At 38.2% G+C, this 115,343-nt stretch carries 100 protein-coding genes and 2 tRNA genes (2 of these 102 cut by a window edge); 63 read left to right on the forward strand and 39 right to left on the reverse strand.

The window, feature by feature from the left end:
- The 4 genes from DN064_RS10795 to DN064_RS10810 form a co-directional block, all read right to left on the reverse strand.
- Positions 1-871, reverse strand: partial view of a metallophosphoesterase gene (locus tag DN064_RS10795; protein WP_115462670.1) — the 5' portion only. 359 nt of this gene lie to the left of the window's left edge; 871 of the gene's 1,230 nt are visible here — the first part of the coding sequence; the start codon lies at positions 869-871; its stop codon lies beyond the left edge, outside the window.
- Between the two features lie 40 nt (positions 872-911).
- Entirely contained in the window at positions 912-3,383 is a 2,472-nt protein-coding gene (locus tag DN064_RS10800; RefSeq protein WP_115462671.1) for a beta-mannosidase, read from the reverse strand.
- Positions 3,373-4,062 carry a copper homeostasis protein CutC gene (locus tag DN064_RS10805; protein WP_115462672.1) on the reverse strand — a complete coding sequence of 230 codons (690 nt, stop codon included), beginning with the start codon at positions 4,060-4,062 and terminating at the stop codon, positions 3,373-3,375. The genes DN064_RS10800 and DN064_RS10805 overlap by 11 nt, the downstream gene beginning before the upstream one ends.
- A gap of 145 nt (positions 4,063-4,207) precedes the next feature.
- Positions 4,208-6,514: a beta-N-acetylhexosaminidase gene (locus tag DN064_RS10810; protein WP_115462673.1), complete on the reverse strand. Its 2,307-nt coding sequence runs from the start codon at positions 6,512-6,514 to the stop codon at positions 4,208-4,210.
- Between the two features lie 41 nt (positions 6,515-6,555).
- Between DN064_RS10810 and DN064_RS10815 the strand changes: the two genes are divergently transcribed.
- From DN064_RS10815 to DN064_RS10825, 3 genes are read left to right on the forward strand one after another with little or no spacing between them, the layout of a single operon-like run.
- On the forward strand, positions 6,556-9,504 hold the full coding sequence (locus tag DN064_RS10815) for a GH92 family glycosyl hydrolase (RefSeq protein WP_115462674.1): 2,949 nt from the start codon (positions 6,556-6,558) through the stop codon (positions 9,502-9,504).
- Complete coding sequence (locus DN064_RS10820; protein ID WP_115462675.1) at positions 9,505-11,184, forward strand: MFS transporter; 1,680 nt, start codon at positions 9,505-9,507, stop codon at positions 11,182-11,184. It begins immediately after the preceding gene.
- Positions 11,185-11,204: 20 nt separating this feature from the next.
- Positions 11,205-12,218: an isoaspartyl peptidase/L-asparaginase family protein gene (locus DN064_RS10825; RefSeq protein ID WP_115462676.1), complete on the forward strand. Its 1,014-nt coding sequence runs from the start codon at positions 11,205-11,207 to the stop codon at positions 12,216-12,218.
- Here the strand turns inward: DN064_RS10825 and DN064_RS10830 are convergent.
- On the reverse strand, positions 12,215-13,615 hold the full coding sequence (locus tag DN064_RS10830; protein ID WP_115462677.1) for an aldehyde dehydrogenase family protein: 1,401 nt from the start codon (positions 13,613-13,615) through the stop codon (positions 12,215-12,217). The two genes, DN064_RS10825 and DN064_RS10830, sit on opposite strands and share 4 nt — an antisense overlap.
- Positions 13,616-13,901: 286 nt before the next feature.
- Here DN064_RS10830 and DN064_RS10835 point away from each other — a divergent pair, with 286 nt between their 5' ends.
- From DN064_RS10835 to DN064_RS10940, 22 genes are all read left to right on the forward strand, one after another.
- Positions 13,902-14,159 carry a hypothetical protein gene (locus tag DN064_RS10835; protein WP_115462678.1) on the forward strand — a complete coding sequence of 86 codons (258 nt, stop codon included), beginning with the start codon at positions 13,902-13,904 and terminating at the stop codon, positions 14,157-14,159.
- 116 nt (positions 14,160-14,275) lie between these two features.
- Entirely contained in the window at positions 14,276-17,128 is a 2,853-nt protein-coding gene (polA, locus tag DN064_RS10840; RefSeq protein ID WP_115462679.1) for a DNA polymerase I, read from the forward strand.
- A gap of 12 nt (positions 17,129-17,140) precedes the next feature.
- A complete protein-coding gene (locus DN064_RS10845; RefSeq protein ID WP_115462680.1) occupies positions 17,141-17,836 on the forward strand; it encodes a DUF2490 domain-containing protein in 696 nt (231 codons plus the stop codon).
- Between the two features lie 24 nt (positions 17,837-17,860).
- Positions 17,861-18,817 carry an L-threonylcarbamoyladenylate synthase gene (locus DN064_RS10850; RefSeq protein ID WP_115462681.1) on the forward strand — a complete coding sequence of 319 codons (957 nt, stop codon included), beginning with the start codon at positions 17,861-17,863 and terminating at the stop codon, positions 18,815-18,817.
- A 141-nt stretch (positions 18,818-18,958) separates the two neighbouring features.
- Complete coding sequence (locus DN064_RS10855; protein ID WP_157962295.1) at positions 18,959-19,843, forward strand: transporter; 885 nt, start codon at positions 18,959-18,961, stop codon at positions 19,841-19,843.
- 1 nt (position 19,844) lies between these two features.
- Positions 19,845-20,945: a DUF3179 domain-containing protein gene (locus DN064_RS10860; RefSeq protein WP_115462683.1), complete on the forward strand. Its 1,101-nt coding sequence runs from the start codon at positions 19,845-19,847 to the stop codon at positions 20,943-20,945.
- A gap of 67 nt (positions 20,946-21,012) precedes the next feature.
- Complete coding sequence (locus DN064_RS10865) at positions 21,013-22,119, forward strand: T9SS type A sorting domain-containing protein (protein ID WP_115462684.1); 1,107 nt, start codon at positions 21,013-21,015, stop codon at positions 22,117-22,119.
- A 23-nt stretch (positions 22,120-22,142) separates the two neighbouring features.
- On the forward strand, positions 22,143-22,610 hold the full coding sequence (locus tag DN064_RS10870; protein WP_157962296.1) for a hypothetical protein: 468 nt from the start codon (positions 22,143-22,145) through the stop codon (positions 22,608-22,610).
- 21 nt (positions 22,611-22,631) lie between these two features.
- Complete coding sequence (locus DN064_RS10875; RefSeq protein ID WP_115462686.1) at positions 22,632-24,041, forward strand: hypothetical protein; 1,410 nt, start codon at positions 22,632-22,634, stop codon at positions 24,039-24,041.
- A gap of 53 nt (positions 24,042-24,094) precedes the next feature.
- Entirely contained in the window at positions 24,095-24,826 is a 732-nt protein-coding gene (locus DN064_RS10880) for a DUF2092 domain-containing protein (RefSeq protein WP_115462687.1), read from the forward strand.
- A 12-nt stretch (positions 24,827-24,838) separates the two neighbouring features.
- Complete coding sequence (locus tag DN064_RS10885) at positions 24,839-25,897, forward strand: DUF6515 family protein (RefSeq protein ID WP_115462688.1); 1,059 nt, start codon at positions 24,839-24,841, stop codon at positions 25,895-25,897.
- A gap of 189 nt (positions 25,898-26,086) precedes the next feature.
- Complete coding sequence (gene rplM / locus DN064_RS10890; RefSeq protein ID WP_115462689.1) at positions 26,087-26,542, forward strand: 50S ribosomal protein L13; 456 nt, start codon at positions 26,087-26,089, stop codon at positions 26,540-26,542.
- Positions 26,542-26,928 carry a 30S ribosomal protein S9 gene (gene rpsI, locus DN064_RS10895; RefSeq protein WP_115462690.1) on the forward strand — a complete coding sequence of 129 codons (387 nt, stop codon included), beginning with the start codon at positions 26,542-26,544 and terminating at the stop codon, positions 26,926-26,928. The genes rplM and rpsI overlap by 1 nt, the downstream gene beginning before the upstream one ends.
- A 209-nt stretch (positions 26,929-27,137) precedes the next feature.
- Positions 27,138-27,929, forward strand: coding sequence for a 30S ribosomal protein S2 (rpsB, locus tag DN064_RS10900; protein ID WP_115462691.1), 792 nt, complete (start codon positions 27,138-27,140; stop codon positions 27,927-27,929).
- A 39-nt stretch (positions 27,930-27,968) separates the two neighbouring features.
- Positions 27,969-28,799, forward strand: a complete 831-nt coding sequence (gene tsf / locus DN064_RS10905; RefSeq protein WP_115462692.1) for a translation elongation factor Ts — start codon at positions 27,969-27,971, stop codon at positions 28,797-28,799.
- Between the two features lie 143 nt (positions 28,800-28,942).
- Positions 28,943-29,650 carry a UMP kinase gene (gene pyrH / locus DN064_RS10910; RefSeq protein WP_115462812.1) on the forward strand — a complete coding sequence of 236 codons (708 nt, stop codon included), beginning with the start codon at positions 28,943-28,945 and terminating at the stop codon, positions 29,648-29,650.
- A gap of 10 nt (positions 29,651-29,660) precedes the next feature.
- Complete coding sequence (frr, locus tag DN064_RS10915) at positions 29,661-30,215, forward strand: ribosome recycling factor (protein ID WP_115462693.1); 555 nt, start codon at positions 29,661-29,663, stop codon at positions 30,213-30,215.
- A gap of 46 nt (positions 30,216-30,261) precedes the next feature.
- Positions 30,262-31,539 carry a hypothetical protein gene (locus DN064_RS10920; RefSeq protein WP_115462694.1) on the forward strand — a complete coding sequence of 426 codons (1,278 nt, stop codon included), beginning with the start codon at positions 30,262-30,264 and terminating at the stop codon, positions 31,537-31,539.
- 74 nt (positions 31,540-31,613) lie between these two features.
- Positions 31,614-34,028 (forward strand): efflux RND transporter permease subunit, encoded by a 2,415-nt coding sequence (locus DN064_RS10925; protein ID WP_115462695.1) that lies wholly within the window; start codon positions 31,614-31,616, stop codon positions 34,026-34,028.
- A gap of 19 nt (positions 34,029-34,047) precedes the next feature.
- Positions 34,048-35,481 (forward strand): asparagine--tRNA ligase, encoded by a 1,434-nt coding sequence (gene asnS, locus DN064_RS10930; protein ID WP_115462696.1) that lies wholly within the window; start codon positions 34,048-34,050, stop codon positions 35,479-35,481.
- A gap of 91 nt (positions 35,482-35,572) precedes the next feature.
- The gene (gene rpoN / locus DN064_RS10935) at positions 35,573-37,033 is read left to right on the forward strand and encodes an RNA polymerase factor sigma-54 (protein ID WP_115462697.1); all 1,461 of its coding nucleotides are present in this window, start codon (positions 35,573-35,575) and stop codon (positions 37,031-37,033) included.
- A 182-nt stretch (positions 37,034-37,215) separates the two neighbouring features.
- The gene (locus tag DN064_RS10940) at positions 37,216-37,644 is read left to right on the forward strand and encodes a hypothetical protein (RefSeq protein WP_232827474.1); all 429 of its coding nucleotides are present in this window, start codon (positions 37,216-37,218) and stop codon (positions 37,642-37,644) included.
- Here DN064_RS10940 and DN064_RS10945 read toward each other — a convergent pair.
- The 8 genes from DN064_RS10945 to DN064_RS10980 form a co-directional block, all read right to left on the reverse strand.
- On the reverse strand, positions 37,639-38,337 hold the full coding sequence (locus DN064_RS10945) for a porin family protein (RefSeq protein WP_115462699.1): 699 nt from the start codon (positions 38,335-38,337) through the stop codon (positions 37,639-37,641). The two genes, DN064_RS10940 and DN064_RS10945, sit on opposite strands and share 6 nt — an antisense overlap.
- Before the next feature lie 72 nt (positions 38,338-38,409).
- A complete protein-coding gene (locus DN064_RS10950; protein ID WP_115462700.1) occupies positions 38,410-38,874 on the reverse strand; it encodes an ExbD/TolR family protein in 465 nt (154 codons plus the stop codon).
- 9 nt (positions 38,875-38,883) lie between these two features.
- Positions 38,884-39,495 carry an ExbD/TolR family protein gene (locus tag DN064_RS10955; RefSeq protein WP_115462701.1) on the reverse strand — a complete coding sequence of 204 codons (612 nt, stop codon included), beginning with the start codon at positions 39,493-39,495 and terminating at the stop codon, positions 38,884-38,886.
- A gap of 8 nt (positions 39,496-39,503) precedes the next feature.
- Positions 39,504-39,947, reverse strand: a complete 444-nt coding sequence (locus DN064_RS10960; protein WP_115462702.1) for a hypothetical protein — start codon at positions 39,945-39,947, stop codon at positions 39,504-39,506.
- A 21-nt stretch (positions 39,948-39,968) separates the two neighbouring features.
- On the reverse strand, positions 39,969-40,730 hold the full coding sequence (locus DN064_RS10965; protein WP_115462703.1) for a MotA/TolQ/ExbB proton channel family protein: 762 nt from the start codon (positions 40,728-40,730) through the stop codon (positions 39,969-39,971).
- A gap of 74 nt (positions 40,731-40,804) precedes the next feature.
- Positions 40,805-40,892 (reverse strand) — tRNA-Ser (locus tag DN064_RS10970).
- Positions 40,893-40,956: 64 nt separating this feature from the next.
- A complete protein-coding gene (locus tag DN064_RS10975; RefSeq protein ID WP_115462704.1) occupies positions 40,957-41,988 on the reverse strand; it encodes an asparaginase in 1,032 nt (343 codons plus the stop codon).
- A 1-nt stretch (position 41,989) separates the two neighbouring features.
- Complete coding sequence (locus tag DN064_RS10980; protein ID WP_115462705.1) at positions 41,990-42,757, reverse strand: TatD family hydrolase; 768 nt, start codon at positions 42,755-42,757, stop codon at positions 41,990-41,992.
- 49 nt (positions 42,758-42,806) lie between these two features.
- Between DN064_RS10980 and DN064_RS10985 the strand changes: the two genes are divergently transcribed.
- Together DN064_RS10985 and DN064_RS10990 are read left to right on the forward strand one after the other, a co-directional pair.
- Positions 42,807-43,259 carry a retropepsin-like aspartic protease gene (locus DN064_RS10985; RefSeq protein WP_115462706.1) on the forward strand — a complete coding sequence of 151 codons (453 nt, stop codon included), beginning with the start codon at positions 42,807-42,809 and terminating at the stop codon, positions 43,257-43,259.
- Complete coding sequence (locus DN064_RS10990; RefSeq protein WP_115462707.1) at positions 43,256-43,885, forward strand: DNA-binding response regulator; 630 nt, start codon at positions 43,256-43,258, stop codon at positions 43,883-43,885. Before DN064_RS10985 ends, DN064_RS10990 begins: the two co-directional genes overlap by 4 nt.
- A 461-nt stretch (positions 43,886-44,346) precedes the next feature.
- On the opposite strand, the gene odhB is transcribed toward DN064_RS10990, so the two are convergent.
- Together odhB and DN064_RS11000 are read right to left on the reverse strand one after the other, a co-directional pair.
- Positions 44,347-45,564, reverse strand: coding sequence for a 2-oxoglutarate dehydrogenase complex dihydrolipoyllysine-residue succinyltransferase (gene odhB / locus DN064_RS10995; protein ID WP_115462708.1), 1,218 nt, complete (start codon positions 45,562-45,564; stop codon positions 44,347-44,349).
- Between the two features lie 31 nt (positions 45,565-45,595).
- A complete protein-coding gene (locus DN064_RS11000; protein ID WP_115462709.1) occupies positions 45,596-48,358 on the reverse strand; it encodes a 2-oxoglutarate dehydrogenase E1 component in 2,763 nt (920 codons plus the stop codon).
- Between the two features lie 108 nt (positions 48,359-48,466).
- Here DN064_RS11000 and DN064_RS11005 point away from each other — a divergent pair, with 108 nt between their 5' ends.
- A complete protein-coding gene (locus tag DN064_RS11005; protein WP_157962297.1) occupies positions 48,467-49,018 on the forward strand; it encodes an alpha-ketoglutarate decarboxylase in 552 nt (183 codons plus the stop codon).
- On the opposite strand, the gene DN064_RS11010 is transcribed toward DN064_RS11005, so the two are convergent.
- Together DN064_RS11010 and DN064_RS11015 are read right to left on the reverse strand one after the other, a co-directional pair.
- Positions 49,015-49,362: a hypothetical protein gene (locus DN064_RS11010; protein ID WP_115462711.1), complete on the reverse strand. Its 348-nt coding sequence runs from the start codon at positions 49,360-49,362 to the stop codon at positions 49,015-49,017. The two genes, DN064_RS11005 and DN064_RS11010, sit on opposite strands and share 4 nt — an antisense overlap.
- Complete coding sequence (locus DN064_RS11015) at positions 49,362-50,336, reverse strand: polyprenyl synthetase family protein (protein ID WP_115462712.1); 975 nt, start codon at positions 50,334-50,336, stop codon at positions 49,362-49,364. The genes DN064_RS11010 and DN064_RS11015 overlap by 1 nt, the downstream gene beginning before the upstream one ends.
- 119 nt (positions 50,337-50,455) lie before the next feature.
- Here DN064_RS11015 and DN064_RS11020 point away from each other — a divergent pair, with 119 nt between their 5' ends.
- From DN064_RS11020 to DN064_RS11055, 8 genes are all read left to right on the forward strand, one after another.
- Complete coding sequence (locus tag DN064_RS11020) at positions 50,456-51,073, forward strand: TetR/AcrR family transcriptional regulator (RefSeq protein ID WP_115462713.1); 618 nt, start codon at positions 50,456-50,458, stop codon at positions 51,071-51,073.
- Positions 51,066-52,409, forward strand: coding sequence for a TolC family protein (locus tag DN064_RS11025; RefSeq protein WP_115462714.1), 1,344 nt, complete (start codon positions 51,066-51,068; stop codon positions 52,407-52,409). Before DN064_RS11020 ends, DN064_RS11025 begins: the two co-directional genes overlap by 8 nt.
- 22 nt (positions 52,410-52,431) lie before the next feature.
- Positions 52,432-53,610: an efflux RND transporter periplasmic adaptor subunit gene (locus DN064_RS11030; RefSeq protein ID WP_115462715.1), complete on the forward strand. Its 1,179-nt coding sequence runs from the start codon at positions 52,432-52,434 to the stop codon at positions 53,608-53,610.
- Between the two features lie 11 nt (positions 53,611-53,621).
- Entirely contained in the window at positions 53,622-57,149 is a 3,528-nt protein-coding gene (locus tag DN064_RS11035; protein WP_115462716.1) for an efflux RND transporter permease subunit, read from the forward strand.
- A 129-nt stretch (positions 57,150-57,278) separates the two neighbouring features.
- Entirely contained in the window at positions 57,279-59,033 is a 1,755-nt protein-coding gene (gene aspS / locus DN064_RS11040) for an aspartate--tRNA ligase (protein WP_115462717.1), read from the forward strand.
- Positions 59,034-59,076: 43 nt separating this feature from the next.
- Positions 59,077-60,855 carry a chloride channel protein gene (locus tag DN064_RS11045; protein ID WP_115462718.1) on the forward strand — a complete coding sequence of 593 codons (1,779 nt, stop codon included), beginning with the start codon at positions 59,077-59,079 and terminating at the stop codon, positions 60,853-60,855.
- Positions 60,852-61,094, forward strand: coding sequence for a hypothetical protein (locus tag DN064_RS11050; RefSeq protein ID WP_115462719.1), 243 nt, complete (start codon positions 60,852-60,854; stop codon positions 61,092-61,094). Before DN064_RS11045 ends, DN064_RS11050 begins: the two co-directional genes overlap by 4 nt.
- 101 nt (positions 61,095-61,195) lie before the next feature.
- A complete protein-coding gene (locus tag DN064_RS11055; RefSeq protein WP_115462720.1) occupies positions 61,196-61,387 on the forward strand; it encodes a cold-shock protein in 192 nt (63 codons plus the stop codon).
- A gap of 45 nt (positions 61,388-61,432) precedes the next feature.
- Here DN064_RS11055 and DN064_RS11060 read toward each other — a convergent pair whose 3' ends face one another.
- Both DN064_RS11060 and DN064_RS11065 read right to left on the reverse strand, forming a co-directional pair.
- Complete coding sequence (locus DN064_RS11060) at positions 61,433-61,882, reverse strand: nucleoside deaminase (protein ID WP_115462721.1); 450 nt, start codon at positions 61,880-61,882, stop codon at positions 61,433-61,435.
- A gap of 15 nt (positions 61,883-61,897) precedes the next feature.
- Positions 61,898-64,501 (reverse strand): T9SS-dependent M36 family metallopeptidase, encoded by a 2,604-nt coding sequence (locus DN064_RS11065; RefSeq protein WP_115462813.1) that lies wholly within the window; start codon positions 64,499-64,501, stop codon positions 61,898-61,900.
- A 213-nt stretch (positions 64,502-64,714) separates the two neighbouring features.
- Here DN064_RS11065 and DN064_RS11070 point away from each other — a divergent pair, with 213 nt between their 5' ends.
- Positions 64,715-66,499, forward strand: a complete 1,785-nt coding sequence (locus tag DN064_RS11070) for a 1-deoxy-D-xylulose-5-phosphate synthase (protein WP_115462722.1) — start codon at positions 64,715-64,717, stop codon at positions 66,497-66,499.
- On the opposite strand, the gene DN064_RS11075 is transcribed toward DN064_RS11070, so the two are convergent.
- Entirely contained in the window at positions 66,473-66,646 is a 174-nt protein-coding gene (locus tag DN064_RS11075) for a hypothetical protein (protein ID WP_157962298.1), read from the reverse strand. The two genes, DN064_RS11070 and DN064_RS11075, sit on opposite strands and share 27 nt — an antisense overlap.
- 97 nt (positions 66,647-66,743) lie before the next feature.
- Positions 66,744-68,084 (reverse strand): dGTP triphosphohydrolase, encoded by a 1,341-nt coding sequence (gene dgt, locus DN064_RS11080; protein ID WP_115462724.1) that lies wholly within the window; start codon positions 68,082-68,084, stop codon positions 66,744-66,746.
- A gap of 210 nt (positions 68,085-68,294) precedes the next feature.
- On the opposite strand from dgt, the gene DN064_RS11085 reads away from it, so the two are divergent.
- The gene (locus tag DN064_RS11085; RefSeq protein ID WP_115462725.1) at positions 68,295-71,126 is read left to right on the forward strand and encodes a TonB-dependent receptor; all 2,832 of its coding nucleotides are present in this window, start codon (positions 68,295-68,297) and stop codon (positions 71,124-71,126) included.
- 43 nt (positions 71,127-71,169) lie between these two features.
- Positions 71,170-72,360, forward strand: a complete 1,191-nt coding sequence (locus DN064_RS11090) for a multidrug transporter (protein WP_115462814.1) — start codon at positions 71,170-71,172, stop codon at positions 72,358-72,360.
- A 48-nt stretch (positions 72,361-72,408) separates the two neighbouring features.
- On the opposite strand, the gene DN064_RS11095 is transcribed toward DN064_RS11090, so the two are convergent.
- A complete protein-coding gene (locus DN064_RS11095) occupies positions 72,409-72,768 on the reverse strand; it encodes a toxin-antitoxin system YwqK family antitoxin (protein ID WP_115462726.1) in 360 nt (119 codons plus the stop codon).
- Positions 72,769-73,051: 283 nt separating this feature from the next.
- On the opposite strand from DN064_RS11095, the gene DN064_RS11100 reads away from it, so the two are divergent.
- Together DN064_RS11100 and DN064_RS11105 are read left to right on the forward strand one after the other, a co-directional pair.
- Positions 73,052-75,334: an inorganic phosphate transporter gene (locus DN064_RS11100; RefSeq protein WP_115462727.1), complete on the forward strand. Its 2,283-nt coding sequence runs from the start codon at positions 73,052-73,054 to the stop codon at positions 75,332-75,334.
- A 52-nt stretch (positions 75,335-75,386) separates the two neighbouring features.
- Positions 75,387-76,109 (forward strand): DUF6503 family protein, encoded by a 723-nt coding sequence (locus DN064_RS11105; RefSeq protein ID WP_115462728.1) that lies wholly within the window; start codon positions 75,387-75,389, stop codon positions 76,107-76,109.
- A 52-nt stretch (positions 76,110-76,161) separates the two neighbouring features.
- Here the strand turns inward: DN064_RS11105 and DN064_RS11110 are convergent, their stop codons facing one another.
- From DN064_RS11110 to DN064_RS11120, 3 genes are all read right to left on the reverse strand, one after another.
- On the reverse strand, positions 76,162-78,630 hold the full coding sequence (locus tag DN064_RS11110) for a ribonucleoside-diphosphate reductase subunit alpha (RefSeq protein ID WP_115462729.1): 2,469 nt from the start codon (positions 78,628-78,630) through the stop codon (positions 76,162-76,164).
- Between the two features lie 163 nt (positions 78,631-78,793).
- The gene (locus DN064_RS11115; RefSeq protein WP_115462730.1) at positions 78,794-79,774 is read right to left on the reverse strand and encodes a ribonucleotide-diphosphate reductase subunit beta; all 981 of its coding nucleotides are present in this window, start codon (positions 79,772-79,774) and stop codon (positions 78,794-78,796) included.
- A 347-nt stretch (positions 79,775-80,121) separates the two neighbouring features.
- Positions 80,122-80,694 (reverse strand): DUF3109 family protein, encoded by a 573-nt coding sequence (locus DN064_RS11120; RefSeq protein WP_115462731.1) that lies wholly within the window; start codon positions 80,692-80,694, stop codon positions 80,122-80,124.
- A gap of 88 nt (positions 80,695-80,782) precedes the next feature.
- On the opposite strand from DN064_RS11120, the gene DN064_RS11125 reads away from it, so the two are divergent.
- The 3 genes from DN064_RS11125 to DN064_RS11135 are packed head-to-tail and all read left to right on the forward strand — an operon-like array spanning position 80,783 to position 82,194.
- Positions 80,783-81,364 (forward strand): MarC family protein, encoded by a 582-nt coding sequence (locus DN064_RS11125; protein WP_115462732.1) that lies wholly within the window; start codon positions 80,783-80,785, stop codon positions 81,362-81,364.
- Positions 81,365-81,382: 18 nt separating this feature from the next.
- On the forward strand, positions 81,383-81,583 hold the full coding sequence (locus tag DN064_RS11130; RefSeq protein ID WP_115462733.1) for a hypothetical protein: 201 nt from the start codon (positions 81,383-81,385) through the stop codon (positions 81,581-81,583).
- Positions 81,583-82,194 (forward strand): FAD-dependent oxidoreductase, encoded by a 612-nt coding sequence (locus tag DN064_RS11135; protein ID WP_115462734.1) that lies wholly within the window; start codon positions 81,583-81,585, stop codon positions 82,192-82,194. The genes DN064_RS11130 and DN064_RS11135 overlap by 1 nt, the downstream gene beginning before the upstream one ends.
- Here the strand turns inward: DN064_RS11135 and DN064_RS11140 are convergent.
- The 7 genes from DN064_RS11140 to DN064_RS11170 form a co-directional block, all read right to left on the reverse strand.
- Entirely contained in the window at positions 82,184-83,791 is a 1,608-nt protein-coding gene (locus DN064_RS11140) for a S41 family peptidase (RefSeq protein WP_115462735.1), read from the reverse strand. The genes DN064_RS11135 and DN064_RS11140 overlap by 11 nt on opposite strands.
- Positions 83,792-83,796: 5 nt before the next feature.
- Positions 83,797-84,222 carry a deoxycytidylate deaminase gene (locus DN064_RS11145; protein ID WP_115462736.1) on the reverse strand — a complete coding sequence of 142 codons (426 nt, stop codon included), beginning with the start codon at positions 84,220-84,222 and terminating at the stop codon, positions 83,797-83,799.
- An 83-nt stretch (positions 84,223-84,305) separates the two neighbouring features.
- Positions 84,306-84,899 carry a HupE/UreJ family protein gene (locus DN064_RS11150; protein WP_115462737.1) on the reverse strand — a complete coding sequence of 198 codons (594 nt, stop codon included), beginning with the start codon at positions 84,897-84,899 and terminating at the stop codon, positions 84,306-84,308.
- 72 nt (positions 84,900-84,971) lie between these two features.
- Positions 84,972-86,735 (reverse strand): FG-GAP-like repeat-containing protein, encoded by a 1,764-nt coding sequence (locus DN064_RS11155; protein WP_198659441.1) that lies wholly within the window; start codon positions 86,733-86,735, stop codon positions 84,972-84,974.
- A 535-nt stretch (positions 86,736-87,270) separates the two neighbouring features.
- The gene (locus tag DN064_RS11160; protein WP_157962299.1) at positions 87,271-87,513 is read right to left on the reverse strand and encodes a hypothetical protein; all 243 of its coding nucleotides are present in this window, start codon (positions 87,511-87,513) and stop codon (positions 87,271-87,273) included.
- Between the two features lie 3 nt (positions 87,514-87,516).
- On the reverse strand, positions 87,517-87,813 hold the full coding sequence (locus DN064_RS11165; RefSeq protein WP_115462740.1) for a Bor family protein: 297 nt from the start codon (positions 87,811-87,813) through the stop codon (positions 87,517-87,519).
- Positions 87,814-88,028: 215 nt separating this feature from the next.
- Positions 88,029-88,110 (reverse strand) — tRNA-Leu (locus tag DN064_RS11170).
- A 142-nt stretch (positions 88,111-88,252) separates the two neighbouring features.
- Between DN064_RS11170 and DN064_RS11175 the strand changes: the two genes are divergently transcribed.
- The 3 genes from DN064_RS11175 (at position 88,253) to pth (ending at position 90,565) form a co-directional block, all read left to right on the forward strand.
- Positions 88,253-89,194 carry a ribose-phosphate pyrophosphokinase gene (locus tag DN064_RS11175; protein WP_115462741.1) on the forward strand — a complete coding sequence of 314 codons (942 nt, stop codon included), beginning with the start codon at positions 88,253-88,255 and terminating at the stop codon, positions 89,192-89,194.
- A 23-nt stretch (positions 89,195-89,217) separates the two neighbouring features.
- Positions 89,218-89,862: a 50S ribosomal protein L25/general stress protein Ctc gene (locus DN064_RS11180; protein WP_115462742.1), complete on the forward strand. Its 645-nt coding sequence runs from the start codon at positions 89,218-89,220 to the stop codon at positions 89,860-89,862.
- Between the two features lie 79 nt (positions 89,863-89,941).
- Positions 89,942-90,565: an aminoacyl-tRNA hydrolase gene (gene pth, locus DN064_RS11185; protein ID WP_115462815.1), complete on the forward strand. Its 624-nt coding sequence runs from the start codon at positions 89,942-89,944 to the stop codon at positions 90,563-90,565.
- A gap of 48 nt (positions 90,566-90,613) precedes the next feature.
- On the opposite strand, the gene DN064_RS11190 is transcribed toward pth, so the two are convergent.
- Together DN064_RS11190 and DN064_RS14295 are read right to left on the reverse strand one after the other, a co-directional pair.
- Positions 90,614-91,549, reverse strand: a complete 936-nt coding sequence (locus tag DN064_RS11190; protein WP_157962300.1) for a PorP/SprF family type IX secretion system membrane protein — start codon at positions 91,547-91,549, stop codon at positions 90,614-90,616.
- Positions 91,550-91,582: 33 nt separating this feature from the next.
- On the reverse strand, positions 91,583-95,500 hold the full coding sequence (locus DN064_RS14295) for a thrombospondin type 3 repeat-containing protein (RefSeq protein ID WP_115462744.1): 3,918 nt from the start codon (positions 95,498-95,500) through the stop codon (positions 91,583-91,585).
- Between the two features lie 226 nt (positions 95,501-95,726).
- On the opposite strand from DN064_RS14295, the gene DN064_RS11200 reads away from it, so the two are divergent.
- From DN064_RS11200 to DN064_RS11265, 14 genes are all read left to right on the forward strand, one after another.
- The gene (locus DN064_RS11200; RefSeq protein ID WP_115462745.1) at positions 95,727-96,656 is read left to right on the forward strand and encodes a bifunctional riboflavin kinase/FAD synthetase; all 930 of its coding nucleotides are present in this window, start codon (positions 95,727-95,729) and stop codon (positions 96,654-96,656) included.
- Positions 96,653-97,960 (forward strand): HTTM domain-containing protein, encoded by a 1,308-nt coding sequence (locus tag DN064_RS11205; protein ID WP_115462746.1) that lies wholly within the window; start codon positions 96,653-96,655, stop codon positions 97,958-97,960. Before DN064_RS11200 ends, DN064_RS11205 begins: the two co-directional genes overlap by 4 nt.
- Positions 97,961-98,036: 76 nt before the next feature.
- Positions 98,037-99,308, forward strand: a complete 1,272-nt coding sequence (serS, locus tag DN064_RS11210; RefSeq protein WP_115462747.1) for a serine--tRNA ligase — start codon at positions 98,037-98,039, stop codon at positions 99,306-99,308.
- 266 nt (positions 99,309-99,574) lie between these two features.
- Positions 99,575-101,404 (forward strand): tetratricopeptide repeat protein, encoded by a 1,830-nt coding sequence (locus DN064_RS11215; protein ID WP_232827475.1) that lies wholly within the window; start codon positions 99,575-99,577, stop codon positions 101,402-101,404.
- 34 nt (positions 101,405-101,438) lie between these two features.
- Positions 101,439-101,762, forward strand: a complete 324-nt coding sequence (locus DN064_RS11220) for a DUF4286 family protein (protein ID WP_115462748.1) — start codon at positions 101,439-101,441, stop codon at positions 101,760-101,762.
- 8 nt (positions 101,763-101,770) lie between these two features.
- A complete protein-coding gene (gene rsmA, locus DN064_RS11225; RefSeq protein WP_198659442.1) occupies positions 101,771-102,547 on the forward strand; it encodes a 16S rRNA (adenine(1518)-N(6)/adenine(1519)-N(6))-dimethyltransferase RsmA in 777 nt (258 codons plus the stop codon).
- A gap of 65 nt (positions 102,548-102,612) precedes the next feature.
- Complete coding sequence (gene mgtE / locus DN064_RS11230; RefSeq protein ID WP_115462750.1) at positions 102,613-103,986, forward strand: magnesium transporter; 1,374 nt, start codon at positions 102,613-102,615, stop codon at positions 103,984-103,986.
- Complete coding sequence (locus DN064_RS11235; protein ID WP_115462751.1) at positions 103,983-104,348, forward strand: cupin domain-containing protein; 366 nt, start codon at positions 103,983-103,985, stop codon at positions 104,346-104,348. The genes mgtE and DN064_RS11235 overlap by 4 nt, the downstream gene beginning before the upstream one ends.
- Positions 104,345-105,298, forward strand: coding sequence for a 2-hydroxyacid dehydrogenase (locus DN064_RS11240; protein ID WP_115462752.1), 954 nt, complete (start codon positions 104,345-104,347; stop codon positions 105,296-105,298). The genes DN064_RS11235 and DN064_RS11240 overlap by 4 nt, the downstream gene beginning before the upstream one ends.
- A gap of 9 nt (positions 105,299-105,307) precedes the next feature.
- Positions 105,308-105,718, forward strand: coding sequence for a response regulator transcription factor (locus DN064_RS14335; protein WP_115462753.1), 411 nt, complete (start codon positions 105,308-105,310; stop codon positions 105,716-105,718).
- 105 nt (positions 105,719-105,823) lie between these two features.
- Entirely contained in the window at positions 105,824-106,288 is a 465-nt protein-coding gene (locus DN064_RS11250; protein ID WP_115462754.1) for a DUF4199 domain-containing protein, read from the forward strand.
- Between the two features lie 10 nt (positions 106,289-106,298).
- Positions 106,299-106,757 carry a DUF1801 domain-containing protein gene (locus DN064_RS11255; protein WP_115462755.1) on the forward strand — a complete coding sequence of 153 codons (459 nt, stop codon included), beginning with the start codon at positions 106,299-106,301 and terminating at the stop codon, positions 106,755-106,757.
- Between the two features lie 22 nt (positions 106,758-106,779).
- Positions 106,780-107,166 (forward strand): VOC family protein, encoded by a 387-nt coding sequence (locus DN064_RS11260; RefSeq protein WP_115462756.1) that lies wholly within the window; start codon positions 106,780-106,782, stop codon positions 107,164-107,166.
- Positions 107,167-107,212: 46 nt separating this feature from the next.
- The gene (locus tag DN064_RS11265; protein WP_115462757.1) at positions 107,213-107,722 is read left to right on the forward strand and encodes a YtxH domain-containing protein; all 510 of its coding nucleotides are present in this window, start codon (positions 107,213-107,215) and stop codon (positions 107,720-107,722) included.
- A gap of 46 nt (positions 107,723-107,768) precedes the next feature.
- On the opposite strand, the gene DN064_RS11270 is transcribed toward DN064_RS11265, so the two are convergent.
- From DN064_RS11270 to DN064_RS11285, 4 genes are read right to left on the reverse strand one after another with little or no spacing between them, the layout of a single operon-like run.
- Complete coding sequence (locus DN064_RS11270) at positions 107,769-108,782, reverse strand: carboxypeptidase-like regulatory domain-containing protein (RefSeq protein WP_115462758.1); 1,014 nt, start codon at positions 108,780-108,782, stop codon at positions 107,769-107,771.
- Positions 108,772-110,604, reverse strand: a complete 1,833-nt coding sequence (locus tag DN064_RS11275) for a GNAT family N-acyltransferase (protein WP_115462759.1) — start codon at positions 110,602-110,604, stop codon at positions 108,772-108,774. The genes DN064_RS11270 and DN064_RS11275 overlap by 11 nt, the downstream gene beginning before the upstream one ends.
- A gap of 21 nt (positions 110,605-110,625) precedes the next feature.
- A complete protein-coding gene (locus DN064_RS11280; protein WP_115462760.1) occupies positions 110,626-111,876 on the reverse strand; it encodes an aspartate kinase in 1,251 nt (416 codons plus the stop codon).
- Complete coding sequence (locus DN064_RS11285) at positions 111,876-112,349, reverse strand: GNAT family N-acetyltransferase (protein WP_115462761.1); 474 nt, start codon at positions 112,347-112,349, stop codon at positions 111,876-111,878. The genes DN064_RS11280 and DN064_RS11285 overlap by 1 nt, the downstream gene beginning before the upstream one ends.
- Before the next feature lie 113 nt (positions 112,350-112,462).
- Here DN064_RS11285 and fbp point away from each other — a divergent pair, with 113 nt between their 5' ends.
- The gene (gene fbp / locus DN064_RS11290) at positions 112,463-113,470 is read left to right on the forward strand and encodes a class 1 fructose-bisphosphatase (protein ID WP_115462762.1); all 1,008 of its coding nucleotides are present in this window, start codon (positions 112,463-112,465) and stop codon (positions 113,468-113,470) included.
- Positions 113,471-113,496: 26 nt separating this feature from the next.
- Here fbp and DN064_RS11295 read toward each other — a convergent pair whose 3' ends face one another.
- Entirely contained in the window at positions 113,497-113,928 is a 432-nt protein-coding gene (locus DN064_RS11295) for a tellurite resistance TerB family protein (protein WP_115462763.1), read from the reverse strand.
- Between the two features lie 153 nt (positions 113,929-114,081).
- Between DN064_RS11295 and mfd the strand changes: the two genes are divergently transcribed.
- On the forward strand, positions 114,082-115,343 hold the start of the coding sequence (gene mfd / locus DN064_RS11300; RefSeq protein ID WP_394347482.1) for a transcription-repair coupling factor. It continues 2,059 nt past the right edge of the window; only the first 1,262 of its 3,321 coding nucleotides appear in the window; it begins with the start codon at positions 114,082-114,084; the stop codon falls past the right edge of the window.

Here is a 115,343-nt window from a genome sequence, read left to right on the forward strand (position 1 = left end):
CTCCCTTTCCCCAGTTTTCAACACCAATTAAAGCCAATCGTTGATTGTCTTTTTCAATAAAACGACTTTCATTTAGTAATAGATCAAATCCAATATCCTTTTGGATTTGCTTTAAATGTTCCAAATTAGCAGCCTTGGCACTATCTGAATCCCAACTCACATAATCTCCGTAATCATGATTTCCCAAGACTGAAAACACACCATCTTTAGCTGTTAGCTTAGAAAAAACTTCTTTCCAAGGCAACATCTCTTTGGCCTTATTATTGACCATGTCGCCCGTAAATAAAATCACATCAGATCCCTGATCATTAATGAGATCAACAGCGTAGTTTATTTTGTCAGGATTGTCGAAACTTCCAGAATGGATATCACTAATTTGGGTTAGCCGGTACCCGTCAAAGGTCTTGGGTAGATCCTCAAAATGTAAGGTATACTTAAGTACTCTATAGTTGTATTTACCGCGGTACATACCATACAACAGGGATGAGAAAGGAATGGCAGCTAAGCCAAGAGCTAACTGACTTACAAATTTTCGTCGTGAAGGAACATGAAAACTCGTTTTAGAAGACACCAATTTATCATAAACACTGAATGCCCCTCTTATTAGGTCCTCACCAATTAGAATAGGAACAATCACGAGATTCAAGGCCATAAAAGACAGTAAAAACCCGAAGGCATAACTTTTGGCAGGGCTTAGTACGCTTCCGTCAGATGTAGAAGAAAATTGATAAATAAAATTACCGAGGACAAGAAGTGCTACTCCTAAATATACATAATACCAAATGCTTTGTTTGGTAACAGTTTTAACCGCTTGAAAACCGTAAATGGCCAAAAGCGCATATATAAGTATGAAAACTATCCAGCGTGTCACGCAATTCGTTTAAAACAAATGTACATATCTGCTTTTCGACTTATCTTATGAAATTGTTAAAGCTTATAGCCTGAAGTCCTGTAATAGAATCAGTTTTACATTCAAATAAGATAGTTTTAAGCTGATTTGGCAAAATATCAATAAAATTCTCTTTAAAATGCCCTTCCTGATCCGCCGATAGATAGACATCTTTCTGTAACACAGCACTCTCCATTGTAATTTCAAACCCCTCTTTAACCTTTTGTGAGGTTATTGTTATATCAGCCTGTGGTAACTTAAGGTCTTTCGGGGAAGTCAAATAAAACAGTCTGGATTGATTTTTGAAAGTTACCTCCACAACCACAGCATCTCGATCTATATCTTTAGAACTAATGTCTAGTTTCCATTTTAAATCATTGGACAGAGAAGTCATTTTTATGGGTTTGGCATCTTCAAATATGGTGTTTCCATAAAAGTCCAAGATTTTTAATGCTAGAATTCCTGTTTGGGACTCTATTCCATCATTGATTAGCCATATCTCTAACTGATTCAGATCATTAAGTTTTGGACTGATCAACACATTTTCAAAACCCTGTTTGGCTTTATAGTGGAGCGCTTTCCAATGACCTAAAAAGTCAATACTGGACCAGGAAATAGCTGGCCAACAATCGTTGAGTTGCCAAAAGAGGCTCCCCATATTATAAGGTTTGGCTCTGCGATGGGCCTCAATGCCTTTGGTGATGCCATAGGCCTGCACTAATTGAGACATGTAAATATAATCTTGTGGATCATCTAGAACTGGAAAATCATGGGTCATATACTGATCTATCAATTGAAAACCACGACTGTGCTTCTGATGGTTGATAACCGCATCGGTATTCAATTGTAAGGAATCGGAATCATTCATGAGGTTAATAACCTCTTCACTTGGAAAGGATTGAAAACCAAACTCACTCATAAATCGTGGTACGTGTGCTTCAAAATGTTCGAAAGGGTAGCCATCATGCCATACCCACCAGTCATGTGCATCCCCTTCAAATTCATACTGTGGATTTCCCCGACCAAATTTTGGTGAGGATTCCCAATAAGGCACATTGGTGTAACTGCCAACAATTTGTGGTAACAAGCTATCAAATACCTTTATATAGTTGTTCCAAATCTCTAATTTTTCTTCTTCAGGTCTACCATCCTGCCAGCCCCAACGATGCCAGCCTTCAGAATTTTCGTTATTACCACACCACAAGACAATAGAGGCATGATCCCTAAGCCTTGAAACATTGTCAATAGCCTCTTCCTTCACATTGCTTAAAAACTCCTCGTCTCCCGGATACATGGCACAAGCAAACATAAAATCCTGCCATACCATAATTCCTTTTTCATCACAGAGTTCATAGAATAAATCGTCTTCATAAATACCTCCACCCCAAACGCGAAGCATATTCATATTAGCATCAACCACGTCGTTTAATAATTGAACATAATCCAAATCCTTTACATTATTTTGAAAACTGTGTTGGGGTATGTAATTAGCCCCTTTAGCATAAACTGGAACACCATTAATTTTAAAATAAAAGGCAGTACCTAAACTATCTGGATCCGTCACTAGTTCTACCTCCCTAATACCATATTTAGTCGATAGGGTATCCAGAACGGTATTGTCATCTTTAACAACTACTTTGATATCATAGAGATAAGGATCTCCAATATTGTGCGGCCACCAAAGTTGAGGATTTTTAATGTTTAGCTTTAAGTTCCTATTTAACGAAGGAAAAGTATCTCTTAGCGTTTTGACAGGCTCATTATTGAGTAAAACCTCAAATTCTAGATCTGGTTCATGAGTGTTGCTAGTTGAAAAACTAAGATTCAAAACTGCTAAAGAATCTGAAATCTGATGGTTTGATATAGCGAGATCTCTTATGCGCCCTTCATTACTAAATACCAACTCAATGGGACGCCATATACCCACAACATTGAGCTTAGGTCCCCAATCCCATCCATATTGAAATTGTGCTTTTCGCGTAAACACTCGATTACCTTCGGGCAGCTCATAATTGAGTCTGTTCTTTGCAATCGCTTCATTTTTAAAAGGTGATTCAAGCACAACAAGCAACTCGTTATTGGTTTTAAGCAAGGCCTGAGGTTGCAGCTTCCACGATCTAAAAGCATTATTGGAATTTAAAATAAGACTGTCATTTAGGTAAACTGAGGCATAGGTGTCCAAGCCCTTAAAGTTTAATTCAATGTCTTTTTTCTGGAGTAGTTCTTCAGAAAGTGAGAAGTTGGTTCTGTATTCCCAATTGGCTTCTGACACCCATTGGACCTCATCTTCATTGGTCCCTACAAAAGGATCTTTAATCAATTGATGATCCATAAGGTCGGTAAAGACATTACCAGGTACAGTCGCCGTTCGCCATAAGCTATCACCCTGTTGCCTGAATTCCCAGTTATCGTTCAATTCTATAGTGATAGGCAGATCATACTTGGTTTCACAGCCAAGGATCAATAATATGATTAACCAACAACTATAGCGCATTAAGAAGGTCTTTAATTTTTTGTGGATGCGAGATTGATTGTGGGACAGCGAATAAGTCTGAATTTTGATCAACGGGAACTGAGGCTGAGGCATGCACTTCTGTAATCCCAATTGCTTTAAACTTAGCGACATTTTGAGCTGTTATTCCGGAGCCTGCCATGATTCCAATACGTCCATCCGCCTGCTGAACTAATGCCTCTAAAAGCTCAAGTCCGTCCTCCGCCTTTAGTTTTTGACCTGAGGTCAGTATGCGCTTGACGCCCAATTCAATAAGCTGTTCTAAAGCTTGAAATGGATCTATAACCTCATCAAAAGCTCTGTGAAAGGTAAAATCCAAAGACTTAGCCAGGTTCATCAGCTCTTGGATGCGAGAGGTATCAAGGGTCCTGTCTTTGTTCAAAACTCCTGAGACAATGCCCGATGCTCCAACGGCTCTGCACAATCCAATATTGGTTTTCATGACCTCAAATTCTTCCTCAGAATAACAGAAATCACCAGATCGTGGTCTTATAAGCACGTAAACAGGAATCGACAAGGCTTTAATCGTATGCTGCAATTCTCCATAAGAAGGTGTGAGACCACCAACCGATAATTCGGTACACAACTCAATGCGTTGAGCACCGGCAGCCTCCGCGTTTAAAGCCGATTGGTAGGAATTCACACAGATTTCTAAAGTCATTGTTCTTTCGTCATGTTTAAATTGTTACATCGAGTGATTTTGATCTTTCAAAATCGTATCGAGATGTCTTGTTCTCGATACAACCCCATTTTTATGGGGTCACCTGCCCGAATGATAATCAGTCAAGGCGGACCCTAACTGACATCTATTCAATAATTATTTCATCAATAAAAGTCCAGGCTTTTTGACCGGCTCCTTGTTTGCCTTCAGGGATGGTTCCGTAATTAGAGACTTTCAATTGGATATATCTCACCCTATTAGAAGGCGCTTCAAAATTTGGAACCGAACAATAATGATTTAATGCAAACCAACGTTCATTATTCTTATAAGGTTCTAATTCCATAGTTTTTCCTAATTGCACCTCATTTTCATCAAAAAAACTAAGACCAACAGAATTTGGAGCGTATATCCATTGTCCCTCTGAATGAAAAAATCTTGTATCAACGCATTCCACTTCTTGAGCTTCGCCTAAATCAATATTTATCTCAATATCTTCTCCCCAGAATCCTAGCCATTCTTTATCACCGTAGCGATTGTCGGAACCTGAAACGCCATTAATCAAACCTTCTGGCCCACTACCAGAATACGCCTGGTGTGCTGTTTTATTAATGCTAATTTTGGCTCCAACACCTTTGTGAAAATTGATATATTGCTCAAAGACCTTGCCCAGAGGCTTATTACCTTTAAAGATCTGTGCCTTGATTGTAGCGCTGTTTGCAATAGGAATTGGACTTGTATAAACTGTGGACTCTTTATCTGGATCCGATCCATCAAGAGTAAAAATAATGGTCTTTCCTTTTGAAAGCGTTTCCAGTTTATAAGCCGCCCCTTCGTCATCGGAGATCATTTCTCCATTTATCTCATACAAGTGATTGGCATAGTTAATATCCAATGCCTCTAATCGGGCATGAAACTTTTCCACACGCCCCAAAAAATCATTATAATCTTTTCTTTCAGGATTGGTCCAGACCACCTCGCTCATGGCCAATATTCTTGGGAAAGCCATATACTCAACCTGTTGGGTCGTGGGCATGTATTCGGTCCAAATATTACCCTGAGCTCCCCAGACATATTGGGCTTCTTCTGGGGTTAATTCTTCAGGAATAGGATTAAAATTATAGACCTTCTCTAAGGGCAAAAAGCCACCAATAGCTAGAGGTTCTTCCTCGTTTTCAGACTGATAATAATCAAAATAGCAATGCGACGTTGGCGTCATCACCACTTGATGCTGCTGCCTTGCGGCAGCAATGGCAACCGAGGTGCCCCGCCAACTCATAACGGTGGCATTGGGCGCTAGACCGCCTTCTAAGATTTCATCCCAGCCTATAATTTGTCGGCCTTTAGAGTTTAGGAATTTCTCAATTCTCGTGATAAAATAATTTTGTAACTCGTGCTCATCCTTTAAACCCTCATTTTTCATTAGGTCCTGGCACTCCTTACAAGCCTTCCATTGAGCTTTCGGGGCTTCATCACCACCAATGTGTATGTAGGTGCTTGGAAATAAATCCATGACCTCATCCAGAACATTTTCAAGAAATGTAAAGGTGGCTTCTTTAGGACAATAAATATCTTCAAACACCCCCCATTTGGTGGCTACTTCTACTTCTTCCCCTGTGCAGCCCAATTCGGGATAGGCAGCAATTACCGCCTGGGAATGACCAGGCATTTCAATTTCCGGAATTATGGTCACAAATCGTTCCTTAGCATAGGCGACTACTTCTTTTATCTCCTCCTGAGAATAATAACCACCATAGCCCATTCCATCAAACTGGTGGGGTTGATCGCTATAATGTCCAACCAATGTTTCTTTCCGAAAGGCAGCCACCTCCTGAAGTTTGGGATATTGTTTTATTTCAACACGCCAGCCTTGATCTTCAGTCAAGTGCCAATGAAAAGTATTCATCTTTAGCATGGCCAAGGCATCAATATACTTTTTAATAAAGGCCACCGGAAACATATGCCGGCCCACATCGAGATGCATTCCGCGGTACTCAAATTGAGGAGCATCCTCTATACGAAGGCAGGGTAACTCATAGGTCTTTAATTCTTTGCTTCTCGCTTCATAATTTGGCGGCAAAATTTGTCTTAAGGACTGCACCGCATAAAAGGCACCTTGATCTGAACTGGCTTCAATCCTAATGTGATTTGGTCCAATCTCTAATGCATAAGACTCTTCGGCTAAGGCATCATTCTTTACGAAAACCACATCATCACCCAATTCAACTTCTATCCCCGCGACTTGCAAATAAGATAATAAAAATTGACCTGAGGTTTTGAAATCTTCGGTATAGGCAACACCTACTTTTGAAGCTAAGCTAAAATGTCCTTCTTCTAAGGTCACCTGATCAGGTTGGGGGATTATTCCTTGATACTCTAATCGCTCAGCCGGCTGCGAACAATTAACCAAAAATGTGAATAAGAAGAGAATTGATAAGAATGGCTTGCTCGGCATTTTAGTATATTAGAGTCCTTAAAAATAGCAACTCTTTTTAAATGAAATATGCCCTTCTTGTTCTGGGATTAGCACTTTTCCTAAGTTCTTGTGATTCCAGATCGGAAATTCCCCCAGCACAAAAAGACCAAGCACTCATCAATTATGTGAACCCATTTATTGGAACTGGAGGACATGGCCATACCTATCCTGGGGCCAGCATGCCCTTTGGTATGATGCAACTCAGTCCAGATACACGACTCGATGGATGGGATGGTTGTTCTGGATACCACTATTCAGATTCATATATTTATGGGTTTTCACACACCCACCTCAGTGGTACTGGAGTATCGGATTATGGAGATATTTTATTGATGCCAACCAATGAAATCATTTTTAATAATGGCACCAATCCTTCAACAGTCTCAGGACAGGTTGAGAAAGGCTATGGAGCTCATTTCTCGCATAAGAATGAAATTGCAAAACCTGGTTATTATAGTGTGCATTTAGATTCTACTAACATTGATGTGGAACTAACAGTCAGCAAGCGCAGCGGCATACACAGGTACCAATTTCCTGATGCTGAGAACCAAATAGTAATCCTTGATTTAGAACACCGGGATCAATTGTTGGATTTCAAGTTTATACAAAACAATGATTTCAGCATTAGTGGCTTTAGGCATTCAAAAGCCTGGGCCACAGATCAAATGTTATTCTATTACATGGAGTTTTCGCATAAAATCGACGAGTCCCACTTTAACGATCCTAACAAGCCTTCAATAATAGCCTTAAAATTTATAAATCCAAAAAACGAGCCTGTTCTAGTCAAAATAGCGATTTCTGCTGTGGATATTGAAGGGGCAAAACAAAATCTAAAGACGGAAATTGGGGATAAAGGTTTCGAGGAGGTAAAAATAGAGGCACAAAAAGCCTGGGAAAGTCAATTGGAAAAAATAGTGGTTGAAAGCGATAATCAGGACTACAAAACCAATTTCTATACAGCCATGTATCACAACATGTTGGCGCCAAACCTCTATCAAGATGTCGACGGCCGCTACCGTGGTATGGACCTCGAGGTACATCAAACCCAGGATTTTGACTATTACACGGTCTTTTCCTTGTGGGATACTTACAGAGCTACGCACCCTTTGTATACCTTAATTGAGCAGGAGCGAACGAATGACTTTATCAATACATTTTTAGCTAAATACGATGAGGGAGGTATTATGCCTATTTGGGATCTTTCAGCCTGTTATACCGGATGTATGATTGGTTATCATGCGGTTCCAGTAATCGCCGACGCCTACCTAAAGGGCATTAGGGGATACGATTCCGAAAAAGCTTTGGAAGCCATGAAACATTCCGCCATGCAGAACAAACTCGGCTTGGAATCGTATAAGAAAATGGGCTACATCCCCGTAGAATTTGAAAGCGAATCGGTATCCAAAACCCTGGAATATGCCTATGATGATTGGACCATCGCACAAATGGCCAAGGCCATGGGAAAGGATGAGGATTATAAGACCTATTTACAGCGCGCCCAATCCTACAAGAACATCTTTGATCCTAGTTCTAAATTCATGAGAGGACGTTTTAGGAACACTTGGTTTGCGCCTTTTGATCCTTATGAAGTTAACTTTAACTATACAGAGGCTAATGCTTGGCAATACTCTAACTATGTGCCGCAAGACATTTCAGGATTAATAGAATTACATGGCGGTAAGACAGCTTTTGAAGCACATTTGGATGAAGTTTTTTCTGCCAGTAATGAAACCTCAGGCCGCAACCAGGCCGATATCACTGGACTTATTGGGCAGTATGCTCACGGTAATGAACCCAGCCATCATATGGCGTACCTCTACAACTTTATTAATCGGCCGCACAAAACTCAGGAAAAGGTTCATCAGATTCTCACTAAACTATACACCAATTCACCCGATGGTATTTCTGGAAATGAAGACTGTGGACAAATGAGCGCCTGGTACATTTTATCATCTATGGGCTTTTATCCGGTAACACCTGGAAGTAATCATTACATTATTGGCACCCCTTTATGGGAACGTAGCACTTTTAATTTAGAAAACGGAAATCAATTTACTATTGCGACAAATAACTTATCGGATACTAATATTTATGTAGAATATGTAAGACTCAATGGTAAAAATCTTGACAGGTCTTACCTCACCCATGATGAAATTATGGCTGGTGGGGTTCTTGAATTTGACATGACTGATAATCCGGCTGTATGGGGGAGTAGAGCTGGTCAAGAACCCAAAACCGAGATTAATGAACACCTGATTGTTCCCGCACCTTATATAGCATCGGGAGATGTCGCTTTTAAAAATGAAACTGAGGTCAGATTAGAAACAATAGATACTGAATCTAAAATATATTATCGTTTAGGTCATAAAGGTGCATACCGAGAATATAAAGAACCAGTTAAAGTTGTTCAAGCTGTAAATCTATTTGTTTATGGTGAAAGAAATGATGTAAAAAGCTCAATAGTTGAAACTGAATTCTACAAGATTGATCCAAATATTTCTATTAAACTAGATACCGAATATGCCAACCAGTACAATGCAGGAGGTAATGACGCCTTAATCGATGGCATCGTTGGCACCGAAGACTTTAGAACGGGCACCTGGCAAGGCTATTGGAATGAAGACGTAATTGCGACGGTGGATTTGGGTAAAACAACTCCATTATCGAGCATTACAACTTCGTTTTTAAGAGATCAGCGCAGTTGGATTTTTTTACCAACTCAGCTTAGTATTTACACCTCAACTGATGGTCAAAACTTTAAAAAGGTTAAGAACTATAAATTTGAAGCTCCATTTAATACCGAGGAGGTTGAGATAAAAACTATCGAGCTCAATGATCCAGGACCTGCAAGATATGTTAAACTCGTTGCCAAGAAATTAGGAACTCTGCCCGAATGGCATCTTGGTTATGCACATGATGGTCGCAGCTGGATTTTTATAGATGAAATACAAATAACTAAACAACCATAAATGAGTCATCAAAATAACAAATCGGCCTTAGCTACTCTGGTCACGGTCTTTTTCTTTTGGGGTTTTATTGCCGCATCAAACGGAGTCTTTATTCCCTTTTGTAAGACCTATTTCAACATTGATCAATTTCAATCGCAGTTAGTGGATTTTGCTTTTTATGGGGCTTATTACATTGGGGCCTTACTGCTTTTTGTAATATCCGGATCTGCAAAGAAGGACATCCTGAATAACTGGGGCTACAAAAATGGTATTGTCTATGGCTTGCTATTATCTGCCATTGGGGCTTTTGTTATGTATCCCGCCACATCTGGGGCTGAGCAAGGGCAGACCAATGTATTCTACCTGGTATTAATAGCTTATTTCGTAGTGGCCCTTGGCTTCTCGTTACAACAAACCGCTGCTAATCCATTTGCCATAGCTTTAGGAGATCCAAAAACGGGGTCGCATCGGTTAAATCTAGCCGGTGGTATTAACTCCTTTGGAACCACTATTGGACCCATTGTAGTTAGTCTAGTGATCTTTGGTTCTGCAACTTGGAGTACAGATGAACTAGCAGGTATGATTGCTGATAATAAAATCACCTTAGTAACAGTACAAACCCTTTATCTTGGTGTAGGTTTATTGTTTCTAATGGCAGCAGCCTTATTTTATTTTTCAAAGAAACTTCCTGCACTTAAATCTGAAACAGCTTTTGAATCCGCGAATAAAGCGCGAAACTTACTTCTTATTTTAACCATTATTATTGTAGCCTGTTTTAGCTACATCTTTAGCACCTATTCAGGCGAGGAGCTAACAGGTGCCGCCTTAGAGGAAGTTGAAAACACCAGGTTAATCGTCTTATTTGTAGCGCTGCTCTCTGTGATTGTAGCCATCTTAACAACATTCAGGAGTGCAGTCAAAAAACCGGAAGGATGGGGCGCTATGAAATATCCCCAATTAGTTCTGGGTATGCTGGCTATTTTCACCTACGTTGGTGTAGAAGTAACCATAGGATCTAACCTGGGTGAATTATTAAAGCAAGCCGCAGGTGATACTGGATTGAACGCGCTTAAACTACCCATTTTAAATGACTCTCAACTAGGAAGCTACATTTCGCTTTATTGGGGGGGGCTAATGATTGGAAGATGGGTAGGCGCTATAACAGTGTTTAATCCAAGTAAAGGATTGAAGAAAGCCCTACTAATAATCGTTCCTTATGTAGCCTTTGGGGTTATTATTCTGGTGAATTCCTTTAAAACGCCGTTCACATCAAACGAAATATTATTCTTTGCTATTTGTATAGCCGTGCAAATTATTGGTTTCTTTTTGGCTAAGGACAATCCTGTGACAACCTTGAAAATATTTAGTTTTCTAGGTATTATTGGAATGTTAGTTGGTCTTTTTACCCACGGGAATATTGCCTTATTTGCATTTTTATCAGGAGGCTTGTTCTGTTCTATTATGTGGCCTTGTATTTTTACCTTAAGTATCGCCGGTCTGGGCAAATATACCTCACAGGGATCTACTTTTTTAATTATGATGATTCTTGGAGGAGCTATTATTCCACCAGTACAAGGAAAACTTGCCGATGTATTTAGCATTCAGTCCTCGTATTGGATTGCTGTTGCCTGTTTTGGATATCTGCTGTTTTACGCTTACCGCACTAAATTGGTTCTTGATAAACAAGGAGTAGACTACTAACCAAACAAACTCACAAATACATGAAACGAAGAGAATTTATTAAGAATACGACCCTAAGTAGTGCAGGCTTAGCTTTAGGGACTTCACTAGCGTCGTGTAACAATGTACCAGGGGAAGTAGATAAAAACACAAGCACGGCCATCAGTTCTGAAGCGCCAACTATTCCTGTTGTTCTTGCCACCTGGCATGTGGAAGCGGCAACTACTAAGGCAATGGAAATCCTCGAGAATGGCGGTTCTGCTTTGGATGCTGTAGAACAAGGTTGCAAAATTGAAGAGGCTAATGAAAAGGGACAATCTGTAGGTAAAGGTGGATTACCCGATCGGGATGGTCACGTCACTTTAGACGCCTGTATTATGGATCAAAATGGTAATTGTGGTGCTGTTGTGTATTTAAAAGACATTACCCATGCTGTCTCTGTTGCCAGAAAAGTCATGGAAGAAACGCCACATGTGATGCTTGCTGGTGAAGGGGCACGACAATTCGCTATTGAACAGGGCTTCAAACCCGAGGATCTCCTAACAGAAGCCTCAAAGGAAGCCTGGAACAAGTGGAAGGTGGAAGCTAAATACAAGCCAATTATCAATATTGAAAATCATGATACCATTGGAATGTTAACCATAGATAAACAGGGAAATATATCTGGAGCTTGTACTACAAGTGGTTTAGCCTACAAAATGGCAGGACGGGTTGGAGATTCACCAATTATAGGTTCAGGACTATTTGTTGACAACGAGATTGGTGCTGCCGTGGCCACCGGGTTAGGTGAAGAAGTAGTTAAGACAGTTGGTAGTTTTCTTGTTGTTGAACTTATGCGCCAAGGCAAAACCCCGCAACAAGCTTGTGAAGAAGCCATCAGAAGAATTGTTGACAAACCCAACAGTAATTATAATAACTTTCAGGTTGGTTACATAGCCGTTAATAAAAGAGGCGAAACAGGTTGTTACTCTATCCACCAGTATTTTAGTATGACTAAATTCCAGAATGGTAAAAACGAACAAATTCAATCAGATTTCTTTAATAAAGAAGCCTAGAACCATTTGACAGCAAATTTTGTAAGCGCTTCTGTAAATCCAGTATATGGCGGGAATAACATTTCTGTAACACCAAAGGTATGTTGCTTCATGAGGGCACGTTTGTTGCTAAAGGCCTCAAATCCAAAAAATCCGTGTGACTTTCCAACCCCACTATTATTAATCCCACCAAAAGGTAACTCGTGGTTTCCAAACTGAATATTACTATTATTAACCACAGTACCACCAGCTTTGGTATTCTTAATGATGGTTTTAATGTTTGCTTTACTCCTACTGTAAATATACAAGGCCAAAGGCCGCTCTTTTGTATTAATATAGCTAATGGCGTCATCTAAGGACCTGTAAGTTACAATTGGTAAAATAGGGCCGAATATCTCATCCTTTAGCACAGAGGCCTCAGGATCAACATTGTCAATTAAGGTAGGTGCTATAAAACGGCTGGCCGCATCTACTTGACCTCCTGCTATTAGTTTTCCCCCACTACTGACAGCATTTTCTATATGCTGTTCCAGGCGCTTATAATGCTTGTCCGAAACAATTCGGCCATAGGACTCCGAAGACTTTGAATCCTCACCAAAAAAAGTGACCAACCATTTTTTACATGACTTGAGGAACTTATCTTTAATACCTTCCTCTACCAGAATATAATCGGGTGCCACACAGATTTGTCCGCAATTAAGAGATTTGGCCCACATCAATTTTTTAGCAGCAGCGTCCAGATTGGCAGTTGAATCAATTATGGTAGGAGATTTACCTCCAAGTTCTAAAGTAACAGATGCCAGATGTTTGGCAGCCGCGGTCATAACAATTTTACCAATTGCAGGAGATCCTGTAAAAAAGATATGATTAAAGGGTAATTCCAATAATGCCGTAGATGTTTCCACAGCACCTTGAAACAAGCTAACTTCCTCTTCCTTAAAAATAGTTTTTACTATATCCCCCATGACTTCTGAGGATCTTGGAGTCACTTCGGAAGGTTTTATAATTACAGAATTTCCTGCAGTGATAGCCGAGGCCAAAGGGCCAAAGGTTAAATTAAAAGGGAAATTCCAAGGTGAGATGATAAGGCAGACCCCTTTGGGTTCATGAATGTAAGAGGATGAAGCTCCCAACATGGCTAATGGGGTAGCAACCTTTTTAGGTCTCATCCACTTATGCAAGTTGCTTTTAGCATGCTTAATAGTCCCTATAATCTGGAATATTTCAGTAAGCTCAGCTTCTACTTTGGGTTTTCCCAAATCAGTTGCTAATGCTTCTATAATATCTTTTCTATAGGTATGCTCTACTGCTCGGTGAAGTGCATTTAGCATTCTAATTCTCTGATTATAAGATATTTGACCTACTTTTTCTTGATGCTGTTTTTGCTTCTTAAAGCATTCTAAAAACTGTTTATCCATAAAAAATGTATTTAATCTATACCCATTTTACTGGGGATTCAAGCCGTTTTTGTGCATTTCATCGATGTTTTTAGCGATCACAATCCTTTTATCCAATGGATTTTGTATTTCAACTACAAATTTCAATGTTTATAGGGGCTGCGAGCCGTTTTTGTGCATTTCATCGATGTTTTTTGAAATACCCTTCAGATTAACCAAATATCTACGGTATTCATCCAAAAAATGCCATCCAAGGGGGGTTACAGGTGCATCTTTGAAACAGAATTAACAACAAACCCTACTTAAAATGAAAACTCTAATCGCCCTAATCGTCTTCTTAAGTTTCACAACTGTTTCTTTAGCTCAAACAACTATTATTTCATCTCAAGAGACTCAGATTTCAAATGTAGTTAAAGAAAATACAACTGTAGTTAAAAAAGCAACTACAACTAAAATGCAAAGACGCGTTAAGAAATTAAATCATAAGAAAAGTAACGAGATTATAAGTATTAAAGCTTACCGAAAAAGTTTAAACGTTAAAGTAAAAACTGTTAAGCTTTGCTAATTAAATAAACCCTAGAGAATAAACCCGAACTAATACTTCGGGTTTTTTTATGCCTTTATTTTATCCAATCCAAACTAATTTCTTTTGTAGCTTTATAGCTTAAAAATTCTCCTTATATGTCCAATCAAAAACGGCTCTTTTTAGTTGACGCCTATGCCTTAATTTTTCGCGGATATTATGCTTTTATCAAAAACCCTAGGATTAATTCCAAAGGGGAAGATACATCGGCAATCATGGGTTTTATGAATTCACTTTTAGATGTTATTAAAAGAGAGCGACCAGATCATCTGGCAGTTTGTTTTGATAAGGGTGGTAGTGCAGACCGTGTAGAAATGTATACTGAGTATAAAGCGAACCGAGACGAAACCCCGGAAGGTATCAAAACAGCTGTGCCCTATATTCATCAGATTTTACAAGCCATGCATATCCCCATTATTGAAAAGGAAGGATTTGAGGCCGATGACATCATTGGAACATTATCTAGACAAGCCCAGAATGAGGGCTATAAAGTGTTTATGGTAACACCGGACAAGGACTTTGCGCAATTGGTTACGGACCACATATTTATGTACAGACCAGTATTTGGAGGAGGCTATGAGACATGGGGAATTCCTGAAGTTCAAAAGAAGTTTGAAGTGGACACCCCAGAACAGGTAATTGACTTCCTTGGAATGATGGGGGATGCTTCAGATAATATTCCAGGACTTCCAGGAGTAGGCGAAAAGACAGCTAAAAAATTCATTAATCAATTTGGGAGTATGGAAGGGCTTTTGGCCAATACAGACCAATTGAAGGGAAAAATGAAAGAAAAAGTTGAGGCTAATGCAGAACTAGGAAAGCTTTCTAAAGAATTAGCCAGAATCATGTTGGATGTACCTGTACAATTTGATGCTAAGGATTTTGAGTTAGATCACCCCGATATAGAGAAAGTTAAGCAGATATTTCAAGATTTAGAATTTAGAAGGCTTACAGATAATTTTCTAAAAACGTTTGCCACCGAAACAGGAACTACCGAAAGCACTGATAAAAATTCAAGTAAAAACCCAAAGTCAACTGTGGTATCACAGACCTCTAATGCACCGGCTGGTGCAGGTCAATTCTCCTTATTTGGTGATGAAAGCTCCTCGGCTTCTACTCCATCATCGGATTATACCAGAAGTACCATTGAAAATACGTCACACTTTTATCAAAGTATAGATGGGTCGATGGCAACTAGATTGTTTTTAAAAAATCTGATGAACCAAAAATCTGTTTGCTTCGATACAGAGACTACGAGTATTAACCCTTTAGAGGCCGAATTGGTAGGAATCTCATTTTCTTGGGAAACAGGGAAAGGCTTTTATCTCCCCTTTCCTGAGGATCGGGAATTAGTACAGGACTTGATAGAAACATTAAGACCATTTTTTGAAAGTGAAACCATTGAAAAAATTGGACAAAATTTAAAATATGACATTAAAGTATTGGCTAAGTATGATGTCGAGGTAAAAGGGAAACTGTTTGATACCATGCTAGCACATTATCTCATCAATCCGGACATGCGTCATAACATGGATGTGCTTGCTGAGACATACCTCAATTACACCCCTATTTCAATTACATCATTAATTGGAAAGAAAGGGAAGAATCAATTATCCATGAGGCAAGTCCCCTTAGACCAACAAACTGAATACGCGGTTGAGGATGCGGATATCACCCTCCAATTGAAAGAACACTTTGAAAAGGAATTGGGAGCAGCTAACACACAAGCATTATTTGACGATATTGAAATTCCACTGTTAAGAGTATTGGCAGATATGGAACTGGAAGGTATTAATTTAAATAAGGAATTTCTGCAATCACTATCTGAAGTATTAGCCAAGGATATTACAAATTTGGAAAAAGCCATATATGAAGCCGCTGGAGAAGAATTCAATATTGCTTCACCCAAGCAACTTGGATTAATTCTATTTGAAAAACTCAAATTAGTTGATAAGCCCAAAAAAACTAAAACGGGACAATACTCAACAGCAGAAGATGTACTCAGCTATTTAGCTAAAGACCATGAGATTATTAAAAACATCTTGGAATATCGTGGTTTAAGTAAACTAAAAAGCACCTACGTGGATGCGCTTCCCAATCAGGTTGCGCCTAATACAGGTCGTGTTCATACAGATTATATGCAAGCGGTAGCTGCAACAGGACGCCTCAGTAGTAACAATCCTAATCTTCAAAATATCCCAATTAGGACCGAACGCGGACGTCAGGTCCGAAAGGCCTTTATTCCAAGAAATGAGAACTATACTTTGTTAGCGGCTGATTATTCTCAAATTGAACTACGCATAATTGCTGCCTTAAGCGAAGAACCTACAATGATTGAGGCTTTTAAACGCGGTGAAGATATTCATGCCTCAACGGCCGCTAAAGTATTTAATATTCCTATTTCTGAAGTTACACGTGAGCAACGTGGGAATGCTAAAACGGTCAACTTTGGAATCATTTATGGGGTTTCGGCTTTTGGGTTAAGTAATCAAACAGACTTGTCCAGATCTGAGGCTAAGGAACTCATAGATACCTATTATGCCACCTATCCTAAACTCAAACAATACATAAGTGATCAGGTAGATTTTGCTCGTGACCACGGTTATGTACAAACCATTTTAGGAAGAAGGAGATATTTAAAAGACATAAACTCAAGAAATGCTGTTGTTCGTGGGGCCGCAGAGCGCAATGCCGTCAACGCCCCTATTCAGGGAAGCGCTGCTGATATCATTAAGATCGCCATGATTAATATTCATAACAAACTTCAAGACGATCAGTATCAATCTAAAATGTTGTTGCAGGTACACGATGAATTAGTATTTGATGCGTACAAGACTGAGCTTCCTAAGCTTAAAGAAATGATCAAAACTGAGATGGAGAATGCTTATAAATTAGCAGTTCCCTTAGTTGTCGACATGGACATGGGTGATAATTGGTTAGAAGCCCATTAATTTTTTTATCAAATGAAAAAAAAGATACTCAGTTTGATATTGTTGATTGGCTTTGCAATCACTGGAAATAGTCAAAGCAATAATGGCAAACTTGGCGCATGGTACATGTATTTCTGGGATACCCAGATAAACGAATCTCAATTTGGGTTTCAAGGCGATTTGCAATATCGCAATTGGAATATTATTGGTGATCTAGAGCAATTACTATTGAGAGGAGGAGTTACTTACAGGCCTGTAAATACTAATATCAAATTTACAGTAGGTTATGCATTTATACTGACTGGAGAAGAAGGAGCTGACAATTCTGAAACCACCAATGAGCATAGAATATACCAGGAGGCCATATTCCCTTCTAAATTAGGTAAACGGCTTTATTTTAATCATCGGTTTAGATTTGAACAGCGCTTCGTAGAAACTCAGGACTTTAGAACACGAGTGCGTTATAACCTATTCCTCAATATTCCTCTTAACCAAGTGGCGCTCACAAAAAATGCTATATACTTGGCACTCTACAATGAAATATTTGTAAATGGTCAAAAATCAATTGGTAATGACCATACAGTTGAATTATTTGACAGAAACCGACTCTATGTTGGACTTGGTTACGCTATTAAGACTAATTTGCGATTACAATTTGGTTGGATGAATCAAACTACAGATGCAGTTTCCAAAAATCAACTTCAATTTAGCCTTCACCATGTTTTTTAATACTACTTGTTATTGAATTCTTGAATGAGCATAATATCTAAAGATCTTAACAGAGCAAAGCAATTACTCGAATCAAATGAGCTTGTTGCTATTCCTACAGAAACCGTCTACGGTCTTGCTGGCAATATCTATAGCGAAACAGCCATTAAACAAATTTTTAAAACCAAGGAACGTCCTTTATTTAATCCTTTAATTGTCCATATTCCAGATTCAGACTATCTAGAAAACGTAGCCATGGAAATTCCGGAGAAGGCGAGCAAGTTAGCCAAGAAATTTTGGCCTGGGCCTCTGACTTTAGTTTTAAACAAGAAACCAACCGTTCCTGTTTTAATAACAGCAGGAAAAGATACTGTAGCCGTTAGAGTTCCAAACCACCCTGTTACATTAAAACTCCTAAAAACTCTAGATTTTCCACTAGCAGCCCCAAGTGCCAATCCGTTTGGCAATATCAGTCCTACTCGCCCAGAACATGTGGAAAAGTACTTTTCAAAAAAGATTAAGATGGTCTTAGATGGAGGTGCTTGTAAAGAAGGTATTGAGTCCACTATTGTTGGGTTTAATGGAGAAGATCCTATTGTTTATCGCCTAGGAACCTTAAGTATTGAAGAAATTGAAGCAATTATCGGACCCGTCTCCATTCTCAACAAAAAGGAAGTTTTGCCCGACGCACCTGGTATGTTAGAGCGGCATTATGCCCCAAAAACAACAACTATATTATCAGATTCAATTCAAAAAACGCTTAAAACTCTTGAGTATAAAAAGATAGGTCTATTGTCGTTTGGCCCAAAAAAGAATTTCCCTGAAGTATCAACAGAACTATCATTATCTGAATCCAGTAATCTAGAAGAAGCAGCTCAAAAACTATATGATGCCATGCATCAATTAGATGCTATTGATCTTGATGTAATCATAATTGAGAAATTGCCAGAAACTGGAATTGGTCGTTCAATTAATGACCGAATCTTAAGGGCAACAAAATAATTATGTAAGCTTAATCATTTTCAAGCGTCCAAACTCTATGATAATTGTGGTTTGGTCTTCTTAAGAAACTTTTTTGTTGTAATCTCATTTATTTGCGCCGGAATAGCAAATGCTCAGACTTGCTGTTCAGGCGGGATTCCTTTGTCTAATAACATAGGCCTAAATTTTTCTGACGCTGATGCTACCCTCTTTAGTTTGAGTTACGATTATAATTACCTCAATACCTTAAAAAACAAAGGAGAAACTTTAAACGATAATTCCAGACTGCGAACAACAACTTCAATCCTTCTTAATATTGGGCATTCTTTTGGAACGAAGTTCACGGTTGAAGGCCTGTTTACATGGGTAAAACAAACCAGGCGTATTACACAATTTGGAAACCAAAACCTGGACCAAACCTCTGGTATTGGTGATGCTGTGGTTTTAGGTAATTTTGCTCTTATTGCTGACCCTCAACTACCTACCACACTTAGATTAGGATTAGGAGTTAAGGTGCCTCTTGGATCTACTACAGAGACAAACGATCAGGGCATTGTATTAAATGCCGATCTGCAACCTGGCAGCGGGGCCTGGGATTTACTCTATGTTTTAACGGCTATCCAACAATTGAATTTTAGACCTAGTCTTAGTCTATCTTTAAGGGCGGTATTCAGGCATACAGGCACTAATTCTGAATATCTTGGAAATTCAGCTTATAAATTTGGTAACGAATTCCAGGCTTATTTAGGTTTAGTAGATCAATTCCTTATAAAAAGTACCTTAATAAATCCAAGTCTTACGTTCAAATACAGAAATGCTCAAAAAGACAGGATAAACACCAATTCCCTTCCAAATACTGGTGGAAATTGGGTCTTTATAATGCCGAATCTCTCAGTTATTGTGGCCCGAAATTTAAATCTTTATGCTACTGCAGAACTACCGTTATATGCAGTTCCTGATGGTCTTCAATTAACACCAACATATAGAATAACAACTGGCTTCATTTATTCCCTTTTGAGTAAACCAAAAATTGAAAAATTCCAATAGTATGAAATTGATAAAATATGCAATCGTCCTTTCCTTAGTAATAAACTTCAGTTGCAGTGATGATTCCGAAGGTATCGGAGAGCAAGGAAATCAAGAAAATACTGAATCTAACGAAAATCCCAACGGTGGAACAGCGGGGTCATCAGAATGGCTTATTCCCGTTAATGAAGTTAGAGATGGTGGCCCTGGTAAGGACGGAATTCCATCCATTGATGATCCAAAATTCTCTTCCGTCGCATCTTTTGATTCTCAAATTAATGATAATGACCTTGTGGTGGCACTTAAGGTTGGAAATAATGTTAAAATCTATCCACACTTTATTTTAGACTATCATGAAATTGTTAATGATACATTTAGTGCAGATAGACTTACGCTTTCTTATTGCCCTTTAACTGGCACGGCTTTTGCTTGGGAAAGTCAAGTAGGTACTACATTTACATCATTTGGTGTTTCCGGACTTCTTTACAACGCCAATCTTATTCTTTATGATAGAGAAACGGATAGCAACTGGTCACAAATTTTGGAATTATGTGTCAATGGTGAATCAATCGGCCAGGTGCCTATTAAACATGAAGTTATTGAAACCAATTGGGGTACTATCAAGGCCATGTATCCGAATGCTCTTGTTTTAAATGCCGATACCGGTTTCTCAAGACCATATGGTACTTATCCCTATGGAGCTTATTTAGATGTGGATGATTTCTTTTTATTCACCCCTTCGATTATAAACCCTCAACTGCCCAATAAGCAAAGAATTCTGGCCGTAAAAGATGGAAATCGGGCTAAAGTATACAAGTTTTCTAGCTTTGAAGGTGGACGTGTTGTCAAAGATTCTTTTATAAATGACCGTTATCTAATAGTTGGAAATGCCGATGTAATGAATGCGTTCTTGCTCAGTGGTGATCAAAACAATTTGGAGTTTAATTTTGTACATAATGGTTCAGAAGCTTTTTTTGAAGACAATGAGGGTACTGTTTGGAACATCTTTGGAGAAGCTATATCAGGACCACGCAGTGGAACTATATTGCAATCAACAAATTCATTCATGAGTATGTGGTTTGCAGTTGCAGCTTTTTATCCAGACCCCATTATCTTCGAATAAGTAAATCGTTGGTATTCATTTGATTTTGGTCATTTTAATTATATTTTTATAATTAAGAAATAGCCTCATGATCAAGTATATCTGGATAAGCTTATTACTAATTACCATTAGTACTAGCGCACAACAACTACCAGTAGTCAGCACACTTAACAATAGTATAAATGAATCCTCTGGGATTGTATACGTCAATGATATTTTAATAACTCATAACGATTCTGGAGGTGGGAATGAACTTTATCAAGTAGACACAGCAACCGGCAATGTGGAACGAACAATTGTTATTTCCAATGCAACTAATGTTGACTGGGAGGATTTAGCTGCGGACGACACCTTTATTTATATAGCCGACTTTGGCAATAATTCTGGTAGCAGAACAGATCTTAAAATTTATAAAGTCCTGATAAGCGATGTTTTAAATTTCAATTCAGTAACTGCTGAGGTTATTGAGTTTTCCTATAAAGATCAAGTTGATTTCACCCCCACAACAGCAAGCACTGATTATGATGCAGAGGGGCTAATTAGTTTTCAGGATAATCTTTACATATTTACAAAACAATGGACATCTCAAAACACTAGTGTATATGAATTGTCCAAAACACCAGGCAACTATGAATTGGATATAACAGACTCGATTAATATTAATGGGTTAGTTACAAGCGGCACCGTAAGTATTGACGAGTCAACTGTTCTACTAACTGGATACAACATCTCGATTGTTCCATTTGGTTTTTCTCCTTTTATAATTGAACTAACCGGTTTTTCAGGAAGTCAATTTTCAAATGGTACTTCAGTAAAAACAAGTATTTCAACTCCTAACGGTTTATCAAGTCAAATTGAAGCTATTGCCCCATTAGGATTATCTGATTTTTACCTTACGTCTGAAGTTTTTAATTCCGATAACCCTGCTCTATTTAGCTACACCTCAAATTCGTTGGGTATATCTGATTCTAACCTCAATGCCACAGGTTTTTATCCAAATCCAAGTTCAGATATGATTTTTTTCAAAAATGACGTTTCAAGGGTGGAAGTTTACAGCTCCTCTGGTCAACTGATAATAGAGCAAACTCATGGAGACCCTATAATTATCACTAATATAGACAGAGGATTGTATCTTGTTGTCCTGACAAATTCTCAGGACAGATACAGTACCACACAGAAACTTATTGTAAATTGAATTCTATTAAAAATTCCAATCACATGAAAACTCTATTTATTGCCTTAACTTTTATGTTGATGTCTTTTCAAACAAATGCCCAGATGACCATTGAGGACTATCAAATGGAGCAGGAAATCTATAAAATGGAGAAACGAGAAATATTTGAAGAGTTTATAGGTGAGGTTGTTAACAAAGATTTTTGGGCCACTTACAACGAATATGAAGCTAAACGCTTTGACTTAGAAATGAGACGCTTTGAAATCGTTAAAAATTACTCTCAAGACTATTTTAATATGAGTAATGAACAGGCAGCTAGCCATTTGAAATTAGCCGAAAAACTAAACATCGATTTCAATAGACTTATGACCCAATACAGTAATAAGTTTATAAAGTCCCATGGCGGAAAGGTCGCCATGCAGTTTTATCAATTAGAGCTATATTTCTTGGCCGTTTCAAGGACAGAATTAATTGAAAACATACCTACGGTTGCTGAGATGTTGAAGGATTAATGACCTGGTGCGCAAAAACTTATGATAAAACTCTTCTTCAGGATTTGTTGGTTCTTCTTAATTTTTATAGCCTATGGACAGCAGGGAAATTATAAGTACAATCAATACGGTAACCGATCAATACTTTTAACTGGAAATGTCACAGGAAGTGTTACAGATATTGGTCTAACATATTACAATCCCGCCCGACTTTCTTTAATTGAAAACAACGGATTTGCTTTCAATGCCAGGGCCTTTCAGTATAATCAACTCAATATTGATCCTTTAATAACGGATGGTGACCCTGTAAACCGGGGGACATTTACTGGAGTGCCATCGTTGCTTGGAGGTACCTTTAGTCTATTTGATCAAAGATTTGCTTACGTTTTTCTAGCCAAATATCGGGTTAACAGAGATATATCCTCAACCTACTCTCAATTGAACGATAGAATTCTAGATGAATTTCCAGATGCTGAGGCTTACCTTTTAAAAACTAGCGTTGGAAATGACATAAGAGACGATTGGTATGGGCTAAGTTGGGCCAACAAATTAAATGACGATTTAAGTATTGGAATTTCCTTATTTGGCAGCTACTATAAATATCGTGGAATTAGGTCCTATAGCCAGGACTTTCAATTTACAACTGAGCAAGTAAGTTCAGAACAATTTCAATACTCATTTGATCAACGGTCTTATGGCTTCCATGTTAAAATAGGTGCCGATTATAGATTTGAAAAGGTCGACATAGGCATTAATATTAATTTACCTTATCTGGAAGTAGCAAGCAGCGGGAGTTATGGACTTTCTCTTGTTAAAGCAGGAACTCAAGACAATAGTGATCTACTGTTCGATTTTGAATCCGAAAATATTAAGGCTCGTCGTCGCATTCCTTATGGTATTTCAGCAGGTGCTGGTATAAAACTAGGAAGAAGTCGACTTCATCTTAATCTTGATTTTATGTCCAGCTTAAGTGAATATTCAAGATTGGACATTCCACAATTGGAAATCAATGGCCAACCTACAGATGTTATTTTCAATGAGAAAAGGCGGTTTGTAACCAATTTTGGTGTAGGAGGTGAATTGTATATTGAAGAGAATTTTTCAGCCCTATTTGGATTTAGTACAGATTTTGACTCGCTTGGAGGTGAGACTAACTACTTTGATTTGGTAACAACTAATGCTGACGAATTAAGTGCCGGCACTAACTATATCCATTTAAGTGGTGGTGTGGATTGGAAATTTAAATGGGCAAGTCTAATTTTTGGTCTTACCTATACACGTGGCACTAACAGTATTTCAATTTCTGATAATGATTTTATTGAACCGCCTAACACCGGTGTAGCAGATAACTCAAAAATTACTTCATCAAGAATTCAGTTTGTAATTGGTTTCGAAATCCCATTTATAAAAGGAATGTCATCCACCAACAACAATCGAGTAAACATTAATTAATGCTATATAATTCTTAATCAATTTTTTATATCTTTCTCCATCTTAATTAAATCATGATGATAAAACGTAACACCTTCATAATTTGCATATTACTGTCTTCATTTCTACAGGCTCAAAATACGGGCGAGGTTGACTCGATAGCCGTACGTCTACTGGACAAAATGACAGGAGTTATTGGCGATCTTAATTCACTTTCTGTTGATGTAAGAACCGAAAATGACTTTGAAAACGATCTTTTTGAAAACGAGCGCCATTTTGGAACCCATTCGATGAAGTTTAATGGTCCAAGTAAAATGACCATCCATAGTCATGGTGATAAAGGCAATAGAGCAATTTGGTATAATAGTGAATACCTAACGTATTATTCTTTTGATGAAAACAACTATGTTCGTTTTGAAGTACCTGATACTACAATAAAAATGGTTGATTCGGTGAATGCCAAGTTCGGAATAAAATTTCCAGCAATTGACATATTTTATCCTGACTTAACAGATGACATTCTGGACTATTTTGATCATGTGAAATTTTTAGGGCTTAAGACTGTTGAAAATGTGGAGTGCTTTCATGTCATGGCTTTCAATAAAGAAACGAGTTTACAAATTTGGATTACCAATGACGCTATGTATCTTCCTCATAAATATTTGTTTATTGAAAAGGACAATAATCACATGCAACACGAAGGAACTTTTGCTAACTGGTCCTTTAATCCTTACATACCTGATGAGGTATTTGAATTTACGCCACCAAAAAATGCCAAATTAATAAGTATCATGTCTAAATCTTAATTTCACAGCCAGATGTCTTCAAAATATTTACATATAAGTTTAGGTTTTATATTCGCCTTTTTACTTCTCTTAACACCAGAACATCTTGAAGCACAACGTATGCGTCATGGTGGTGGTGGCGGACGTTCAATGTCACACCAGAGTAGAAATGTGAGTCGTCCATCTACAAATAGATCAAGAACAACAAAACCGAAGACTACCAATCGTTCAACTAACAGATCGTCAACCTCAAATAGGTCTTTTAATGGGAGCCGAAATAAATCAACAAATAGATCTAGCAGCACCAACAAAAAGACTTCGAATGTAAAGAATAGAACTTCAAATCGCAGTACTACTAATTCTAAGAATAGAGCTACCAACCGATCTACAGACCGCAGTAAAAACACCAGAAATGTTGATCGAAGCAATAAGGGAAATAACAATCGGGTCGGGAACAAAAACAACATTAATATAGATCGGAGCAAAAATGTTACCATAAACAATCGAAACACCTATGTTAGAGGAGGTACGCGTGCCTACGTACGACCTCCATACCGCTATGGTGGATTTCATTACTATTGCCATAGGCCCTATTTTTGGCATCCCTATACTCCATTTTACTGGGGATCGTGGTATCACCCTTGGGGGTACTTTGTAGCTACTATTGCCACCACAGCCATTATAGTGAGTATTGTAGACAGCGGAGATAATAACAAAGAGAAAGAGGAGGAAGAAGAATACCATTATGACAATGGGACCTATTACTTGAAAACCCCTGAAGGTTTTGTGGCTGTGCAAGCCCCTGTAGGTGCTCAAGTACCTGAAATCCCCAAAGAGGCCGAAAAGGTTGAAATCGATGGCAGCGACAAGACTAATTATTATGTAGCTGGAGCCTTCTATGAGCAAAATGAAGATGGCTACATCGTTATTCCTGCTACTGCAGGAACTATAGTGCCTAACCTTCCTGAAGGTGGAGAAGAAGTAAAAATTGGTGAACAAACCTATGTACAGTTTGGAGAAACGTACTATCAACCAATACAAGTAGATGGTAAAGATATGTATGAAATTGTGGATGTTCGCCCAGCAGAATAAAACGCGATTCTAAATATATCAGGGGCGTCCATGATGGCGCCTCTTTTTTTTTGTTTTAATTGATAGTTAAACTAACTGAATATCAAGGGTAAAAAAGATATCCAAAGAGTTGGCTTATCCAATAGTTTATCATAAATTTGCAAACTCTTTTTCGGAAGAGGAAATGTTTAATAATCAAAACTATTTAGTGTGGACACATTAAGTTACAAAACGGTTTCAGCAAACAAAGCTACTGTTAACAAGGAGTGGGTTGTTGTTGATGCTGATGGACAAAACTTAGGTCGCCTAGCCTCTAAAGTAGCAATCCTACTAAGAGGTAAACACAAAACAAACTTTACTCCGCACGTTGATTGTGGTGATAACGTTATTGTTGTCAATGCAGAAAAAATCAACTTAACTGGTAACAAATGGACAGATAAAAGTTATATCCGTCATACAGGTTATCCAGGTGGACAAAGAAGCTTATCTGCTACAGAGTTGTTTGAAAAAGATCCAACAAGATTAGTAGAGAAGTCTGTGAAAGGCATGTTACCTAAAAACAAACTTGGAGCAGAGTTGTTCCGTAACCTAACTGTTGTTGAAGGTGCTGAGCATGCACATGAAGCTCAAAAACCTAAAGCAATTAATTTAAACGATTTTAATTAATGGAAGTAATTCACAAAATCGGCCGTAGAAAGACGGCTGTTGCCCGTGTATATGTTGCCAAAGGAAAAGGTAACATTACGGTGAACAAAAAAGCCATGGCGGAATATTTTCCTACTGCCCCATTGCAGTATAAGGTTAACCAACCTTTAGTCATGACTAACAATGATGGCAACTTTGATATTACTGTTAACGTATATGGAGGTGGTGTCACCGGCCAGGCAGAAGCCGTGCGTTTAGCTTTATCTCGCGCAATGTGTGAGTTAGATGCTGAAAACAGAGCAATATTAAAGCCAGAAGGTCTATTAACAAGAGATCCAAGAATGGTAGAGCGTAAGAAATTCGGTCAGAAGAAAGCGCGTAAGAAATTCCAGTTCTCTAAACGTTAATATCCAACAACTTATATTCAGAACCTTGTTTCAAGGTTCTGAATGTTCTTTATTTTTTGAATCAAGCTCGGTAAAACGAGCATTTATTAACCAGTGTTTGTTGCTCACGACCAAAGTGTCGGAGTTTAGTTTAGCATCTAAATGGTTAGGGCAGGCGAAAGCTTCCACCTTATCATTGCTAATTCAACAGAACGTAAACTATTACAAAAATGGAAAACGTAGAAGTAAAAGATCTACTAGAAGCAGGTGTACACTTTGGTCACCTCACAAGAAAATGGGATCCAAACATGGCTCCTTACATTTATATGGAGCGCAATGGCATCCATATTATCAACCTTTACAAAACTGCAGCTAAAATTAGTGAAGCCTCTGAAGCGCTTAAAAAGATTGCTGCGTCTGGAAAGAAGATTCTTTTCGTTGCCACTAAAAAACAAGCTAAGGACATTGTTGCTGAGAAAGCTGCAGCCGTTAATCAACCTTACATTACAGAGCGTTGGCCAGGTGGTATGTTGACGAACTTTGTAACGATTAGAAAAGCCGTAAAGAAGATGGCTTCTATCGATCGTATGAAGAAAGATGGAACATTCAACTCACTTTCTAAGAAAGAACGTTTACAGGTGGATCGTCAACGTGCCAAATTAGAAAAGAACCTTGGTTCTATTAGTGATATGACACGTTTACCAGGTGCGATCTTTGTAGTTGATATCAAAAGAGAGCATATTGCTATTAAGGAAGCTCAAAAATTGAACATTCCAATTTTCGCTATGGTTGATACCAATTCAGACCCTCGTCAGGTTGACTTTTTAATTCCGTCTAATGATGACGCCTCTAAATCTATTGATAAAGTTTTAGGGATTGTGACTTCAGCAATTGCAGATGGTTTAGCAGAAAGAAAATCTGAGCGTGCAGAAAAAGATAATCAAGCGGCAAAGGCCGAGGCTGCTCCAGCTCCAAAAGCTGAGCCAGTAGTTGCAGCTGCTGCAGTACAAGAAGAAGAATAAATAACTTAATAGTTTAGCATTTCGCTAGAAAGGAATAAAATGGAAAATACAGTAAAAATTACAGCTGCCGAAGTTAATAAGCTAAGAAAAGCTACAGGCGCTGGAATGATGGATTGTAAAAAAGCCTTAGTTGAGGCTAACGGGGATTTTGATAAGGCTATCGAGATCTTACGTAAAAAAGGACAGAAGGTTGCTGCTAAAAGAGCAGACAGAGAGTCTACTGAAGGAGCTGCTATTTCAAAAGTAAATGGTGCTCGTACTTCTGGAGTTTCTATCGTATTAGGATGTGAAACTGATTTTGTTGGTAAGAACGAAAACTTCGTAAACTTAGCACATGAATTAGCTGAACTTGCTTTAAATTACAGTTCTAAAGAAGAATTTTTAGCAGCGGATTTCAATGGTATGACTGTTGCAGATAAATTAATCGAGCAGACTGGTGTTATTGGTGAAAAACTAGACATCAATGCTTTTGAAAAAATAGAAGCTCCGTTTGTTGGTTCTTATATCCACGCTGGAAACAAGATTGCAACTTTAGTTGGTTTATCTGCTAGTGCTGAGGGTGCTGAAGTAGTTGCTAAGGATGTAGCGATGCAAGTTGCTGCCATGAATCCAATCGCCTTAAATGAGGATGAAGTTAATGCCGCAGTGATTGAAAAAGAAATCGAGATTGCTAAAGACCAATTACGTCAGGAAGGAAAGCCTGAAGCAATGTTGGATAATATTGCCAAAGGTAAATTAAAGCGTTTCTTTAAAGATAACACCTTAGTAAATCAAGCTTTCATCAAGGATAGCAAGGTTAGCGTTAAGGATTATGTAAAGACTATAGGAGATGTAGCTGTTACCAGTTTCAAGCGCGTAGCTCTTGGCTAGATTTTAGCTTATACATACAATTTAAAAGCCTTTTCAGTATTGAAAAGGCTTTTTTCTTAGACTTAATTAGCTTTTAAAGAAGTTAATAATTGTTTAGTTTTGCTAAACTTCGAAAAACTGAATTTAACCGATTATTAGCACTGATGAAATTTAAAAGAATACTCTTAAAACTATCTGGAGAGGCATTAATGGGCAATCGAAATTATGGAATTGACCCTGAAAGATTAGCTGAATACGCCAAGGATATTAAAGATATTGTTGACAAAGGTGTGGAGGTAGCAATTGTCATTGGTGGCGGCAATATATTTAGAGGTGTTGCTGGGGCAAGTGTTGGTATGGATCGAGTTCAAGGAGATCATATGGGCATGTTGGCAACTGTTATAAACGGCCTTGCTCTCCAAGGAGCCTTAGAAGATTCCGGACTTCCAACAAGACTTCAGACGGCTATAAAAATCAATGAAGTTGCTGAACCCTTCATTAGAAGGAGAGCCATACGTCATCTTGAGAAAGGACGCGTCGTTATATTTGGCGGTGGAACAGGAAACCCTTATTTCACAACTGATTCTGCTGCGGTACTAAGAGCTATTGAGATTGAAGCAGATGCTATTTTAAAAGGAACTCGGGTAGATGGAATTTACACAGCTGATCCGGAAAAAGACGAATCAGCAATTAAATTTGACCATATTACCTTTGAAGAAGTCCTTAAAAAAGGGTTAAAAGTGATGGATACTACCGCTTTTACCTTGAGTCAAGAAAACAAATTACCTATTATTGTATTTGATATGAATAAAAAGGGTAACCTTTTGAAGCTCATATCGGGTGAAAAAATAGGAACCACTGTAGATCTATAAGTTTTTAATCATGGAAGAAGAGATTCAATTTATTCTGGATACAGCTAAGGAAGCAATGGACAAAGCTGTTCATCACTTGGAAAAACAACTTGTTAACATTAGAGCTGGAAAGGCAAGCCCTTCTATGTTAGGCAGTGTTATGGTTGAGTATTATGGATCGCAGACCCCATTAAATCAGGTGGCTAATGTCAACACACCTGATGGTAGAACTATTACGGTGCAACCCTGGGAAAAAACAATGCTTCAAGAAATTGAACGTGGGATTATGATCGCCAATCTTGGGTTTAATCCAATGAATAATGGTGAATCCATTATTATTAATGTGCCACCACTTACAGAAGAACGTAGAAAGGAGCTTGCAAAACAAGCTAAAGCCGAGGCCGAGGATGCCAAAATCGGGGTGAGAAATGCCCGGAAAGAAGCAAATCATGATATAAAAAAATCAGATGCTTCTGAAGATGTTCAATCCAATGCTGAGATTGATATACAAGAAATGACAGATAACTACGTTAAGAAGATCGATGCCATTCTAGATACTAAAGAAAATGAGATCATGACTGTTTAATGAGCAGTTATTTCTTTTTGTTCTTTCCTCATTTAATATCATCTTAATGCTAAGAGCCTTTTGTATTGTCTTTATTCTTTTTGTAACAATACAAATTCAGGCCCAAGTCCCCAGCGAAGCTGAAAAAAAAACCATCTTTAATGACTCACTTAAAAAAGTAGAGTTTCTTAGTAATATTGGTGTTGGATATTTCCCAACCAAATATTTTAAAATTGATTTAAGATCTCTTTTTAAACTCAATCAATACGAAGGTGTAAGAACAGGGCTTGGCGGTATTACTACTGACGCATTATCCAAACGATTCCGCTTGAATGGATATTTTGCGTATGGGTTTAAAGACCAGACCTGGAAATACAGTTTTGGAGGCGGTATGAGATTAGGGCAACTGAACTCTAATTCATGGTTGAACTACAGTTATACAAACGATATTACAGAAACGGGGAGTTCTACTTTTTTAACGGACAAACGCTTCTTTTCTTTTTTTGAACCACGACTCATTAATATAAGCTTGTTTCACAAGCATTTAACCCATGCAGTCTCAATAGAACATAAAATCACAAACCATCTTTTATCCGAATTGCGATTTGCTGTAAGTGATGTCACCCCCACATACGACTATATTTTTGTTTTGAACAATCAGGAGTTTCGAAGATTCGATCAAAGTCTTCTGAAATTAAGCCTGCAGTGGTCACCATTTAGTGTTTATGAATATGATGACAAGCGCCTAGTCGAGGTGAAGGATGGCTATCCTAAATTTACGTTACAGGGTACTCAAAGTATTAAAGGGCTCTTTAAAAGTGATTTCAACTTTAGTAAAATAGATTTTAGAACGGTTTATCAAATTTTCCATAGAAACAGGGCCATCTCAAGGTTTACTATTGTAGCAGGATTGGCAGTTGGTGAGACGCCACTCACTAATTTATATCATGCCTATCCTAATAACATCAATAAGACAACTATACTACAACGCTTTACTGTTGCTGGCCTCAATAGTTTTGAAACCATGTATTTCAATGAGTTTTTTAGTGATCGATTTGCCACTTTCCAGTTTAAGCACTTTCTAAAACCTTTTGAAGTAACACAATGGTTTAAGCCACAACTTGTACTTATTACAAGACATGCCATTGGTGACATGAACAATATTGATCGACATCAGAATATAACATTTGACACGCTCGACAAATTTTATTCTGAATCTGGTTTTGAAATTAATAAGCTCATTTTTGGTTTTGGTTTAAGTTTCGCTTATCGCTACGGTAGTTATCACCTCCCTGTCTGGGAGGATAATTTATCTTTTAAATTTACTTTTAATCTTACGTTTTAAACGGGTGATTAAATTGTTAAGATTAACAGTAATCCTCTGCTTTTTCCTACCTTTGCCGCTGATTTTAAGCCCGTATGTTCAAACTATTGACAACCAGATTTTGGGAAACTGTAGCCAGGTTAATTCTTAGGAATAAAGTTCTTATTCTTATATCGATTCTTGTCGCTACTGTTTTATTAGGTATGCAATGGAAGCATATGCGCTTCACCTACACCGAAGCCAATTTGTTACCCGATGACCATGAGGTTAATCTAGAATACAATAACTTCCTTAGCATTTTCGGTGAAGAAGGAAACTTAATAGTTATAGGGGTAAAGGATTCTTCCCTATACACAGTTGAAAAGCTTAATGCCTGGAATAAGCTTTCAGAGTCTTTTAAAGCCTACGACGAAGTTGATGCAGTAATCTCTATTAAAGATCTGCAAAAACTTTCAAAAAACACAGTGGAAGAGCGGTTTGAATTATCACCGTTCATAAAGGACTCTATTGAAAACCAGGCGCAGTTGTCCAAGTTAGAAAAAGAGCTATTTGAGAAGTTCCCTTTTTACGACAACTTTCTTTATAACAAGGAAACCCGAACACTCCGATCTGTTATTTCCTTAAAAAAGGACATTGTTAATACAGCGGCTCGTAAGACTTTCATCATAGATATTCTTCAAAAGAGAATTGAAGAATTTGAAAAAGAATCTGGAATGGATGTTAGGGTTTCTGGTATGCCATACATCAGAACCCTCAACTCACAAAGTATTATTGATGAGATTGGACTATTTATTGGGGCTGCCCTACTTGTCACGTCTCTGATTTTTTTCCTTTTCTTCAGATCATTCAGAGCAACCTTCATTTCACTCATTGTGGTTTGTATTGGTGTCATGTGGACTTTTGGTATTTTAGGTCTTTTAGGTTATGAGATTACAGTTCTAACGGCCTTAATACCCCCTTTAATCATTGTTATAGGAATACCCAATTGTATCTTCCTAATCAATAAATACCAACATGAGGTTAAGTCTCATGGTAATAAGGTTAAATCCTTACAACGTGTTATCACTAAAATTGGTAATGCAACGCTGATGACCAATGTAACAACAGCCTCAGGGTTTGCTACCTTTATACTAACCGAGAGTAAACTACTTAAGGAATTTGGTATTGTTGCCTCCTTGAGTATACTGGCAATCTTTATCCTTTGCTTACTCATTATACCCATTATTTACACATTTCTTCCCTTTCCCAAACAGCGCCATCTGGAGCACCTTAACAAACGATGGATTGGTGGATTTGTAAACTGGATGGAATCGATGGTAAAACATAGACGCATTACAATCTATGTAACTGGACTCATGCTTATCATTTTGAGTATTATTGGTATTTACCAAATCAGGATTTCAGGAAGTTTGATTGAGGATATGCCAAAGCGAACCCAGTTCTTTCAGGATATTCGATTCTTTGAGCAGGAATTTAATGGTATTATGCCTTTGGAGATTATGATTGATACCAAACGAAAAAAAGGTGTAATGAAGTTAAGTACCCTCAAGCGTATGAACGAGCTTGAGGAATTAATTATTGAAATACCTGAATTATCCCAGCCAGTATCAGTGGTTGGATTAGCTAAGTATTCTAAACAAGCCTATTACAATGGCAATCCAAAATACTACCAATTACCAACAAGTCAAGAGAACACATTTATTTTATCATATGCTAAAAATTCTGGCTCAAACCTTGACCTGCTGGAAAGTTTTGTAGACAGTACAGGACAATATGCTAGAATTACCACTTTTATGAAAGATGTTGGTACTGATAGAATGGAACGTATTGAAGAAGACTTACAAAACAAAATAAATCGGATTTTTCCTGAAGAACGATATGGTGTAACCATGACAGGAAAGGCTCTGGTTTTTCAAAAAGGGACCAAATATCTAGTTAGAAACCTAGTCATCTCACTATCACTTGCAATTTTCTTAATATCACTGTTCATGGCTTATATGTTCAGATCGGTTAAAATGATTATTGTCTCGTTAGTACCAAACTTATTACCACTATTAGTTACCGCTGGTCTTATGGGATATGTTGGTGTACCCATAAAACCATCTACAATACTGGTATTTAGCATTGCTTTTGGGATTTCTGTTGATGACACTATTCATTTCCTGGCAAAATATAGACAAGAACTGCAGGCCAACCATTGGAAAATTAGAAGGTCTGTCTATGCCGCTTTAAGAGAAACAGGTGTAAGTATGTTCTATACATCAATAGTCCTTTTCTTTGGGTTTTCTGTATTCACCATAAGCAGTTTTGGGGGAACTGTAGCTTTAGGAGCACTAGTTTCCGTCACTTTACTCTTTGCAATGCTTTCCAATTTACTATTATTGCCCTCGCTATTACTATCATTAGAAAGAAGTATTGCCAATAAGGAGGTTCTTAAAAAACCAGCCATTAATATTATTCCTGATGATGGTGATGTAGAAGCAAGAATGTACCTGAAAAAAAAGAAATAAAACAGATAACACGATATTAATGAAAACCTCATCAATTTCAAATCTATTAAATGTTCAGCCGGCTTTACAGAAAATTACAATTAAGGGTTGGGTTAGAACATTTAGAGCTAACCGGTTTATAGCAGTAAATGATGGATCTACTTTACAGAACATTCAATGTGTGGTAGATTTCGAAAGCTTTGATGAAGCATTGTTAAAACGAATTACTACCGGTGCCGCAGTGGAAATTTCTGGTGAATTGGTTGAAAGTCAGGGCAAGGGTCAGGCAGTAGAAATAAAAGTTGACAGTATTAGAATACATGGGGATTCTGATCCTGAAAGCTACCCTATACAACCTAAAAAACACTCATTTGAATTTTTAAGAGAGCAGGCTCATTTACGAACTAGAACTAACACATTCAGTGCCGTTATGAGATTGCGCTCGGCCTTATCATTTGCAGTACATAAGTACTTCACAGAAAATGGTTTCTATAACATGCACACTCCAATCATTACGGGAAGTGATGCAGAGGGTGCTGGTGAAATGTTTAGAGTTACAACTCTAGATCTAAAAACCCCACCAGTAAGTGACGAAGGGAATGTAGATTACTCACAAGACTTTTTTGCTAAGGAAACTAATTTAACGGTGTCCGGACAATTAGAAGCGGAAACCTACGCCATGTCTCTTGGTAAAGTCTACACCTTTGGACCAACTTTTAGAGCAGAAAATTCCAATACATCAAGGCATCTAGCTGAATTTTGGATGATTGAACCTGAGGTGGCCTTTATGGACTTAGATGGGAATATGGATTTAGCTGAAGATTTCATGAAATCTGTTATCAGTTACGTTATTGAACATAACAAAGAAGATTTGGAGTTTTTAGATCAACGCTTGTTTAACGAGGAGAAACAAAAGCCTCAAAATGAACGCAGTCCAATGCGTTTAATTGAGAAATTACGTTTTGTGACTGACAATAATTTTAAACGTGTTTCCTATACCGAAGCCATAGATATATTGAGAAATTCCAAACCCAACAAAAAGAAGAAATTCAATTATATAATTAATGAGTGGGGGGCAGATTTACAAAGTGAACACGAGCGTTTTTTAGTAGAGAAGCACTTTAAGTGTCCAGTGATTTTGTTCGATTATCCTGCCAATATCAAGGCATTTTATATGCGTCTAAACGAAGACGAAAAAACCGTGCGCGCAATGGATATTCTCTTTCCAGGAATCGGTGAAATTGTGGGTGGTTCACAAAGGGAAGAACGCTTAGAAGTATTAAAAGAAAAAATGGCTGCCTTAGATATTCCCGAAGAAGAATTATGGTGGTATTTAGACCTAAGAAAATTTGGTACAGCCGTTCATTCTGGGTTTGGTTTAGGTTTCGAACGTCTGGTCATGTTCGTAACCGGAATGACTAACATCCGTGACGTAATTCCTTATCCTCGTACTCCCCAAAATGCTGAATTTTAGAATTATCAGTCATTTTAAAGTAGCGCGAATTGTTGCTCTTGTTGAATTGTTTTTGTTTCTTTAAATAACCCCAAGCTGAAGTGTCCGGTTTATGTTAAAACAATATCTCCAATTCAAGCTATCACAGAAGTTGTCTCCGCAACAGATTCAGTTAATGAAACTGATTCAGTTACCGACGCAAGCTTTTGAACAACGACTTAAGCAGGAACTGGAAGAGAATCCAGCATTAGATACTGGAAAAGAGTCTCTAGAAAGTGATGGCATGGATGAATTTGATAATTCAGATGATATTCTCAATGACAATGATCGTATTGAGGCGGACGACATTAATGTTGACGATTATTTAAGTGACGATGAAATACCAGATTACCGCACTCAGGCCAACAATTACAGTGCAGATGATGAAGAAAAAAGTGTTCCTTATGCGTCAGGAATTTCATTTACCGAATATTTAAGAACGCAATTAAGAACCTTTAGGTTGGATGACCAAAAAGAAGCCATTGCCGAATTTTTGGTAGGAAGTGTTGATGATAGTGGTTACATAAGAAGGTCCATTTCAGATATTACAGATGATCTTGCCTTTACTCAAAACATCTACACAACCGAAGATGAAGTTGAAGAAGTCCTCGCGATTGTTCACAAATTAGATCCTGCAGGTGTTGGTGCACGAAACTTGCAAGAATGTTTAAGTATTCAGCTTCACAGAAAAGAGGCTTCAGAAAGTGTTGAATTAGCTCAAAAAATTATAGATGAATCCTTCGATAGCTTTACAAAAAAACACTATCAGAAACTGGTTCAAAAATACGGTATATCGGAGGACGACTTAAGAGATGCGATTGAAGAAATTGAAAAACTCAATCCTAAACCAGGAGGCTCTTACTCCAATAATACACAACTGGTAGAACATGTGGTTCCAGACTTTGCTATACGGATTAATGAAGGAAATCTCGAATTAACCTTAAACGGACGAAATGCCCCCGAACTACATGTGTCTAGAGCCTATAATGATATGCTCAAGGGGTACAAAGAATCCAAGGAAAAAAGCAAATCCCAGAAAGACGCGGTTTTATTCATCAAACAAAAACTTGATGCGGCAAAGTGGTTTATAGAAGCAGTAAAGCAACGCCAGCAAACCCTTTATGTGACCATGAGTGCCATTATGAATCATCAAAAGGCATATTTTCTATCGGGCGACGAAAGGCAACTTAAACCGATGATTCTAAAAGATATTGCTGATGAAATTGGCATGGATGTGTCTACTGTGTCACGTGTAGCTAATAGTAAGTATGTAGATACCCCATATGGTACAAAGCTTATTAAAGATTTCTTTTCCGAATCAATGACCAATGATCAAGGCGAGGAAGTTTCTACCCGAGAAATAAAAACCATCCTTGAAACCGTAGTTGAGGAGGAAGACAAAAAGAAGCCACTAACCGATGATAAGTTAGCCGCGATATTAAAAGAAAAAGGCTATCCAATTGCCAGACGAACCGTAGCTAAATACCGAGAGCAACTGGACATTCCTGTAGCGCGTCTCAGAAAAAAGATATAGTTATGGGCAATTTTGTTTTAAGGGCTATTTCATTTGTGTTTCATCCATTGATTATGCCATTATTGGGTGTTCTTTTTTACATGTCTAAATCGCCAAGATTTATACCAGAAAACATTAGTTATGCAAAGATATTTTCGACGATTATCTTAACTTTTATACTTCCCATTTTACTGTTTTTTTTATTGAAAACAATCAATAAAGTAGATAGTATTTATTTGAGATCCACAAGAGAGCGGATAATTCCTTTGTTCTTAAACTGCGTCATTACAGCTTTAATTCTTTGGCGTGTATTCCCCCCTTCTGAAATACCTGAGTTGTACTATTTTTTTGTAGGTATCCTGTGCTCCTCGCTGGCATGCTTTATCCTAGTAATTTTTAAAGTAAAGGCTAGTATTCATATGATTGCCGCCTCAGGATTTTTCATGTTTGCCATTGCTGTTGGGGTTCATTTTAAAATTAATATTAATGGAACTATAGCTTTAATGATGATCATACTTGGAGCTATAGCCACATCGCGATTGCATTTAAAAGCTCATACAAACTCAGAACTCGTTATTGGCATGTTCACAGGCATGTTTCCTCAGTTAATATTACTGCAATTCTGGCTATAAGATGTAAAAAATCAGTCCAATTTTCATTGCTGTAATGGTTAATGGCTGTCCTTCTAATTGAGCAGATTCATTGAATATAGGATTAAGGGCGTAATAAAAATGAAAATTCCAATCTCCATACCCCACCCCAATTGTAACACCATATTGCAAGTCATTAAAGTCTTTAACATTAGACAAATCTACATTGCCTAATTCGCTTCTAAATTTGGTTGTGTTGTACAGCAAATAACTAAACTTAAACCCTGGGTATACCCGCCAAAACCTGTTTTGTGTAGGAGTAGATGTTCTCCATCTAAATTCTAACGGTACATCCAGCATATACGTCGTAAACTTATTACGGGAAACAGATACGCCCTCTGGAACTAGATTGTAATCATAATCTGAATCAGTTTGTGTAATGGCAATATTTTGGATGTAAGAATTAGAATTTAACCCAACACCAAGGCCTATTGAAAAGTTACGTCTCTTATTAATTGGCATATCCCTTATAAACCCCAAGTGAAACCCAGTAGAGAACCCCGTTTGAGTAACATTAGGATTAAGCCTTACAAGTGCATTGTAGGTCAGGCCCACATAGAACTGATCCTCCCTATAAAGTGAATCAATTACTTTTGGTACTTGTTCTTCAGTTTGCTGCGAAAATAATGCAGAAAGCGGCGCCAAAAGAACTACAAGCAAAAGTATACTTCGCATAGAGTTAAAACTACAAAAAAAGCGCTATGATTTTTACTTTCATAGCGCTTTTAAATTATAAATTAAGATGTGTTATTCCTGCTGAAGTTGATTGGTAATATACATTACCTTCAAGGCATTTGCTTCACGTAGTTCCTGCTTTATATCAGACACTAAACCAGCATTAGTATCCTTATCTACCTTCAGACCTATTACAATTTTATCTTTTAATTCTTCTCGAGTACCAGCAATAAATTCATAAACCGCAGGTTGCACATCCGGCAGGCCTGTAAAGGCATCATTAATTTGGATTCTCGCTTCGGTACCAAACTGTTTATATTGTTCGCTAGGCTTCCCAGCATAGATAAACATCGTTCTATCTTTTTCCAACTTCTCAACTTGATCAGCTGACGGTAACAAATTCTGTATTTTAAGACTATTGTCTCTCATTACAGTTGCAACCATAAAGAAAAATAGAAGCATGAATACAATATCTGGTAGTGATGCCGTAGATATCGCTGGCAAATCGCCCTTCTTTTTATTTTTAAACTTAGACATACTCTACTATTATTTTGTTGGTTCCGCTTCAGATAATTTCATTGGATACATGTCCTTAATTCTTTGAATCTGCTCGTTGAGTTTCTCATCAGGTGAGAATTGATTTTTAGACTTTTCATCCAACATGGATTGGAATGTTCGGTTAAACAATCGTTCGGCCTCTCTATTTCTTAAATAATTGTAGGCTGCAACCAACTCATTCTGAACTTCAATATACTTTCCATATGAAGTCTCACGGTCATGCTTAAGTGAAATAATCGCCTTATCAGGATGGTCAGAAGAAGCGGGATCACGTTCACCTTGACAATAGTCACAACGTTCACCAGCTGCATTTACATCACCTCCGTTATCCAGGAAGGCAATAGCAGCCTCTCGTAGGTCCGTTATTTCCATCTCTTCTTCTTCAACCAAAAGTTGATCACGTCTATTTAATAGAACTATAAAAAGATTCTTTTGCTTAATGATTGGAGGTTCTACCTCAGAATCATCAATGGGTGGCAAACTTCTTAAGATACCCTTATCTTTTTCAATGGTTGTTGTAACCAGGAAGAAAATAAGTAATAAGAAGGCAATGTCAGCCATAGATCCTGCGTTTACCTCGGGTGCTGCTCTTTTTGCCATAGTTCTAGTTATTTACTAATTACTTTCTTAACTCCTGAGAATATCATTGAAATTGCAGCTACCGCTAACAAAATGTAGAAGGCGATAAGACCTGTTCCAACCATGTGTGATTGACCATCAGTTGCAATTCCATCTTGAAGTTTATATTCCATTGGGTCTCCACCTGCAGCCACATATGAAATAATGATTACGGCTGCGAATGCACCAATTCCTATTAAGGTATTTTTTAGAGATTTAGTGTTAGTGAATAAATTCTTTAATACAAAGAAAATTACCAATACTAAAATAACTCCTAAAACTACATAGGCTATATAAGCCATCGGATCAACTAGACCCGCCTCTTCGCCAGACTTGATAGCATCGTCTCCAGCAGAGATAATTCTCACTAGGAAAATGACACCAAGTAAACCAAGAATGGCTACTATGATTTTAGATATTTTTTGTAATGTCATAACGTGCGTTATTTAGTCTTATTATTTCTTGTGTCTTACTAATAGATCCATTAACGTAATGGATGCATCTTCCATATCATTTACGATACTGTCAATCTTAGCGATGATGTAGTTGTAAAAGATTTGAAGAATAATAGCCACAATAAGACCAAATACAGTTGTTAAAAGTGCTACTTTAATACCACCAGCAACAAGAGATGGTTGCATATCACCAGCAGCTTCAATTTTATCAAATGCCTGGATCATACCAATTACTGTACCCATGAAACCAAGCATCGGTGCTAAGGCGATAAATAATGAAATCCATGAAACATTTTTCTCTAATTGACCCATTTGAACTCCACCATAAGCTACAACAGCTTTTTCGGCAGCATCAATATCTTCATCAGCTCTATCAAGGCCTTGATAGAAAATAGATGCAACAGGTCCTTTTGTATTTCTACAAACTTCTTTTGCAGCTTCAATTCCGCCTGAAGCAAGCGCGTCCTCAACATTTTGAGTCAACTTTTTTGTATTTGTAGTAGAAAGGTTTAAAAAGATAATTCTCTCGATAGCAATTGCCAAACCAAGAATTAAACACAATAGTACAATACCCATGAATCCTGGGCCCCCTTCAATAAAACGCTTTTTTAATTCTTGATGAAAACTTACGTCTCCAGCAGCATCATCTTGTACCATTGTTACAGTATCAGCAGTTGCTGAAACGGTAGTTGCTGCATTCGCATTTACAGTTCCGATAGCCATGAAAATTGTCATAACTAGGATAGAAAAAAATCTTTTCATTGTTCTTAATCTTAATTTATTAGTTAAAGTGTTAAAGATAAAAAAAAAGTTGTAACCCAATTAGAAAACATGAGCAGAGAGGAAGGGATTCGAACCCTCGATACGCTTTTGGCGTATACACACTTTCCAGGCGTGCGCCTTCGACCACTCGGCCACCTCTCTGTAGTCTAAAAAATTACAGGGCGGCAAATAACAAAAAAAACTTTAAACACTAAAATTTAGCACGTTAATTTTCCGTGATTTCCCCGCGAATAGGGCTCTCAAAGACTTTTTTGAACTCAGAATCAGAAAGGTCCATTCCTAACATGATCATAAGTTTAGTTACTGCTGCTTCGGTTGTCATGTCACCCCCAGAAATTACCCCTATTTCTTTTAATTTGGAACTGGTTTCATACTCCCCCATTCGAACACTTCCCCCAATACATTGTGTCACATTAATAACCTTCAATCCATTTTTAATGGCACGAGCAAGACTTCTAATAAACCAATCACTAGACGTGGCATTACCTGCACCATAGGTCTCTATTATAAGACCTTTAAACAGCTTACTTGAGAGAACCCCTTGTAAAATGGACTTTGATATACCAGGAAACAACTTTAATACGCCAATGTCTGTTACCAGGTTTCTATGAATCTGCAATGGGCCTTCGTTACTATGTTCCAACAGCATTTTTTCATCAACACGAAGTCGTACCCCTGATTCTGCCAGGTAGGGATAATTGGGTGAATCAAATGCTTCAAAATGCTCAGCATTAATTTTGGTTGTTCGATTGCCTCTGTACAACTTATATTCAAAATATAAACCCACTTCTTGAATCACACTTACACCATTGGCTTGTAATGAAGCCAAGTGAATTGAAGTAATCAGATTTTCCTTGGCATCAGTTCTCAAATCTCCAATCGGTAGCTGTGAACCAGTAAATATTACGGGCTTACAAAGATTTTTAAAAATAAATGACATCGCTGATGCAGAATAGCTCATAGTATCACTTCCATGCAGCACAACAAATCCATCGGTTTCCTCATAATTGAATTGAATAATTTCAGCAATCTCTACCCAATATTTAGGTTCCATATTGGATGAATCTATTGGATGATCAAAAGAAAACGTCTTAATCTCACAATCCAATAATTTCAGTTCAGGAATACGCTCTAGGATGGTATCAAAATCAAATGGTGTTAAGGCCCCGTTTTCGGGATTCTTAACCATTCCAATGGTTCCGCCAGTATATATTAAAAGTATTTTAGGTTTATGCATATTAGACCTTGAAAATTTTAACTGAGTTTGCTGTTGTTATTTTGGCAATTTCGCTAATAGGGATCTTATAAATTGTTTCAAGTTTCTCAAGAATGAATGATAAATAAGAACTTTCATTTCTTTTACCTCTAAATGGAACCGGAGCTAAATAAGGGGCGTCGGTTTCTAAAACAATATGTTCTAAGTCAATTTGATCTAAAAACTTATCAATTTTACCATTTTTAAAGGTCACTACTCCACCTATCCCCAATTTAAACCCTAGATCAATAGCTTTATTAGCATCATCAAGGGTACCAGTAAAACAATGAAAAATACCAAACAAATCCTCACTTCGTTCCGACTCTAAAACTTCAAAAATTTCACTGAAAGCTTCCCTGCAATGAATAACTATTGGAAGCCCATATGATTTTGCTAATTGAATTTGATATCTAAAGGCTTTTTTTTGAATCTCTAGGGTAGTCTTATCCCAATACAAATCTATTCCTATTTCACCTATAGCATGATACGCTGAGATTTTAAGGTTGTTTTCAACATGACTCAATTCAAGCTTATAGTTTTCCTTTACATGAGTTGGATGTAGCCCAGTCATTAAAAATACCTCATCTGGATAGCGCTCTTTAAGATCTAACATAGCCTTGGAATAAGTAGAATCTATGGCCGGCAGAAAAAACCTTGTTACCCCTTTAGATTTTGCTCGTTCAATAACAGCGTCAATATCTTGTTCAAAATCTTCAATATACAGGTGGGTGTGTGTATCTGTAATAGTCATGCTGCAAAAGTAAATTATTATAATAAGTATATTTACAGAAAAGTTGACTATGTCCATGCTTGCTCCCTTTCTGGAAGACAAGGGTTATTCTAAGGTAAAATTGAAGTTTACGAAGACCAATCATTTCGAAATAAGAGCTTCAATTAATGATGTTAAGGGTCGGTTTATTCTGGATACTGGGGCATCAAATTCTTGTGTTGGGTTTGAAGCCATAGATAGATTTAATTTATCTGTAAAAGATTCGGAAATAAAAGCAGTTGGTGCAGGAGCCTCCAATATGCAAACCAAAATATCCTCTTCAAATAAAATGAAAATTGGTAAATGGAAAAAAAACCGAGTTGCTCTGGTATTATTTAATCTTACTCATGTGAATGAAGGGCTTATTAGTCATAATGCAAATCCTGTAGATGGGATCATTGGTGCTGATATCCTCAAAAAAGGAAAAGCCATTATTGATTACGATAAAAAGTACCTCTATTTAAAACTTGACCAATCAAAATGACACATTCTCCCACTGTTCTTATTGCTGATGATCACCCATTGGTACTAAAAGGACTTCATGATTTTTTAATAGAGAAAAAACACAAGGTTCAATGGACGGCAAAACATGGACGCGAAGCCATGACCTTGATAAAAGCCCATGAACCCGATATTGCTATTTTGGATATTCAAATGCCGCATATGACGGGCATAGAAATAGCTCAAAACATCCAGGAACTCAGTCTTAAAACTAAGGTCATTTTAATAACATTTGAGAAAAGTCCCAGTATATATCTTAAATCTAGAGAAGCAAATGTCTACGGGTATATTTTAAAGGAGTTTGCATTAGATGAAATTGAAAAATGTCTCGAACGCGTTTATCAATGTCTCTCGTATTTTAGTAAAGACCTGCTGCCACTTATAGAAATTGATGAAAGCATCGATATGCTCGATAGGTTAACCCATTCTGAACGAAATATTTTAAAGCAATTGGCATCCAATAAATCTGCTAAAGAAATAGCCGATGAAATATCAATTTCTGTAAGAACGGTTGAAAAGCATAAAAGCAGTATCAGACAGAAGCTAAATTTAGATTCCAAGTCGGCGACACTTTATTTATTTGCTTACAGTCATTTAAAGTTCCTCTAAATTAAGTAGTTCTACGTATGGACTCGTATTGTTTTTATTTAGACCTTTATGACTCCTGGTTTTACAATTTCGCTATTATTAAACCATACAGAAAATACTAGATCCTGGTATCACACTACCAGGATCATCCTTTTATAAAATACGTAGTTCTACGTATAGAAAATAGCTTCTTTTTCACGAATTTTACAATGCTATTAATTAATCCCCCAAATTTAAGTTCTTATATGCACTGGGCTTTTTTTTAAAAGGCCCAGTGCTTAATAAATGTTACATGTTAAGCAAACCAAAAAAAAGATGTGGTGATGCATTTACTATTATGCTCATCGCTTCAGTGGTAGCAATTATTTCAATAAACATCTTGTTAATTTTTTTTAGTTAATCTAGTTAGTTAAAATAGCCCTGAAGCAAAAAAAGCGCAATTCGGTCAAATTGCGCTTTTCTATTTTAATATAAATCTTGTATTACAACTCTAAGGCTCTTTTAATGTCATTATCCATGAGCAATTCGGTTGGATTTTCAAGCGCCTCCTTAACAGCTACAAGGAACCCAACTGATTCTCTTCCATCAATAATTCTGTGGTCGTAAGATAAGGCCACAAACATAACTGGTCGGACTTCAACCTTACCATTTATAGCTACCGGTCTTTCAACTATGTTATGCATCCCTAGAATACCACTTTGAGGAGGGTTTATAATTGGTGTAGATAGCATACTTCCAAACACTCCACCATTAGAAATTGTAAAAGTACCTCCAGTCATTTCATCTACTGTAATTTGCCCATCGCGAGCACGTAATGCCAAACGTTTTACTTCTGCCTCAACCCCTCTAAACGATAAGTTCTCAGCATTTCTAATTACAGGGACCATCAATCCTTTGGGACCAGAAACAGCAATGCTAACATCTACAAAGTCATAGGTGATCATTTCTTTTCCATCAATCATGGAATTAACGGCAGGAAATAATTTAAGAGCTCTAACAACCGCTAGTGTAAAGAAACTCATAAACCCAAGGCTCACCCCATGCTTCTCTTTAAACTCCTCCTTATATTGTTTTCGTAAGTCAAAAATTGGAGACATATCCACCTCATTAAATGTGGTGAGCATGGCCGTTGTATTTTTGGCTTCAACCAATCGCTCTGCCACCTTTCTTCTCAGCATAGACATTTTGCTTCGGGAAGAACTTCTGTTTCCACCTGATGGTGTTCCCATAGAAGGCACCGCATTTATGGCGTCTTCTTTAGTAATTCGCCCATCTTTTCCAGTTCCTGAAACCTCGGAAGGATTAACCCCTTTTTCAGCCATAATTTTCTTAGCTGCCGGACTTGCAGAACCTGTAGCGTAAGTACTTTTTGTTTCTTTTGGTTCCTCTTTGGCTAAAGGCTCTGGAGCCTCCTCCTTCTTAGATTCAGTCTTAGAATCTTCTTTTTCTCCTGCAGGTGCCTCGGCACTTGTGTCGATTAAACAAACCACCTCACCAACGGCAACTGCATCACCTTCTTCTGCTTTTAGCGTAATGGTTCCACTAGCTTCTGCAGGTAACTCAAGCGTAGCCTTATCACTATCTACTTCTGCAATGGCTTGATCTTTTTCAACATAATCGCCGTCTTGAACCAACCATTCTGCAATTTCAACTTCTGTAATGGATTCGCCTGGTGAAGGCACTTTCATTTCTAAAATCATGTTTTAACTTTTAAAGAAACTGTATATAGATTTATATTCTGTTTTGATTATTTTTTGATTTATCGAAGACAAAATCGATAACTTCCTGGTGTCTAATTTTTGACCTGGTAGCACTTCCAGCCGCCGGCGCCCCATAAGGACGTCTGGTAGCGGCTCTAAATTGTCTAGCCTCTTCCAGATGCATCATCATATGTGCATAGCCCCCCATGTTTCTTGGTTCTTCTTGTGCCCAAACCAAATCATCCGCACCAGAGTATTTCTCTATCACCGCTCTTATGTCCTTAGCCGGTAGTGGGAAAAGTTGCTCTATGCGAACTAAAGCCACATCTTCTCTCCCGAGTTGCTCCCTTGCATCGAGTAAATCATAATAGAACTTACCAGTAACAAACACTACTGTTTTTACTTTCTTTGGAGACACCTGCACATCGTCTATTAACATTTGAAACGAACCATTAGCAAACGCTTCAACAGGAGAAACCACTAACGGATGCCTCAACAAACTTTTTGGTGTCATCACTACAAGAGGCTTTCTGAAGGTTGCTTTCATTTGTCGTCGCAACAAATGAAACATATTGGCAGGTGACGTACAATTGGCAACATACATATTGTCTTTAGCACAAAGCTGTAAATAGCGCTCCATTCTAGCGGAAGAATGCTCAGCTCCTTGTCCTTCATAACCATGAGGTAGAAGCATGACCAAGCCGTTTTGAGTCTTCCACTTGTCTTCGCCCGATGATATGTATTGATCAATCATAATTTGGGCCCCATTACTAAAGTCACCAAATTGCGCTTCCCAAATTGTTAGTGTCTTTGGACTCGCCATGGCATACCCATAATCAAATCCAACTACACCATACTCAGACAACAGGGAATTATAAATGTTAAAATCACCCTGCTCTTCTGCCAATTGTTTAAGCAAAACAATCTCTTCTTCACTATCTTCAACTTTTACAACGGCATGTCTGTGAGAGAAGGTTCCTCTTTCAACATCCTGGCCTGAGATTCTAACGTTATAACCTTCCAGCAACAGTGACCCATAAGCCAAATGTTCAGCCATAGCCCAATCTAATTTGTCCTCATCAAACATTTTTTGACGTGACTCTATAAGACGTTGAATTTTTCTGATGAACTTTTTATCCTCAGGCAAACTGGATATCACCTTAGTAATTTTAGCCAATACATCCTGCGCAACAGTTGTATCTATCGGTTTCATCATTTCCACCTCAGTAACTCTAGTGAACTCTTTCCACTCTTCGGTCATGAAAGGCGTAATCTCAGTTTTATCTACTTTTCTAGAATCTTCCAGTTTCTCTTCTAACTGCTCCTTATACTGCTTTTCGATATGCTGGACATATCCTTCTTCAATCACCCCCTCTTCCAATAATTTCGCTGCGTAGATATCTCTAGGGTTTTTATGCTTTGCTATAGCTTTATATAACAAAGGTTGTGTGAATTTTGGCTCATCACCTTCGTTATGTCCATACTTTCGATAGCCTAACAAATCAATAAACACATCCCTCTTAAACTGCATTCTAAAATCAAGGGCAAACAGTGCTGCATGAACAACAGCCTCAGCATCATCAGCATTAACGTGCAGTACCGGAGATAAGGTTACTTTACCAACATCTGTACAATAGGTGCTTGATCTACCATCGAGATAGTTAGTTGTAAATCCAATTTGATTGTTTACGACAATATGTATGGTTCCCTGAGTTTTATAACCATCGAGTTGTGCCATCTGGACCACCTCATAAACCAATCCTTGTCCTGCAATAGCTGCATCACCATGGACCACAATAGATAGTACTTCCGTTGGATCTTTTATCTCTTGTCGATCTTGTTTGGCTCGAGCAATACCCTGAACTACGGCACCTACGGTTTCTAAATGTGACGGATTTGGTGCAATATTTAAGTTGATCTTTTTCTCGTTGTAGGTTTCTCTATTACTGGTCCATCCTAAATGGTATTTTACATCCCCATCAAATACTTTTTCCTCATAATCCTTGCCATCAAACTCACTAAAAATATCCTTGGCTGATTTTCCAAAAATGTTAGTAAGGGTACTCAATCTTCCACGATGGGCCATTCCCATGACAAACTCTTTAACCCCCTGATCAGCTGCTTTCTCTATGATAGCATCTACTGCTGGGATAAGAGATTCATTTCCTTCAAGTGAGAAACGCTTTTGACCAACGTACTTAGTATGGAGAAACGATTCAAAGGAAACTGCTTGATTCAGCTTTTTTAGAATATACTTCTTTTCATCTGGGCTAAAGTTCCCATGATTATCGTTGATGTTCAAACGCTCTTGAATCCATTTAATCTCACCTGGCTCACGAATATACATATACTCGACTCCAATACTATCGCAATAGATAGCCTCAAGGTGCTCAATAATCTTGCGCAAGGATAAGGCTCCAATACCCAGGATATCACCTGCATTAAAAACTGTATCTAAATCAGATTGTGATAGCCCAAAATTCTCTATCGCCAGAGAGGGCGCATATTTGCGTCGCTCTCTAACGGGGTTCGTTCTAGTAAAAAGATGCCCTCTGGTACGGTAACCATCAATAAGTTTTACAACCTGAAATTCTTTTTGAACATGCTCAGGAATTTGAGTACTCACTCCATCAACAAGTTCTCCCTCAAAACCATAATTCTCAGATCCAAAATCATAACCTTGAAAAAAGGCTCTCCAGCTTGGTTCTACATTATCAGGATTTTTAAGGTATTGTTCGTATAACTCAGCAAAAAAAGATGTATGCGCTGCGTTTAAAAAGGAATATTTATCCATTGTTATTTTGAGACGTTGTCAAAGAAACAAATTTTGCCAAAAATACAACATTTATAACGATTTCGTGTTCTTATTACTATATTTATAAAGGTTTAAAAACCAACAATTTTGAAAGTACACAACACGCCTCGAAGTCTCCCTGTACATGGATTAATTACAGGACTTTTGATTTTAATATCGTCGATGAATCTATCTGCGCAATCGCTACCTTATGCCAATACACAAAACTTCTGGGACAAGGTCCAATTTGGTGGAGGTTTAGGACTTGGGTTTGGTGATGGATATTTTAATGGAACACTCTCTCCTTCTGCGATCTATAATTTTAATCGCTACGCGGCTCTGGGTACTGCACTTAACTTTACCTACGCGAAAGAGAAGAATTTTTATGAATCCTATATTGTTGGTTTTAGTCTTCTGGCTATTTTCAGACCCATACCAGAGATTCAAATATCCGTTGAACCTCAACAGTCTTATGTCAATAGAAACTTTGATTCCAGAACGGAATTCGCCGATCAAAAATACTGGGTTGGGGCTTTATTTACGGGTATCGGATTTAATACTGGGCACGTAACCGTTGGTATACAGTACGATCTCCTATACGATCCTGGTCGCAGTGTCTATGGGAGCAGTTGGTTCCCATTTGTAAGAGTGTTCTTCTAGGAAAATTGTTTTCTAAACCAAACCTTCTGCCATTCCCTTTGCAGGATTAATATAGCTACTTTACAACTTAACTCTTGTACCTCAGTTTCTTCTTGAGCTTTAATTTGATTTTCAGGCACATCGATGATGTATAAAAGATTTAGATATCTCCTGAAGTCAGATTCCATTAAAGTTTTTAACAGACCGCTTAGGTCATTGTACAGAATTTCAGGTGGTAATGAAAAGGGAAAACTGCTAGCTATATTGGCTTTAATGAGATCTTTATTAAGTTGTTGAATTAGGGCCACGTACAGATCATGCTTTTGAACGGTGGTAACTAAATCACTTAATTTTTCAGGTAACATTACACGGTTCTATTCATAAGTTGCAGACCAAATTGCTTTAACACCTTCTTTTTATCCTTAGGCAAGGTCATTTCGTCTAAAACAGCAAAAGCCTTTTCAGTAAAGCGTTCGACAGCTTTAGTTGTTGCATCTTTAGAGCCAGAGCTTTCATAAATAGATTTGATTTGTGCCACTTTTACATCCTTACTTAAATGGTCATTATTCATAATCTGAACAAACTCATTGGCTGAGTCTTTATTGGCCAATTCTAGGGTTTTTAGGTACAGATAGGTCTTTTTGTTCTCCAAAATATCACCTCCAACCTGCTTGCCAAATGTTTTTGGATCTCCAAAAGCATCAAGAAAATCGTCCTGTAATTGAAATGCAGTACCTAAGTAAAGCCCAAACTTATAAATAGCATCAGCATCTTTGCTAGAAGCATCTGCAATTATTGCACCCATTTTTAAGGCTGCCCCAACCAGGACAGCTGTTTTATAAGCAATCATTTTTAGATATTCTTCCTCGGTAACATCATCTCGTGTTTCAAAATCAATATCGTACTGCTGCCCTTCACAGACTTCTATAGCGGTTGTATTAAATAGGCTCATTAAAGGTTTAAAAGTCTCAGCTGGGTAGGACTCTAAAAACCTTCCTGCTAAGATCAACATGGCATCACCTGATAAGATACCTGTATTTAAATCCCATTTTTCATGCACTGTCTGTTGCCCACGTCTTAAAGGGGCTTCATCCATAATGTCGTCATGAATCAGTGAAAAATTATGGAAAACTTCAACTGACATGGCGGCGTTTAAGGCCACCACACAGTCTGTACCAAACAATTCAGTACTCATCAAGGTAAGCACAGGCCTTAGTCGTTTTCCGCCGAGGGATAAAATATAATTAACAGGTTCATAAAGCGAGGCGGGTTGGTTTTGCCACGTTTTGGAATTCAAGTAATCTGAAAAGATTTGCTGGTATTGGGTAATGTTATGCATGCAGCAAAAATACGTCAAACCCAATGGTTTAATAAATAGTTACCGATGTTAAATAATTATTAAAACTAAGGAAACTTTTTTTGTTTTTAAAGTTTCCAAAGATATCTTTGCCGCTCACTATGAGAAACAAAATAATTTCAAAAGCCACCGAGCTGTTTTTAAATTTTGGATTTAAAAGTGTCACCATGGACGATATTGCCAACGAACTTGGCATATCTAAAAAGACCATTTATGTTCACTTTTCCAATAAGACAAAACTAGTAGAAGCTACTACTTTTCACCTGTTTGATGTGATTTGCGATGGTATTGATGGTATTTGTGATACTGCCACTAATCCCATAGAAGAGTTGTACTCAATTAAGCTGTACGTAATGACACATTTAAAGAATGAAAAAACGTCACCACAATTCCAGCTTAAAAAATACTATCCTCAAATACACCAGCGCTTAAAAAACAAACAGTTTGAAAAAATGCATAAATCCGTCCTTGAGAGCCTTATAGAAGGTGTTAGGTCGGGCGTATTTAGAGACACTATAGATACAGACTTTATTTCACGGATGTATTTTACTGGTATGACCGGAATTAAAGACAATATGTTCTTTCCACATGATAAGTATCAAATGGAATACCTCATGGAGAGCTATTTAGAATACCATCTGAGGGCTATTGTCACCGATAAAGGAATGACCATTCTAAACAATTTTATTAATAAATCAATTACAAAAACAAATGCATAAAATCCAATTAACCGCTATTATCTGCCTCCTCGTCGGCACGGTTTACGGACAAACTGAACGCATTAATTTAAGCCTTCAGGAATCCATTGACTATGCTCTTGCAAATAATAGGAATGTTAAAAATGCTGAGCGCGATATCACTGCAGCAGAAAAAGAAAAATGGGAAACCATAGCTATTGGTCTTCCTCAAATAGATGCCAACGTCAATTACCAGAATTTCCTAAAACAGCAGGTATCGGTTATTCCAGCCGAGTTTGTAGGTGGTGATCCTGGCGATTTTGTTGAAGTAATCTTTGGTACAAAGCACAATGTTAACGCTACAGCCACTCTTAATCAATTGATTTTTGATGGCTCATATATTGTTGGATTGCAGTCTACAAAAGTATTTCTAAACATTTCAAAACAAGCCAAAACTAAGACCGATCTTGAAGTAAGACAGGCTGTTATTAGTGCTTATGGCAATGTTCTAATTGCTGTAGAGAGCGAACAAATTCTCATCAAGAATCGCGATGTCCTAAAAGACAACCTCAACGAGACAACCAAGTACTATGAAAATGGACTGGCCGATGAGGAAAGTGTTGAACAACTGCAAATCACCTTATCAGGTATAGAAAGTGCCTTAAAGAATGCGACTAGGCTTAAAGATATTGCTTATCAAATGTTTAACATCACACTTGGCATCGATTTGAACGCCCCCACATATCTTACAGACTCCTTACAAAATCTAACAGACAACAATGTAGACTTAACATTGTTAGAAGCAGAAGAAGATGTCAATAATAATATTGACTTTCAAATTGCAGAGAATGAACGGATGTCCAAGGAACTGCTGGTTAAATTTGAAAAGAGTCAGGCACTACCAAGAGTATCCGCGTTCTTAAACGGGGGTTACCAGTCTTTTGGAAATGAATTCGTGTTTTTTCAATCTGGGAATAGTTGGAATGGGTTCTCAACCCTTGGGCTAAACATCTCAATTCCCATTTTTAGTTCACTCGGAAGAAGCGCCAGAACCCAGCGTGCTAAAATTGATCTAGCCAAGGCAGAAGAAAGTCTTATAGAATTGGAACAGCAGCTAAGCCTTCAAATCGCTACTGCCAAAAGTAATTATCAGTTTTCTATAGAAGACTATGAAATAAAAAAGAAGAACCTGGCACTTGCCGAACGTATTCAGAAAAAGAATGAAACCAAATTCTTTGAAGGCATCGGCACAAGCTTTGAATTAAGACAGGCACAGACGCAATTATACGACGCACAGGATGAATATCTCTTGAGCATGCTTGCCGTTATCAATGATAAAACCGAATTAGAAACCGTTTTAAATCTCCCTAATCAATAATAAATCCGTAATCAATTACCCGATGAAACATAATATTTTATATCTAATCATAATTCTAACTGTTCTCGCTTGCGGGGAGGAAAAACAGTTGGATGTTGCCAGTCTTGAATTTGAAAATGTATTGGCTTCAGAAAATATGGACACCTTAGTAGCAAAGAAAAAAGAGCTATATGATGAACAGAAAAAACTAAGCGATCAAATAAAGCGACTAAATGATAAAATTTCGCTCTTAGACGTAAATAGCAATTTCCCTTTAGTAACCACTTTGGAAACTAAGGCGGAAAACTTTACGCACTTCGTAGAGTTGCAAGGAAATGTAACCACTAACAACCTTGTGGTCATCACCGCAGAATACTCAGGACTATTAACCGATGTATATGTGAAAAAAGGACAAAAAGTAAAAAAGGGACAAATTCTGGCTAAAATTGATGATGGTGGATTAAGCCAGCAATTAACGCAAATGCAAATTCAAGCTGATTTGGCAAAGACCACTTATGAAAGACAAGCCCGTCTTTGGGAACAGAACATTGGAAGTGAAATTCAATTTCTTCAGGCAAAATCTAATTATGAAGCTCAGGAAGAGGCTGTAAAGCAAATGAAACAACAAATTGCCAAGGCCACGGTGACCGCACCATTCTCTGGAACTATTGATGAAATTATTGCCGATGAAGGCAATAATGTCGCACCTGGTTCACAGTTAATGAGACTTATTAACTTGAGTAATATGTACATTGAAGCAGATGTACCAGAACGTTTTATCGCAGATGTTACTAATGGAAAGACTGTTGAAATTTACTTCCCAGTTCTAGACAAAAGTATGGCTTCAAAGGTAAGACAAGCCGGAAATTTCATTAATGCGGCTAACAGAACCTTTAGAATTGAAGTTGATGTACCGGAACAGGGAGGATTTATTAAACCTAATCTAACGGCCAAACTAAGGATAAATGATTATAGCAATGAACAATCCATATTAATACCACAAAATATAATCTCTGAGAATGCTCTAGGTCAACAATATGTCTATGCGATTGATGATATAAAAAATCAAATTGGGAAAGTCACCAGACTTATAATAAAGACGGGGAAGACACAAGGGGATGTCATTGAAGTAGTGGAAGGATTAAAGCCTGGTTTAAATTTAATATTGGAAGGTGCCAGAAGTGTTAAGCAAGGACAGACCGTTAAAGTTGATAACTTTTAAACCGCAGAGCCATGACCGAACAAAAGAAAAAAGTTGACAAGGAATTTAAACTGTCTTCATGGGCCATATCCAATAAGACCACTATGTATGTCCTTATTGCCGTGATTTTGGGATTGGGGATCTCTTCCTATTTTTCAATGCCACGAGAAGATTTTCCTGAAATTAAAGAAACTAAAATCTATGTCAGCTCATTATTCCCTGGAAATACCGCAGAAGATATTGAAAAACTAATCACAGATCCTCTTGAGGACAAACTCAAAACCGTAAGTGGTGTTATCAAGACCACCTCTACGTCGTTGGAAGACTACTCCATGATTATGGTCGAATTCGACTATAGAATGGATATAGAAGTGGCAAAACAATTGGTAAAAGACCAGATTGATACAGAAACCGGAACTGAGGATTGGCCTACATTTAATGGTGCTAAAGTCGACCCTAATGTGTTTGACCTGAGTATGTCTGAAGAGATCCCGATTATGAACATCAATATTTCGGGAGACTATCCAATTCAGAAGTTAAAAGAATTTGCTGAATATCTTCAGGACGATATTGAGGATTTATTGGAAATTAAACAAGCAGATATCCGAGGTGCGCAAGAACGTGAAGTTGAAGTAGCAGTAGATGTCTACAAAATGATGGCCACCCAGGTAAGCTTTCAGGATGTGATTAACGCGATTAGTAATGGAAATGTTACCACATCTGCAGGAAACCTAATCGCCAGCGGTCAAAGACGTACCATTCGCGTCATTGGGGAAATCGAAAACCCTCAAGAATTGGAAAATTTCGTTGTCAAGTCTGAGAAAGGGAATTCCATATATTTGAGAGACATTGCTGATATCAATTTTAAAGAGAAGGACCGTACCACATATGCGCGTAAGGACGGAAAACGAGTAGTAATGCTTGACGTAAAGAAACGTGCAGGAAGAAACATGGTGGCTGCTGTGGATCAGGTAAAAGATATCGTTAACGAGGCAAAAGACAACTACTTTCCACAAAACTTAGAGGTAACTATTACGAACGATCAATCTGATAAGACCATAAGTCAGGTAGATGATTTAGTAAACAACATCATCTTTGGTATTATCTTGGTAGTAACGGTTTTAATGTTCTTTTTAGGATTTAAAAATGCTTTATTCGTTGGGTTTGCCATTCCTATGTCCATGTTCATGTCATTAATGATTCTAGGAACTTTGGGGTACACACTAAATACCATGATTCTTTTTGGATTGATTATGGGATTAGGTATGCTCGTTGACAACGGAATTGTGGTGGTAGAGAATGTCTACCGTCTTATGGATGAAGAGGGCATGAGCAGAATTGAAGCGGCCAAAAAAGGCATTGGTGAAATTGCCTTTCCTATTATTATTTCAACAGTCACTACGGTGGCAGCCTTCGTGCCTTTAGGTTTGTGGCCAGGACTATTTGGACAATTCATGATCTACTTCCCTATAACACTATCTGTAGTTTTAGGATCCTCACTATTTGTTGCCATATTTTTTAATTCGGTACTGGTGTCACAATTTATGAGTACAGAGGATAAAGATATGCCACTGAAGCAAATCATTAAAATAACAGCCATTGTTGGAGGTATTGGCCTAGTGATTATGATCTTAGGTGGTGAATACCGAGCTCTTGGTAGCCTTATGGTATTTACAGCGATTTTGCTTTGGGTTTACCGTTTAATATTAAGAAAAGGGGCTAATTATTTCCAAAACAATACTTTGGTATGGTTGGAAGGAGTTTATGAAAATACCTTAAGATCTGCCTTATCTGGATGGAAGCCTGTGGCCATTGCCATTGGAACATTTGTTTTACTTTTTGTCGCATTTGGGGGCTTTGGAGCGTCAGTTGCAAGTCAAAGAACTAAAGTCGAATTCTTCCCAGATAACAAACCCAATCAGATCATTGTATACATCGAGTATCCAGAAGGAACGGATATAGAGCGCACCAATGCCATCACAAGAGATATTGAACAACGTGTATATTCCATTCTCAATGAGTCTACTTACTTAGACGGGGATCATAACTTTATGGTAGAAAGTGCCGTTTCTCAAGTTGGTGAAGGAGCTGGAAATCCAAATACTGATGGAGGATCTACGGCCGAAATGCCTCATAAAGGAAAGATCACTGCTTCTATGCGACAGTATAAATACCGTCGTGGTGAAGACAGTGAAACACTTCGTCAAAAAGTACAGCAAGCTGTCACTGGTATTTATCCTGGAGTTCTGATTTCTGTTGAAAAAGACATCAATGGACCACCGGCAGGTGCTCCAATTAATATTGAATTGCAAGGTGACGATTATGATGAGCTTATCGCAGCTGCCGAATCCATGCGTCGTTTCGTTAATTCCAGAAACGTCCCTGGTGTTGATGAGTTAAAAATTGATGTTAACCGCGACAAGCCTGCCATGCGTGTGAAAGTGGATCGTCAAAAAGCTGGGGAGCTAGGTGTAAGTACAGGGCAAGTTGGTGGTCAACTTAGAAATGCATTATTTGGTGCAAAAGCAGGCATCTATAAAGAAGATGGCGATGATTATGATATCTATGTGCGTTTTAACGAAGACCTCAGATACAACACCAGTGCCATTTTCAATCAAAAGATCACTTTTAGAGATATGGCTTCTGGCCAAGTGAAATCCATACCGGTATCCGCAGTTGCTGAACAATCCAACAGTTCAGGGTTTTCAGCTATTAAGCATAAGGACACCAAACGTGTGGTAACTGTTTACTCTGCTCTTGCTCCTGGATTTGTAGATGCTGCAGCTGTAGTGAATCAAATTCAGACAGAAATGCAGGATTACACGGAGCTTCCAAGTAATATTAAAATTGACTATACAGGACAAATTGAAGAGCAGAATAAACAACAAGCTTTCTTAATGGGTGCCTTTTTTAAAGGCCTAGCACTGATCTTCTTTATTCTAATTTTCCAGTTTAACTCAGTATCCAAACCGGCAATTATTATGATTGCCATCTTCCTGAGTCTTATTGGTGTGTTTGGTGGTATTGTAATTACTGGGGCCTCCTTTGTTATTATGATGACCATGATGGGAATCATCGCTTTGGCAGGGGTGGTTGTAAATAATGGAGTGGTATTACTGGATTATGCCCAGCTTTTGGTAGACAGGCGTAAGGTAGAATTGAATTTAGATGATGATGAATACCTTCCAACTAAAGATTTGTTTGAATGTATTGTGAGAGCAGGTAAAGCGCGTTTAAGACCAGTATTATTAACGGCCATTACTACCATCTTAGGTTTGATACCTCTGGCCATAGGTCTTAATATAAATTTCTTCACCTTATTCAGTGAATTTGATCCAAAAATCTATATCGGAGGTGACAATGTGATATTCTGGGGACCATTAGCATGGACCGTAATTTATGGTCTTTTCGTGGCAACCTTCTTAACACTTATTGTCGTTCCAATCTTATTTTATCTTGTAACACGGTTTAAAATGTGGATGAAGCATAGATTTAATGAAGAATCTCAGGAACTCGTTCCGGTGGGAGAACTTAATGAAAAAGAAGAGTTAGTCTTATAGGCCAAAAAATAAATTACTTCAAAGGCCCGGATTAATATCCGGGCTTTTTTAATTATTGTGGACAAACTTCTTAAATTTGCGGCCTAAAAATAACGGTATTAATAGGCTATACCAGAAACACGAAGAGATATGTACAGGAGTCATAGTTGCGGAGAATTAAACTTAAATCATGTCAACCAAGAAGTTACCCTTTCTGGCTGGGTTCAAGGGGTAAGAGATAAAGGGTTTATGATTTATGTGGACCTGAGAGATCGTTATGGCCTTACTCAACTCTATTTCGATGAAGAAAAGAGTAGTGCAGACCTAATGCAAAAAGCCAAATCACTAGGACGAGAATTTGTAATTCAAGTGAATGGACAAGTGGTTGAACGCGCTTCTAAAAATCCAAACATTTCAACTGGAGATATTGAACTTTTAGTAAAATCCTTGGAGATACTAAACGAAGCAAAATTACCGCCCTTTACTATTGAAGATGAAACAGACGGTGGTGATGATCTGCGTATGAAATACAGATATCTTGATATTCGACGAAATCCCGTTAAAAACAATCTAATATTTAGACATCAAGTGACACAAGGCGTTAGAAACTACCTTTCAAATGAAGGATTTATTGAAGTTGAAACCCCTTACCTCATCAAATCAACACCTGAAGGTGCACGTGACTTTGTGGTACCATCACGAATGAATGAAGGTCAGTTTTATGCCTTACCACAGTCTCCGCAAACCTTCAAACAACTACTGATGGTCGGCGGTATGGATAAGTATTTTCAAATAGTAAAGTGCTTTAGAGATGAAGATCTAAGAGCGGACAGACAACCCGAGTTTACTCAGATAGATTGTGAAATGGCATTTGTAGAACAGGAAGACATACTTAATACGTTCGAAGGCCTTACTAGACATCTTATTAAAGAGGTTCATGGTGTGGATACTGGAGACTTCCCGAGAATGACTTTTGATGACGCCATGCGCTTATACGGAAATGACAAACCTGATATTAGGTTTGGAATGCAATTTGGAGAATTAAATCCGGTAGCACAACACAAAGATTTTAAGGTGTTTAATTCTGCAGAATTGGTAGTAGGAATTGCGGTTCCTGGCGGAAATGCTCATACCAGAAAAGAAATTGACAAATTAATAGACTGGGTAAAACGACCACAAGTAGGAGCTCTTGGAATGGTTTATTGTCGCTGTAATGATGATGGTTCTTTTAAATCATCGGTTGACAAATTCTACGATCAGGATGACTTAGCGCAATGGGCGCAAGTCACGGGTGCTAAGCCTGGAGACCTTATATGTGTTCTATCTGGTGAGACCACTAAGGTAAGAGCACAATTAAGCGCTCTGAGAATGGAGTTAGCTGAAAGACTTGGTTTGAGAAAAACAAATGAATTTGCGCCACTTTGGGTTGTTGATTTTCCATTGTTAGAATGGGATGAAGACAGCGAACGCTATCATGCCATGCATCATCCATTCACCTCTCCAAAGCCTGGACAGATAGATCTTCTAGATTCCGATCCTGGTGCGGTGAAGGCCAATGCCTATGATTTGGTCTTAAATGGTAACGAAATTGGGGGTGGCTCTATTAGAATTCATGATAAAGAAACTCAGGCTATCATGTTGAAGCATCTTGGATTTAGTGATGAAGAAGCCAGAGCACAATTTGGGTTTTTAATGGATGCTTTTGAGTTTGGTGCCCCACCTCATGGAGGAATTGCATTTGGATTAGACCGACTGGTTTCCATACTTGGAGGACAGGAAACCATTAGAGATTTCATTGCCTTTCCAAAAAATAACTCAGGAAGAGATGTCATGATCGATGCACCTGCACCAATCGATGATGAACAACTGTCAGAACTACATTTAAAAGTAACTCTAGAATCATAATAAGGAATCCTGCTTAAAGCAGGATTTTTTCTTAGATTTAGTCATGGCCAAGGCATCGGTTTTTAAACGCTTATTGTTATGGAGGTATCGGCATATCTCAGGTAAGAACTTTATTTATTTACTGAGCCTGGTTATAGGTCTTCTGGCTGGATTAACTTCGGTAATTCTAAAGAATGTGACATTTGCAATTGAATCTATTTTTGAGAAGGTTCTTGTCTTTTCCAATTATCAATTGTATTTCATTCTTCCTTTTTTGGGGTTATTCCTGGTGTACTTATTTGTAAAATATATCTCTAAGAAACCCGGAGAACATGCCATACCCACCATTTTGTATTCTATATCCAAACGAAACAGCATACTTGATAAACGCAATATTTATTTACCACTTGTAACCGCTCCACTCACGGTTGGTTTTGGAGGGTCGGTTGGTCTGTTAGGTCCTGCCATTGGATCAGCATCAGCCATTAGCTCAAATCTTGGCAGACTCTTACATATAGATCGTAAAACCCGAAGTTTGCTCATAGGTTGTGCCGCTTCTGGGGCCATCGCTTCCATTTTCAAATCTCCTATTGCAGCCATCATTTTTGCGATTGAAGTATTTAGCCTCGATCTAACATTCGCTTCATTATTGCCTTTATTAATGGCCTCTGTATCGTCCGTTATAACCTCTTATTTCTTTCTTGGTGATGAAATATTATTTGACTTTAACGTTGCTGAAAAATTTAGGATAAAGGATACGGTTTTTTATCTGGTTTTAGGACTAGGAACTGGTATTGCATCCATCTATTTCTCCAAAATCTATTTCGGGGTTACCTCATTATTTAATAAACTAAAAAACAGCAAGCAAAAACTCATGTTTGGAGGTATTGCCATTGGGGTAATGGTTTATTTTATTCCACCACTCTACGGGGAAGGTCTCGAATTTATAAATGATCTAATGGTGGGTAATGATGCCCATGCTTTAGGAAAGACTCCTTTTAATGAACATCTCAATAATATTTGGATTGTCATTGCTTTACTCTTTGGCATCACTGTTTTTAAGGCTGTAGCAATGACAACAACATTTGCTGCCGGCGGAACTGGTGGTATTATCATTCCCACACTTGTGATGGGAAGTTCATTAGGCAATGTGGTTGCCAAGGTGATAAACAACTGTGGACTGGGCTTTAGTGTTTCGGAAGCCAACTTTACGCTTATTGGAATGGCAGGTCTTATCGCTGGGGTGTTACATGCTCCCTTAACTGCCATTTTCTTGATTGCAGAAATTACCGGTGGTTATCAATTATTTGTACCACTTATGATTACGGCCTCCATGTCTTTCTTAATTAGTAAAAACAATTTAAATCATACGATTTACACCAAAGAACTTGCCGAAAAAGGGGCCCTACTTACCCAGGACAAAGACAAAAGTGTTCTCACCTTAATGAAACTGGAATCCGTAATTGAAAAAGACTTTTTACCACTGCATCCTGATATGAGTCTTGGACAAATGCTAAAGCAGGGCGTGGCCAAATCCAATCGAAATATATTTCCTGTCACCGATAGTCAAAACCGATTCTTAGGAATTATATTATTAGACAATATAAGAACAGTCATGTTTGATCAATCGTTATACCTGTCTACTACCGTTGAAACTTTTATGATCAAGCCTCCCGATATTATTCACTATGAAACCGATTCGATGGAACGTGTTATGAAGAAATTTCAAGATTCAGGAGCCTGGAATTTACCGGTTGTGCGAGATCATAAATACTATGGTTTTGTATCTAAATCAAAGTTACTAACGGCCTATCGTAAAGAATTAATTAATATTACTTCATGAAACCCATTCATATAATCACTTTGGTACTATTTATCTTATCTATTGCTTTAATTGGATCAGGGTTTTTGATAGAGACCGAACACCGTGAAAAGCTCATTGGCTCAGGAGTTTTGGTATTATTCCTACTTGGTTTCCCTTTATTTTCTTATTATCGATGGAAAGGAAAGGATGTAAAAGACTACATGCTCACTAAGGAAAACCTAGAAAAAATGCGGGAAAATCAAAGAGACGGCAAGTAATAGTCTAATTTTCAGATTACCAAATATTTAAATATTACGATTTATTTGGCTAAGTCCGTTCTTATTGAGTTACCTTTGCGGCATAATTATATTTATTTACAATGACTGGAAAAGTTAAATTTTTTAATGATTCAAAAGGTTTTGGATTCATTACAAACGACGATACAGGCAAAGATATCTTTGTTCATGTATCAAATCTTAATGGTATGGAATTACGTGAAGGCGATCATGTGTCTTATACTGAAGAAGAAGGACGCAAGGGCATGGTTGCAACCAATATAGAAATGCTCTAGAGATTTTTAAATCAAGAAACAAGCCTCACTTTAAGTGGGGCTTTTTTAGTTTAATGAACGTTTTTTAACAAAGAAGCTGGTTAACAGACGGCTGCAGTCGTCTTCTAGAACACCCATACTGACCTGTGTTTTAGGATGTAACTGGGTTTGTAATTTTCTGAAGCCCCGTTTGTCATCAGAGGCGCCAAACACAATTCGTGAAATCTGGCTCCAGTACAAAGCCCCTGCACACATTTGACAGGGCTCAAGAGTGACATAAAGGGTACAATTGTTAAGGTATTTACCACCTAAAAAGTTAGTAGCTGCAGTTATGGCTTGCATTTCGGCATGGGCCGTGACATCATTTAATTGCTCTGTTAGATTATGTCCTCTTCCAATAATCTGGTTGTCCACAACAATGACAGCACCAACAGGAACTTCATCTTTATCATAAGCTAATTGAGCCTCTTGCAAGGCCTTTTTCATAAAATAGGCATCGTCAAAAGGCTCAATCATGTATGAATATTGTCTTTAGTTCTTTATAATCTTATGGTTGTAGGTTACCTGATCTCCTTTAATAGTTAAGAAGTAGATACCCGAATTGAATCCTGATATATCAAGTTGATATAAGTCAAATATCTCTGCATTCTTATTAAGAACAACTCTTCCATTGATGTCTACAATACGGATGGTCACGTCACCAAGACTTGTCTTAGCATCGATAAATAGTTCTGACTGTGTTGGATTTGGATAAATACTTAAGGTGTTTTGATCAAACTGACCTGTACTCAATAATTGGTCACAATTTGCTAACGAGGGATCATTAGCCGGTGGCATAGTAAAATCCTCTGTTTGATCTCCTCTACTTCCTGAGCTACCTTGATCAGCATCAAAGCCCATTCCTCTAGCCGCAAAAACTTCCCAAATCATACATTGATCCTCGCCACCAGTAGTGGCCATATCAGCCGCTAATAAGGCATCGCGTCCATCTATAAACCCTGGACTACAAGGCTGAAGTTTAAGACCATCAATCACCAATTTCATTACCTTATTATTTCCACCATCACCATTGTAGAAGTCCGAATCAAAACCATATTTATCAATATAGGCCCATGTTAAGTCCCATAAAGCTGTTGCCCATACGAATCCGACACCATGCGGTACGCTCACCCCGGCCTCATTGGTATTAGCATAAGTGAATCCATTAACACCGGTATTAGTAGTATAAGGGGCAGGTCGTATTCCAACTCCATCTGTTGGCTGGCCTGTTGGGAAGGTGCCAATACCTCTAATTTTTTCGGCTGTATCTTCATCTCTCATGGTAAGCATTAGTCCAAACCAGTCAGACCAACCTTCGCCCATTTGCTCTAAATTTTGTAAACATGTAAAAGCAAAAGAACCGCCTGTTAACCTGTTTGAAATTCCATGACCATACTCATGAGCGATAATTCCATTATCAAAATCTCCATCGATAAGGTCTGGGCCTCTCATAGTAAAGGAAAGGGATTGATTATTTTCCAATGCCGCGATTATGGCCTCGCCATCTGCCTGATTAATCATAACCGATGGGATAGTTACGGCACCACCTTCAGCCCCTGGGCCCATTGATATTGGATCACCTGCTACATTGTTTACCATGACAACGGCTACTGCCCCAGCATTTTGAGCCTTCAGTATTTTCGAACCAAATTCACACTCACCTCGGCGAATTACTGCTATTCTCCCATTAAGTTGAGCACTATTGGTGATCGTTTGACAAATGTCATTAAAATCGCTGGTGCCATCCTGAGCCAATGCGAGATTGGCAGTTAATGGCTGTGTTAATACCTCTCCAAAAGCCGCTGGTACCACATCGTAATCTCCAGCAAGAGCGCCGTTGTTCACTGAACTTGGATTGGAAGCACCAATCCACAAGAACATCTGCATTCTTGGGCTAGCCCCATCACCTGGGGTTCCAAAATTGGCATTATTAAATCCGTTACCGTCCTGAGCATCGGCAATCACAAAATCTCGATCTCCAAAACTTCCATCGTAATTCTTTGCTTGGAAGTTTCCAGAAGCTTCATCAAACCCCTGCTTATACCAAACGTCATGCATGATATTGTTCCAATAGAACAAATTGGTAATGGCCGCATCTTCATAATCGATAGGAGAGTCATTTAAATCAAGACTGTAATCAAATGTCAAGGTATTTCCACCATCGGGGGCATAACCACCTAAGTTATTGGCATCTCTGTCTTCTCTTGCCCATACATTATTCCCACGAGTAATCGTAAACTCTGGCCCATCAACGCCATCATTGTCGTGCCATCCAAATGGACTAGCATCAGGATCAGAAGGATCGCTAACTAGGGCCCTGTTGCCATGATTTGGGCTTTCCACAGGCATGGGGTATACGTTATAGGTTGCGGCATCCCCAAGCATTGGTGCTGGTGCAAAGGCCTCAAATACATTGTGCTCTTTATGACTTTTATGCCCTTCTGGATGTCCAAAATTACAGGTCAGGATTAAGTCGAACTGCTCAATCATGTTATTGTTCATGGCATCCATTCTAATACTCCACCAGTGCGAATTATCATCTAAATAGATGGTGAAATCCCATGCCAATCGTAGTTGTCCATCAACTTCAACATAAACCAGTTCTGCCTCAATAGGAGACGAGACTAAATCGCCAGCTAAAAATTGATATGAATTACCATTAGCCTCTGCCTCGGTAAAAGTACCTGCACCCAGATTCAGCATCCAATTAACCTGATTAAGAGCGGACTTAACATCATTAGCTGGTGAAACAGCATTAACCTTCTGATTTGCATTATTCTTAATACGGTTGGCAAAGTAAAACACCTTACCATCTTTCAAGGCGACTGATGAAATTCCATTATGTATGCGAATTCCATTGTGCGCCTGATTGAGGTACAAATGGGTGATTTTGGTAGTTTTGGAATAAAACTGATTAGTAATTCGAAGATCTTCAATATCACGATCTGCAAAACCATATCGCGATTTCTGACCGTCTAAATAGGAATAAACTAAATCGGCATGCTCTGATTCAGAAAGTTTATTCTGTGCTACAATTAAGGTCTGCCCAAGAGCAAAAAAGGCAATTAATGCCAGGAAAGGAATTTTTCTTTTCATGTTTCGGTTTTTATTATCCAGAGTAAGGAGACCCTGGCCCACAATTTTGTCACAAAAATAAAAAAATTAAGAATAACTATACATATTGATAATATTAGGATTACAAATGTCCTAAAGTGGAAATAATTAACCCCTAATTAAAGAAATTATGCATTTGAATATTTGACACTTTCAACCTTACCTCATCCTTAATAATCTTTGTAATTTCGCAAAATGAAGACGGGTTTACTGGCACAAATTAACACTCCTAAAGATCTAAGAACACTTGATCCAGAACAATTACCAGACTTAGCGAAAGAGTTAAGACAATTTATTATTGATATAGTCGCTTCCAAAGAAGGACACCTCGGAGCAAGTCTTGGTGTAGTTGAATTAAGTATCGCTTTGCATTACAGTTTTAACACACCCCATGACTTGCTGATTTGGGATGTTGGTCATCAGGCCTACGGTCATAAAATACTAACCGACAGAAAAGACCTATTTCATTCCAACAGACAGTTAAATGGTCTCAGTGGCTTTCCCAAACGCTCAGAGAGTATTTACGACGCTTTCGGTGTGGGGCATTCATCGACTTCGATTTCAGCAATTCTTGGTATGGCCATTGCGTCCAAGATCAAAGGTGAAAATAAAGAACATATAGCCGTTATTGGAGATGCTTCTATCGCCAGTGGAATGGCCTTTGAGGGCATGAATCATGCAGGTGTTACCAATGCCAATATCCTAATTATCTTAAATGATAATGCCATTGGTATTGATCCTAGCGTAGGAGCCTTAAAAAACTATTTGACCAATGTCAAAAATGGAGCGGTGCATCAGGATAATATTTTTGAAGCCTTAAACTTCAATTATTCGGGTCCCGTTGATGGCCATAATATTGATGCGCTTTTGAGGGAATTTACACGCTTAAAAACCATAGGAGGCCCACGGTTACTTCATATTGTCACCACCAAAGGTAAAGGGCTAAAACCGGCGGAATTAGATCAAGTCACCTATCACGCTCCAGGAAAGTTTGATGCCTTAACGGGCAAATTAAACCGTCCTTCGGTTCCATCAACATTGCCTAAATTTCAGGATGTCTTTGGAAAGACGCTTTTAGAATTAGCGAAAACAAATGAAAAGATTGTTGGTATTACACCAGCCATGCCAACCGGATCATCTCTGAAGCTCATGATGGATGAAATTCCAGAGCGGGCATTTGATGTTGGAATTGCAGAACAGCACGCGGTAACCTTAGCAGCAGGAATGGCCGCTGAAGGTCTCATCGTGTATTGTAATATCTACTCTACCTTTCTTCAACGGGCTTATGATCAGGTGATACATGATGTAGCCCTTCAAAAACTGCCTGTCATATTTTGTCTGGACAGGGCTGGCTTGGTAGGACAAGACGGCTCAACCCATCATGGGGTTTTTGACATTGCTTATCTAAGATGTGTACCTAACTTGACTATTGCAACTCCCGCTAATGCCATTGAATTACGCCAACTTCTTTACACGGTTCAACTGGGTATTAAACAACCCATTGCCATCAGGTATCCAAGAGGGCGCGATACTATTGAAGCTTGGCAGGTCCCCTTTGAAGCCATGGAGATTGGTAAATCTGCTAGAATTAAAGAAGGATCTCAAATAGCAGTTTTAAGCTTTGGAACCATTGCTAAAAATGTTAGCAAGGCTATTACGAGCCTATCAGAGGCGGCTCAAATTGCGCATTACAATATGAGATTTGTATCTCCAATGGATGCCGCTGCGCTTCACAATATATGCAGAAAGTACCGAGCAATTATAACTGTAGAAGATGGTGTGATTTCTGGAGGCGCCGGTACAGCAGTCCTTGAATTTCTGAATACCAATAATTATTCCTTACCATGTAAAATCCTAGGGATTCCAGATCGATTTATCGAACATGGTAGTATAGAAGAATTACAGAAAACGGTGGGCTTAGATCCTAACAGTCTGGCCATTGAAATTAAGACCTTACTCAATTGCGTCCATAGTCGCTAAGTCGGACTTTGGTTCTTCTTTCAATTCAATTTCAACCATTTGAGGTGAATCCGAATCGTTCTCTGGCCTGGTGTAATCATCAATTAAAATTAGAAGCACAATAGCCATAAAAAATACCATAAAAGCACCTGGGGCATTGTCTTTCATAATGGTTAGATTTGGGTTAATCATGCTCAATATGGGCAAAATATCGATATAAAACAAATTTTATCGATGAAATGCACGTTCCGGGCCGATTGCACTACTAAAGAGAAGTCCCTTGAAGTCTGTGATACATTTCCATGGCCTTAGAATCCGATAAGGAAGCTACGAAGCTGCATATGGCCAATAGATTTTTATAGAGCGATTCGTTTTCAAAGGTGACTGCTGATGGTAAGGTTTGTAAAATCAGCTTATCGTAATTGGTTAGCTTACCATTGTAATAGTTAAAGGCAGAGTCTGCATATTGGGCAATTAGTCCCGACAACACCTTGTATCCCGAAATTTCTTTGTTAATGACTTCTTCTGACTGATAGATATTGCTGACACTCAACTTGATAATATCATCAATTTGAGCTGAATATTTTGACTTATCCATTAAAGACACATCAAATTCACCTTTTAATATCAGCTCTTCATTCTCCATAAATATTTGGACAGCCTCATCAATCAAAGTACTAATGGCCAAAGCCCTTAGGTAAGCTACTCTATCTGTTGTATTGGATAAATCATGATATTTACTAGTATTAATCCGATCTCGTACAAGATTAATTAGATACTCCAGTGCATACTCCTCAGGTATCAAACCGAGGTTAATACCGTCTTCAAAATCTATTACCGTATAACAGATGTCATCAGCTGCTTCCACCAAATAGGTCAGTGGATGCCTTCCATAACTTAAATGGTCCTGATGCCTTTTATGCAACCCAAGCTCTTGAGCAACATCTTCAAAATCTGATTTTTGATCCTGAAAAACACCATATTTCTTATCGGCAATATGAGATGTCGGTTTTTTGGGTAAGGATTCTTTAGGGTATTTCATAAAGGCGCCCAAAGTGGCATAACTCAATCGAAGACCACCGAGCATTCCCTGCCGGTCTTCGGTCAAGATCTTAAAGCCATTGGCATTACCTTCAAAATCACACAGATCCTGATATTCCTTATCTGTTAGATGGGCCTTGAACCCTTTTCCTTCACCATTTTCAAAATAGGCACCAATAGCCTTTTCTCCAGAGTGTCCGAAGGGTGGATTACCTATATCGTGTGCCAAGGCTGCGGCGGCAACAATAGCTCCAAAATCATTGAACTGATACCCATGAACATTTTGCAGGTGTGGATGCTTTTTAAGAATCTCTTTTCCAACTAATCTTCCAAGGGACCGTCCAACCACACTCACCTCAAGACTATGAGTTAATCTGGTATGAACAAAATCGGTCTTAGAGAGGGGAACCACCTGCGTTTTATCCTGCAGGCTTCTAAAGGCTGCCGAAAAAATTACGCGATCATAATCCACCTCAAACCCTAAACGTGTTTCATCCTGTTCATTGCGTAAACGTTTATGAATATCCCCAGATCTTTTAAGAGAAAGTAGCTGTTCCCAGTTCATGAAATTAATTTGATGCAATATAAGTATCCATTTATTTCAATTGCTACAGAGCAGGTTAATTTTTGAATGTTAAGAAAACATCTCCCTAAGCTTTTGCGGCTTAACAATTAAGACATTTTCAAGAAACTTTTTAATCACAATCACTTAAAATTCAAGTAACCTCAATGCTTGGTTTTCGCATTTAATTTGCAGCATCAATTTAATGAGATAATGAAATATCTATATACCTTTTTAACCTTGTTTTTTGTAATGGCTCTACAGGCGCAAACTGGATCCATTACTGGTAAAATAATTGACAAGGATTTTAACTTAGAACCGCTACCCTTTGCTAATGTTTTAATTAAAGGGACAACTACAGGTACTACTTCAGACATTGATGGTTTGTATCAATTTGAGGAATTAGAACCTGGTGACTATGTATTGATTTTTAGTTTCGTAGGTTATGAAACCCTAGAAATCGCAGCAACCGTAGTTGCCGATAAAGTAACTGAAGTCAATGTTACTATGGGAGCTAGTGCAGCTTCTCTTGACGAGGTTGTCATCACCACAACCGCTAGAAAAGAAAGTGAAACAGCCCTGTTGCTAGATCAGAAAAAAGCTGTTCAAATTAAGCAAAGTATTGGCGCTGATGAATTAAAACGAAAAGGAGTTGGTGATGCCGCCGCAGCCGTTTCAAAAATATCGGGAATATCAAAACAACAAAGTGGAGGTCAAGTTTATGTACGTGGACTTGGAGATCGTTACCAAAACACCACACTAAACAACTTAACCTTACCATCTACAGACGTCAATAAAAAGAACATTGATCTCGATCTTTTTTCGACCGATATTATCGAGAACATCTCGGTCAGTAAAGCTTACAGACCAAGTTTCTATGCCGACTTCTCTGCTGGAAATGTCAATATCAATTCCAAAGAGTATACAGGAAAGGGATTTGTTAATGTTTCTCTTGGAACCGGAGTAAATAGTAATGCCGCAGGCAAAGCTTTTGTTCGTAATGACGGACCAAGTTATTTTGGATACTACAACCGCTATAACAACAATCCGTTTGCAGTGATTCTATCACATACCATGGACGCTCAAAGTGCCCCATCGCCAATTAATTTAAATGGATCTGTTGAAGGAGGATATTCTTGGGATTTTGATGACGATACGCGATTAAGCTTCTTTTCAACCGTAAGTTTTAGTAACGGTTATGAGTTTAGAGAAGGTGTAGCCAGAGACTTTACCAATGTATTAAAGGTAGATTACCCAAACATTGAAGAATTTGAATATGCTACCAATACCACAGCATTAATCAACATTGACTTCAAGTTAGATAACGTCAACAGTTTTAAATACACATCCATGTTCATCAATAGCTCCTCAGATCAGGTTGGTTATTACGGGGTTAAAGGACTTGGATTTAACCGTGATGGTATTGCCAGTGAAGATCCTAATGATTTAGGGTTCTTTACTATTAATGGACGTTTTAATCAAGACATGATTTTTGTAAATCAGCTACTAGGTAATCACAACCTCAATGACGATTGGGAAATTGATTGGGGTGTTGGTTACAACTATGTATTATCGGATGAGCCAGATCGTAAGCGTTTCTCTTTTGAGAACTACCAGTATTCCTTAGATGATGACCCAAACACAAACCCAGTTTTCTACACTAATATTCCTTTTGATAATCAGCGCTTTTTCCAATCAATTAACGATACAGATTTGAATGGTCTGGCAAATGCTAAAAAGACTTTCAACGACAATTTCAACTTATCATTCGGTTACAATGGGAGAATTAAAGAACGTTCTTTTTCAAGTATTAGATATGGCTACGAAATTATCGATAGAGATAATACGCCCGTTAGAGATGTGAACAACCTAAATTCAATCCTTAATGTTGGCAATATCAACATTCCAGATGGATCAGGATTGTTTAATACAGTGGTACTGAACCCAATTAATAATGAGATTGGAAACAGGAACGTACCAGGACTTCCAGAAAACACATATGATGGTCGATTAGACGTTAATGCTGGTTTTATTGATGCCGAAATTAAAATAAACGAAAAGTGGTTATTGGTTCCAGGAGTTCGTATTGAGAACTTTAGTCAGGAAATCACTTACGATGTAATTAACATTCCACCGGATGATCCTGGGTTTAGCAGAACTACTGAAACACTGTTTTTACCAAGCTTTAATGTGAAGTTCGCGGTCAACGAGGATTCTAATTTGAGATTTGCCTTCAGTAAAACGGCTTCTATACCTGAATTTAAGGAGGCGGCACCATTTGTTTACGAGGATGTAACCATTAGATATGGTGGTAACCCTGACCTACTTGGTTCTAGCAATCCTGATTTTGTCAATGTTTCTGATAAAGGCTATTCTGATATTTACAATTTTGATCTTAAATACGAGTGGTTTATCACGCCAGGTGAGATCATTGCTGTAGGAGCGTTTGCTAAATCCATTTACGATCCTGTTAACCGTGTTGTGGCTGCTGATGCCACCGGTACCCAGCGTTACTTTAGAACAGGTAACCGTGCCGATGTCTTAGGATTGGAATTGGAATTAAGAAAAAATTTGATCATGCGTGACGAAGACAATAGCTTACTAGCTTTTGGATTTAACGGTTCTTACGTACACACAGAACAGGATCTGTTTGATGTGATATCAGGAACCTTCTCAACGGCATTTAACAGACCAACAGAAGAGATAGAAGGAGCCTCTAAATGGGTGTTTAATACGGACGTTTCATACACACCTGAATTTGGAAACTATACACCAAATTTTACACTAGTTGCGTCTTACTTCTCTGATCGTATTTATTCCATTGGTTCAGGGAGTTTAGGTAACATCGTTGAAAAAAGTGTTACCACCTTGGACTTTGTTTGGAAAAGTGCATTGACTGATAAACTAGACCTAACCGTTTCAGCTGGAAATTTATTGAATCCAAGTATCTCTTTTGTAAGAGAAGGCACTGGTAGTGGTGACATTCTAATATATGATTATAAAATTGGACTTAATACCGGATTATCCTTGAAGTATAAATTTTAAATAAATGAACTTGAATAAATATCAAACCTTAAATTTTAAAACAATGAAGATTAAATTATTAACTATATTTTCTTTAGCGCTTATCGTAATGAGCTGCGAAAGAGATGATACAGCAAGTGTTGTCATTAATGACAACAGCACAACTACCATTATTAATGGTGGTGATGGTGGAAGTAATGTAGTAGAATTATCTGGTGTATATACTGAAGACCTTAACCTTGAAATTGGAAGAGACTATTTAATTACTGGTCCAGTTTTAATGTCGGCTGGAACAACCCTAAATATCCCTGCAGGTTTAATCATTAGAGCGCAACCTGTTGGTGTTAACGCCTATATCGCTATCCAGCAAGGTGCTAAGATTGAAGCTAACGGAACAGCTACGAATCCAATTGTAATGACTTCCAATGCCACTGCACCAGGTTCTGGAAACTGGGGTGGTCTCGTAATATGTGGAACGGCTCCAATCAACTCTACTGCTGATGGATCTGAGGACACGGCAACAACAGAAGTTGGTAACTTATCTTATGGAGGTAATAACCCAAGTGATAATTCTGGTTCAATTCAATACCTGAGAATTGAATATGCCGGTGGTGCCATTAATGGTAATGCCGAGCTTAACGGATTATCCCTATATGCTGTTGGAGATCAAACTACAGTTGATTATGTACAAATCTATAAAGGCTCTGATGACGGGTTTGAGTTCTTTGGTGGAACTGTAAACGCGAGCCATCTCGTTGTAACTGATGCTGAAGATGATTCAATTGACTGGACAGAAGGTTATGTAGGATCTTTAACAGATGTTTATGTTGTACAAAACACTGATGTAAGTCATGATAGTGCTTTTGAGATGGATGGATTTAATACAGACTTTTCTAATGAAGGTGGTTATTTTTCAGCACCAACCGTTACAAATGTTACTGTCATTGGAGATCTTGATTCTGGAAGAGCGTTTAGATTACGAGCAGGATCAAGAGGTATTTTCTCAAATGTTTTAATTACTGACTTTGGTAGAGGAATCGTCATTGAAGATGATGAGCCGGGTCAAGCTACAAGCCAGGGTGTTGTTGATGGTGATACAAGTTGGACTGACGTTTTATTTACTAACGTTGAAAGTCCATTTGTAGCTAACGATCTTGAAAACCCAATTACGGAAGCAGATGTTATTTTTGGTGATGCTGCTAATGCCACTGGTACTGACTTTGCTACCTGGGGAGCTAATTGGACCAGAGACTAATACTCCGAAACTATATTATAAAAAAAAGCATCCAATTGGATGCTTTTTTTAGTTTTTGGCTATTACCGATCGACTCGGTTCATAGTTATCGGTAACTTTCGCTATTAAATTTTTTGAATACTCAACTTCTTTTACAACATCATCCATCCAGTATACCCAAGTCCCAACTTTAGCACCATTATCATATTGAGCCGAAATTAACTTACTTCCTTCTTTGCAGAAACTAAACCAATCTCCGTGAAGTTTTCCTTCCTGAGTATAATAACCCGTTTGGCTCACAGCACCATTATCATGATAATAGGTAACTTCAATTAATCCAGTATCCTCATTTAATACAAGTTGACGTTCTTTTTGAGCATAAGACAATCCAACTACTAAAAATGCTGCTATCATTAAAATCCTTTTCATAATATTTTGGGTTACATTAATAATTACATTACAAACATAACTTTATTTTTACTTATAAGCAACATTTACGTAACATTAAATTAACATTAAATCCGTAATACATTCATTTTCAAGTTTTTGCAATGTTAAGGACTTGTCTTTTAACTTATTAAATAGAATATTCAAACAAAGAGCACTCTATGACTGGATTAAGAAAGTCACATTCTTAAGAACATAACCTTATATTAACATTGCGTTCAAATTAAAATTTGAAATTAGCGGCAATCTTTTTTGACGCCTTTTTATGGATCAACTTTACGTTTACATGCTGGCTGCTTTGGCTGTTTTAGCCATTGCGGATTTAATTGTTGGAGTTAGTAACGATGCTGTAAATTTCCTTAATTCTGCTATTGGTTCAAAAGCAGTTTCCTTTAAAACCATCATGATAGTTGCTAGTATTGGAGTTGCCGTAGGTGCCTTAACCTCCAGCGGTATGATGGAAGTGGCCAGAAAAGGTATTTTTAATCCTGGTGAGTTCATGTTTAATGAGATCATGATCATTTTTATGGCCGTCATGCTCACTGATATTCTCTTACTGGATTTCTTTAACACGCTGGGATTACCGACCTCAACTACAGTGTCCATCGTATTTGAATTACTAGGGGCTTCAGTAGCTATCGCCATTATTAAAATTTACGCGGATGCCAATCAGTCTTTATTAGATCTATCCAACTATATTAACAACTCCAAGGCCATAGAGATTATTCTGGGCATACTCTTGTCCGTTGTTGTCGCCTTTACTATTGGGGCCATTGTTCAATACGTTTCAAGGTTGTTATTATCCTTTAATTTTCAATCGAAACCTATTTGGTATAGTGCCATATTTAGTGGCTTTGCCAATACCTCTATCTTGTATTTTATTGTTATTAAAGGTCTTAAAAATGCCACCTTCATGGGCGGTGAATTTTTAGACTTTATCAATAATAAGCCCGAGGCCTTTATAGGAATTAGCTTCTTGGTGTTAAGTGTGTTGTCCTACATTGCCATTGTGGCATTCAAGGCCAGGATTTATACCATCATTATCATTATTGGGACCTTTGCCCTTGCAGTAGCCTTTGCTGGAAACGATCTGGTTAACTTTATTGGAGTTCCTATTGCTGCTTACAATTCTTATGAAGCCTGGACGGCAAGTGGCATCGTCCCTGAGGAATACGCTATGGTAGCTTTAAGTGAGCCTGTAGCCACCCAACCCATTTTATTATTAATTGCTGGATTAGTTATGGTATTGACACTATGGTTCTCAACCAAAGCTCGTGCCGTTGTGAAGACATCGGTTGATCTATCCAGACAGGATGAAGGTAAAGAGCGTTTTGAACCTAATTTCCTATCTAGAAACATTGTAAGACTAACTATTGGACTAAACGATAGCATTAGCCAATACTTACCTAATGGTTATAAGGCACAGGTTGAAAAGCAGTTTGCAAAGGCTAAAAAAGACCCTACCATAAAAGCCCAAGACCAGCCAGCTTTTGATTTGGTGAGAGCTTCCGTGAACCTTATGGTGGCTAGTGTTCTTATTTCAATCGCCACTTCCTTAAAATTACCCTTATCTACCACCTATGTCACCTTTATGGTAGCCATGGGAACTTCTTTGGCAGATAGAGCCTGGGGTACCGAAAGTGCCGTATACCGTGTCGCGGGTGTGCTAAATGTTATTGGAGGTTGGTTCTTTACAGCCCTTAGTGCTTTTGCGGCAGCCTTTGTTATGGCTTACATTCTGTTTTACGGAAAAGGCTATGCGCTAGTCCTTCTTTTTGTGACCGCCATTGTCTTATTGGTAAGAAATTATTTGATTCACAGAAATAACAATAAAGCCCTAGAAGAGGAAGACAAATTAGAAAAGGCTGAAAGTAGTTCTACACAAGGAGTTATTCATGAAAGCGCAAAAAATATTGCGACTGTGGTTAAGCGTGGAAATAAAATTTACACCTCAGCCATTAATGGTTTGGCAACTCAGAATTTAGCCATATTAAAGAAAAATAAACAAAATATTGAACGCCTATCTCAAGAAATTGAAGTACTTAAAGACAATGTGTTCTACTTTATTAAAAACCTTGAAGATCCAAGTGTTGAAGCCAGTAACTTCTACTTAAGTATTGTTAGATACCTGCAAGATATTGCACAATCATTAGAGTATGTGTCCAAATCCAGTTTAAAGCACATCAACAACAATCATAAAAAACTGACCTTTAGCCAAATCAAGGAACTGAAGGATGTGGACACCCATCTGGAGCAGTTATTCAAGGATACCCAAAAAGCTTTTGAGAATCGTTCCTTTGCGCAAATAGGAGCCATCATAGACGAACGAAACAACCTGAACAATCTGGTTCAAGAAAAGATTCAGCGCCAAGTAGAACGAACACGATCAGAAGAATCCAGCCCCAAGAATACGACGCTTTATTTTAGCATTTTGTTAGAAACCAAAGATTTGGTAAATGCGACCATGAAACTGTTGGAAGAATATTTTGCCGCACATGATAGCACCGTGGAACCCGCTCAGATTACTGGAAATCAACCAAACAAATAGGGCCTCATAAGACCTATTGTAATTATCTTACCTTTAGGCAAAATCAGGTTATATGCGATTAGTTTTTACCCTTGGGATCCTTTTGATTTGTTCAAAAGGCCACACACAGACGTCTTTAAGTCCAGAAGAACTTCTTAGTAAAGCAATTAACTTCCATGACCCGGAAAATAGTTGGTCATCGTTCCAGGACAGCTTGACGGTGGTGATGACAACTCCAAATTCGCCCAATCGAAACAGTCAAATATATATTGATCTTCCTAAAGAGTTTTTTAGTGTTGAAGCCAAACGCGATACCGTTACAACTTATTATGAACTATCAAAGGGCAAATGCAAATTGCTTTATAACCAAGAGGAGGTGGCTGATGATTCAGCTAAGGGAAAAGGCATGAGTTGCGATAGGGCTGAGCTTTACAAGAACTATTATACCTATCTGTACGGATTACCGATGAAGCTTAAAGATCCTGGCACCAATATCAACTACCCTGTCGAAACCAAATCATTCCAAGGAAAAAACTATTTAGTTTTGAAAGCTACCTATGATGCCAACATTGGAAGTGATGTCTGGTACTTTTATTTTAACCCAACTACCTTCGCCATGGAACTCTATCAGTTTTACAAAACCGATGAATCTGGCAGCCTAATCCCTAAAAGTGGGGAATACATTGTTCTAAAAGAATTGGCGACTATTGGCTCTATTAAAATGCCAAAAATCAGAAACTGGTATTACAACAAGGACGACAAGTTCTTAGGTACAGATACACTTATTAAAAACTAAAAAAGCATCTTTTATAACTAAAAGATGCTTTCTCCAATTAACACTTAATCAACTAAGAACCACACATAAGGCAGTCATCACCTTCAGAAGCTTTAGCCTGTTCAATCAAGGCTTTCATTTCTTCAGGTGACATAGGTTCTACCTCTGTGGTCTCCTGTACAAACTTAGCAGCTGTTTGTGCCGCTTTTTGTTTACGTTGCGTAACAACACTATCCTGAACCTCTGCCACTTCAGCAACAGGTTCAGACTTTTTCTTATTATCGAGGGTAAACTTAATGGCGTCTACCGCACTTTTGGTTCTTAAGTAATACATACCGGTTTTTAGACCGCTCTTCCAGGCATAGAAATGCATTGAAGTTAATTTGGCCATGGTGGCACCTTCCATAAATAAATTCAAGGATTGTGATTGGTCAATAAAATAACCACGCTGGCGAGACATATCTATGATATCTTTCATACTCAATTCCCAAACGGTCTTATACAATTCTTTGATATCATCAGGAATGGTCTCAATATTTTGAACCGATCCATTGGCACGCATGATCTCTTGCTTAACGGTTTCGTTCCAAAGACCTAACTCCACCAAATCCTCCAACAGGTGCTTGTTTACCACAATAAACTCTCCTGAGAGTACCCGGCGTGTATAAATGTTAGAAGTATAAGGCTCAAAACACTCGTTATTCCCTAAAATTTGAGAGGTACTTGCAGTAGGCATTGGCGCTACCAGCAATGAGTTTCTAACCCCATGCTTCTTCACATCCTTTCTAAGCTTTGCCCAGTCCCAACGTCCACTTAATTCCTCATCCTTAATATTCCAAAGGTTGTGCTGAAACTCACCATTACTCATTGGAGATCCCTTATAAGATTCATAAGGCCCATCAACCTTAGCCTCCTCCATGGATGCCGTAACCGCAGCAAAGTAAAGTGTTTCAAATATTTCCTGATTTAGGTTTTTAGCCTCATCACTAGTGAATGGAAGCCTTAGTTTAATAAAGGTATCTGCCAATCCCTGCACCCCTAACCCAACTGGACGGTGTCTGAAATTGGAATTCTGAGCTTCAATTACCGGGTAGTAGTTTCTATCGATAACTCTATTCAAGTTCTTAGTAACACGCTTGGTGATTCTAAATAATTCTTTGTGATCAAACTCCCCATTCTTAATAAACATTGGAAGGGCAATAGATGCCAAATTACAAACGGCCACCTCATCTGGTGAGGTATACTCAAGAATCTCTGTACATAAGTTGGAAGACTTGATGGTTCCAAGGTTTTGCTGATTAGATTTTCTATTAGCCGCATCCTTATACAACATGTAAGGAGTCCCAGTTTCAATTTGAGATTCTAAGATTTTCTCCCATAATTCTCTCGCCTTAATGGTCTTTCTTCCTTTGCCCGCTTCTTCGTACTTATGGTATAGCGCCTCAAACTCTTCACTGTGGGTATCAGCTAATCCTGGGCACTCGTTAGGGCACATTAATGTCCAGGTCCCATCTTCCTGAACACGCTTCATAAATAAATCTGGAATCCACATGGCATAAAAGAGGTCTCTGGCACGCATTTCTTCCTTTCCATGATTCTTTTTAAGATCAAGGAAATCAAAAATATCCGCATGCCATGGCTCCAAGTATATCGCAAAACTACCCTTACGCTTGCCACCACCCTGGTCTACATAACGAGCCGTATCATTAAAAACACGTAGCATTGGTACAATACCATTAGAGGTACCGTTGGTTCCTCCAATATAACTTCCTGTTGCTCTAATATTGTGAATAGACAAACCTATACCACCAGCTGACTGTGAGATCTTAGCCGTTTGTTTTAATGTATCGTAAATACCATCAATACTGTCGTCTTTCATAGCTAGAAGGAAACAAGATGACATTTGTGGTTTAGGTGTACCCGAATTAAACAGTGTTGGTGTGGCGTGTGTAAAGTACTTTTTAGACATTAGCTCATAGGTTTCTATGGCCGCATCTAAATCATTAAGATGAATCCCTAACGACACCCTCATAAGCATGTGCTGAGGGCGCTCGGCAATTTGACCGTTTAGCTTTAATAAGTAAGAGCGCTCTAATGTCTTAAATCCGAAGTAGTCGTATCCAAAATCACGATTATATATAATTGTAGAATCCAACTTGTCCTTATTCTCTTGAATGATATTATAAACCTCATCAGACAACAAAGGAGCTTTTTTTCCTGTTCTTGGATTTACGTAATTGTATAAATCTTCCATGGTTTCACTGAAAGATTTTTTAGTATTCTTATGCAGATTAGAAACAGAAATTCGGGCCGCTAAACGTGCATAATCCGGATGCGTCGTGGTCATTGTTGCCGCAATTTCAGCTGCCAGATTATCCAACTCACTTGTGGTTACTCCATCGTAAAGACCTTCGATAACGCGCATAGCTACCTTTACAGGATCCACTAATTCGTTGAGTCCATAACACAGTTTTCTTACGCGAGCCGTGATCTTATCGAACATAATCGGCTCTTTTCTTCCGTCTCTTTTTACTACATACATAGGTTTAATTTGGTTTTAGCTATTCTGACACACCTTTCAGAATAAGGGTTAATTAGTTAGGGAGGAGTATTCATCCTCAGTTGATTTATAAACTACTTTTATAAATGAGCCAACAAATAGTGACTCGTAATTCTTTTGTGCTTAGGGTATAACCTATCGGTTATTAAAAATCAGCATCGAAAGAGAACTTATCCTTTTCTTCCTCCTTGTTCAATACACCAGCTTTCTGATATTCGGACACGCGTTTCTCAAAGAAGTTAGTTTTTCCTTGAAGTGAGATCATATCCATAAAATCAAATGGATTGGCTGTATTATATTCTTTCTCGCAACCTAGTTCAGTTAGGAGTCGATCGGTTACAAATTCTAGATACTGACTCATCAGCGTGGCATTCATTCCAATTAAACTTACTGGTAAAGACTCAGTGATAAACTCACGTTCAATATCAAGTGCATCAATGATTATTTCTTTAATACGTTCTTTAGGAACTTTATTAATCAAGTGGTTGTTATGAAGGTGAACCGCGAAATCACAATGCACACCTTCATCTCTGGAAATTAGTTCGTTTGAAAAGGTTAATCCAGGCATAAGTCCGCGCTTCTTCAACCAGAAGATTGAACAAAATGCACCTGAGAAGAAAATACCTTCTACCGCTGCAAAAGCAATTAAACGCTCCGCAAAACTAGGTGACTCAATCCATCGCAGAGCCCAATCAGCCTTTTTCTTAATAGCTGGAAAGTTCTCTAGTGCATGAAACAACTTATCCTTTTCTGCTTCATCTTTCACATACGTATCAATAAGCAGGGAATATGTCTCGCTATGGATATTCTCCATCATGATTTGAAAGCCATAGAAGAACTTGGCTTCACTATACTGCACCTCATTAACAAAGTTCTCGGCTAGATTCTCATTAACAATACCATCACTGGCCGCAAAGAAGGCTAGAATGTGCTTAATAAAGAATCGCTCATCGTCATTCAATTTTGTAGTCCAATCTGTCAGATCCTGATGCAAATCTATTTCTTCTGCAGTCCAAAAACTCGCTTCAGATTTTTTATACCATTCCCATAAATCGTGATGTTTGATCGGAAAAATTACAAATCGATCCTTGTTTTCTTGCAATATAGGTTCTTGTTGTTCTGACATGCGATGGTATATTAAAAGTTATTGAAAAAATAGAATGATTCGGGACTAACAAAGATTGAAAATAGTCGATGATAATGAAAGATGAGTTGTCAAACAATATCAACAAGTTTTTAACATCTGCATTTTCTCTTCAGAAGTATAAAAAATTCCGCAATAAGTCATAACTTTTTGATATTGTGGTATTTATAATTTTTTGTCTAAGGAAACTTTATAAGAATAATAATGTTAAAAAAGCCTCTAAGCCCTAGTATGATTGAGGAGTTTTAAATGAGAATAACCCGGCACTAGATAAACAAAAAATGCGTGTGAATTGAACGTCAGAAACTGGTCTAAAGTTCGCTTAAAAATTAAGTGTTTGAATGGTTTTGAGCCAATGTTTCAAGTTCTGAATACCAGGTCTCCCCAAATTTTCTGATCAGGGCATCTTTTACAAACTTATACACAGGCACCTGAAGAGATGTTCCCAAAACACAAGCATCACTACAGATGTCCCAGCGATCGTAATTAACAGCCGTGAATTGAGAATACGATTTCGTTCGTACTGGATACAAATGGCATGATATGGGTTTTTTCCAATCAACCACTCCCTGGTTGTAGGCCTCCTCAATCCCACACATGGCTTTTCCTGATTTATCAAAAATGGTATAGGCGCATTCTTTTCCCTCAACCAATGGAGTTTCATGTTCACCAAAGGCCGTGACAATTGAAGTTCCCTGACCCTCTATGGACTTCACACCTTCAGGTCTCAAAAAAGGTTTGACCTTGGGATAAATACGATCTAAAATTTCCAATTCCTCTTTTTCTAAAGGAGCACCCGCATCACCTTCAACACAACAAATACCTTTGCAAGCATTGAGATTACATACAAAATCATTATCGATTATATCCTCAGAAATAATGGTGTTTTCCAGCTGAAACATGAGGGTAAAAATAACTAAACTTTACCGTAATTTAATCTTGTAAATCAGCAATTTAATTAGACCTTTGCGCAAATTTTAAAGGCTAGTTATGAACTTTGATTTTAAAGAAATTTTTACGGCATTCATGGTGCTATTTGCGGTGATCGATATTATTGGAAACATTCCAATAATTATAGATTTAAGGAAAAAGGTGGGTCACATCCAGAGTGAAAAAGCATCCATAATAGCAGGAGCCATTATGATCTTGTTCCTTTTTCTAGGTAAAAGTATTCTAAAACTTATAGGTGTTGACGTCAATTCGTTTGCGGTTGCCGGCGCCGTTGTTTTATTCTTTATAGCCCTAGAGATGATTCTTGGTGTGAGAATCTATAAAGAAGACGAAAATACGGCGATGACAGCCTCCATATTTCCTTTGGCGTTTCCTTTAATTGCGGGACCAGGTAGCTTAACAACACTGTTATCCTTGAGAGCAGAATTCTCTTTGGAAAATATTATTGTAGCGGTGATTATCAATGTCTTAGTCATTTACATTGTACTCAAAACTTCTGCTCGGATTGAAAGAATGATTGGAGCCAATGGAATTAACATTATAAGAAAAGTTTTTGGTGTAATTTTGTTAGCCATTGCTGTGAAGCTCTTTGCGGCAAATATTAAGGTCTTGTTTGTTTAATTCGTAAGCTAAGTGAAAATGAAAATATTGATCACCGTTTTAACAATCATCGCAGTTTTACTCATTGCATTTAATGCGACCAAACTGGATTTCAACAACCTGTTTGATGGAGAAAGTTTCACGGCTGTATTAACGATTCTTGCAGCACTTTGCGCCATTGTTTTGTTACAGATATTGCGCTTGTCTAAAAAGATTGAGAAACTCCAAAAACGATCTTAATGCAATATGATGTCCTAATCGTCGGAGCAGGAGCTGCAGGCATGTCCTGTGCTCTTGTGCTTGGATCAGCCTATCCCAAGGCCTACGCCACCGATAAAACCATTGGCCTTATAGCGCATCAAAAAACATCGCATTTGCAATCGGCACTTTTTAATAACGTCTTGGGACTCGCTCCTGGAACTTTAGGCAGTAAAATTCTAAATTCTGGAAAAGAACAATTGCAGTCCTTATACCCTCATGTAGATCAAATTGAAAAGGAAAAGGTGAAAGAAATTGTTCCAATAGCTAATGGTTGGACAGTTACCACTAATAAATCCAGCTATACCACAAGAGAAGTTGTTATTGCCGTAGGTTATACCAGCCTAATAAATATTCGAGGGCTAGCGTCCTATATAGAACCGCATCCAAAAGCACAGACGGTAAAGGACCGGATCTGGCTAAAAAACACGGATCATCTTGTGGCACCTGGTCTTTATGCTGCTGGAACTATTGCCGGTTGGCGCAGTCAGTTTGCTATTGCCGCTGGCAGTGGAGCGCAAGTAGCCACAGATGTATTAACTGGATGGAATAATGGAACGCACAGTAAAGTGCACGACAAGGTTACTGAGTAAAGTTGTTGTTTTCCTTGCTTAACAAAATCACCTCTTCCACCATGATATCCTCGTCATTCAGAATTTCGTAAAAGGTGTTATCATCATAAAGCTGGCGACCTAAATTTGCCTTAATAAGACGTTTTATGACCTCGTTATAGGCTACAAAAGTGATATTGGTTCCTTCTCTCAGATTAACATAATTCTGAAAACGCACTACTAAATCATCGCTAATTAGATTACTATCGATGAAGTCGCGTTTTGAAACCGTTTTATAGCGATCTCGGTGTTTCTCCAATTCTTCAAATACAAAAAAGCCAAAGTGACCTCTTCTTTGTAAATAGTTAATCGTTTCATTATCAATAGCAGAATCAATTGGCACAAATACATCGGGGATAATACCTCCTCCACCATAGACCACCTTACCCTTAGGGGTAGTGAATTTTAAGGAATCTGCTATTTCTATAAAGTCTTCATTTGACAGCTCCCCATTACGTTTGCGTTTGTAGTAATCATTAAAATAAGCTCTATTACCTCCTCCATTATATGGTCTTTGAATACTCCTGCCTGTTGGGGTGTAATATCTACTCACAGTTAATCTTACGGCTGAACCATCCCCTAAAGCCATTTCGCGCTGAACCAGACCTTTTCCATAAGAACGTCTTCCCACGATGACTCCTTTATCATTATCCTGCAATGCACCTGAAATAACCTCACTTGCCGAAGCCGAGTTTTCATCTTGCATCACATAGATCTCTCCATTCTCAAAATCACCACGTCGTGTTGCCATTGTTTTTTCAACAGCTCCTTTTTTGTTTTTAGTAAACAGAATCATCTTTCCGCTTTCCAGAAACTCATCTGCAATTTGTTCTGCAATGCCTAAAAATCCACCAGGGTTGTCCCGTAAATCTAGTGCCAGTTTAGTAGCGCCTTGTTCTTGCAACTGGGTTAAAGCCGTTTTAAATTCCTTATAGGTCGTTTCCGCAAATCGGTTGATTTTAATGTATCCTAAATCTTCAGTTAACATGTAAGCGGCATCCACACTTGTAATAGGAATGTTAGATCTCCTCACCACAAAATCCATTAATTCCTCCTCACCAGGTCGTTTTACTGTTAATCGCACTCGGCTATTGATTTCACCTTTTAAAACTGCAATAATAGAATCACTGCTCAAGCCACGACCAGTAAGACTTTTATCGTTAGCCATTATAATACGATCTCCTCCTTTAATTCCCACAGCCTCACTAGGACCACCTTCGGTAGGTTTTATAACTGTAATGGTATCACGATAAGTATAAAAATTAACCCCAATCCCCACAAAATCACCTTTCATATTTTCAGTGACACGTTTTAACTCGCTTTTGGGAATATAGGTAGAGTGCGGATCAAGATTGTCCAGAATGCCATTCACAGTAACGTCAACGATACTGTCTGTATTGACATCGTCCACATATTCATAATCAATATAGTCAATAAGCCTGTTCAGCTTATCCTTCTTACTATTAGTGGTGAACAAGCGGTCAGATGTATCCGTGAAATTAAGTTTACCCCCGATGAGAACTCCAACGGCAACCGCTATGCCCATTATTAAAGGAATATATTTTTTAGAGTTCTCCATCTGTTCTAATCTATTGCGATAAAGTCTATCTGTACCCCTGCTTTTTCGAGAAATTGTAAGCCCGAGGCATCTTTATATTTTTTCGAATAAACCACTCTTACAATCCCGGCCTGATGAATAAGTTTACTACACTCTTTGCAAGGTGAGAGGGTTATATATAAGGTTGCCCCCACACATGATTGCGTGGAAGATGCCACTTTTAAAATAGCATTCGCTTCTGCATGCAGCACATACCACTTGGTATAACCTTCTTCATCTTCACAATAATTTTCAAATCCGGTTGGGGTTCCATTATACCCATCGGAAATGATCATTCTATCTTTTACAATAATTGCGCCAACTTGTTTTCTTTTACAATGAGATAATTTACCCCATTCTTTGGCCATACGTAAGTACGCTTTATCGTAGCGTTCTTGTTTTGATTGAGACATGTAGTGTTGTGCAATGTTTTTAACGAATATAGATGCTTAGCCTATTATAAACAATCTACTGGCAGTTAAAGTTTTACCAAACTTTATAAGGCCACGAATAGATCACTACCTAATATCATTGGAATAACTAAACCAACAACTACCGAGGATAGGACCAGAATCCAATCACGATTAGAGAAGCGAAACAGGGTTTGAAATAAGAAACCTATAAATAGTACTACGAATACTATAATGACTTGGGCTAGCTCAATACCAATGGCAAATTCAATTAATGGGATAAGTTTTTCTTCAGTTTGACCAATAAACATTTTGAATTCTCTTGCGAATCCTAGCCCATGGATCAGTCCAAAAAACAAGGCAGCAAACATTAATAAATTAACACGCTTGGACTTAGAAGCCTTACCGGCAGTAAAAACATTATATAGGGCGGCTATTAGAATGGTCACCGGAATAAGAAACTCTACTAGTGTTCCATTAACACTCACAATATTATAAGCCGCAAGGAAGAGTGAAAGGGTATGCCCTAGGGTGAAAAGGGATACTAAAATTAAAACACGTTTCCAATCTCTAAATGCATAAGGCACCGCCAGTACCATAAGAAATAGGACATGGTCGTAACCATTTATATCCAGTACGTGATTTAATCCGTAACTAACATTAAACCAAAAATCATTCATGTGTTCGTTTTTAGATTTGGGCCTTAAAGATACAATTTAAATCACGTTAGGCTTTGGATTAAAATACACTACTTATTGTTTAATAACTGGTGTATTTACCAAATATTTTCCTGTACTATCAAATAACCGCAGGTAGTACCAACCATTGCCAAAGACCTCCATATCAATGGTATAATTCTCTGTATCCAAGGATCCTTTAGTCACTTCCTGACCAAGTGCATTAAAAATCTTATAGGACACCTCCATACTTAGATTATCCACAACGATTAACTGGGATGTAGGATTTGGATAAAAGCGAATGGAGTTCTGGATGGGGTTCTTATCAACACTCAGATTTTGCTTGGTTATTGTAAGAACCTGGTTGACATTAACGTCTTTTACAATGGTTTCTGTTTGATCTGGCCAAAGCACCTTAATCTCAATGATGGCATTGGCATCCCCCAACCCAAAATAGGCTTCTGCCGGTTCTTGGCCATACAAGCTGGTCCCTGCAGAAATCAAACGCATTTGAGTACTATTATCTGTGGTGAGCTTCACCACTGTACCAATTGCAAAATGATTAGCGTTTTCCTGACGCGGTTTAACCACAATATAATTACCGGGCTGCGAGGTTTCATTCAAGCTATTTTCATATAACTGCAGCGCAGCGCTGGTACTGGAATTCTCTTTAAGGGTTTGCAACAGATCCAGATCTCCGTCTCTATCCATATCAAAGGCCATAAGACTAGTAGCATCCAGCTCATCGCTAAACTGACTGGTATTGGAGATATCTCCAAAAAGCCCATCACCAAGGTTCAGCCATAACCGTGATAGGTCTATTCCCCAGCCGTCTGGTGTCCACCCATTGGTAGTGACTAAATCTAACTGACCATCATTATTGGCATCAAAAAAGGTTGTACCCCAATCCCAACCACTGGCTCCTAACTGCAAATCATTAGCCAATTCATCAAAAATTAAAACACCAGTTGAAGACCAAAGGTTCTTCAGGAGAATGTTGTGTCGAAGCTCTCCATTGTCTTCTCTTGAAATATTGGTGGCGTACAGGTCAAAATCACCATCATTATCATAATCACCAATGGTAAGCCCCATTTCGTTAAAGGCTGAGTCTGATAAGCTAGACGCTGCAATATCTGTAAAGGTACCGTCACCATTATTCAACCAAAATTCATTGGCCTCAAAATCCACGTTCATATAAATATCCTGAAAGCCATCCTCATTAAAATCGGCAATCATGGGTTGCCATCGGTACTGAAAATCGGGCCCCAATAAGGATGAATCGCTTTTGTCCGTGAACCCTCCATTTGATGTATTTTCAAAGTAAGTCATGGGACCACCCCATACAGAGATGATTAAATCTAAATAACCATCATTATTAAGATCACCAGCCGCCAAACCACCGGGGGCAATACTCAGATTGGTATCGTATTTATCACCAAGTTCAAGGCCAATATCTTTGGATACCTCAGTAAACGAGCCATTATTGCGCTGCTCATAAAAACTTATGGTTATAGGGTCATCACAACCCTCCAGATAGCAATCACTAAGACTAATTAAATCCAGATCTTCATCACCATCATAATCCAACCACAAGGCAACGCGCGTTCTTTTTGTAGAACTCAATCCTAATTGATCTGCTACATCCGTAAAAAAACCCGCACCATCATTCTGGTACAATTTATCTGCAATGCCACCCTCAGTACACAAGAAAAAATCAAGATCACCGTCACCATCATAATCAGCAATAGCAGCCCCATTACCATACAAATATGATATGGCTTCAACATCTGCAATACCTTTGGCTGAGCTCACTTCACTAAACACAGGCCATTGCGCCATGAGTATTTGGCTAAATACACAAAAAATCATAAGTAAATAACACCTCATAACCATGTACCTTAGGTGGTTGAAGATACTACAAATCCATAAAAACTATCAGAAGGACAAAAGGATCGTTTCAATCGCAACTATCAGCAGATGTCGTAGCTCTAAAGCTTTATAAACACCTGTTAATAATGACTTTATGATACATTTATTTTATTTATGATAAATATTTATAATATGTTCGTGTCTTTGCCCATTCAAAACCCCAAATTGATGATACTAGAGCACTTTTTAACACAGCCCCAACTATCGTATTTCGATAGCTACCTGGAAATTTTGTAAGAACTGTATTGCCAAGGAGACTATGAGGAAGTGGATAACTATCTTCAAACCTTGTCCAAAGCTGAAAAGAAAACCGCCTTTATTTTGTTAGAATACATCGACTCGAGCTATGAGATACAAAATCTAAGAGCTCGTGTTTTTGAAATGATTTAAAGGGCTGTATAGCTTATTCTTGGACCCGCAACAAGTAAGGTGTAGAGTTCTGCATTTACGAATTGGATGGACCGTAGAGACGTTTTCCTAATACCCAAGAAACACAACCAAAGAGTAGGAATAAAATGATCAAGCCAGTAAGGTATCCCATGCCATACTCGGTCAAACGTTGGAAATCAAAAATTAGAATTGAAGCAATTCTAAAGAACAGGATCACGGCAAGAATGGCCAATATCCAAAAGAGTAATTTCTTCATGTTGAAAAAATAACCGCAGGCCCGAAGAACTGCGGTCTTCATAAATTAATACTTGACAGTTGTTACTGTTGGGGTATAAATCCCAAATGTGATAGCAGCTATTAACCCGTTAACAAAAGAATGCTTGGTCGTAACTTCGTAGTTCTGTGCTCCATTAGCCATTTTCTGACTATCAGATACATCTACAGGAGCCAATCCAAAAACAACATAGTGATTCCACTCTGTAACTTCTTTATTGCCTTGAGCCCCTTCCCCTACAACATCAGTGTACACATAACAAGATGTCAATAAAGAGGCGCTAAGAACAGTACAGCTTAGTAGTTTAATACTTCTTTTAATCATATCAATAAATAACAATTAACCCCTACTCATAAGGCTTTTCGGGATCCGCCCCGTTTAAATGGTCTCTGGCATCCATGATAGACTTTGGTTAAAAACCAAGCTCTAAATATAGGCAGCCGGCACGCATCCTCCTAGAATAAAGTGAAGTAATTTAAAGAAGCTGATACAAACAAAAAAGCAAGCTTTATGTTTTAGCTTGCTTTTTGATTTATTCGTACTCAAGGTGGGAATCGAACCCACACTCCCGAAAGAACTGGATTTTGAATCCAGCGCGTCTACCAATTCCGCCACTTGAGCAAAACGGACTGCAAAAATAAAAAATAAATCTCCCTGAACAACTAAAAATACTAGGTTTTATGCTTTTTAGGCTCAAATAAATTACTAAATTTGCACCGCGTTTTACAAAAGCGCATCAAGAATTTTAAAAGACTGATTTCAAATGTCCTACGAACCGGCCGAAGCTAAAATATTTACCTGCTCACAGAGTAGAGAACTTGCAGAAGAAATTGCTGAACAATTTGGCGTTAAGCTTGGTAATGTCATCACTTCAACCTATAGTGATGGTGAATTTCAACCGTCCTATGAAGAGTCGATTCGTGGAAGACGCATTTTTATCATTGGATCAACACACCCTAGTTCAGAAAATCTGATGGAGATGCTTTTAATGCTTGATGCTGCTAAGCGTGCGTCGGCTAGACACATCACCGCGGTTATGCCTTACTATGGGTGGGCAAGACAAGACCGTAAGGACAAGCCAAGAGTCCCAATTGCAGCCAAACTTATTGCCAAAATGTTGGAAGCTGCTGGGGCAACACGAATCATTACCATGGACTTGCATGCCGATCAAATTCAAGGCTTTTTCGAAAAGCCAGTTGATCACTTGTTTGCATCTACCATCTTCTTCCCGTATTTGAAGAATTTGAATTTAGATCATTTGACCATAGCCTCACCTGATATGGGTGGCTCTAAACGCGCCTACACCTACTCAAAGGCACTCGAAAGTGATGTGGTTATCTGTTACAAGCAACGTGCCAAGGCTAATGTTATTTCCCACATGGAATTAATTGGGGATGTTACCGGTAAGAATGTAGTATTAGTGGATGATATGGTAGATACAGCAGGTACATTAACCAAGGCCGCTGACCTTATGATGGAACGCGGTGCTTTGAGTGTAAGAGCCATTTGTACGCACGCCATCTTATCAGGTAATGCTTATGAAAAATTAAGTGATTCTAAACTTGAAGAATTAATAGTCACCAACTCAATCCCCCTTAAACAAAGTCATCCAAAAATTAAGGTTTTGAGTTGTGCTGAACTTTTTGCTGATGTTATGAATAAAGTTCATAGTAATGAGTCAATAAGTTCACGATTTATAATGTAAATAATTAAACACAAATAATAAAAATGAAATCAATTACAATTAATGGATCTCAAAGAGAAAGCGTGGGCAAGAAGTCAACAAAAGCCTTACGTAATGCTGGTCAGGTTCCTTGCGTATTATACGGGGGTGAACAGCCATTACATTTCTCTGCACCAGAATTGGCTTTTTCAAAACTTGTATACACACCAGATGCGCATACAGTTGTAATTGCCTTAGACAATGGAACTTCTATCAACGCTATTATGCAAGATATCCAGTTCCACCCAGTAACAGACAAAATCCTTCACGTCGATTTTTATCAAATTTATGATGATAAGGAAATCACCATGAACATTCCTGTTCACGTAATCGGTACCTCAAAAGGTGTTTTAAACGGTGGTGTTTTAAGACGTAACTTAAGAAAATTACGTGTTAAGGCCATTCCTGCTAACTTACCAGACTTTATAGAGGCAGATATTACTCCTCTAAAAATTGGAGGGAAGTTGTATGTAACTGCTCTTGAGAATGACGATTACACATTACTTCACCCAGACAACACCGTGGTATGTCAAGTAAGACGCTCTAGAGCGGCTATGGACGTTTCAGATGAAGACGAGGATGAAGATGATGATGCAGCTGAAGGAGGAGAAGCTCCTTCAGAAGCAGCAGCGGAAGCGTCTCAGGAATAAGAAATTAATTCTCGAAATAATAGGGCATCTTTAATTCTTTGAGTTAAAGATGCTTTTTTATTTTTATCAAAATTATTTGATGCTTGGATTTGTTAAACATCTATTTGGACTTAAACAGAAGGAGGAGCTTGACTACATGAAAAAATTTCTCATCGTAGGTCTTGGCAATATTGGACCTGAATATGTAGATACGCGGCATAATATTGGTTTTAAAATTTTAGATCATTTAATAATTAAAGAGGACCTAAAATTTGAGACTGTTAAACTTGGTGATAGATGTGAGTACAAGCTTAAGGGTAGAACCTTTGTTCTTATAAAGCCCAGTACTTATATGAACTTAAGTGGTAAATCTGTAAAATACTGGATGACTAAAGAAAAGGTCCCATTAGAAAATTTGTTAGTGGTAACCGATGATTTAAACCTGCCTTTTGGATCTATACGACTAAAAACTAAAGGAAGTGATGGTGGTCATAATGGCTTAAAAGATATTCAGCAGCAATTAGGTACGACCAAGTATTCAAGATTCAGGTTCGGGATTAGCAACAGTTTTTCCAAGGGCAAGCAGGTGGATTATGTGCTAGGAAAATGGGGAGAAGAAGAACTCAAATTAATGCCAGAACGACTGGACAAATCAATAGACCTCATTAAATCGTTTGGTCTGGCAGGCTCTTCAATAACAATGAATACATTTAACGGTAAATAAAAAAGGCACCTGGATTAGGTGCCTTTTTATATTCATCAACTCAGTACTTTACTCCTCAGTTGAGGCATCATTGTCTGACATTGTCTTGTTTCTATTAGCAAAGGTAAAACGTAAAACTACCTCATGCGTTCCGTTATTAAGACTAGATAACTCAGTTGCCGTTACAGCCTCATAAGCATAGCCTAAATCAAACCAGTCTGCTAAATTAAGCATCATTACACCAGACACAGCACCTTCGGTTCGGTACATCACACCAAGTTCATAACGCTCATAAAGTCTAATTGCAGCAGTAATATCCACTCCTAAGGGAGCATCAGTTACATATCTAAACATTGCTGATGGTCTTAACTCAACCGTAGGGCTTAAGTCAAAATCATACCCCCCAGACAAATAAATATGTGGTGCATTGGTATTCTCAGTACGCACTCCTTCGGATTCGTCTAAACGTTTGTGGGTGATTAGAACAGGTGCACCAAAAGACACGAAATACTTATCATGCTTAAGGTAAGCTCCAAATCCAACGTTTGGTCTAAAGCTGGTATCCACCTGACCCAAAATAGGATCATCTTGAATTCCTATATAGGTAATGCGGCTAGTATCCAGATTATAAGTACTTCCACCAGCCTTTAAACCTAGAAACAGATTCAAAGATTCATTTAATTGAAGTCTATATGAAAAGTCAACATTTAAACTGGTTGAGCTTTCTATAAACACCTTATCTCGTACAACTGTTATTCCTAAACCAATATTATCATTGATAGGAGCTGCCAGGAAGAAACTCTGAGTTTCAGGAGCATCTGGTACATTTATCCATTGACTTCTAAAATTAGAAGTAAATGCTGTCCTGCCATCGGCCCCGGCGTAAGCCGGGTTGATGACATTCATTGTATAGTTATATAAAGAGTAATTGGCTTGTTGTTGAGCATATAGAGTCCCAACTAATAAAAACGCAACTATTCTTAATGTGTTTTTTAAATAATTCATTTTGTACATTTTTAACTTGTTATCTATATGCTATTATTTCGCTATGTATACCCATCCTGTAATGATTACAGAACCGTCACCATTTTGATCTACTCTGTAGAAATAAGAACCTGTTGGTAAGGCATTATTTCCATCTTTAGATGATCCGTTCCAATCATCGTTGTAGCCACCAGTAGAGCTGTAAACTTCAGCACCCCATCTGTTGTAAACTTTAATAGCTGCATTAGGGAACCTGTTGCTTCCTATAATAATCCAGGTATCATTAATGCCATCCCCATTTGGTGTTAGCACCTCGTTAGGGAACATATCGTCACAAGCATTTCCTATGCCATCGTTATCAGCATCCAGCTGTAACGGGTTAGGCTCAAATTGACAGTTATCATCTTCGTCTAAAATGCCGTCGTTATCATCATCATCGTCACAAAGATCACCAAGTCCATCGCCGTCATTATCGGCTTGATCTGCATTTGGAATCGTTGGACAATTATCATTAACATCTAAGACACCATCACCATCATCATCCTCATCACATAAGTCACCTTGACCATCACCATCTAAATCACTCTGATCAGGGTTTTCTACAAAGACACAATTATCTTCTGCATTGAGGATACCATCCAGATCGTAGTCAAACGGATCTCTTGTTCCACATACTTCAAGTGTAAACTGATTAATGGTTCCGCCATCACCTCCGGCTCCGTCAATAACACCTAGTAACCAGGTACCTTGAGACAATTGTCCGTTAAATGTAGACAATGGCTCTTCTGGAGTAAAGGTGCCCGTAAATGGTGGTGCACCTGAGGATATTGTCTGCTCAGCGTCATCATCAAATACGGTTTGCGTATAATTGTCGCCACTACCACCATTGGCAATAGATAACTCAATAAATTCGAGCTGTGGGTTCACAAGGAATATTTGTAAGTCACTGGCCCAAGTATGGTCAATATCAATAGTTACATTAATATCTGAAATATAAATGTTCTCTGTCACTTCCACAGTGGCTTCATAGACCGCAAAGGACTCGTCTGGACTAATACTTATTGGTAAGTTATTAGATTCATAGATTCCACATTCAACATCACAAACATCACCTATGCCGTCACCGTCGATGTCTTCCTGGCCAGGATTGGCATTTTCCGGACAGTTATCATCGTCATTGGCAACTCCATCACCATCGATATCATCGTCACACACATCTCCTATGCCATCTCCATCTAAATCTGCCTGATCTGTATTGGCTGTTTCTGGACAGTTGTCAATTCCGTCTGGAACTCCATCCGCATCAAAATCATCTTGCTCGAATCCACAGATTTCTATAGACCAGCTATTGATGGCCCCTGTATCAAATCCAGTATCATCTGAAACAGTTAGTGTCCATACACCACCAGAATTCTGTCCAACAAAGGCACTTAAAGATTCTTCTGGGGCGAAGGTGCCCGTAAATGGTGGGAACCCATCAACAATAGAATCCTCAGCATCATCATTAAAAGTAGTACCAGTATAGTTATCACCACTACCGCCATTTTTGGCTGATAAGATGACACTTGTTCCGTCAGGTCCAGTAAGCACCAACGTAAGATCTTCAACCCAGGTATGAGTAATATTAACAGTGACACTGACTTCCGTAATATCAAAAGCAGATCCAAAGGCTATCTCTGAACTCACTCCATTATCATCATCATCAGGGATTGGTAAATCCACAGCACCCGAATCGGCAACGTCACATAAAATATCACAAAGATCTCCAATACCATCACCATCCACGTCCGATTGATCTGGGTTAGCAGTCTCTGGACAGTTGTCATCGGCATTAAGTACCCCGTCACCATCTATATCATCATCACATACATCACCTGTACCGTCACCGTCTATATCAGACTGGTCATTGTTAGCAATATCAGGACAATTATCAACATCATCGGCTATTCCATCGGAATCAGCATCTGGAATCAATACACCACAAACCTCAACGGACCAGCTTTCAATAGTTCCTGCATCTTGAGAAAAAGCATCTGACACTTTTAGTTCCCATGTTCCAAATCCTCCTTCACCAATTAGCACCGATAAATCATCAATTGGTGCAAAGGTTCCTGTAAAAGGTGCCGATGCATCTGTAATTGGTGTACTCGCATCACTATCAAATACGGTGTTCGTATAATTATCATCAGATCCACCAAGCGCTGTAGACAACGTTAATTCTGTTCCTTCCGGACTCGTTAACACTAAGGTCAAATCAGACACCCAGGAATGGGTAATGTTCACTGTAACGTTCACATCTGTAATCGTCACCGCTTGAGTTACTTCTATTTCTGAAATTGCTGGTGGGCCATCTTGCGGTCCAAATACTCCAGACCCATCAGGAATCGCTACTGGGGTATCCGCTGCACTCTCATTGACACAAGCATTCTCACCGGTAGTAAAGCTAGCAACGGTATAGTCTCCAGATCCACAGTCATTAACTCCGCGCACTCTCCAGAAATATTGGGTTAAACTCTCAAGATCACCTGGTGTAAATACCGGCTCATTAACAGCCCCACCATCAATTATATTGGTAAACCCAGCATCAGTAGCAATATCAATTTCGTAAGCTGTAGCATTTGGATCAGCAGACCACTCAATATCACCTAATACTGCCTCATCTGTTCCATCGGCTGGATAGACAGCCATTAGTGTTTCAAAAACATCGTTGTACAAATTATAGGTAACCGTTCCAGGCACTTCCACATCACCGGCAACGCCTAAAATATCGATATCATAAGTTCCTATTGGGCTTGCCCCAATTCCTGATATGGTTAGGGTCACTTCCGTACCGTCGCCAGAGGCATCCGCTGGACTAAAGGTAGCCGTAGCCCCATCAGGCAGTCCATCAGCAGAGAATATAACTGTGTCTTCAAAAGATTCATCAGAGATTACAAGATTAAAGGTAAAAACCGCATCATCTGGAGAACAGATATCTATTTCTGTTTCTGCAAAATCCATCAAATAAGGGAATGGTGGCTGGTTGAGTTCTTCTCTTGGCCCACCTTCATCAAATACCGCGCGCATTCTGTTTTTCTGTCCAAGTGTGAACAAATTCATACAGGCATCATCCGTATAATCCATATAGTTTTGGTACATATCCAAAGATCCACAAGATTGATGACCAACGGCACATCCAAAATTAGGAGCGTCTGATTCAGGTGTATCATCAACAAAATCATCCACACCACATGGTCCATCACCCCAGATATGTCTGAGGTTTAAATAATGACCAATTTCGTGGGTAGTAGTTCTACCTTTATCGAAAGGGGGAGCTAAATAAAAATCGTTATTGGTGTCGTAATCAGAACTTCCAAAAAACTGTGGACTCATTACAATCCCGTCAACTAGTGGGTCACCACCAGGAAATGAGGCATATCCTAAAATTCCACCACCGATATTTCCTACCCAAAAGTTAAAGTATTTGGATGGATCCCACGGATCCACACCACCGGCTGATGATCTTTTAATATCATCACTGGTTCCCCATGCGGCAACGTTAGTTTCTTTTCTGGTAATCCCATTTGTGGGATTGCCCTCTGGGTCAACTTGGGCTAGATAGAATTCAATCTCCATATCCGCAGCCTGTTCCCATTCGTTATCCGCATCGTCGTTAAGTCTTCTAAAGTCTTTGTAAATCACATCGATTTGAGACATGACCTGAGCATCACTAAGATTCTCTACAGCATTAGCAGAATTCCAAACCACATGAACCACCACTGGGACATAAATAACCCCGTCGTTCTGTGCTTGCGAATTCTGAGCCCTATTTTGTGCTAAGGCCTCGAATTCAGCAATTTTTGATTGTAAAGCAGGATTCTGCTGAAGTTGCTCTTGCATGTACTCATAAGAAGCACAATTACGCTCTTGAGCGCCAATCGCTAGGAATGTCATCAGAAAAACTCCTACTAAAAAGTAAATTTTTTGTTTCATTTGAGCTAGTTTAAATAATAATCAAGTGAATATAAGTAGCGGCAGATATAAGGGGAAAGGTCAACCTATCAGGTATAAGAATAATACCTAATTTTCAGATGTATTTAATCTAAGTTGACAAAACAAAATGTAGCTTTGTCTCATAAAAATTTTAGTTAGCTATAATTAGGGTGAGCGAAGATGTAATATTTTTTAACAATATCCTAACATTTTAAACGATTTATTGTTGAATTTGAACACGGGAACTACTGATACAAAAAATAATGCAACCATCATCACCATTGGTACTTTTGACGGTGTGCATATCGGGCATCAAAAAATCTTAAAAGACATCGTATCCATTGGTAAAGCTTCAGGACTAAGGTCTACAGTTCTCACCCTGTTTCCACATCCCAGAATGGTCTTGCAAAAAGATGATTCTATTAAACTTCTTAATACCATCGACGAGCGCATCGACATTATTAAGTCTCTAGGCATCGACCATGTTGAAGTAAAGGAATTTACCAAAGAATTTTCCAATATGACAGCCCGTGATTATGTAACTAAAATCCTAATCAATGAACTTCATGCGAAAGAGGTGGTAATTGGTTACGATCATCACTTCGGTAAAAACAGGGAAGGAAACATAAACGACCTCATTGTTTTTGGTCAGGAATTTGGTTTCAGTGTCAAAGAAATTAAAGCGCAGCAGATTGCGGATGTTTCGGTTAGTTCAACTAAAATAAGAAAGGCACTTTTAAATGGAGATGTTGAAACTGCCAATCTATACCTGGGCTACCCTTACAGTATTAAAGGGGATGTTATTAAAGGGGATAAGATTGGAAGAACCATCAACTATCCTACCGCCAACCTCAATATAAATGCCAGCTACAAGTTAATTCCAAAAGATGGAGTCTATGTGGTCAATGCCATTATAGATGGTGTTGTTATTTACGGCATGATGAATATTGGATTCAATCCTACCATTCGAGGTAAACGACGTTCTATTGAAGTTCATTTTTTCGATTTCAATAATGAGCTATATGGCAGAAGTATTAAGGTATCCTTTATGACCCGCTTAAGAGATGAGATGAAATTCTCATCCATTGAAAGCCTCAAAGCACAACTTAAGTTGGACGAAGTGGCTTCCAGAAACTATATAAATGGACAATCATGAAGTCGTTTCTGTTTAGGCAAATAGACAATTCTTCCTTAATAGTATTTCGTATATTTTTTGGTCTTCTATGTTTTTTAGAGTCCGTTGGTGCCATCTTCACAGGCTGGGTCAAACGCACTTTAATTGAACCTGAATTTACGTTTAGCTTCATTGGTTTCGAATGGCTTCAGCCACTACCAGGAATTTGGATGTACATCTATTACGTACTTATGGGTTTGTTTGGCTTATGCATCATGATTGGTTATAAATACCGTTGGACAGCACTTGCCTTTGCTATGATGTGGACAGCCACCTATCTCATGCAAAAGTCAGCTTATAACAACCATTATTACCTCCTATTTATTCTTAGTTTTTTAATGGTTCTTTTACCAGCCCATCGTTATAAGTCATTGGATGCTAAATTCAATCCTAAAATTATCAAGTATTCCATGTCCAATTGGATACGGTGGCTTATTATAGCTCAGTTGTTCATCCTTTATACCTATGCTTCACTGGCCAAATTGTATCCAGATTGGTTGGATACCTCAGTGATGGCTATATTAATGAAACCAAAGGCATACTATCCAATTATTGGAGATTTACTCCAGCAAAAGTCAATGCATTATTTCATTGCCTATGGCGGGATCGTATTTGATGGTTTGATAATTCCTTTACTATTATGGAAACCTACCCGAAAAATAGCTTTTTTCTCGGCTGTATTTTTTCATTTATTTAATTCCATCGTATTTGGTATTGGTATTTTCCCCTATCTGGCTCTGGCCTTCTCAGTATTCTTCTTTTCTCCTGAAACCGTTAATCGTTTATTCTTGAAATCTAAGCCTCTGTATAAGACCCATGAAGTGAGGATTCCTAAATATGCATCACTAGGAACCCTTGTTCTATTTTCATATATCCTTATTCATATAGCACTTCCCTTAAGGCATCATTTTTTTAAGGATAATGTCTTATGGACTGAAGAGGGACACCGTTTGGCTTGGAGAATGATGCTGCGATCTAAAAAAGGTAGCGTCTACTTTACAATAAAGGACAAAAAGACCTCAATAGTTACAAACGTCAATCTCAATGATTATGTAACCCCCAAACAACGGCGTGCCCTGAGTACCAAACCAGATTTTATATGGCAGTTTGCTCAACGGCTTAAAAACGAATATGCGCAAAAGGGACAGGAGGTTGAAGTCTATGCGAGTTCTTTTGTTAGTGTCAATGGCAAACCACATAAAGCACTTATTGATAAAGACGTGGATCTGGGATCTGTGTCATGGGACCCCTCAAGACACAGTGAATGGATTTTACCTTCAAAATAGAGCAAATATGTTTTAAGGCCTTTAAATTCTTGCTACTTTTGCCATTCATATTTTTTGAGGATCAACACTATAGATCATGTTACAGATAGCTAGAATCAGAGCAGACAAAGAAACAGTCATTCAAGGGCTTAAAAAACGAAACATTAATGCCAAAGATTTAATCGATTCCGTTTTATCCTTAGACGAAAAACGACGCCAAACTCAAGCTAATTTTGACAATTCTAAAGCTGAGATGAATCGTTACTCCAAAGAAATTGGACAACTCTTTAAATCTGGTGAAGCCAGCAAAGCCAACATTCTTAAGGAGAAAACAACGCAACTAAAGGAGCAACTCAAAGTTCTGGAACAATCGTTAACAGAAACAACTAATGAACTCCAAGAATTACTCTACCAAATTCCTAATGTCCCCAATGTAATTGTTCCAGAGGGCTCTAATGAAGAGGATAATGAGGAAGTTTTTAGCTCAGGAGATATCCCTGATCTAGATTCAGAAGCCTTACCACATTGGGAACTGGCGAAGAAATATGATATCATAGATTTTGAACTTGGTAATAAAATAACTGGAGCTGGTTTCCCGGTGTATAAGGGACAAGGAGCACGATTACAACGGGCACTTATTAGTTATTTTCTTGATAAAAATGTGGCCGCAGGTTATACTGAGTACCAGTTACCCCATTTGGTAAATGAGGCTTCTGGGTTTGGTACTGGGCAACTACCGGACAAAGAAGGGCAGATGTATCATGTTACGGCTGATAACTTGTACCTCATCCCTACGGCAGAAGTTCCAGGCACCAACATTTTTAGAAACGTAGTTTTAAATGAAAGCGACTTACCTATTGGTATTACCGGATATACCCCTTGTTTTAGAAGAGAAGCCGGAAGCTATGGGGCTCATGTAAGAGGCCTCAATAGGTTACACCAATTTGACAAAGTTGAGATCTTAAGAGTGGAGCACCCAGAAAGATCATATACCGCATTGGATGAAATGGTAGATCATGTAAAGTCCATATTGGAAGAGTTGAAATTACCATATCGTATTCTTCGCTTGTGTAGTGGTGACCTTGGGTTCACATCAGCACTTACCTATGATTTTGAAGTATACTCAACAGCACAAAAACGGTGGCTTGAGATCTCTTCTGTATCCAATTTTGAAACCTTTCAGTCCAATCGCCTGAAATTGCGGTTCAAAGATGCTGACGGTCAAAACAAACTAGCTCATACGCTAAATGGAAGTAGTCTGGCGTTGCCAAGAGTACTTGCAGGAATTTTAGAGAATTACCAATCATCTGAAGGCATTGAAGTCCCAGAAGTTCTGAGAGCCTACACAGGATTTGATTTTATAAAGTAGGTTTTTTCTTATTTATTATCGATAAAGTGTTAAAAAAACAGGTTGTTTGACGAATATTTTCATCGTTTCTTGGTCAAACTCTTAGTTTTCGTGATGTTAGTGGTACCCAAATTACCAACTCATGAAAGATGTAAAAAGACTTGTCGTACTGATGTCTCTTATACTTATTGCCGCCAAGGTCTTGTTTTAAGACCTATACCCAGAAATATTTATAATTCCCTTTAGATTTATGGCTTGAGGTATTTACTATATTTACCCAGACAGCTATGAAACGTCTTTTCATTATACTTTTCTTTTTTCAACTTATGATTGTTCCAGCTATCCTGGCACAAGAAATAAGAAATGGAGAACCGTCTAAAGCAGATCTTTTTACTTCAGAAGATCTGGCTAACGATTACTACAAACGGGGGGAATTTGATAAGGCCTTACTTAGTTATAAAAAACTACTTGCCAAAAAACCTTATTCTTTCAAGTTCGTATACAAGGTTATTGATACCTATCAGCAACTAGAACGCTATGACGAAGCCGACAAGTTCATAAAAGACAATCTGGTGCGTTTTAGATCCCCTGCACTACTTATAGAGTTGGGTTACAACTTACAGCTTAAGGACAGTTTGGATTTAGCAAACAAATACTATAATGAGGCCATTGCGACATTGGATCAAAATCCCAATTTCGTCTACAGTATTACCAAACGGTTTGAAACCCATTCCTTATTGGAACAGGCTATCATAGCTTATGAAAAAGCAGCACCGCTGTTACCAGAGAAAAACTTCAATATACAGTTAGCAAGAATTTATGGAGAACAAGGTGATATTGAACGCATGTTTAACAACTATCTGGACTACATCTATTTTCAGCCCAATTTCATGAATAATGCCAAGAGGGCTTTTAATGATTTTGTAACCGAAGATCCAGAAAATGAGAGTAACATTCTGTTAAGGCAACTCTTATTGAAACGCATTCAAAAGCAACCTGACCCATTTATCTACGAGCTATTAAGTTGGCTTTACGTACAACAAAAAGACTATGGAAAATCCTTTGTTCAGGAAAAGGCGCTTTATCTCAGAAATCCCGAAAGTCTTGATCGTATTTTTGAGTTAGCCATTTTTGCATTAGAAGATTCACAACCAGAAATGGCCGAGCGCATTTTTAGTTACATCTTAAAATCGGCTCAGGATCCAGATACCCAATTGGCAGCACATCAGTACATTTTAGAAATAAAAGCAGAGTCAGCTAGTAAGGAGGATCTTATTCAAATTAAAACTAGCTATAATGACTTGTTTGAACAGTATGGAGTTTATGAAACTACATTAGCCCTACAAATTGCATATGGAGATTTTTTAGCTTTTTATTTAGGGGAATCCGAGGAGGCATCTCAATTTTTAAAAAGATCGTTGGATTTGAATATTTCCCCCTATCAAGGGGGACTTGTAAAGTTAAAATTGGGGGATATTTTAGTGCTTCAAGAACGATTCAATGAAGCGTTAATCTATTTTACACAGATTCAAGCAAACTTAAAAAATAGCGCTCTTTCCCAGGAGGCTCGTTATAAAGTAGCAAAAACAAGCTACTATAAAGGTGATTTTGATTGGGCTGAATCACAGCTTAAAATACTTAAAAGTTCTACGTCACAATTGATTGCTAATGATGCATTGGATTTAAAATTACTTATCTCAGATAATAAATATGAGGACAGTACTAGAACCGCTCTTAAGCTATTCGCCAAGGCAGATCTCCTCGCCTTTCAAAAAAAGAATCAGGAAGCCATTGAAACACTGGATAAAATTCTAAGTGATCATAAGGGAGAGACTATCATTGATGAAACCCTATATACTCAAGCCAAACTCTATGAGTCTCAAGGTCGGTATGATCAGGCTAAATCCAATTATCTTAGAATTATTTCGGATTATGGTGAGGCTATTTTAATTGATGATGCCTACTACTACCTAGCAGAAATTTATAGAATTCATCTTGACCAGCCAGAGGAAGCCAAATCCTTATACGAAAAGATTATCTTTGACTACGAAGACAGTATTTATTTTGTAGAGGCAAGAAAACAATACCGTCGATTACGAGGGGATGTTATTGAATAGCTATCCATAATTTTTTTAGTTTAAATACATAATCATGGTCATTTATAATGTCACAGCCAATGTGGACGAAAGTATTCATCAATCCTGGCTGGACTGGGTTAAAATCCATATTCCTAAAGTCTTGGCTACCGGAAAATTTAAGGAGGCCAAACTTACTCGTGTCCTGGTCGATGAGGAAATGGGCGGTATTACGTATTCCATTCAGTACCGAGCTATTTCAAAAGCCGCCCTGGAAGAATATTACCTTAATTATGCGGAGGCCTTACGAAAAGAGGGCATGGAATTATTTGGTGACAAGATCTTGACTTTCAGAACAGAGTTAGAAGTTATAGACGAGTACTCTGTTTCCTTTTCTTAATGTGAATTATGTCTGTAAAAGCTAAAAAACATCTGGGGCAACACTTCTTAAAAGATGAAAACATTGCCTCGAAGATAGCAGATACTTTAAGCTATAATGGCTATGAGTTCATCCTTGAAATAGGTCCCGGAATGGGTGTGCTTACAAAGTACTTACTGAAAAAAAATGCAACTACCTTTGTCATTGAAATTGATACAGAGTCTGTAGCTTATTTAAAAGCACATTATCCTGACTTAACAAATAATATCATTTCTGAAGATTTTTTAAAGTGGCAACCTCAAGGAGTGTTTGAATCTTCACAATTTAGTATCATCGGAAACTTTCCCTACAATATTTCCTCTCAAATAGTATTTAAAACGCTTGATCTAAGGGCTTTTATTCCTGAGTTTGCTGGTATGTTCCAGAAAGAGGTAGCTCAGCGCATCTGTGCCCAGCCTGGGAGTAAGATCTATGGCATTTTATCGGTTTTAACACAAGCATTCTATGAAGCTAAGTACTGCTTCACTGTGCCCCCATCCGTGTTTAATCCACCACCAAAAGTTGATTCAGGGGTTTTACTACTAACGCGTAGGTCAAATTTTAATCTTAGCTGTGATGAGATGCTCTTCTTTAAAGTAGTAAAGACAGCATTTCAACAGCGTCGAAAAACACTTCGTAACAGTTTAAAAACTTTGAACCTATCGGATAATTTAAAAGCAAATACTATATTTGGGCAACGACCAGAACAGCTAAGTGTTAACGAGTTTATTGAGCTTACAAAAGCTATAGAACAAGACAGAACTTAGCACAACTGCTCTAGTGTTTCATCCTCAAAACAACATTGTTGTTTTGTAAAATTGCCTTTAATGACATGGAGGAAGAAATCCAGGATATTAATCAATTTCAACTAACTGAAGAACTATTAAATCAGGTTAAGGAACTTGTCAATGAACAAAACGACAAGGAACTTAAAGCTCTGATGAATGAGTTCCACTATGCCGATATCGCCGAGATACTGGACGAGTTAGACCTTGACAACACCATTTATGTCATTAAGCTTCTGGATTCTGAAACCACATCTGATGTGCTCACCGAAATGGATGAGGACAATCGAGAAAAGATCTTAGAAAACCTGTCAGCAAAAGAAATTGCTGAAGAAGTTGAAGAACTAGACACTGATGATGCTGCCGATTTAATTGCAGAACTTCCCCAAGGACGACAGGAAGAGGTCATCTCTAAAATTGAAGACGAAGAGCATAAGGCAGAGATTAAAGAACTACTTACCTACAATGAAGGTATCGCTGGTGCCTTAATGGCCAAAGAACTAGTAAAGGTCTATGAAACTTGGACGGTAGCAGGTTGTTTGAGACGTATCCGTGGGCAGGCAAAAGAAGTTACAAGAGTTCATTCTATATATGTCGTTGATAAGCAAGAACGACTTATTGGACGCTTGTCATTAAAAGATCTTATAGTTGCTAGGAACGACCAGAAAATTGCTGATATATATATATCCAATGTGGACTATGTTAAGGTTAATGACGATGACGAGGAAGTGGCTAAACTGATGCAAAAATACGACCTTGAGGCCATCCCAGTAGTTGACGAGGACATGGTACTCTTGGGTAGAATTACCATAGATGATATTGTAGACCTTATTAAAGAGGAGGCTGAGAAAGACTACCAATTGGCCGCAGGTATCACTGGAGACGTTGAAGCAGATGATAGTATACTGGAGCTTACAAGAGCACGGTTGCCTTGGCTCTTTCTTGGGTTAATTGGTGGTATTGGCGCGTTTCTTATTATGGAAGGATTCCAATCGGCTTTTGAAAAATATGCTGTTCTCTTTTTCTTTACCCCGTTAATTGCAGCAATGGCTGGAAATGTTGGGGTACAATCAAGTGCCATTATTGTGCAAGGACTTGCTAATGATGATGTTAAAGGCAGTATTAACAATCGCCTTATCAAAGAAATGCTATTGGCAGCACTGAACGGATTGATTCTGGCGCTTTGTCTGTTTCTTTTTGTATGGGGTTATGAAGGCAATATTAATAAGGGATTTGCTATTTCAGTATCATTGGTAGTTGTCATTATAGTGGCAGGTCTCATTGGAACTTTTGTTCCCTTATTTTTAAACAAAAGAGGCATCGATCCTGCTATTGCCACAGGGCCATTTATCACCACAAGTAATGATATATTTGGAATTCTTATTTATTTCTGGATTGCCAAACTCATCCTTAACATATGAAACCGATTAATATTTCTGAAAAGTTTGGAAAGTTCTCAGAGCAATGGTCGCCTCGTCAAATTGCTCAAGTTGATAATATGCAAGTTATTTTGGCCCGTCTGCAGGGAGAGTTTGTATGGCACAAACACGATAAGGAAGACGAATTATTTCAGGTTGTTGAAGGCACCCTATACATGCAGTTTAGAGATAGAACCGAAGTTGTAAATGCCGGTGAAATTATTGTAGTGCCTAAAGGAGTTGAACACAATCCCACTACCAAAGACGGTGAAGAGGTATTGGTTCTACTATTCGAAAAACTTTCGACTGCCCACACAGGAAATGTAGTTCATGAACGTACCAAAAGTGAATATCCAAAGATTTGAAAATCCTTCATCTAGATTCCAATCATCCCCTATTAATTGAACAACTTCAACAAATGGGTTGTGAGAATCATGAGGATTATTCGTCCTCAAAAGAGGATATCCTATCGCGTATTGCGGACTATGAAGGAATCATCATTAGAAGTCGGTTCAAGATTGATAAGACATTTCTGGACACAGCCATCAGCTTAAAGTTTATTGGTCGTGTTGGAGCTGGCTTAGAAAACATCGATACAGCTTATGCCAAGTCAAAAGGCATCTCCCTTATATCGGCACCTGAAGGCAATAGAAATGCAGTTGGTGAGCATGCCCTTGGGATGCTGCTTTCGCTTTTTAATAAACTCAATAAGGCCGATTCCGAAGTGCGTTCAGGGAAATGGCTGCGCGAAGCTAATAGGGGCATAGAACTGGATGGCAAAACTGTGGGACTAATTGGTTATGGCAATATGGGTAAGGCCTTTGCTAAAAAACTTCGTGGTTTTGATGTTGAGGTGCTTTGTTATGACATTAAAGACAATGTGGAAGATGAGAATGCTAAACAAGTTCCTTTAGAAGTACTTCAATCTAAAGCCGATGTTCTTAGTTTACATACCCCACAAACCTCATCGACTATAGGTATGGTAAACAAGGACTTTATAGATCAATTTCAAAAACCGTTCTGGCTTCTTAACACGGCCCGAGGATCGAGTGTTGTTACCGCAGATTTGGTTGCTGCTCTCGAAGCAGGAAAAGTTCTAGGTGCAGGTCTCGATGTCCTTGAATATGAAAAATCATCTTTTGAAAATTTATTTAATTCGAGTGGTCAGGACAGTCCACAAATGCCTAAGGCCTTTGAATATTTAATTACGGCCCAGAATGTTTTGTTGACTCCTCATGTGGCAGGCTGGACCTTAGAGAGTCATGAAAAACTTGCACAAACTATCGTCGATAAGATCAAGGCCGAATTTTTCTAACTTTATAAGATGAAGAAAACTATTCTTGTTTTTGCCGTCTTAATTCTAGCCATATTAGCTCTATTACATTTTAGTAAGTATGCCATTCTTGTGGGTGACTCCTCAGTAGAATGGATTATTGCAGTGATAGCTCTTCTGTTTTTCTTCATTGGTATTTATATCAATAAAAGAAGTCTAAAAAAATCGTCAGAAACCTCAAATGAGATTAACATTAAAACGATTGAAAAACTGGAAATCAGCAAACGGGAATATGAAGTCCTTAAAGCCATTGCCAGCGGTCTTTCAAATAAAGAGATCGCAGCTCAATTATTCTTATCTGAAAGCACCATTAAGACCCATGTCTCTAGTTTATTATTGAAACTAAATGCCAAGAGAAGAACCCAGGCCATACAAATAGCAAAAGAGATGAATATCTTATAAAATGCTACTTTTAGACTTAAGTACCAGAAGAATGGTACTTTAGTATGAGCCTCTAATTTCCCTTCCAACCTACTTTTGGGTCATTACTAATTAAAATCAAGTTTTATGAAAAGTACAGTTTTAAAGTATGGTTCTTATGGACTAATTGTTGGGTTTATAATTTTTATGCTACACCTTACGCTTGGAATCAACAACCTTGATTATTCAACAAATGAACTATTAGGTTACGTCTCCATTTTTCTTTCCCTATCATTTATTTACTTTGGAATCAAACACTACCGAGATCATGTTAATAATGGCCTCCTATCATTGGGAAAAGCTATAAGTGTTGGGGTTTTAATCTCCTTACTAGTTGGTTTGGGAATTGCAATTGCAGATTTTATATATACAAAATATATTGATCCTGAATTTTTTAGTCGTTATACTGAAATGATGATCGAGCAAGGACAAGGTGAGCAGGTTATGGAAATGACCAGTAGTACGGCGGCCGTATTTATGCTAGTCCTAGTAACTATTATTGGATTTATTATTTCACTAATTTCAGGTTTAATATTACAATGTAAAGGCTAATTCAATCATTATGCAATACAAAGCAACATCACCAGAAGACTATATTAGTCAGGTTCCAGAGGAACGGCAAGAAACGCTTAAAAAGCTGCGTCAGGTCATTAAAGAAAACTTACCCAATGGGTTTGAAGAGGGCATCACCTATGGAATGGTAGGTTATTATGTGCCTCATAGCATTTACCCAAAAGGTTATCACTGCAACCCAAAAGACCCCCTGCCATTCATGAATTTCGCATCTCAAAAAAACTCTGTGAATCTATATCACAGTGGTATCTACGCAGTTCCAGAAATTCATGATTGGTTCGTAAATGAATATCCGAAATATTGCACTCGAAAACTAGACATGGGAAAGAGTTGCATCCGTTTCAAAAAATTAGACGAAATCCCCTATCAACTAATTGGAGAATTGTGCACCAAACTATCGGTTCAGGAATGGATTGAGGTTTACGAAGCAGCTTTTATCAAAAAATAACACCCATAAAACTCAAAATAAGATGAAAAAAAGAGTGACTGGAATAGGTGGCTTATTCTTTAAAACCAACGATCCGCAGGCCAGTAAAGATTGGTATAAGAAACACCTTGGTTTTAATACAGATGATTATGGCTGCACCTTTTGGTGGAAAGATACAGATGGTAGTGATTGTTCTACACAATGGAGTCCATTTAAGGATGATACCTCGTATTTTAATCCTTCAACAAAGGACTTTATGTTTAATTACCGGGTAGAAGATTTAGAAGAGCTACTCAAGGTTTTACGTGAAGAAGGTGTAACAATTGTAGGAGATATGGAGACATATAGTTATGGAAAGTTTGCCTGGATATTAGATAATGACGGCAACAAAATAGAATTGTGGGAGCCCATTGATAGCGCATTTCAATAGGCTTGATTTTTAGTAACTTTATGTAACCATTAAAACAAAATCAATCATGTCTGAATACAATAAAAATTTACAAGACGATCTTAATGAAATGTTGGGAGATGCCAAGGAAGGAGCCAAGAAAGCTGCTGATAAAGCCAGTGAAATGGCAAATGAGGCCAAGGAAAAAATAAGTCAATTTACAGAGGAGGCCAAAGAAAAAGCATCAGAGTTTGCACAAGATGCTAAACAAGCAGCCGATGAATTTACGGAAGATGCCGAACAGGTACTGAGTGATGGAAAAAATGTAGCAATCATTGCCCACTTAACCATTATAGGGTGGGTTATTGCCTTGGTAATGAATGGTAGCAATAGAACAGAAATGGGGTCCTTTTATATCAAGCAAATGCTAGGTTTTATGTTGCTATCTCTCGTCGGGTTGATCCCAATAGTTGGATGGATTTTAAGTTTAGTGGTCCTAGCCGCCTGGTTAATGAGCTTGGTTAGTGCCCTGGGCGGTAAAATTAAACCCTCATTCTTATTGGGCCAACAGTTTCAGGAATGGTTTAAAGGAATTTAATCTGACCCAATTAAACTAATGAACGAGACTGGTATAGTCTCGTTTTTTATTTCGGCTCGTAATTAGTGGGCAATATATCGCCTACACGCCGCTGACCCATACTTCCTGAGAACAAGACTCCTTTAATAGGGCTATAGTTCCCGTACTGATCTATGTAAAATTCAGAGATGGTTAACTTAAGCTCAGATTGTTGGTCACGACTATAAAGGATACTCACTTTAGCACTAAGCGTAATCTTACGTAGATCCGAATCTTTAATGGATTGCACCGTAAACCACTCCCATGGATCGCTCTTAAAGCCCTTGTGATAGATCTCAAATTTGTTCATTGTAATTTCTTTATGATACAAACTCCGCATAAAATGTTGGACAGAACCAAAATAAGCTGTTTCCCTTTTTTTTAGAACGCGTTTTTTTTGTTTTTCGTTGAGGTCTTCATAAAAGGTGGTGCCAAGAAAAATCACTGATTCAGGAGTATAGTCCGCGGTTTCTAAATTGATGTATCTGAAAACCGTTTCAAACTGAACAACCTCATAACTAATCTTATACTTAAGAGCCTTGTTTTCTACCAAAATCGGCTCGCTGGCACTAGCGGTCAATACTTTTTCAACCCTATCATATTTTAAATAGATAGCATTTGCATTCAAAATTTTACAGGACTTCCCAAAAGGAGATTTTCCTAGAAATTCACGCCTGAAAATCCACAGTTTTTGTTGGCGGGTAAGACCATCGTCGTAATCAATATAAACCGTCTCCAGAGCATTAGTTTGCTCTGTTAGTTGAACGTTTAATTCTCTCCTTGCTCTATAATCTGAAAAATAGAGCTTTTCAAATCCTAAATAGGAAATCACAAGAGTCGTTTGAATAGCATCGGTATAATCAATTGAGAAAAAACCTTCTGAATTGGTAGTAGTACCAACAGTTGTATTATCAAAGTAAACAGCAACGCTTTCTAACGGTTTCCCAGTTGCTGCTTCAGTAATCACACCTGTTATTGTTTGACTAAAGAGCGTAACAAAAATTAGACTAAAACAAAAGGAAAGTAGTTCCTTACTTGTCATTATTATCCATGAATTTACGCTCTAATTCCGCCTGAAATTCTTCCATAACAGGTCGCACAGTGCTCTCGGGTAAATCGGCGATTTTAATATACATGAGGCCATCAACCGAGTTATTAAAAAGAGGATCTACATTAAAAGCTACTAGCTTGGCATTTTGCTTAATGTACTTTTTAAGTAGCACTGGAAGCCTTAATGCTCCGGGTTCTACCTCATCAATGATCTTATCAAATTTATTTAAGTCCGCTTCAGTTGAGTCGAATACAAAGTCCTTATCAGCATCTTTTAATTTGACCTTAAATTCTTTCTTAGGATGTACATATTGCGCAACATAAGGATCATAATAATGTGATTTCATAAACTCAATCATCAAACTCTTGGAAAAGTTTGAAAACTGATTGCTAATACTAACACCCCCAATAAGGTATTTATGCTCTGGGAATCGCAGCGTTGTGTGAACGATTCCTTTCCAAAGTAAAAACAAAGGCATGGGTTTTTGCTGGTATTCCTTAATAATAAAAGCACGACCCATCTCTATACTTTGGCTCATCATCTTATAAAGTTCAGGCTCAAACCTGAAAAGATCCTGCAAATAGAAACCATCGATTCCGTAGCGTTCAAAAATTTTTGAACCAAGGCCCATTCTATAAGCGCCAACAATCAATTTGGCATTATCATCCCACAAAAACATATGATGGTAATAGGAATCAAAGCTATCCAAATCAATGGCTTCATTGGTGCCTTCCCCTACCTCTCGAAATGTGATTTCGCGTAATCTCCCTATTTCTCTGAGGGTATTAGGAATATCATTAGCAGAGGCCAAATACACCTCGTAATTTTTACTCTTTAATAGACGGTAATCTTTTTCCCTTAACTGTTCAACTTCCTTAACTACAACTTCGGACGATATAGGGGTAACGATTCTTTTGGGAGGCTTTGGAGCTGTTTTAAGTGTGGATTGTAAGTTGTTTAGGATTTTAGGTTTTTCTTCAAAAATATTTGATAACATGTACGTTTTACGCCGAAGGAAATCTGCAAATTCGGTTAACGATTCATGTTCTTTTTGGTCTTTAACAGAAATGGGCCTACCAACCCTGACCTTGATCACGCGTCTTTTTTGGGTCAAAAGCTCTGATGGGAGCTTGGCTGTTCTCAAGGTATCACTCAATTTGGACATTCTATAAAACAATCTGCTGTTCTTAGCATGAAAATAAATAGGGACTACCGGAACTTCAGCTTTTTTTATAAGTTTTAGAGCTGCTTCTTCCCAGGGTCTGTCTACAATAAGCTTTCCATCTTTATAGGTTGACACTTCCCCTGCTGGAAAAACACCAAGGGGATGCCCGTTTTTTAAATGCATTAAAGCATTCTTAAAACCACTAATACTACTTTTCACATCCTTGCGATCCTCGAATGGATTCACCGGCATGATGTAGGGCTTCATTGGCTCAATTCTATGAAGTAAAAAGTTGGCAATAATTTTAAAGTCCTCACGTCTTTCTATCATTAATTTCAATAAGAGAATACCATCAATTCCGCCCAAAGGGTGATTTGAAACCGTTATAAAAGGACCTTCTTTTGGTAATCGCTGTAGATCTTCTTCAGGAATCTCGAATTTAATCTGAAATTCATCCAGAATAGCATTGAGGAATTCCAGCTTCTCCAAATGCTTATTTCTTAAGTAGATCTTGTTGAGTGTAGATATCTTTAGAACCTTCATCAAGGACCACCCAAAAAAGGTTCCCAGAAAACCAAATTTATCTGCATTAATTACCTTGGCTACCTCTTTTGCGTTGACTAATCCTGTGTTTTCAGATTCCCCCATAAAAACAAATGTAAAAAAAGTTTAATTAGCTACTATTTGTACCGTTTCCGGTGTTATTTGTTTTAATAATACCTGCTTATTATGCTCTATTTTTTCAATGGCTTCTTGATTGTAATGCCGTATCGTATACAGACTAACATTCTCATGACATGTTACTTTAAACTTGGCCTTTAAATGTTGTAACAAACTCTCAAGATTATTGTAAACATTATCAACGCATACCGAAAAACTTATTGCAGAATTTTGAATTACATCAACCTTCATCTTATAATGATGCAGCAGGTTAAATATGTCACTGATATTTTCTTCCACTATGTATGAGAAGTCCAAAGATGATAAGGATATTAGAATTTGGTTTTTCTTTAAAATAAAACAGGGCACCATTGGTTTTAAAGTAACCCCTTTTCCAACAACTGTTCCTTGTGATTCCGGGTTGGCAAATGATTTCACCTTTAATGGAATCTCTTTGCGCTGAAGTGGTTGTAGTGTTTTTGGATGAATAACTGAGGCTCCGTAGAAGGCTAACTCTATGGCTTCAGTATAGGATATTTGATTCAATAAAATGGCATTCTCAAAATATCTTGGGTCTGCATTTAAAACACCTGGAACATCCTTCCAGATCGTAACACTTTCGGCATTTAAACAAAAACCAAAAATTGCGGCCGTGTAGTCACTCCCTTCTCTTCCAAGTGTGGTTGTGAAATTATTTTGATCGCTTCCTACAAAGCCCTGGGTTATATTTAAAGTAGTTCTTAAAACTCCCTCAGAAATCAAATCGAAAGTTAAATCCCAATCGACCTTCGCACTCCTGTAGTAATTATCAGTTTTAATATAATCGCGCACATCTAACCAGTGATTATCCATACCAACAAACTTCAAATAAGCACTTATGATTGTTGTAGAGATAAGTTCACCAAAACTGATAGTTTGGTCGTAAACAAAATTGTAATCCGGTGACTTATTTTTGGAATAGAAGTCCATCAAGTCATCAAAAAGTTTATTTACAGCTGCAAAAATATCATGACGTTCGTTCTCAAATAATTCCAGAAGAATCTCATTGTGGTATTTCTTGACCTCTTGAATATCACTACTGAAGTCCTTGGACTTATTAAAATAACTTCTGTTTACTTTCTCAAGCGCATTCGTGGTCTTTCCCATGGCAGAAACAACAATTAATGTATTTGCCACTCCAGTATGCTCGAGTACCTTTACCAGGTTTTTTACCCCAGCTGCATCCTTAACTGATGCACCACCAAATTTGAATACCCTCATTAACGTATAATATAATTAGCAATGGCCTCTTCATTCATTTGAACAACACGCCATTCCTCCAGTATTTTGGCACCCTTTGATTCATAAAAATTAATAGCGTTAGTATTCCAGTCCAAAACCTCCCATCCCAAACGTCTTACTCCGATCTTTTTGGCATGGTCTACAACGGTATCAAGTAATAAGGTTCCTACGCCTTGTCCTCTATTAGCTTGTCTTACAATTAAATCTTCAAGATGTATGGCTGGTCCTTTCCACGTAGAATAGCGCTCGTAGATTAGGGCCATACCACAAATTTGAGAATCCTGTACTGCCACAAAACACTTGAACTTTGGTAAGTCTCCAAACCCATGATCAAGAAGGTCCTGTGCTGTTATTTCTACCTGATCTGGCTCATTTTCAAAATGAGCTAATTCCATTATTAGCTCTAATATTTGAGGGACGTCTTGTTGCGTTGCTTCTCTAATTTTTGTCATAGTCGGTCAAATATAGAAAAGGAAACCTGGGATAACAATTTATTTAAATTACGAAAACGTTGTAGTGTGCTAAAAAATGCGATCTTTGTGCCCATCTCAATTAGAACAAAACTATGTCCCACACCAATCAAACGCTTGGAGAATTCATAATAGAAAATCAGGCCTCTTTTAAATATACCTCTGGGGAATTGTCACGACTTATAAACTCTATAAGACTTGCTGCTAAGGTTGTAAATCACGAGGTCAATAAAGCCGGTTTGGTAGACATCATTGGTGCTGCAGGTGACACCAATATACAGGGTGAAGATCAGCAAAAACTGGATGTATATGCCAACACCAAGTTCATACAAACCATGACTAATAGAAATATTGTCTGTGGTATTGCTAGCGAGGAAGAAGATGATTTCATTTCAATTAATAGTCAAGATAAGAACCATCAAAACAAATATGTGGTTCTCATAGATCCACTTGACGGCAGTTCTAATATTGATGTTAATGTATCCGTCGGTACTATTTTTTCAGTCTATAGACGGGTCACACCGGTAGGTACCCCAGTAACCATGGAAGACTTTTTACAAAAAGGGGATCAACAAGTAGCAGCAGGATATGTGATTTACGGAACCTCAACGATGTTGGTCTACACTACTGGTGATGGAGTTAATGGCTTCACCTTAAATCCAGCTATCGGATCCTTTTATTTATCGCACCCCAATATGCAGTTTCCTGAGACTGGCCGCATCTACTCGGTAAATGAAGGTAATTACACTCACTTCCCACAGGGAATTAAGGATTATATTAAATACTGTCAAATGGAAGAAGGAGACCGCCCGTACACGTCCAGATATATAGGTTCCTTAGTGTCTGACTTCCACAGAAACATGATTAAAGGTGGCATTTACATGTACCCTAAGAGCTCTCAAAACTCAAAAGGAAAACTAAGGCTGCTTTACGAGTGTAACCCTATGGCCTTTCTTGCTGAGCAGGCCAACGGACTAGCTAGCGACGGTTTCCAACGTATAATGGAAATTCAACCAACTCAACTGCACGAACGCGTACCATTTATCTGTGGCAGTAAAAATATGGTGAGAAAGGCCGAAGAATTTATGCGACTGGCACCATAAAAAAAGTGAGCTTGAGCTCACTTTTTTTATTGATTCATTGTTTTAATACGGTGTTTAAATTCTTCCAATTCAACTTCGTAAAAAACAAGTGTTAAAGCCTTATCGGCAATGTATTTCACATTTTCAGGATGGAATCCTAATCCAACGCATAGTTTTTCAAGTAAAACAACCTGATTCTCTCCTTCAATATGATCTGCCCAGACCATCCGCGCCAAATCATATAGTCGCTCTAGTCTAAGATCATATGAAAGCGGAGGATTAATAGGATGCGAATCGTAATCCTTTAAAATTGACTTGTAATCCTCAGGAGTAATATTTAGCTGAATGGCTAAACGGTCTAAAAAATGCTTCTCAGCATGGTTAATGACGCGATCACTCATGGCAACTCTAACGATGGCTGCAAAGTGATCCTTATTGCGTTTTCTAAAACCGCTATCGAATAAATCTGATATTGACATAGGTAACTTTTTTCACTGTTATTAGGTAAAACAAATATACGTCTTAAGCAGAGGTTTTTCTCAGTAAAAGCATCAAATCTTTTATATTTGCAGCCTCAATATTTGGTTTTGAGCAACAGTCTTCTAATCGATAGTTTTTTACAGGCTTCGCCCATGCGAAATCTGCAAAGTGCTATTGCTTCTTCTCAAAATAATTCATCTAAAACTCAGGTCAAAGGATTAACTGGGTCAGCACTTTCAGGTGTTATTAGCGCGGCATTTTTGCGCGCAGACCAGCCTTTTTTAGTGTGTTTTGAAGACAAAGAAGAAGCCGCTTATTATTTGAATGACCTGGAAGTTTTAATCAATGACAAGGATGTCTTGTTCTATCCAGGCAGCTACCGTAGACCCTATCAAATTGAAGAAACCAATAACTCAAATGTATTACAGAGAGCAGAAGTACTCAATAGGATCAACTCACGTAAGAAACCCTCGTTAATTGTTACCTATCCGGATGCCCTATTTGAAAAGGTGGTCACCAAGAAAGAGCTACAAAAAAACACATTGAAAATTAATGTTGGAGCACAACTTAGCATTGATTTCATCAACGAAGTTTTGTTCGAATACAAATTCAACAGGGTTGATTTTGTTACAGAACCCGGAGATTTTTCGGTTCGTGGGGGGCTTGTAGATGTGTTCTCGTTTTCGCATGATGAACCTTACAGAATCGAGTTTTTTGGCAATGAGATTGACAGTATTCGCACCTTTGACGTTGAAACCCAACTTTCTACTGGTCAGATAAAAAAGGTGCAAATCATTCCAAATGTAGCGGATAAACAATTGGTAGAACAACGAGAAAGTTTCTTAAAGTACATTAGTAACAATACCCTAATGTGGACTAAGAACAGTGCCCTACTTTTTGACCGCTTAGATACGTTGTTTGCTAAAGCCATTGTTGCTTTTGATCAATTAGAGTCAACAATAAAACAAACATCCCCCGAAGAGTTATTTACGTCAGGTAAGTTATTAAAGGAACAAATCTCATCATTGTCTTGGATTGAATTAGGAAATAATGATGCTTTTAATAAAGAGGTAGTACAGTTTAATACGAGTCCCCAGCCGTCGTTCAATAAGCAGTTTTCTTTATTAATCGAGAATCTTCAACACAATCACGATAAGGGCTATACCAATTATATAGCCTGTGTCAGCGACAAACAGGCGGAGCGCTTCCATGACATTTTCGAAGACCAGGACAGCACAGTTCATTACAAAACTATTGTACTGTCTTTATATCAGGGATTTATTGATCATGATCAGAAAATTACGGTTTACACTGATCATCAGATATTTGAACGCTATCATAAGTTCCATCTCAAAAATGGTTACGCAAAAAAACAGGCGATTACTCTAAAAGAGTTGACCAACCTGGAGATAGG

This window comes from Winogradskyella aurantiaca, from assembly GCF_003362725.1.
GTDB classification, from domain to species: domain Bacteria; phylum Bacteroidota; class Bacteroidia; order Flavobacteriales; family Flavobacteriaceae; genus Winogradskyella_A; species Winogradskyella_A aurantiaca.

Excerpts from the sequence above, each read along its gene's own strand:
- tsf (WP_115462692.1), top strand. The coding sequence starts at position 27,969 with ATGGAAAATACAGTAAAAATTACAGCTGCCGAAGTTAATAAGCTAAGA.
- DN064_RS10950 (WP_115462700.1), bottom strand. The coding sequence starts at position 38,874 with ATGTCTAAGTTTAAAAATAAAAAGAAGGGCGATTTGCCAGCGATATCT.
- DN064_RS10805 (WP_115462672.1), bottom strand. The coding sequence starts at position 4,062 with ATGACTTTAGAAATCTGTGTGAATTCCTACCAATCGGCTTTAAACGCG.
- DN064_RS11260 (WP_115462756.1), top strand. The coding sequence starts at position 106,780 with ATGAAAAAAAGAGTGACTGGAATAGGTGGCTTATTCTTTAAAACCAAC.
- DN064_RS10860 (WP_115462683.1), top strand. The coding sequence starts at position 19,845 with ATGAAATTGATAAAATATGCAATCGTCCTTTCCTTAGTAATAAACTTC.
- DN064_RS11155 (WP_198659441.1), bottom strand. The coding sequence starts at position 86,735 with ATGGCGCAATGGCCTGTGTTTAGTGAAGTGAGCTCAGCCAAAGGTATT.
- aspS (WP_115462717.1), top strand. The coding sequence starts at position 57,279 with ATGTACAGGAGTCATAGTTGCGGAGAATTAAACTTAAATCATGTCAAC.
- pth (WP_115462815.1), top strand. The coding sequence starts at position 89,942 with ATGCTTGGATTTGTTAAACATCTATTTGGACTTAAACAGAAGGAGGAG.
- DN064_RS11100 (WP_115462727.1), top strand. The coding sequence starts at position 73,052 with ATGGATCAACTTTACGTTTACATGCTGGCTGCTTTGGCTGTTTTAGCC.
- DN064_RS11285 (WP_115462761.1), bottom strand. The coding sequence starts at position 112,349 with ATGACAAAAATTAGAGAAGCAACGCAACAAGACGTCCCTCAAATATTA.
- DN064_RS11085 (WP_115462725.1), top strand. The coding sequence starts at position 68,295 with ATGAAATATCTATATACCTTTTTAACCTTGTTTTTTGTAATGGCTCTA.
- DN064_RS11205 (WP_115462746.1), top strand. The coding sequence starts at position 96,653 with ATGAAGTCGTTTCTGTTTAGGCAAATAGACAATTCTTCCTTAATAGTA.
- DN064_RS10870 (WP_157962296.1), top strand. The coding sequence starts at position 22,143 with ATGAAAACTCTATTTATTGCCTTAACTTTTATGTTGATGTCTTTTCAA.
- DN064_RS11220 (WP_115462748.1), top strand. The coding sequence starts at position 101,439 with ATGGTCATTTATAATGTCACAGCCAATGTGGACGAAAGTATTCATCAA.
- DN064_RS11020 (WP_115462713.1), top strand. The coding sequence starts at position 50,456 with ATGAGAAACAAAATAATTTCAAAAGCCACCGAGCTGTTTTTAAATTTT.
- rpsI (WP_115462690.1), top strand. The coding sequence starts at position 26,542 with ATGGAAGTAATTCACAAAATCGGCCGTAGAAAGACGGCTGTTGCCCGT.
- DN064_RS11090 (WP_115462814.1), top strand. The coding sequence starts at position 71,170 with ATGAAGATTAAATTATTAACTATATTTTCTTTAGCGCTTATCGTAATG.
- DN064_RS11035 (WP_115462716.1), top strand. The coding sequence starts at position 53,622 with ATGACCGAACAAAAGAAAAAAGTTGACAAGGAATTTAAACTGTCTTCA.
- DN064_RS11065 (WP_115462813.1), bottom strand. The coding sequence starts at position 64,501 with ATGAAAAGAAAAATTCCTTTCCTGGCATTAATTGCCTTTTTTGCTCTT.
- polA (WP_115462679.1), top strand. The coding sequence starts at position 14,276 with ATGTCCAATCAAAAACGGCTCTTTTTAGTTGACGCCTATGCCTTAATT.
- DN064_RS11030 (WP_115462715.1), top strand. The coding sequence starts at position 52,432 with ATGAAACATAATATTTTATATCTAATCATAATTCTAACTGTTCTCGCT.
- DN064_RS11280 (WP_115462760.1), bottom strand. The coding sequence starts at position 111,876 with ATGAGGGTATTCAAATTTGGTGGTGCATCAGTTAAGGATGCAGCTGGG.
- DN064_RS11165 (WP_115462740.1), bottom strand. The coding sequence starts at position 87,813 with ATGATTAAAAGAAGTATTAAACTACTAAGCTGTACTGTTCTTAGCGCC.
- DN064_RS11255 (WP_115462755.1), top strand. The coding sequence starts at position 106,299 with ATGCAATACAAAGCAACATCACCAGAAGACTATATTAGTCAGGTTCCA.
- asnS (WP_115462696.1), top strand. The coding sequence starts at position 34,048 with ATGAAAACCTCATCAATTTCAAATCTATTAAATGTTCAGCCGGCTTTA.
- DN064_RS11180 (WP_115462742.1), top strand. The coding sequence starts at position 89,218 with ATGAAATCAATTACAATTAATGGATCTCAAAGAGAAAGCGTGGGCAAG.
- DN064_RS11295 (WP_115462763.1), bottom strand. The coding sequence starts at position 113,928 with ATGTCAATATCAGATTTATTCGATAGCGGTTTTAGAAAACGCAATAAG.
- DN064_RS10960 (WP_115462702.1), bottom strand. The coding sequence starts at position 39,947 with ATGACATTACAAAAAATATCTAAAATCATAGTAGCCATTCTTGGTTTA.
- DN064_RS10830 (WP_115462677.1), bottom strand. The coding sequence starts at position 13,615 with ATGGATAAACAGTTTTTAGAATGCTTTAAGAAGCAAAAACAGCATCAA.
- DN064_RS11235 (WP_115462751.1), top strand. The coding sequence starts at position 103,983 with ATGAAACCGATTAATATTTCTGAAAAGTTTGGAAAGTTCTCAGAGCAA.
- DN064_RS11070 (WP_115462722.1), top strand. The coding sequence starts at position 64,715 with ATGAAGACGGGTTTACTGGCACAAATTAACACTCCTAAAGATCTAAGA.
- rpsB (WP_115462691.1), top strand. The coding sequence starts at position 27,138 with ATGGAAAACGTAGAAGTAAAAGATCTACTAGAAGCAGGTGTACACTTT.
- DN064_RS10985 (WP_115462706.1), top strand. The coding sequence starts at position 42,807 with ATGTCCATGCTTGCTCCCTTTCTGGAAGACAAGGGTTATTCTAAGGTA.
- DN064_RS10945 (WP_115462699.1), bottom strand. The coding sequence starts at position 38,337 with ATGCGAAGTATACTTTTGCTTGTAGTTCTTTTGGCGCCGCTTTCTGCA.
- DN064_RS11055 (WP_115462720.1), top strand. The coding sequence starts at position 61,196 with ATGACTGGAAAAGTTAAATTTTTTAATGATTCAAAAGGTTTTGGATTC.
- DN064_RS11000 (WP_115462709.1), bottom strand. The coding sequence starts at position 48,358 with ATGGATAAATATTCCTTTTTAAACGCAGCGCATACATCTTTTTTTGCT.
- DN064_RS11160 (WP_157962299.1), bottom strand. The coding sequence starts at position 87,513 with ATGAAGACCGCAGTTCTTCGGGCCTGCGGTTATTTTTTCAACATGAAG.
- DN064_RS10810 (WP_115462673.1), bottom strand. The coding sequence starts at position 6,514 with ATGCCGAGCAAGCCATTCTTATCAATTCTCTTCTTATTCACATTTTTG.
- odhB (WP_115462708.1), bottom strand. The coding sequence starts at position 45,564 with ATGATTTTAGAAATGAAAGTGCCTTCACCAGGCGAATCCATTACAGAA.
- rpoN (WP_115462697.1), top strand. The coding sequence starts at position 35,573 with ATGTTAAAACAATATCTCCAATTCAAGCTATCACAGAAGTTGTCTCCG.
- DN064_RS10885 (WP_115462688.1), top strand. The coding sequence starts at position 24,839 with ATGTCTTCAAAATATTTACATATAAGTTTAGGTTTTATATTCGCCTTT.
- DN064_RS11265 (WP_115462757.1), top strand. The coding sequence starts at position 107,213 with ATGTCTGAATACAATAAAAATTTACAAGACGATCTTAATGAAATGTTG.
- frr (WP_115462693.1), top strand. The coding sequence starts at position 29,661 with ATGGAAGAAGAGATTCAATTTATTCTGGATACAGCTAAGGAAGCAATG.
- mgtE (WP_115462750.1), top strand. The coding sequence starts at position 102,613 with ATGGAGGAAGAAATCCAGGATATTAATCAATTTCAACTAACTGAAGAA.
- DN064_RS10955 (WP_115462701.1), bottom strand. The coding sequence starts at position 39,495 with ATGGCAAAAAGAGCAGCACCCGAGGTAAACGCAGGATCTATGGCTGAC.
- DN064_RS14295 (WP_115462744.1), bottom strand. The coding sequence starts at position 95,500 with ATGAAACAAAAAATTTACTTTTTAGTAGGAGTTTTTCTGATGACATTC.
- DN064_RS11250 (WP_115462754.1), top strand. The coding sequence starts at position 105,824 with ATGAAAAGTACAGTTTTAAAGTATGGTTCTTATGGACTAATTGTTGGG.
- DN064_RS11105 (WP_115462728.1), top strand. The coding sequence starts at position 75,387 with ATGCGATTAGTTTTTACCCTTGGGATCCTTTTGATTTGTTCAAAAGGC.
- rsmA (WP_198659442.1), top strand. The coding sequence starts at position 101,771 with ATGTCTGTAAAAGCTAAAAAACATCTGGGGCAACACTTCTTAAAAGAT.
- DN064_RS10920 (WP_115462694.1), top strand. The coding sequence starts at position 30,262 with ATGCTAAGAGCCTTTTGTATTGTCTTTATTCTTTTTGTAACAATACAA.
- serS (WP_115462747.1), top strand. The coding sequence starts at position 98,037 with ATGTTACAGATAGCTAGAATCAGAGCAGACAAAGAAACAGTCATTCAA.
- DN064_RS11060 (WP_115462721.1), bottom strand. The coding sequence starts at position 61,882 with ATGATTGAGCCTTTTGACGATGCCTATTTTATGAAAAAGGCCTTGCAA.
- DN064_RS11095 (WP_115462726.1), bottom strand. The coding sequence starts at position 72,768 with ATGAAAAGGATTTTAATGATAGCAGCATTTTTAGTAGTTGGATTGTCT.
- DN064_RS11125 (WP_115462732.1), top strand. The coding sequence starts at position 80,783 with ATGAACTTTGATTTTAAAGAAATTTTTACGGCATTCATGGTGCTATTT.
- DN064_RS11135 (WP_115462734.1), top strand. The coding sequence starts at position 81,583 with ATGCAATATGATGTCCTAATCGTCGGAGCAGGAGCTGCAGGCATGTCC.
- DN064_RS11145 (WP_115462736.1), bottom strand. The coding sequence starts at position 84,222 with ATGTCTCAATCAAAACAAGAACGCTACGATAAAGCGTACTTACGTATG.
- DN064_RS10865 (WP_115462684.1), top strand. The coding sequence starts at position 21,013 with ATGATCAAGTATATCTGGATAAGCTTATTACTAATTACCATTAGTACT.
- pyrH (WP_115462812.1), top strand. The coding sequence starts at position 28,943 with ATGAAATTTAAAAGAATACTCTTAAAACTATCTGGAGAGGCATTAATG.
- DN064_RS10875 (WP_115462686.1), top strand. The coding sequence starts at position 22,632 with ATGATAAAACTCTTCTTCAGGATTTGTTGGTTCTTCTTAATTTTTATA.
- DN064_RS11010 (WP_115462711.1), bottom strand. The coding sequence starts at position 49,362 with ATGTTACCTGAAAAATTAAGTGATTTAGTTACCACCGTTCAAAAGCAT.
- DN064_RS11190 (WP_157962300.1), bottom strand. The coding sequence starts at position 91,549 with ATGAATTATTTAAAAAACACATTAAGAATAGTTGCGTTTTTATTAGTT.
- DN064_RS10835 (WP_115462678.1), top strand. The coding sequence starts at position 13,902 with ATGAAAACTCTAATCGCCCTAATCGTCTTCTTAAGTTTCACAACTGTT.
- DN064_RS11175 (WP_115462741.1), top strand. The coding sequence starts at position 88,253 with ATGTCCTACGAACCGGCCGAAGCTAAAATATTTACCTGCTCACAGAGT.
- DN064_RS11270 (WP_115462758.1), bottom strand. The coding sequence starts at position 108,782 with ATGACAAGTAAGGAACTACTTTCCTTTTGTTTTAGTCTAATTTTTGTT.
- DN064_RS11075 (WP_157962298.1), bottom strand. The coding sequence starts at position 66,646 with ATGAAAGACAATGCCCCAGGTGCTTTTATGGTATTTTTTATGGCTATT.
- DN064_RS10800 (WP_115462671.1), bottom strand. The coding sequence starts at position 3,383 with ATGCGCTATAGTTGTTGGTTAATCATATTATTGATCCTTGGCTGTGAA.
- fbp (WP_115462762.1), top strand. The coding sequence starts at position 112,463 with ATGTCCCACACCAATCAAACGCTTGGAGAATTCATAATAGAAAATCAG.
- DN064_RS10880 (WP_115462687.1), top strand. The coding sequence starts at position 24,095 with ATGATGATAAAACGTAACACCTTCATAATTTGCATATTACTGTCTTCA.
- DN064_RS10815 (WP_115462674.1), top strand. The coding sequence starts at position 6,556 with ATGAAATATGCCCTTCTTGTTCTGGGATTAGCACTTTTCCTAAGTTCT.
- DN064_RS14335 (WP_115462753.1), top strand. The coding sequence starts at position 105,308 with ATGAAGAAAACTATTCTTGTTTTTGCCGTCTTAATTCTAGCCATATTA.
- DN064_RS11275 (WP_115462759.1), bottom strand. The coding sequence starts at position 110,604 with ATGGGGGAATCTGAAAACACAGGATTAGTCAACGCAAAAGAGGTAGCC.
- dgt (WP_115462724.1), bottom strand. The coding sequence starts at position 68,084 with ATGAACTGGGAACAGCTACTTTCTCTTAAAAGATCTGGGGATATTCAT.
- DN064_RS11215 (WP_232827475.1), top strand. The coding sequence starts at position 99,575 with ATGAAACGTCTTTTCATTATACTTTTCTTTTTTCAACTTATGATTGTT.
- DN064_RS11050 (WP_115462719.1), top strand. The coding sequence starts at position 60,852 with ATGAAACCCATTCATATAATCACTTTGGTACTATTTATCTTATCTATT.
- DN064_RS11025 (WP_115462714.1), top strand. The coding sequence starts at position 51,066 with ATGCATAAAATCCAATTAACCGCTATTATCTGCCTCCTCGTCGGCACG.
- DN064_RS10845 (WP_115462680.1), top strand. The coding sequence starts at position 17,141 with ATGAAAAAAAAGATACTCAGTTTGATATTGTTGATTGGCTTTGCAATC.
- DN064_RS11115 (WP_115462730.1), bottom strand. The coding sequence starts at position 79,774 with ATGTCAGAACAACAAGAACCTATATTGCAAGAAAACAAGGATCGATTT.
- DN064_RS11120 (WP_115462731.1), bottom strand. The coding sequence starts at position 80,694 with ATGTTTCAGCTGGAAAACACCATTATTTCTGAGGATATAATCGATAAT.
- DN064_RS10825 (WP_115462676.1), top strand. The coding sequence starts at position 11,205 with ATGAAACGAAGAGAATTTATTAAGAATACGACCCTAAGTAGTGCAGGC.
- DN064_RS10980 (WP_115462705.1), bottom strand. The coding sequence starts at position 42,757 with ATGACTATTACAGATACACACACCCACCTGTATATTGAAGATTTTGAA.
- DN064_RS10850 (WP_115462681.1), top strand. The coding sequence starts at position 17,861 with ATGAGCATAATATCTAAAGATCTTAACAGAGCAAAGCAATTACTCGAA.
- DN064_RS11140 (WP_115462735.1), bottom strand. The coding sequence starts at position 83,791 with ATGGAGAACTCTAAAAAATATATTCCTTTAATAATGGGCATAGCGGTT.
- DN064_RS10965 (WP_115462703.1), bottom strand. The coding sequence starts at position 40,730 with ATGAAAAGATTTTTTTCTATCCTAGTTATGACAATTTTCATGGCTATC.
- DN064_RS11130 (WP_115462733.1), top strand. The coding sequence starts at position 81,383 with ATGAAAATATTGATCACCGTTTTAACAATCATCGCAGTTTTACTCATT.
- DN064_RS11110 (WP_115462729.1), bottom strand. The coding sequence starts at position 78,630 with ATGTATGTAGTAAAAAGAGACGGAAGAAAAGAGCCGATTATGTTCGAT.
- DN064_RS11045 (WP_115462718.1), top strand. The coding sequence starts at position 59,077 with ATGGCCAAGGCATCGGTTTTTAAACGCTTATTGTTATGGAGGTATCGG.
- DN064_RS11150 (WP_115462737.1), bottom strand. The coding sequence starts at position 84,899 with ATGAATGATTTTTGGTTTAATGTTAGTTACGGATTAAATCACGTACTG.
- DN064_RS10975 (WP_115462704.1), bottom strand. The coding sequence starts at position 41,988 with ATGCATAAACCTAAAATACTTTTAATATATACTGGCGGAACCATTGGA.
- DN064_RS10925 (WP_115462695.1), top strand. The coding sequence starts at position 31,614 with ATGTTCAAACTATTGACAACCAGATTTTGGGAAACTGTAGCCAGGTTA.
- DN064_RS10990 (WP_115462707.1), top strand. The coding sequence starts at position 43,256 with ATGACACATTCTCCCACTGTTCTTATTGCTGATGATCACCCATTGGTA.
- DN064_RS11015 (WP_115462712.1), bottom strand. The coding sequence starts at position 50,336 with ATGCATAACATTACCCAATACCAGCAAATCTTTTCAGATTACTTGAAT.
- DN064_RS10820 (WP_115462675.1), top strand. The coding sequence starts at position 9,505 with ATGAGTCATCAAAATAACAAATCGGCCTTAGCTACTCTGGTCACGGTC.